General features: G+C 72.3%; 97 protein-coding genes, 1 tRNA gene and 4 pseudogenes (1 of these 102 cut by a window edge). 39 read left to right on the forward strand and 63 right to left on the reverse strand.

Annotation, left to right across the window (positions count from 1 at the left end):
* Positions 1–697: 697 nt before the first annotated feature.
* Positions 698–1564 carry a hypothetical protein gene (locus tag AB0G63_RS06455; RefSeq protein WP_360745204.1) on the reverse strand — a complete coding sequence of 289 codons (867 nt, stop codon included), beginning with the start codon at positions 1562–1564 and terminating at the stop codon, positions 698–700.
* Positions 1565–1715: 151 nt separating this feature from the next.
* Here AB0G63_RS06455 and AB0G63_RS06460 point away from each other — a divergent pair, with 151 nt between their 5' ends.
* From AB0G63_RS06460 to cseC, 5 genes are all read left to right on the forward strand, one after another.
* A complete protein-coding gene (locus AB0G63_RS06460) occupies positions 1716–2627 on the forward strand; it encodes an A/G-specific adenine glycosylase (RefSeq protein WP_360745207.1) in 912 nt (303 codons plus the stop codon).
* Between the two features lie 222 nt (positions 2628–2849).
* Positions 2850–3389 (forward strand): SigE family RNA polymerase sigma factor, encoded by a 540-nt coding sequence (locus AB0G63_RS06465; protein WP_360745210.1) that lies wholly within the window; start codon positions 2850–2852, stop codon positions 3387–3389.
* Positions 3377–4021: a hypothetical protein gene (locus tag AB0G63_RS06470; protein ID WP_360745213.1), complete on the forward strand. Its 645-nt coding sequence runs from the start codon at positions 3377–3379 to the stop codon at positions 4019–4021. Before AB0G63_RS06465 ends, AB0G63_RS06470 begins: the two co-directional genes overlap by 13 nt.
* A 97-nt stretch (positions 4022–4118) precedes the next feature.
* Positions 4119–4814 carry a two-component system response regulator CseB gene (cseB, locus tag AB0G63_RS06475; RefSeq protein ID WP_360745215.1) on the forward strand — a complete coding sequence of 232 codons (696 nt, stop codon included), beginning with the start codon at positions 4119–4121 and terminating at the stop codon, positions 4812–4814.
* Positions 4815–4831: 17 nt separating this feature from the next.
* Positions 4832–6163: a two-component system sensor histidine kinase CseC gene (gene cseC, locus AB0G63_RS06480; RefSeq protein WP_360745722.1), complete on the forward strand. Its 1332-nt coding sequence runs from the start codon at positions 4832–4834 to the stop codon at positions 6161–6163.
* A gap of 19 nt (positions 6164–6182) precedes the next feature.
* Here the strand turns inward: cseC and AB0G63_RS06485 are convergent, their stop codons facing one another.
* The 4 genes from AB0G63_RS06485 to AB0G63_RS06500 all read right to left on the reverse strand — a co-directional run bounded on the left by AB0G63_RS06485 (position 6183) and on the right by AB0G63_RS06500 (position 9600).
* Positions 6183–7046, reverse strand: a complete 864-nt coding sequence (locus AB0G63_RS06485) for a class I SAM-dependent methyltransferase (RefSeq protein ID WP_360745218.1) — start codon at positions 7044–7046, stop codon at positions 6183–6185.
* Entirely contained in the window at positions 7043–7279 is a 237-nt protein-coding gene (locus AB0G63_RS06490; protein WP_360745221.1) for a VOC family protein, read from the reverse strand. The genes AB0G63_RS06485 and AB0G63_RS06490 overlap by 4 nt, the downstream gene beginning before the upstream one ends.
* Positions 7280–7334: 55 nt before the next feature.
* Positions 7335–7757: a helix-turn-helix transcriptional regulator gene (locus AB0G63_RS06495; RefSeq protein ID WP_360745725.1), complete on the reverse strand. Its 423-nt coding sequence runs from the start codon at positions 7755–7757 to the stop codon at positions 7335–7337.
* Between the two features lie 253 nt (positions 7758–8010).
* Entirely contained in the window at positions 8011–9600 is a 1590-nt protein-coding gene (locus AB0G63_RS06500; RefSeq protein WP_360745224.1) for an MDR family MFS transporter, read from the reverse strand.
* Positions 9601–9717: 117 nt separating this feature from the next.
* Here AB0G63_RS06500 and AB0G63_RS06505 point away from each other — a divergent pair, with 117 nt between their 5' ends.
* On the forward strand, positions 9718–10314 hold the full coding sequence (locus AB0G63_RS06505) for a helix-turn-helix domain-containing protein (RefSeq protein ID WP_360745226.1): 597 nt from the start codon (positions 9718–9720) through the stop codon (positions 10312–10314).
* Between the two features lie 97 nt (positions 10315–10411).
* Here AB0G63_RS06505 and AB0G63_RS06510 read toward each other — a convergent pair whose 3' ends face one another.
* A complete protein-coding gene (locus AB0G63_RS06510) occupies positions 10412–11014 on the reverse strand; it encodes a M23 family metallopeptidase (RefSeq protein WP_360745229.1) in 603 nt (200 codons plus the stop codon).
* Between the two features lie 507 nt (positions 11015–11521).
* On the opposite strand from AB0G63_RS06510, the gene AB0G63_RS06515 reads away from it, so the two are divergent.
* Positions 11522–12139, forward strand: a complete 618-nt coding sequence (locus tag AB0G63_RS06515) for an HAD family acid phosphatase (RefSeq protein ID WP_360745232.1) — start codon at positions 11522–11524, stop codon at positions 12137–12139.
* A 66-nt stretch (positions 12140–12205) separates the two neighbouring features.
* Here AB0G63_RS06515 and AB0G63_RS06520 read toward each other — a convergent pair whose 3' ends face one another.
* Positions 12206–14731 carry an ATP-dependent Clp protease ATP-binding subunit gene (locus tag AB0G63_RS06520; RefSeq protein ID WP_360745235.1) on the reverse strand — a complete coding sequence of 842 codons (2526 nt, stop codon included), beginning with the start codon at positions 14729–14731 and terminating at the stop codon, positions 12206–12208.
* Between the two features lie 441 nt (positions 14732–15172).
* Here AB0G63_RS06520 and AB0G63_RS06525 point away from each other — a divergent pair, with 441 nt between their 5' ends.
* On the forward strand, positions 15173–15847 hold the full coding sequence (locus AB0G63_RS06525) for an SCO3374 family protein (RefSeq protein WP_360745238.1): 675 nt from the start codon (positions 15173–15175) through the stop codon (positions 15845–15847).
* Here the strand turns inward: AB0G63_RS06525 and AB0G63_RS06530 are convergent.
* The 10 genes from AB0G63_RS06530 to AB0G63_RS06575 form a co-directional block, all read right to left on the reverse strand.
* Complete coding sequence (locus tag AB0G63_RS06530) at positions 15826–16161, reverse strand: Lsr2 family protein (protein ID WP_360745728.1); 336 nt, start codon at positions 16159–16161, stop codon at positions 15826–15828. The genes AB0G63_RS06525 and AB0G63_RS06530 overlap by 22 nt on opposite strands.
* Before the next feature lie 231 nt (positions 16162–16392).
* Positions 16393–16941, reverse strand: coding sequence for an amino-acid N-acetyltransferase (locus AB0G63_RS06535; RefSeq protein ID WP_360745240.1), 549 nt, complete (start codon positions 16939–16941; stop codon positions 16393–16395).
* 9 nt (positions 16942–16950) lie between these two features.
* Positions 16951–17355, reverse strand: coding sequence for a BlaI/MecI/CopY family transcriptional regulator (locus tag AB0G63_RS06540; RefSeq protein WP_351895597.1), 405 nt, complete (start codon positions 17353–17355; stop codon positions 16951–16953).
* A 164-nt stretch (positions 17356–17519) separates the two neighbouring features.
* The gene (locus AB0G63_RS06545; RefSeq protein WP_360745243.1) at positions 17520–17699 is read right to left on the reverse strand and encodes a hypothetical protein; all 180 of its coding nucleotides are present in this window, start codon (positions 17697–17699) and stop codon (positions 17520–17522) included.
* Positions 17700–17745: 46 nt separating this feature from the next.
* On the reverse strand, positions 17746–18408 hold the full coding sequence (locus AB0G63_RS06550; protein WP_360745731.1) for a hypothetical protein: 663 nt from the start codon (positions 18406–18408) through the stop codon (positions 17746–17748).
* A 165-nt stretch (positions 18409–18573) separates the two neighbouring features.
* Positions 18574–19371: a type III pantothenate kinase gene (locus AB0G63_RS06555; protein ID WP_360745246.1), complete on the reverse strand. Its 798-nt coding sequence runs from the start codon at positions 19369–19371 to the stop codon at positions 18574–18576.
* 5 nt (positions 19372–19376) lie between these two features.
* The gene (gene nadC, locus AB0G63_RS06560; protein ID WP_360745248.1) at positions 19377–20363 is read right to left on the reverse strand and encodes a carboxylating nicotinate-nucleotide diphosphorylase; all 987 of its coding nucleotides are present in this window, start codon (positions 20361–20363) and stop codon (positions 19377–19379) included.
* 5 nt (positions 20364–20368) lie between these two features.
* On the reverse strand, positions 20369–22309 hold the full coding sequence (locus tag AB0G63_RS06565) for an L-aspartate oxidase (RefSeq protein WP_360745734.1): 1941 nt from the start codon (positions 22307–22309) through the stop codon (positions 20369–20371).
* Positions 22310–22320: 11 nt separating this feature from the next.
* Positions 22321–23361 (reverse strand): pantoate--beta-alanine ligase, encoded by a 1041-nt coding sequence (gene panC / locus AB0G63_RS06570; RefSeq protein ID WP_360745251.1) that lies wholly within the window; start codon positions 23359–23361, stop codon positions 22321–22323.
* Positions 23358–24332 (reverse strand): DUF2520 domain-containing protein, encoded by a 975-nt coding sequence (locus AB0G63_RS06575; RefSeq protein ID WP_360745254.1) that lies wholly within the window; start codon positions 24330–24332, stop codon positions 23358–23360. Before AB0G63_RS06575 ends, panC begins: the two co-directional genes overlap by 4 nt.
* A gap of 186 nt (positions 24333–24518) precedes the next feature.
* Between AB0G63_RS06575 and AB0G63_RS06580 the strand changes: the two genes are divergently transcribed.
* From AB0G63_RS06580 to AB0G63_RS06590, 3 genes are all read left to right on the forward strand, one after another.
* Entirely contained in the window at positions 24519–25829 is a 1311-nt protein-coding gene (locus tag AB0G63_RS06580; protein WP_360745257.1) for a beta-eliminating lyase-related protein, read from the forward strand.
* A 292-nt stretch (positions 25830–26121) separates the two neighbouring features.
* A complete protein-coding gene (locus AB0G63_RS06585) occupies positions 26122–27750 on the forward strand; it encodes an IS200/IS605 family accessory protein TnpB-related protein (RefSeq protein WP_360745260.1) in 1629 nt (542 codons plus the stop codon).
* A gap of 20 nt (positions 27751–27770) precedes the next feature.
* Positions 27771–28877 (forward strand): DUF5937 family protein, encoded by a 1107-nt coding sequence (locus tag AB0G63_RS06590; protein ID WP_360745263.1) that lies wholly within the window; start codon positions 27771–27773, stop codon positions 28875–28877.
* Positions 28878–28964: 87 nt separating this feature from the next.
* Here the strand turns inward: AB0G63_RS06590 and AB0G63_RS06595 are convergent, their stop codons facing one another.
* From AB0G63_RS06595 to AB0G63_RS06605, 3 genes are all read right to left on the reverse strand, one after another.
* Positions 28965–29597, reverse strand: a complete 633-nt coding sequence (locus AB0G63_RS06595; protein WP_360745266.1) for an AAA family ATPase — start codon at positions 29595–29597, stop codon at positions 28965–28967.
* 50 nt (positions 29598–29647) lie between these two features.
* Entirely contained in the window at positions 29648–30319 is a 672-nt protein-coding gene (locus tag AB0G63_RS06600) for a response regulator transcription factor (protein ID WP_360745269.1), read from the reverse strand.
* Between the two features lie 74 nt (positions 30320–30393).
* Positions 30394–31596 carry a sensor histidine kinase gene (locus AB0G63_RS06605; RefSeq protein ID WP_360745272.1) on the reverse strand — a complete coding sequence of 401 codons (1203 nt, stop codon included), beginning with the start codon at positions 31594–31596 and terminating at the stop codon, positions 30394–30396.
* A 118-nt stretch (positions 31597–31714) separates the two neighbouring features.
* On the opposite strand from AB0G63_RS06605, the gene AB0G63_RS06610 reads away from it, so the two are divergent.
* Positions 31715–32779, forward strand: coding sequence for an SAM-dependent methyltransferase (locus tag AB0G63_RS06610; RefSeq protein WP_360745275.1), 1065 nt, complete (start codon positions 31715–31717; stop codon positions 32777–32779).
* Positions 32780–32795: 16 nt separating this feature from the next.
* Here AB0G63_RS06610 and AB0G63_RS06615 read toward each other — a convergent pair whose 3' ends face one another.
* Positions 32796–33947 (reverse strand): NADH-quinone oxidoreductase subunit D, encoded by a 1152-nt coding sequence (locus AB0G63_RS06615; RefSeq protein ID WP_360745278.1) that lies wholly within the window; start codon positions 33945–33947, stop codon positions 32796–32798.
* A gap of 31 nt (positions 33948–33978) precedes the next feature.
* Between AB0G63_RS06615 and AB0G63_RS06620 the strand changes: the two genes are divergently transcribed.
* Positions 33979–34482 carry a PH domain-containing protein gene (locus tag AB0G63_RS06620; RefSeq protein ID WP_360745281.1) on the forward strand — a complete coding sequence of 168 codons (504 nt, stop codon included), beginning with the start codon at positions 33979–33981 and terminating at the stop codon, positions 34480–34482.
* A complete protein-coding gene (locus tag AB0G63_RS06625; RefSeq protein ID WP_360745283.1) occupies positions 34479–35882 on the forward strand; it encodes a PH domain-containing protein in 1404 nt (467 codons plus the stop codon). The genes AB0G63_RS06620 and AB0G63_RS06625 overlap by 4 nt, the downstream gene beginning before the upstream one ends.
* Positions 35883–36142: 260 nt before the next feature.
* Here the strand turns inward: AB0G63_RS06625 and AB0G63_RS06630 are convergent, their stop codons facing one another.
* Both AB0G63_RS06630 and AB0G63_RS06635 read right to left on the reverse strand, forming a co-directional pair.
* Positions 36143–37570, reverse strand: coding sequence for a hypothetical protein (locus AB0G63_RS06630; protein WP_360745286.1), 1428 nt, complete (start codon positions 37568–37570; stop codon positions 36143–36145).
* A 156-nt stretch (positions 37571–37726) separates the two neighbouring features.
* Positions 37727–38854, reverse strand: coding sequence for an alpha/beta hydrolase-fold protein (locus AB0G63_RS06635; protein WP_360745289.1), 1128 nt, complete (start codon positions 38852–38854; stop codon positions 37727–37729).
* A gap of 222 nt (positions 38855–39076) precedes the next feature.
* Between AB0G63_RS06635 and AB0G63_RS06640 the strand changes: the two genes are divergently transcribed.
* From AB0G63_RS06640 to AB0G63_RS06665, 6 genes and pseudogenes are all read left to right on the forward strand, one after another.
* Positions 39077–40888, forward strand: coding sequence for a phosphatidylglycerol lysyltransferase domain-containing protein (locus AB0G63_RS06640; protein WP_360745292.1), 1812 nt, complete (start codon positions 39077–39079; stop codon positions 40886–40888).
* An 83-nt stretch (positions 40889–40971) separates the two neighbouring features.
* A pseudogene (gene folP, locus AB0G63_RS06645) lies at positions 40972–41832 on the forward strand (dihydropteroate synthase); the annotation flags it as partial.
* Positions 41833–42074: 242 nt separating this feature from the next.
* Positions 42075–42578 (forward strand): nuclear transport factor 2 family protein, encoded by a 504-nt coding sequence (locus AB0G63_RS06650; protein ID WP_360745295.1) that lies wholly within the window; start codon positions 42075–42077, stop codon positions 42576–42578.
* A 252-nt stretch (positions 42579–42830) separates the two neighbouring features.
* The gene (gene folB / locus AB0G63_RS06655) at positions 42831–43190 is read left to right on the forward strand and encodes a dihydroneopterin aldolase (protein ID WP_360745297.1); all 360 of its coding nucleotides are present in this window, start codon (positions 42831–42833) and stop codon (positions 43188–43190) included.
* Positions 43187–43798 (forward strand): 2-amino-4-hydroxy-6-hydroxymethyldihydropteridine diphosphokinase, encoded by a 612-nt coding sequence (folK, locus tag AB0G63_RS06660; protein ID WP_360745300.1) that lies wholly within the window; start codon positions 43187–43189, stop codon positions 43796–43798. The genes folB and folK overlap by 4 nt, the downstream gene beginning before the upstream one ends.
* A gap of 68 nt (positions 43799–43866) precedes the next feature.
* Positions 43867–44355 (forward strand): DUF3180 domain-containing protein, encoded by a 489-nt coding sequence (locus AB0G63_RS06665; protein WP_360745303.1) that lies wholly within the window; start codon positions 43867–43869, stop codon positions 44353–44355.
* Between the two features lie 131 nt (positions 44356–44486).
* Here AB0G63_RS06665 and folE read toward each other — a convergent pair whose 3' ends face one another.
* The 6 genes from folE to dacB all read right to left on the reverse strand — a co-directional run bounded on the left by folE (position 44487) and on the right by dacB (position 52397).
* Positions 44487–45095 (reverse strand): GTP cyclohydrolase I FolE, encoded by a 609-nt coding sequence (gene folE / locus AB0G63_RS06670; RefSeq protein ID WP_360745306.1) that lies wholly within the window; start codon positions 45093–45095, stop codon positions 44487–44489.
* A 147-nt stretch (positions 45096–45242) separates the two neighbouring features.
* Positions 45243–47282 (reverse strand): ATP-dependent zinc metalloprotease FtsH, encoded by a 2040-nt coding sequence (gene ftsH / locus AB0G63_RS06675; RefSeq protein WP_360745737.1) that lies wholly within the window; start codon positions 47280–47282, stop codon positions 45243–45245.
* 185 nt (positions 47283–47467) lie between these two features.
* Positions 47468–48028 (reverse strand): hypoxanthine phosphoribosyltransferase, encoded by a 561-nt coding sequence (gene hpt, locus AB0G63_RS06680; protein WP_324785585.1) that lies wholly within the window; start codon positions 48026–48028, stop codon positions 47468–47470.
* Positions 48029–48081: 53 nt separating this feature from the next.
* Positions 48082–49107 (reverse strand): tRNA lysidine(34) synthetase TilS, encoded by a 1026-nt coding sequence (gene tilS, locus AB0G63_RS06685; protein WP_360745309.1) that lies wholly within the window; start codon positions 49105–49107, stop codon positions 48082–48084.
* A gap of 233 nt (positions 49108–49340) precedes the next feature.
* Positions 49341–50474, reverse strand: coding sequence for a zinc-dependent metalloprotease (locus AB0G63_RS06690; protein ID WP_360745312.1), 1134 nt, complete (start codon positions 50472–50474; stop codon positions 49341–49343).
* A 222-nt stretch (positions 50475–50696) separates the two neighbouring features.
* Positions 50697–52397: a D-alanyl-D-alanine carboxypeptidase/D-alanyl-D-alanine-endopeptidase gene (dacB, locus tag AB0G63_RS06695; RefSeq protein ID WP_360745315.1), complete on the reverse strand. Its 1701-nt coding sequence runs from the start codon at positions 52395–52397 to the stop codon at positions 50697–50699.
* Between the two features lie 79 nt (positions 52398–52476).
* Here dacB and AB0G63_RS06700 point away from each other — a divergent pair, with 79 nt between their 5' ends.
* Both AB0G63_RS06700 and AB0G63_RS06705 read left to right on the forward strand, forming a co-directional pair.
* Complete coding sequence (locus AB0G63_RS06700; RefSeq protein WP_029394330.1) at positions 52477–52968, forward strand: inorganic diphosphatase; 492 nt, start codon at positions 52477–52479, stop codon at positions 52966–52968.
* A gap of 111 nt (positions 52969–53079) precedes the next feature.
* Positions 53080–54741 (forward strand): threonine/serine exporter family protein, encoded by a 1662-nt coding sequence (locus tag AB0G63_RS06705; RefSeq protein ID WP_360745318.1) that lies wholly within the window; start codon positions 53080–53082, stop codon positions 54739–54741.
* 25 nt (positions 54742–54766) lie between these two features.
* Here the strand turns inward: AB0G63_RS06705 and AB0G63_RS06710 are convergent, their stop codons facing one another.
* A complete protein-coding gene (locus tag AB0G63_RS06710) occupies positions 54767–55705 on the reverse strand; it encodes a VTT domain-containing protein (RefSeq protein ID WP_360745321.1) in 939 nt (312 codons plus the stop codon).
* A 242-nt stretch (positions 55706–55947) separates the two neighbouring features.
* The gene (locus AB0G63_RS06715) at positions 55948–56718 is read right to left on the reverse strand and encodes a MerR family transcriptional regulator (RefSeq protein ID WP_360745324.1); all 771 of its coding nucleotides are present in this window, start codon (positions 56716–56718) and stop codon (positions 55948–55950) included.
* Between the two features lie 247 nt (positions 56719–56965).
* Here AB0G63_RS06715 and AB0G63_RS06720 point away from each other — a divergent pair, with 247 nt between their 5' ends.
* Positions 56966–58378, forward strand: coding sequence for a glutamate decarboxylase (locus AB0G63_RS06720; RefSeq protein WP_360745327.1), 1413 nt, complete (start codon positions 56966–56968; stop codon positions 58376–58378).
* A gap of 30 nt (positions 58379–58408) precedes the next feature.
* On the opposite strand, the gene AB0G63_RS06725 is transcribed toward AB0G63_RS06720, so the two are convergent.
* The 3 genes from AB0G63_RS06725 to AB0G63_RS06735 all read right to left on the reverse strand — a co-directional run bounded on the left by AB0G63_RS06725 (position 58409) and on the right by AB0G63_RS06735 (position 61431).
* Complete coding sequence (locus tag AB0G63_RS06725; protein WP_360745330.1) at positions 58409–58945, reverse strand: DinB family protein; 537 nt, start codon at positions 58943–58945, stop codon at positions 58409–58411.
* 119 nt (positions 58946–59064) lie between these two features.
* Positions 59065–60525, reverse strand: coding sequence for an aldehyde dehydrogenase family protein (locus tag AB0G63_RS06730; RefSeq protein WP_360745333.1), 1461 nt, complete (start codon positions 60523–60525; stop codon positions 59065–59067).
* Positions 60526–60606: 81 nt separating this feature from the next.
* Positions 60607–61431 carry a helix-turn-helix transcriptional regulator gene (locus AB0G63_RS06735; RefSeq protein ID WP_360745741.1) on the reverse strand — a complete coding sequence of 275 codons (825 nt, stop codon included), beginning with the start codon at positions 61429–61431 and terminating at the stop codon, positions 60607–60609.
* Between the two features lie 333 nt (positions 61432–61764).
* Between AB0G63_RS06735 and AB0G63_RS06740 the strand changes: the two genes are divergently transcribed.
* Positions 61765–62349 (forward strand): ATP-binding protein, encoded by a 585-nt coding sequence (locus tag AB0G63_RS06740; protein WP_360745336.1) that lies wholly within the window; start codon positions 61765–61767, stop codon positions 62347–62349.
* A 172-nt stretch (positions 62350–62521) separates the two neighbouring features.
* Here AB0G63_RS06740 and AB0G63_RS06745 read toward each other — a convergent pair whose 3' ends face one another.
* Positions 62522–62740 (reverse strand): DUF397 domain-containing protein, encoded by a 219-nt coding sequence (locus AB0G63_RS06745; protein ID WP_324784534.1) that lies wholly within the window; start codon positions 62738–62740, stop codon positions 62522–62524.
* A gap of 497 nt (positions 62741–63237) precedes the next feature.
* On the reverse strand, positions 63238–63369 hold the full coding sequence (locus AB0G63_RS06750; RefSeq protein ID WP_360745339.1) for a hypothetical protein: 132 nt from the start codon (positions 63367–63369) through the stop codon (positions 63238–63240).
* Between AB0G63_RS06750 and AB0G63_RS06755 the strand changes: the two genes are divergently transcribed.
* Both AB0G63_RS06755 and AB0G63_RS06760 read left to right on the forward strand, forming a co-directional pair.
* The gene (locus AB0G63_RS06755; RefSeq protein ID WP_360745342.1) at positions 63362–63808 is read left to right on the forward strand and encodes a hypothetical protein; all 447 of its coding nucleotides are present in this window, start codon (positions 63362–63364) and stop codon (positions 63806–63808) included. The genes AB0G63_RS06750 and AB0G63_RS06755 overlap by 8 nt on opposite strands.
* A 173-nt stretch (positions 63809–63981) precedes the next feature.
* The gene (locus tag AB0G63_RS06760) at positions 63982–64506 is read left to right on the forward strand and encodes a DUF4232 domain-containing protein (RefSeq protein ID WP_360745345.1); all 525 of its coding nucleotides are present in this window, start codon (positions 63982–63984) and stop codon (positions 64504–64506) included.
* Positions 64507–64533: 27 nt separating this feature from the next.
* On the opposite strand, the gene AB0G63_RS06765 is transcribed toward AB0G63_RS06760, so the two are convergent.
* Positions 64534–65730: a DUF2786 domain-containing protein gene (locus AB0G63_RS06765; RefSeq protein ID WP_360745348.1), complete on the reverse strand. Its 1197-nt coding sequence runs from the start codon at positions 65728–65730 to the stop codon at positions 64534–64536.
* Positions 65731–65815: 85 nt separating this feature from the next.
* Between AB0G63_RS06765 and AB0G63_RS06770 the strand changes: the two are divergent.
* Positions 65816–66194, forward strand: a pseudogene (locus AB0G63_RS06770) (Clp protease N-terminal domain-containing protein); the annotation flags it as partial.
* A gap of 149 nt (positions 66195–66343) precedes the next feature.
* Positions 66344–68029, forward strand: a complete 1686-nt coding sequence (locus tag AB0G63_RS06775; RefSeq protein WP_360745351.1) for a bifunctional 3'-5' exonuclease/DNA polymerase — start codon at positions 66344–66346, stop codon at positions 68027–68029.
* A 16-nt stretch (positions 68030–68045) separates the two neighbouring features.
* Here the strand turns inward: AB0G63_RS06775 and AB0G63_RS06780 are convergent, their stop codons facing one another.
* Entirely contained in the window at positions 68046–68948 is a 903-nt protein-coding gene (locus AB0G63_RS06780) for a glycosyltransferase (RefSeq protein WP_360745354.1), read from the reverse strand.
* A gap of 65 nt (positions 68949–69013) precedes the next feature.
* Positions 69014–69607, reverse strand: a complete 594-nt coding sequence (locus tag AB0G63_RS06785) for a copper resistance CopC family protein (RefSeq protein ID WP_360745357.1) — start codon at positions 69605–69607, stop codon at positions 69014–69016.
* Positions 69608–69814: 207 nt separating this feature from the next.
* Between AB0G63_RS06785 and AB0G63_RS06790 the strand changes: the two genes are divergently transcribed.
* Together AB0G63_RS06790 and AB0G63_RS06795 are read left to right on the forward strand one after the other, a co-directional pair.
* Entirely contained in the window at positions 69815–70402 is a 588-nt protein-coding gene (locus AB0G63_RS06790; RefSeq protein WP_360745360.1) for a copper chaperone PCu(A)C, read from the forward strand.
* 8 nt (positions 70403–70410) lie between these two features.
* The gene (locus AB0G63_RS06795) at positions 70411–71679 is read left to right on the forward strand and encodes a Dyp-type peroxidase (RefSeq protein WP_360745363.1); all 1269 of its coding nucleotides are present in this window, start codon (positions 70411–70413) and stop codon (positions 71677–71679) included.
* Positions 71680–71997: 318 nt separating this feature from the next.
* Here AB0G63_RS06795 and AB0G63_RS06800 read toward each other — a convergent pair whose 3' ends face one another.
* The 12 genes from AB0G63_RS06800 to bldG form a co-directional block, all read right to left on the reverse strand.
* On the reverse strand, positions 71998–72591 hold the full coding sequence (locus tag AB0G63_RS06800; RefSeq protein WP_360745366.1) for a hypothetical protein: 594 nt from the start codon (positions 72589–72591) through the stop codon (positions 71998–72000).
* A 473-nt stretch (positions 72592–73064) separates the two neighbouring features.
* A tRNA-Thr gene (locus AB0G63_RS06805) sits at positions 73065–73141 on the reverse strand.
* A gap of 106 nt (positions 73142–73247) precedes the next feature.
* Positions 73248–74840, reverse strand: coding sequence for an alpha/beta hydrolase (locus AB0G63_RS06810; RefSeq protein ID WP_360745369.1), 1593 nt, complete (start codon positions 74838–74840; stop codon positions 73248–73250).
* A gap of 127 nt (positions 74841–74967) precedes the next feature.
* Complete coding sequence (locus AB0G63_RS06815) at positions 74968–76173, reverse strand: DNA polymerase III subunit delta' (RefSeq protein WP_360745372.1); 1206 nt, start codon at positions 76171–76173, stop codon at positions 74968–74970.
* A 219-nt stretch (positions 76174–76392) separates the two neighbouring features.
* The gene (gene tmk / locus AB0G63_RS06820; protein ID WP_360745374.1) at positions 76393–79599 is read right to left on the reverse strand and encodes a dTMP kinase; all 3207 of its coding nucleotides are present in this window, start codon (positions 79597–79599) and stop codon (positions 76393–76395) included.
* Positions 79600–79725: 126 nt separating this feature from the next.
* Positions 79726–82587, reverse strand: coding sequence for a type I DNA topoisomerase (gene topA, locus AB0G63_RS06825; RefSeq protein WP_360745377.1), 2862 nt, complete (start codon positions 82585–82587; stop codon positions 79726–79728).
* Positions 82588–82832: 245 nt separating this feature from the next.
* Complete coding sequence (locus tag AB0G63_RS06830; protein ID WP_360745380.1) at positions 82833–83030, reverse strand: hypothetical protein; 198 nt, start codon at positions 83028–83030, stop codon at positions 82833–82835.
* A 632-nt stretch (positions 83031–83662) separates the two neighbouring features.
* On the reverse strand, positions 83663–85180 hold the full coding sequence (locus AB0G63_RS06835; RefSeq protein ID WP_360745383.1) for a class I SAM-dependent methyltransferase: 1518 nt from the start codon (positions 85178–85180) through the stop codon (positions 83663–83665).
* A gap of 140 nt (positions 85181–85320) precedes the next feature.
* Complete coding sequence (locus AB0G63_RS06840) at positions 85321–85911, reverse strand: small secreted protein (protein WP_360745386.1); 591 nt, start codon at positions 85909–85911, stop codon at positions 85321–85323.
* Between the two features lie 195 nt (positions 85912–86106).
* The gene (locus AB0G63_RS06845) at positions 86107–88512 is read right to left on the reverse strand and encodes a sodium-translocating pyrophosphatase (RefSeq protein WP_360745389.1); all 2406 of its coding nucleotides are present in this window, start codon (positions 88510–88512) and stop codon (positions 86107–86109) included.
* Between the two features lie 323 nt (positions 88513–88835).
* Positions 88836–89267: an ATP-binding protein gene (locus tag AB0G63_RS06850; RefSeq protein WP_360745392.1), complete on the reverse strand. Its 432-nt coding sequence runs from the start codon at positions 89265–89267 to the stop codon at positions 88836–88838.
* Between the two features lie 108 nt (positions 89268–89375).
* Positions 89376–89717, reverse strand: a complete 342-nt coding sequence (bldG, locus tag AB0G63_RS06855) for an anti-sigma factor antagonist BldG (RefSeq protein ID WP_003975386.1) — start codon at positions 89715–89717, stop codon at positions 89376–89378.
* A gap of 80 nt (positions 89718–89797) precedes the next feature.
* Between bldG and AB0G63_RS06860 the strand changes: the two genes are divergently transcribed.
* Positions 89798–92413: a DEAD/DEAH box helicase gene (locus tag AB0G63_RS06860; RefSeq protein WP_360745397.1), complete on the forward strand. Its 2616-nt coding sequence runs from the start codon at positions 89798–89800 to the stop codon at positions 92411–92413.
* Here AB0G63_RS06860 and AB0G63_RS06865 read toward each other — a convergent pair.
* The 7 genes and pseudogenes from AB0G63_RS06865 to ssd all read right to left on the reverse strand — a co-directional run.
* Positions 92379–92720: pseudogene (locus AB0G63_RS06865) on the reverse strand (Rv3654c family TadE-like protein); the annotation flags it as partial. The gene AB0G63_RS06860 and the pseudogene AB0G63_RS06865 overlap by 35 nt on opposite strands.
* Before the next feature lie 245 nt (positions 92721–92965).
* Positions 92966–93313, reverse strand: a pseudogene (locus AB0G63_RS06870) (TadE family type IV pilus minor pilin); the annotation flags it as partial.
* On the reverse strand, positions 93300–93536 hold the full coding sequence (locus AB0G63_RS06875; protein ID WP_360745400.1) for a DUF4244 domain-containing protein: 237 nt from the start codon (positions 93534–93536) through the stop codon (positions 93300–93302). The pseudogene AB0G63_RS06870 and the gene AB0G63_RS06875, both read right to left, overlap by 14 nt.
* 73 nt (positions 93537–93609) lie before the next feature.
* Positions 93610–94401: a type II secretion system F family protein gene (locus tag AB0G63_RS06880; RefSeq protein ID WP_360745402.1), complete on the reverse strand. Its 792-nt coding sequence runs from the start codon at positions 94399–94401 to the stop codon at positions 93610–93612.
* Between the two features lie 86 nt (positions 94402–94487).
* The gene (locus AB0G63_RS06885) at positions 94488–95372 is read right to left on the reverse strand and encodes a type II secretion system F family protein (RefSeq protein WP_360745405.1); all 885 of its coding nucleotides are present in this window, start codon (positions 95370–95372) and stop codon (positions 94488–94490) included.
* Positions 95348–96667: a TadA family conjugal transfer-associated ATPase gene (locus AB0G63_RS06890; RefSeq protein WP_360745408.1), complete on the reverse strand. Its 1320-nt coding sequence runs from the start codon at positions 96665–96667 to the stop codon at positions 95348–95350. Before AB0G63_RS06890 ends, AB0G63_RS06885 begins: the two co-directional genes overlap by 25 nt.
* A complete protein-coding gene (gene ssd / locus AB0G63_RS06895; RefSeq protein WP_360745411.1) occupies positions 96664–97767 on the reverse strand; it encodes a septum site-determining protein Ssd in 1104 nt (367 codons plus the stop codon). The genes AB0G63_RS06890 and ssd overlap by 4 nt, the downstream gene beginning before the upstream one ends.
* Before the next feature lie 590 nt (positions 97768–98357).
* Here ssd and AB0G63_RS06900 point away from each other — a divergent pair.
* Positions 98358–99191, forward strand: coding sequence for an HAD-IB family hydrolase (locus AB0G63_RS06900; protein WP_360745414.1), 834 nt, complete (start codon positions 98358–98360; stop codon positions 99189–99191).
* Positions 99192–99659: 468 nt separating this feature from the next.
* Here the strand turns inward: AB0G63_RS06900 and AB0G63_RS06905 are convergent, their stop codons facing one another.
* A complete protein-coding gene (locus tag AB0G63_RS06905) occupies positions 99660–100484 on the reverse strand; it encodes an oxidoreductase (RefSeq protein WP_360745417.1) in 825 nt (274 codons plus the stop codon).
* A gap of 101 nt (positions 100485–100585) precedes the next feature.
* Here AB0G63_RS06905 and AB0G63_RS06910 point away from each other — a divergent pair, with 101 nt between their 5' ends.
* The gene (locus AB0G63_RS06910; RefSeq protein ID WP_360745420.1) at positions 100586–101566 is read left to right on the forward strand and encodes an ATP-binding protein; all 981 of its coding nucleotides are present in this window, start codon (positions 100586–100588) and stop codon (positions 101564–101566) included.
* Between the two features lie 12 nt (positions 101567–101578).
* On the opposite strand, the gene AB0G63_RS06915 is transcribed toward AB0G63_RS06910, so the two are convergent.
* A complete protein-coding gene (locus AB0G63_RS06915) occupies positions 101579–102961 on the reverse strand; it encodes a hypothetical protein (RefSeq protein ID WP_360745423.1) in 1383 nt (460 codons plus the stop codon).
* 335 nt (positions 102962–103296) lie between these two features.
* Here AB0G63_RS06915 and AB0G63_RS06920 point away from each other — a divergent pair, with 335 nt between their 5' ends.
* The 6 genes from AB0G63_RS06920 (at position 103297) to AB0G63_RS06945 (ending at position 111940) form a co-directional block, all read left to right on the forward strand.
* Positions 103297–106029 (forward strand): SulP family inorganic anion transporter, encoded by a 2733-nt coding sequence (locus AB0G63_RS06920; RefSeq protein WP_360745426.1) that lies wholly within the window; start codon positions 103297–103299, stop codon positions 106027–106029.
* A 404-nt stretch (positions 106030–106433) separates the two neighbouring features.
* Entirely contained in the window at positions 106434–108389 is a 1956-nt protein-coding gene (acs, locus tag AB0G63_RS06925) for an acetate--CoA ligase (protein WP_360745429.1), read from the forward strand.
* 250 nt (positions 108390–108639) lie between these two features.
* Positions 108640–110076 (forward strand): Na+/H+ antiporter NhaA, encoded by a 1437-nt coding sequence (nhaA, locus tag AB0G63_RS06930; RefSeq protein WP_360745432.1) that lies wholly within the window; start codon positions 108640–108642, stop codon positions 110074–110076.
* A 109-nt stretch (positions 110077–110185) separates the two neighbouring features.
* A complete protein-coding gene (locus tag AB0G63_RS06935) occupies positions 110186–110680 on the forward strand; it encodes a phage holin family protein (protein WP_324787097.1) in 495 nt (164 codons plus the stop codon).
* Entirely contained in the window at positions 110677–111630 is a 954-nt protein-coding gene (locus AB0G63_RS06940) for an alpha/beta hydrolase (RefSeq protein WP_360745437.1), read from the forward strand. Before AB0G63_RS06935 ends, AB0G63_RS06940 begins: the two co-directional genes overlap by 4 nt.
* Positions 111631–111757: 127 nt before the next feature.
* Entirely contained in the window at positions 111758–111940 is a 183-nt protein-coding gene (locus AB0G63_RS06945; RefSeq protein ID WP_360745440.1) for a hypothetical protein, read from the forward strand.
* 131 nt (positions 111941–112071) lie between these two features.
* Here AB0G63_RS06945 and AB0G63_RS06950 read toward each other — a convergent pair whose 3' ends face one another.
* The 3 genes from AB0G63_RS06950 to nth all read right to left on the reverse strand — a co-directional run.
* Positions 112072–113271, reverse strand: coding sequence for a MarP family serine protease (locus AB0G63_RS06950; protein WP_360745443.1), 1200 nt, complete (start codon positions 113269–113271; stop codon positions 112072–112074).
* Between the two features lie 13 nt (positions 113272–113284).
* Entirely contained in the window at positions 113285–113980 is a 696-nt protein-coding gene (locus tag AB0G63_RS06955; RefSeq protein ID WP_360745446.1) for a CoA pyrophosphatase, read from the reverse strand.
* A 70-nt stretch (positions 113981–114050) separates the two neighbouring features.
* Positions 114051–114882, reverse strand: the 3' portion of a protein-coding gene (gene nth / locus AB0G63_RS06960; protein ID WP_360745449.1) for an endonuclease III. It continues 176 nt past the right edge of the window; only the last 832 of its 1008 coding nucleotides appear in the window; its start codon lies off the right edge, out of view; the stop codon is at positions 114051–114053.

The raw sequence follows: 114882 nt of genomic DNA on the forward strand, positions 1-114882 counted from the left end.
CCGCGATCCACCGCTTCAGTCCATCGCCTCCGCCGACCACCAGTGGCCGACCGGCTCGGTCCACCACCTCGGCCGACCACATCGGTCCACCACCGCGATCCACCGCTTCAGTCCATCGCCTCCGCCGACCACCAGTGGCCGACCGGCTCGGTCCACCACCTCGGCCGACCACATCGGTCCACCACCGCAGTCCACCGCTTCAGTCCATCGCCTCCGCCGACCACCAGTGGCCGACCGGCTCGGTCCACCAGCTCTTCGCCTCCGGCTGCGCCACCGGGGACACCGGCGCCCGGGACGAGGGCCCGGCCCACGCCAGTGGCCGACCGGCTCGATCGACCGCATCAGCCGACCACCTCGATCGACCGCCTCGGTCCACTGCCTCGATCGACCGCCTCGGTCCGCCGTCTCGGCTGACCGCCAGTGGCCGACCGGCTCGATCGACCGCATCGGCCGACCACCTCGATCGACCGCTTCAGTCCGCCGCCGCGATCCGCCGCCTCGATGGACCGCTTCGATCGACCGCTTCGGCCGACCGGCTCGGTCCACCGCTTCGATCGACCACTTCGGCCGACCGCCACTGGCCGACCGGCTCGGTCCACCGCCTCGATCGACCGGCTCGGTCCTCCGTCAGTGGCCGGCTGCCTCGGTCGTACCGCCTCGGCCGGCTGCCTCGGTCGTACCGCCGCGATCGGCCGACTCAGGCGTCCTGTAGCACGAAGGACGTCTGTGCCTTCGTGAAGCCCGGTGCCTTCGCCTCCACCAGGTACGTCCCGGCCCCGGCCGAGCCGGCCGGAGGCGTGGCGCACTTCGGAGCGCTCGGCTTGCGGTCCCACTTCACGGTGTACGTGATGCTGCTGCCGGCGGGCGCCCGGAACACCAGGCTGCCGGAGCCCTTGGGGCAGTCTGCGGAGGACCAGTAGTCGTCGTCGCCGCCCGCCTTGGTGATCGTCAACACCGCGGTCCTGGGGCCGAGATCGACCTTGCAGTCGCTGCCGGAGGAGTTCGTCGCGGTCAGCAGGAGGGTGGGCGTCTGACCGGGCTCGTAGGCGTTGTGCAGGCTGCGCAGGCTCAACTTCACCGCGCTCGCGCCGCAGTCGGGCAGCGTCGAGCCGGCCGGGACCGTGTCGCCCGCACCGACGCCGGTGCCCAGGGCCGCGTCCGAGCCACCGCCCGTGCCGCCACCGGACCCGTCGGCGCCCCCGGAGCCGGAACCGGACCCGGAACCGGAATCCGATCCGGATCCGCTCCCGGTCCCGGAGGAATCGCCCCCGGAGTCCGAACTCCCTCCGGAGCCGGACCCGTTGGAGTCTCCGCCGCTGGACTCGTCGCGCCCGCCCGGCGCTTGGCTGATGGCGGGGCCCGAACCCGAAGGCCCGGCGGAGATCGTGGGCGCGGGAGTCCTGCCGTTCGCACCGTCGTCGCTCTTCTTGCCGCCACCGTCGTCCGATGTGACGAACCAGGTGATCAGCAGCGCCAACAGGGCGATCACGGACAGCAGTACGGCCCTCCGTCGCCAGTAGATGGAGGAGGGAAGCGGCCCGATCGGATTGCGCAGAGATCCCACGGCGCAAACTGTACGAGAGATCGGCACGTTAGCTTGCCCCACCCGCCGCTGGAGCCCCAACTTTTCCAGATCATCATCCCGGCACCACGACGCACCCGTGGGCACCGGGCGACGGCCGAACCGCGGCGGGCCATGGCAGGATCGGAACGCCATGACTGCGCCCACGAACACTCCCCCCAGCCAAGCCCCCGGCACGACGCTCCACTCCCCCGTCATCGCCTGGTTCGACGAGCACGCCCGCGACCTGCCGTGGCGCCGCCCGGAGGCCGGCGCCTGGGGCGTGATGGTCAGCGAGTTCATGCTGCAGCAGACGCCGGTGAGCCGTGTCCTGCCCGTCTACGAGCAGTGGCTGGCCCGCTGGCCCCGCCCCGCCGACCTCGCCAAGGAGGCCCCCGGCGAGGCCGTCCGCGCCTGGGGCCGGCTCGGCTACCCGCGCCGCGCCCTGCGCCTGCACGGCGCCGCGGTCGCCATAGCGGAACGGCACGGCGGCGACGTGCCGACCGACCACGCCCAGCTGCTCGCGCTGCCCGGCATCGGCGAGTACACGGCCGCGGCCGTCGCCTCCTTCGCCTACGGCCAGCGGCACGCCGTCCTCGACACCAACGTCCGCCGGGTCTTCGCGCGCGCGGTCACCGGCGTGCAGTACCCGCCGAACGCCACCACCGCCGCCGAACGCAGGCTCGCGCGCGCCCTGTTGCCCGAGGACGAGCGCACCGCCGCCCGCTGGGCCGCCGCCTCCATGGAGCTGGGCGCGCTGATCTGCACGGCCAGGAACGAGAGCTGCCACCGCTGCCCGATCGCCGCGCAGTGCGCCTGGCGGCTGGCGGGCAAGCCCGAGCACGACGGCCCGCCGCGCCGCGGGCAGACGTACGCGGGTACGGACCGCCAGGTCCGCGGCAAGCTGCTGGCCGTGCTGCGCGAGGCGCACGCGCCCGTCCCGCAGACGGTGCTCGACCGCGTGTGGCACGAGCCGGTGCAGCGCGCACGGGCGCTGGACGGGCTCGTCGCGGACGGTCTCGTGGAACCGCTGCCCGGCGGTCTGTACCGGCTGCCGCTCTCCTGACCGAGTACCACATCGCACTGAACCGGGGCAATTCGGTGCTCCCGCTTACCCCTTTCCTACTTCCGTTACACAACCGACGGACAGCTGATTGACAGTCGCGCGCTGCCTCGGACAGCGCCGTGACAACGCCTCCGTAGTTTCAACGGCGTACCGCGCACAGCGGTGCACACAGGGGAGCCGGCGGCGGGCGGGCCGGGAACGGGGAATCGGAGGCGGTTGATCATGGCGCAGGGCGAGGTGCTCGAGTTCGAGGAGTACGTCCGCACCCGGCAGGACGCGCTGCTGCGCAGCGCCCGCCGTCTGGTCCCGGACCCGGTGGACGCGCAGGACCTCCTCCAGACCGCGCTGGTGCGCACCTACGGCCGCTGGGAGGGCATCGCGGACAAGCGGCTCGCGGACGCCTACCTGCGCCGCGTGATGATCAACACGCGGACCGAGTGGTGGCGGGCGCGCAAGCTGGAGGAGGTGCCGACCGAGCAACTGCCGGACGCCTCCGTCGACGACTCCACCGAGCAGCACGCGGACCGGGCGCTGCTGATGGACGTCATGAAGGTGCTCGCTCCCAAGCAGCGCAGTGTGGTCGTGCTGCGACACTGGGAGCAGATGTCCACGGAGGAGACGGCCGCCGCCCTCGGCATGTCGGCCGGAACGGTCAAGAGCACGCTGCACCGGGCGCTCGCCCGGCTCCGCGAGGAGCTGGAGAGGCGCGAGCTGGACGCGCGGGCCCTGGAGCGTGAGGAGCGGGAGCGTTGCGCGGTCTGACCGGCGCGGGGCCCACGGGCAGGTGGGCCGTGCAGGCGGCGTTCACGGCGGTGGCCGTGTTCGCCGCCCTCGCGCTTTTCGCCTCCGGCTGCGCCACCGGGGGCACCGGCGCCCGGGACGAGGGCCCGGCCCACGCCGACTCGGTGGCGCCCGCCACCAAGTCGGTCACGCCCCGCACCGTCGGGGCCACCGGGCGCGTGGACGGGGTCGAGCTGGTCAAGGACGACCCCCGGATCTCGGCGGAGGTCAGGCGCGAGCTGAAGCCGTGCGTCGGCGACGAGTACCCGGTCGACGTGTCGTACGGCGACCTGACCGGAGGTTCCGCGGCGGACGTCGTGGTGAACGTGCTGACCTGCGGCGACGCGGTCGGAGTCGGCTCGTACGTGTACCGCGAGGAAGACGGGCGGTACGAGAACGTGTTCAAGGCCGAGGAGCCCCCGGTCTACGCGGAGATCGACCGCGGCGACCTGGTGGTGACCAAGCAGGTCTATGAGAAGGGCGATCCGGTGTCGAGCCCGTCCGGCGAGAACGTGATCACCTACCGATGGATCTCGGGCCGCTTCGCCGAGCGGTACCGCACGCACAACGACTACAGCAGCGCCGTCGGGGGCGACCCCTCGTCGACGCCGTGAACCGCTCGGACCCCCCGCGACGATGTGCCGGTGAACGCGCGGCACAATCACCGCGTCTCCTCAACAGAGACCCACGACACCGAGAACTGAGAGCGGGATGGCAGACCAGACCCACGTCCTGTTCGTCGAGGACGACGACGTCATCCGCGAGGCCACCCAGCTCGCCCTGGAGCGGGACGGCTTCGCGGTCACCGCGATGCCCGACGGACTGTCGGGGCTGGAGGCGTTCCGCGCCGACCGCCCCGACATCGCGCTTCTCGACGTCATGGTGCCCGGCCTCGACGGGGTGAGCCTGTGCCGCCGGATCCGGGACGAGTCGACGGTCCCCGTGATCATGCTGTCGGCGCGGGCGGACTCGATCGACGTCGTGCTGGGTCTGGAGGCGGGTGCCGACGACTACGTGACCAAGCCGTTCGACGGCGCCGTGCTGGTCGCGCGGATCCGGGCCGTGCTGCGCCGCTTCGGTCACGCCGGCGGCGGCGACAAGGCCGACGACGGGGTGACCGGCGGGGTGCTGACCTTCGGCGACCTGGAGGTCGACACCGAGGGGATGGAGGTGCGCCGGGCCGGGCAGCCGGTGGCGCTCACGCCGACCGAGATGCGGCTGCTGCTGGAGTTCTCCTCCGCGCCGGGCACGGTCCTGTCGCGCGACAAACTGCTGGAGCGGGTGTGGGACTACGGCTGGGGCGGGGACACGCGCGTGGTCGACGTGCACGTGCAGCGGCTGCGCACGAAGATCGGCCAGGACCGGATCGAGACGGTCCGCGGCTTCGGCTACAAGTTGAAGGCGTGAACGGGGACTTCAGGGACATGCGCGGCATCCTCCGGCGCCTGGGTACGGGCGCCGGCATCCGGACCGGCCTGCGGTGGAAGCTCAGTGCGGCCATCGCCCTGGTCGGCGCGCTGGTGGCGATCGCGCTGAGCCTGGTCGTGCACAACGCGGCCCGGGTGTCGATGCTGGACAACGCGCGCGACCTCGCCGACGAGCGGGTCCAGATCGCCCAGCGCAACTACGAGCTGTCCAGCCGGCCCAACTTCCCCAACGTCAAGATCGACGACCCGGAGCTGCCGCCGGCCCTGCGCGAGCGGGTCGAGCAGGGCCGGCGGGCGACCTACGTCAGCGAGCGGCCCAGGCGCGTGCCGGACATCTGGGCGGCCGTGCCGGTCAAGGACGGGCACGTGCTGTCGCTGCACACCGGGTTCACCGACCGCAGCATCGACATCCTGAAGGACCTCGACCAGGCTCTGGTGATCGGTTCCATCGCCGTCGTGCTGGGCGGCAGCGCGCTCGGCGTGCTGATCGGGGGGCAGCTCTCGCGCCGGCTGCGCAAGGCGGCGGCCGCGGCGAACGAGGTCGCCAGGGGTGAGCCGGACGTCCGGGTGCGGGACGCGATCGGCGGGGTCGTACGCGACGAGACCGACGATCTGGCGAGCGCGGTGGACGCCATGGCGGACGCGTTGCAGCAGCGGCTGGAGGCCGAACGCCGGGTCACCGCCGACATCGCGCACGAGCTGCGCACCCCGGTCACCGGGCTGCTGACGGCGGCCGAGCTGCTGCCTCCCGGCCGGCCGACCGAGCTGGTCCTGGACCGGGCGAAGGCCATGCGCACCCTCGTCGAGGACGTGCTGGAGGTGGCCCGCCTCGACGGCGCCTCCGAGCGGGCCGAGCTGCAGGACATCATGCTGGGCGACTTCGTCGCCCGGCGGGTGGCGGCCAAGGACCCGGACATCGAGGTACGGGTGGTGCACGAGTCGGAGGTGACGACCGACCCGCGGCGCCTGGAGCGCGTGCTGTTCAACCTGCTCGCCAACGCCGCCCGGCACGGCAGGCCGCCCATCGAGGTCACCGTCGAGGGCCGGGTCATCCGGGTGCGCGACCACGGGCCCGGTTTCCCCGCCGACCTGCTCGCCGAGGGCCCGAGCCGTTTCCGCACCGGCAGCCGGGACCGGTCCGGCCAGGGGCACGGGCTGGGCCTGACGATCGCGGCGGGGCAGGCGCGGGTGCTGGGCGCCCGGCTGACGTTCCGCAACGTACGGCCGGCCGGGGCGCCGGACCACGTGCCGGCCGAGGGCGCGGTGGCGGTGCTGTGGCTTCCGGAGCACGCACCGACGGACACCGGCAGCCACCCGCTGCTGCCGTAGATCACCCCGGGCGAAGCCCTCACACCTCCGCCAGCAGCAGTTCCTCCCCTCTCGACGGCCGTACGCCGTCCGTCCGGCCCGCGAAATAGCGTTCCGTGAGTTCCTCCGCCGGCACGTGCCGGGTGTCGCGGAAACCGGCCTCCGCGGCGAGCGCCCGGATCTCCGGCGGCCCGAAGAAGCTGAGGAAGGGCGTGCCGGAGGCACGGGCGCCCTTCATCGCGGCCCGCAACTGCGCCCGTTCCTCCGGCTCGACGTCGTCCGGCGGCCGCAGGAAGGTCGTGACGAGCGTCGAGCCCGCGGCGAGCGTGGCCACGCGCCGGAAGGTGTCCGCGACCGCGTCCCGGGTGAGGTACATGGTGACGCCCGTGGAGGCCACCACGGCGGGGCGGCCCGGGTCGAGTCCGGCCGCGAGCAGCCGCCCCCACCAGTCGCCCTCGAAGTCGACCGGCACGAACCGCAGCCCCTCGGGGACGCCGAGGCCGAGTTCCGCGAGGCGGCGCCGTTTCCAGGCCTGCGGGCCGGGCCGATCGACCTCGAAGACCCGCAGCCGGGCGGCGAGGTCCGGCCGCCGCTGGGCGAAGGTGTCCAGACCGGCGCCGAGGACGACGTACTGGTCCACGCCCTGCCCGGCCCGTTCCTCGACCAGGTCCTCCGCGAAGCGGGCCCGCGCCACGATGGACGCCCGGACCCGGCGCGTGGCCCGTTCGTCCATGTCGGGCCGGTCCCGCCAGTCGTCGCCGACGTCCGCGAGACGCAGGCCGAGTTCGTCCCGCAGCACGTGCGGCGGCGGGTCGGCGCGGACGTGCAGGGCCCGCCAGAGGGCGACCCGCACGGCCGTGTGGTCGGGCGCCGCGGTCTCCGGCCCGCCGGTCCCGCCTGTCACGCCCAGTCCTTGGAGAGGTCGAGGTCGCCCTCGCGGGGCTGGCTGAGGGAGAACCAGTCGCCGGAGTCGTCGCGGAGCACCGCCTCCGCGCCGTACGGGCGCTCCTGCGGCTCGTGCAGGAACTCCACGCCCCGGTCCTTGAGCTTCTTGTAGTCGCCGTGGACGTCGTCCGTGGTCAGGACGCCCCCGCTGAGGACGCCTTCGGCGAGCAGCTTGGTGAGCCCCTTGATCATCGCGTCGCTCCTGTCGGCGGTCGTGCCTGCACGGCCACCGTAGGCAGCAGTGCCGTCAGGTCGCCTCTCCGGAATTGTGGTGCGCGGTGCCGGGTCCGCGGCGGAAGCCGCCCGCCCAGGGCATGGCGTAGCACCCCGGTATTAGGGCGGCGCCGCGTCCCCCGTGTCTCGTCCGGTACTCGCTGGGGGTCAGCCCGGTCCACGCCTTGAACAGGGTGGAGAACGTGCCCACGCTGCCGAAGCCGACCAGGTGGCAGATCTCGGTCACCGACAGGCCGGCCGTGCGCAGCAGGTCCTCGGCGCACTCCATGGGGCGGTGCGTCAGGTACCGGCCGGGCGTCTGGCCGTACGCCTCCTTGAAGGCCCGTACGAAGTGGTAGCGCGGATATCCGGCGTGCGCGGCGACCGCGTCCAGGTCCGGTGCGGAGTCGGACCAGTCACGCTCCATGGCGTCCTTCGCCAGCCGCAACTGCCGCATCTTGTCCATGGGGCCGATGGTGGCACGCGGGTCTGACACCGGGCCCGGCACCGGGTCTGGTCTGACACCGGGTCTGACACCGGCCCCGGCACCGGGCCCGGCATGCCTTCCCGGGCAGGGCGAGGACGGCCGAAGACCCCCGGGGCGGACACGCGCCGGGGGTCTTCAGGTCTGGACCAATGGGCTTCAGTGGGCCTGATTCAGTGGGCCTGGATCAGTGGGACTGGATCAGTCGGTCCGGTTCGGTGCGGGCTCACACGGCCTCGGCCAGCGGGGCGGCCGCCTCCGTGGCGTCGGCCGGGCTCTCGCCCGTCTTCGGTCCTGCTCCCTTCAGCGGGACCTCCTTCACGAACAGGGCGGCCACCAGCACCAGCACGGCGATCACGGAGCCCAGCAGGAACGCCGAGTGCGTACCGGCGGACACCGCGTGCTGGTACGCCTCGCGGGCCGCGGCCGGCAGCTTGGCCAGGCTCGCCGCGTCGAGCTGCGCGGACTGCTCGGTGATCTTCGATCCCAGCGCCCCGGCCCGCTCCGACATGACGTCCTGGACCCGGTTGTTGAACAGGGCGCCCATGATGGCGACGCCGAAGGAGGAACCGAGCGTGCGGAACAGGGTGGTCGAGGAGGACGCGACGCCCATGTCCCTCATCTGCACGCTGTTCTGCGCGACCAGCATGGTGATCTGCATCAGGCAGCCCATGCCCAGGCCCAGTACGGCCATGTACACGCCGGAGGTGAGGCGCGAGGTCCCGGTGTCCATCAGCGACAGCAGGTACAGCCCGGTGATCATCAGCACGCCGCCGGCGATCGGGAAGACCTTGTAGCGGCCGCTGCTGGTGGTGACCCGCCCGGCGACCATCGACGTCACCAGCATCGCGCCGAGCATCGGCAGGAGCAGCAGCCCGGAGTTGGTCGCGGACGCGCCCTGCACCGACTGCTGGTACAGCGGCAGGAAGAGGGTCGCACCGAACATCACGAAGCCGGTGATGAAGCCGATGACGGACATCAGCGTGAAGTTGCGGCTGCGGAAGATGTGCAGCGGCACGACCGGCTCCGCGGCCTTGGTCTGCCAGAACACGAACCCGACGAGCGCGGCGACGCCGATCCCGATCAGCTCCATGATCCGCGCCGAGCTCCAGGCGTACTCCGTGCCGCCCCAGGTGGTGACGAGGACGATGGAGGTGATGCCGACGGTCAGCAGGACGACGCCGAGATAGTCGATGCCCGCCTTCGACCGCTTCCTGGGCAGGTGCAGCACGGCGCTGATCAGGCCGAGGGCCACCACGCCGAGCGGCAGGTTGATGTAGAACGCCCAGCGCCAGCCCCAGTTGTCGGTGATGGTGCCGCCGACCAGCGGTCCGGCGATCATCGCGATCGCCATGATGCCGGCCATCATGCCCTGGTACTTGCCGCGCTCCCGCGGCGGGATCAGGTCGCCGATGATCGCCATGACGCCGACCATCAGACCGCCGGCGCCCAGGCCCTGGACCGCCCGGAAGCCGATCAGCTCGCCCATGTTCTGGGCCATGCCGCTGAGCGCGGACCCGATCAGGAAGATCACGATCGAGGTCATGAAGGTGGCCTTGCGGCCGTACATGTCACCGAGCTTGCCCCAGACCGGGGTGGCCGCCGCGGTCGCGAGGGTGTAGGCCGTCACCACCCACGACAGGTGCTGCAGTCCGCCGAGCTCGCCCACGATCGTCGGCATCGCGGTGCCCACGATCATGTTGTCGAGCATCGCGAGCATCATCGTGATCATCAGCGCGAAGAGGACGACCCGAACGCTCCTGGGTTTCTTCCCAGCCTCCGGGCCGGCCGTGTCGGCCTGCCGTGTGTCCGCCATCTTTTCCACTCCCCCAGAACAACAGCTACTTACTTGCCGCCCGGCAAGTTGACTAGAATAGTGAAGGTAGACCCGCAACTAGCCGGGCGTCAAGTAAGTATTCATCGGGGGACGAGGATGGGCGGCACGATGGACGGCACCAAGCGGCAGCGCCGCGGCAACACCCGCCAGCGCATCCAGGACGTGGCGCTCGAACTCTTCGCCGAGCAGGGCTACGAGAAGACCTCGCTGCGCGAGATCGCCGAGCACCTGGACGTCACCAAGGCGGCGCTGTACTACCACTTCAAGACGAAGGAAGAGATCCTCGTCAGCATCTTCGAGGACCTCTCCCAGCCGATCGAGGACCTGATCGAGTGGGGCCGGCAGCAGCCCCGGTCGCTGGCCGTCAAGCAGGAGCTCATCCGCCGTTACAGCGAAGCGCTGGCCGAGGCGTCCCCGCTCTTCCGCTTCATGCAGGAGAACCAGGCGACGGTGAAGGAACTGCGCATCGGCGAGATGTTCCGCCACCGCATGCTCGGCATGCGCGACATCCTGATGGACCCCGACGCCGAACTGATCGACCAGGTGCGCTGCGTCAGCGCGATGTTCACGCTGCACGCCGGGATGTTCGTCCTCAACGACATCGAGGCCGACCCCGAGGAGAAGCGCAGGGCCGTCCTCGAGGTCGCCACGGACCTGGTCACGCGGGCCCACGAGGGGACGCACCCGTCGTAGGCCCGCCCCGCGGCCCCGGACCGCCCCCGAACGCGGTCCTGACGGCCCTGACCGGCTCTGACCGGCCCTGACCGGCTCTGACCGGCTCTGACCGGCCCTAGACGGTCACGCCCTTGGCGCGCAGGAACGCGACCGGGTCGACGGCCGACCCGTAGTCCGGGGTCGTACGGATCTCGAAGTGCAGGTGCGGGCCGCTGGAGTTGCCGGTGTTGCCGGAGCGCGCGATGTGCTGGCCGGTGGCGACGACCTGGCCGACCCGTACGTCTATCCGGGACAGGTGCGCGTACTGCGAGTACGTGCCGTTGCCGTGCCGGATGACGATGGCGTTGCCGTACGCGGGCCCGTCGCCGGCGCCGTTCCCGCCGGCCTTCACCACGGTGCCGCCGTGCGCGGCGACGACGTCCGTGCCGCTGGGCACGGCGAAGTCCTGCCCGCTGTGGGTGGACTGCCACATGCTGCCGGCCTGGTTGAAGCTCGCGGACAGCTTGTAGTTCTTCACCGGGTGGACCCAGGAGGCGGCCTTCTTGGCGGCGGCCTGGGCGGCGACGGCGCTCGCCGCGCCGGGGGCGGAGCCGGTGTCGGCGGCGACCGCGACCCCGGCCCCCAGCACGACCGACGCCCCGAGGCCGGCGGCCAGGACGGCCGCGCGGGTGCGCAGCAGGGACGTACGGGCGGAACGGGACGAGACAGACGTGGACATGGGACCCCTCGGGGGACGGCGGCAGAAAAAGGCCACCCGGCGCACGAGCGGCCGCCGGATGGGCGATTCATTGGTAACCCCCGGATCCGCGAAGCCCAAAAAACGCGATCTACGACGATCGCTAGTACTTCACCTCAAATGTTTTTCCTTCTTGACAGAACACCCATGGCGCATGAATCGCCCCATAAAGCCACAACCCACACCCACCCCTTGAGGGAAATATCCCTTTTGTTCATTGCGCCGGACCCACTAACCGCCCTAGTAACGGACAAATCGCCTGTGCGGCATATCACCGGCGCACGCCCCCCGGCGCCCCCGCGACGTGACCGGCGCCACCCGCCCCGGTGAGCCGCGCCGAGCCGCGCCGGGGCGTGCTCGGCGCTTCATCCGGCGCACACCTCTTCCCACTTACCGCCCAGTAACCTTACGGTTCCCCTCGCGCCATCCGCGCCGACGAGCATGCACCCGACAACAGCAGCGTCACGGACCTGAGAGGAACCCCCACCCATGACAGGACGACGCCCCCTGGCCCGCCGCACCACCGTCACCGCGGTCGCCGCGGCCGCCCTGGTGGCACTGGCCGCCCCCGCCGACGCCACGACGGCCACGAGCACCGCGACCGCCGCCGGGGACGTCGACCACGCGACCTGGCAGCAGGACTGCCAGGCGGTGATGGACCAGGCCCTGCCGTACCTGAAGGCGCGCATCGCCGCCGCGAAGCCGGGCGAGAAGCAGGCGATCGTGTTCGACGTCGACAACACGACCCTGGAGACCGACTTCGGCTTCAGCTACCCGCAGCCGGCCAACAAGCCGGTCCTGAACGTCGCGAAGTACGCCCAGGAGCACGGCGTCTCCCTGTTCTTCGTGACGGCCCGCCCCGGCATCATCTACCTGCCCACCGAGTACAACCTCGAGTACGACGGCTACGACGTCTCCGGCCTCTACGTCCGCGGCCTGCTCGACCTCTTCAAGGACGTCGCCGCCTACAAGACCGCCCAGCGCGTCGCCATCGAGAACAAGGGCTACACGATCATCGCGAACATCGGCAACAGCGCCACCGACCTGTCGGGCGGCCATGCCGAGAAGACGTACAAGCTGCCGGACTACGACGGGCAGCTGTCGTAGCCGTACGGCGGCATGCGCGAGGGGCCGGTGCCCGAAGGCACCGGCCCCTCTCACGTGCCGTGAGGCTTACGCCTCCTTGCTCAGGTTCGGCCCGGCACCGCCGGCCGCCTGCTCGATCGGCGGGACGTCCGGCAGCGCCGACTTCTCCTCACCCCGGAAGGTGAAGGTCTTGGCGTCGCCCTCGCCCTCGGTGTCCACGACCACGATGTGACCGGGACGCAGCTCGCCGAAGAGGATCTTCTCCGACAGCGAGTCCTCGATCTCGCGCTGGATGGTCCGGCGCAGCGGCCGGGCGCCCAGCACGGGGTCGTAGCCCTTCTTGGACAGCAGTTCCTTGGCGGACTGGGAGAGCTCGATGCCCATGTCCCGGTCCCGCAGGCGCTCGTCCACCTTGCCGATCATCAGGTCGACGATCCGCAGGATGTCGGCCTGGGTCAGCTGCGGGAAGACGACCACGTCGTCGACACGGTTGAGGAACTCGGGGCGGAAGTGCTGCTTGAGCTCGTCCGACACCTTGTTCTTCATGCGCTCGTAGTTGGTCTTCGTGTCGCCCGAGGCGGCGAAGCCCAGGTTGAAGCCCTTGGAGATGTCCCGGGTGCCGAGGTTGGTCGTCATGATGATGACCGTGTTCTTGAAGTCCACGACCCGGCCCTGGGAGTCGGTCAGGCGACCGTCCTCCAGGATCTGCAGCAGCGAGTTGAAGATGTCCGGGTGGGCCTTCTCGACCTCGTCGAAGAGGACGACGGAGAACGGCTTGCGGCGGACCTTCTCGGTCAGCTGGCCGCCCTCTTCGTAGCCCACGTAGCCGGGGGGCGAACCGAACAGCCGCGACACCGTGTGCTTCTCGCTGAACTCCGACATGTCGAGGGAGATCAGCGCGTCCTCGTCACCGAAGAGGAACTCCGCGAGCGCCTTGGACAGCTCGGTCTTACCGACACCGGACGGGCCGGCGAAGATGAACGAACCACCCGGACGCTTCGGGTCCTTCAGACCGGCGCGGGTACGGCGGATCGCCTTCGACAGCGCCTTGACGGCGTCGTCCTGGCCGATGACCCGCTTGTGGAGCTCGTCCTCCATGCGGAGCAGGCGGCTGGACTCCTCCTCGGTCAGCTTGAAGACCGGGATGCCGGTGGCCGTGGCGAGGACCTCGGCGATCAGCTCGCCGTCGACCTCGGCGACGACGTCCATGTCGCCGGCCTTCCACTCCTTCTCCCGCTTGGCCTTGGCGGCCAGCAGCTGCTTCTCCTTGTCGCGGAGCGAAGCGGCCTTCTCGAAGTCCTGCGAGTCGATCGCGGACTCCTTGTCGCGGCGGACACCGGCGATCTTCTCGTCGAACTCGCGCAGGTCCGGCGGCGCGGTCATCCGGCGGATGCGCATCCGCGAGCCGGCCTCGTCGATCAGGTCGATCGCCTTGTCCGGCAGGAAGCGGTCCGAGATGTACCGGTCGGCCAGGGTGGCGGCCTGCACCAGCGCCTCGTCCGTGATGGAGACCCGGTGGTGGGCCTCGTACCGGTCACGCAGACCCTTGAGGATCTCGATCGTGTGCGGCAGGGACGGCTCGGCGACCTGGATGGGCTGGAAGCGGCGCTCGAGGGCCGCGTCCTTCTCCAGGTGCTTGCGGTACTCGTCCAGGGTGGTCGCGCCGATGGTCTGCAGCTCACCGCGGGCCAGCATCGGCTTCAGGATCGAAGCCGCGTCGATGGCGCCCTCGGCGGCACCCGCGCCGACGAGCGTGTGCAGCTCGTCGATGAACAGGATGATGTCGCCGCGGGTGCGGATCTCCTTGAGCACCTTCTTCAGGCGCTCCTCGAAGTCACCGCGGTAGCGGGAGCCGGCGACCAGCGCGCCGAGGTCCAGGGTGTAGAGGTGCTTGTCCTTGAGGGTCTCGGGCACCTCGCCCTTGACGATGGCCTGGGCGAGGCCCTCGACGACGGCGGTCTTGCCGACGCCGGGCTCACCGATCAGCACCGGGTTGTTCTTGGTACGGCGGGACAGCACCTGCATGACCCGCTCGATCTCCTTCTCGCGCCCGATGACCGGGTCGAGCTTGGACTCACGAGCGGCCTGGGTGAGGTTCCGGCCGAACTGGTCGAGGACCAGGGACGTCGAGGGGGTGCCCTCGGCAGGACCGCCGGCGGTGGCCGTCTCCTTGCCCTGGTAACCGGACAGCAGCTGGATCACCTGCTGCCGCACGCGGTTGAGGTCTGCGCCCAGCTTGACCAGGACCTGGGCGGCGACGCCCTCGCCCTCGCGGATCAGGCCGAGCAGGATGTGCTCCGTGCCGATGTAGTTGTGGCCCAGCTGAAGGGCCTCGCGGAGCGACAGCTCCAGGACCTTCTTGGCACGGGGGGTGAAGGGGATGTGCCCGGACGGGGCCTGCTGGCCCTGGCCGATGATCTCCTCCACCTGCTGGCGGACCGCCTCGAGCGAAATCCCGAGGCTCTCAAGGGCCTTGGCGGCGACACCCTCACCCTCGTGGATCAGGCCCAGGAGGATGTGCTCGGTGCCGATGTAGTTGTGGTTGAGCATCCGGGCTTCTTCCTGAGCCAGGACGACAACCCGCCGCGCGCGGTCGGTGAACCTCTCGAACATCGTTAATCGCTCCTCAGAGCGGTCAGGCAGTGGGGGGAACTTCCCCTCCCTGTCCTTCCGCAGCTTAGTCCCGCAAGCGGGGACCGCTCATTCCAACTGCCGACACCGGCCCGAGAACCAACACTGCCTCCTGACCCCGAACGCCGACATCTCTTCCAACCCGATGGTGCGAGACGATGTTCCCGCAGGCCAGGCACTTACCCCCACCATCAGTACGCCGATGGCGAACGTGAGACGCCTCGTCCTGCGTGTCGCCCCCTCCCACTAGGGATGTCTTACCCGCAGGGGCGGACAGTCCATGCCGCGCGCACCGGTTCCCTCCGCTATGGGCGAACAACCTTGCGCCTCCCCGCACCCCCCGCGCGCCCCCCGTCCGGCACTCTGCGCAACCAGGGGAAGCCACAGCGTGACTTCGGGGCCCCCTCGGCGGTTGCACCTGGCATGGTCGGCAGCCTCCCTCCGGTCACCACGGATGTCGCGAACGCCACAAACGGGACGAAGGTCACGGTCCCGCTCCCCCGCCGCCCGCTCGGCCCGGGCGCCGGTGTCCGCGACTGGTACGAGAACGAACTGGGGTGGCCCACGGTGCCCGCGGTGCGCGGGGAACCCGGGAACCCCGGATCCGCTGTGCGGCTCGCGGTGGGCGTACGTTTCGACGTCCTGGACGTCCCGGCCGAGGCGGGCCGCGCGGGCCTCAGGCATCTCGCGCCGCGGTCACCGGTGGCCGTGCAGGGCGGAAGGATGCGGCTGCTGGTGGCCGCGGGCAGCGCGGAGGAGCTGTCCGGGCTGCTGGACTGGCTGGAGTGGGGAGCGCTGGCGCTCGACCTGACGGCGCTCGGCGAGGGCGACGCGATGGACGCTCCGCCGCCCCCCGGGCCGGAGCGGGCCGGAGCGCGGCCGCCGTCGCCGGGCGCCCCCGGCACCGTGCAGGGGGCCGCCGTGTGGCTGCGGCCCCCCGGGCCGGGATGCGAGGTCGAGGCCTCGCTGCCGACGCTGTCGGCCATGGGGGGCCGGGAGGGCGCCCCCGATCTCGTACGACTCGTGAACACGGTGGCGACGCAGTGCCACCGGATCCGCCTGCGTCGCGCCCGTGCTCAGGCGTTGGCCTTCTCGTAGGCCTCGCGGATGGACGCGGGGACGCGGCCGCGGTCGTTGACCTCGTAGCCGTTCTCCTTCGCCCAGGCGCGGATCTGCGCGGTGTCCTGGCTGCCGCCGGAAGCGGCGCGGGCCTTTCCGCGCCCGCCCGAAGAACGGCCTCCGGTACGACGACCGCCCTTCACGTAAGGCTCGAGAAGGCCGCGAAGCTTGTCCGCATTGGCGGTCGTGAGATCGATCTCGTACGTCTTGCCGTCCAACGCGAACGTGACAGTCTCGTCCGCCTCGCCGCCGTCGAGGTCGTCGACAAGAAGGACCTGAACCTTCTGTGCCACCGGATTTCCTTTCATTCATGACTTGTGGGCCGGGGGTCTGCGGCGTCCGCCGTTTCGCCGTCCCCTGTTATATGCAGTACTGCAGTACGTCGGAAAGCAAACCGCTTTTGCCGGAAAAACACAAACCCCCGGGAGAGACCGGCAGACCCGACCCGGACCGGAAACATGCGCGTTTCGGACATAGGGAACCTGGGCAGAGCTCCGGACGGAATACTCCGCGGTGATCGGCGATCACAGATGCAGAAGCATCCGGCTGTTGCCCAAGGTGTTCGGTTTCACTCGCTCCAGGCCGAGGAACTCGGCGACGCCCTCGTCATAGGAACGCATCAGCTCCGCGTAGACGTCGGTGTCGACGGGCGTCTCGCCGATCTCGACGAAGCCGTGCTTGCCGAAGAAGTCGACTTCGAAGGTCAGGCAGAAAACGCGGCGAACGCCGAGCCAGCGCGCGGTCTGCAGCAACTTCTCCAGCAACTGATGGCCGACGCCGGCACCCTTCAGACCGGGCTTGACCGCGAGAGTGCGCACTTCCGCGAGGTCTTCCCACATCACGTGCAGCGCACCGCAGCCGACCACCTCGGCGTTGTCGTCCCGTTCCGCCACCCAGAACTCCTGGATGTCCTCGTAAAGCGTCACCGTCGCTTTGTCGAGCAGGATGCGGTCGCGGACGTAGGCGTCAAGGAGACGGCGCACGGCCGGAACATCGCTGGTGCGGGCCCGCCGCACGGTGATGGCTTTAGCGCCGACTTCGGGACTCGCGGACGAGGGGCTCTCTCGGGACATGACCGGACGCTATCGCCCGCCCCCCTGCGGCGCGGAGCCGGGGTTCTCCTCCGCTTCGGGTGTTTCCGGTCCCTGGACGATGCGGACGGCGTCCCACAGGGCCTGCCGCTGTTCGTCGCTCATCATGCCGAAGAAGGCGACGAGAGCGGCCGCGGGGTTGTCGCTCTGGGACCAGGCGTCGTTCATGAGGGCGGCGGCGTAGGCGGCCCGGGTGGAGACGGCCTCATATCGATAGGCCCGGCCTTCCGCCTCGCGGCGCACCCAGCCCTTCTGATGGAGATTGTCCAAAACGGTCATCACCGTGGTGTAGGCGATGGTCCGCTCCCGCTGAAGGTCTTCCAGGACTTCTCGAACGGTCACCGGGCGGTTCCACTTCCACACCCGTGTCATGACCGCGTCTTCGAGTTCTCCCAATGGGCGGGGCACACCTCAGCACCCTAGTGGGAGATCCCGCCATTCGCGTGCCGAACCGGCACTTATATCAGCAAACGCGACAAAAAGGGCGTACGACCGCTCGCGGACGCGTGCAGTCGCGGACGCGGCAGTCGTACGCCGGTGGGGGTGCCGTCGGCCGGGCGTCAGCCGTCGGTCCGCGCGGGGGCCTGGCGGGCCGCCTCCGCCTGCGCGATGGCGGCGTCGACGGCCGCGTCCTCCTTGGCCTTGTTGGCCCCGCCCTGGGTCTTCACGATCACCCTGATCACGCCGATGAAGAACACGGCCATGACGACCGGGGGCAGGAGCGCGGAGACGTAGTCCATGCACCCAGGTTAACCACGGGGCGGCGGACGGGCGGGGCGGGGTCTTTCAGACCGCGGTGAGCTGGCGGGGGCGGTTCGGCGGCGGCGCGGGGCTCGGTTTGCGGCGCGGGAAGACCTCGCCGGGGGTGGGGATGGGGCGCGGCGGCTTCGGGGCGGCCGGGGCCGGCTCGGGGGCGGGCGGCTTCTCCGCGGGCTTCTCCGGCCGCTCGGCGGGATCCTGGTGCGCGGCACTGGCGATGTCGTCGGTACCGTCGGCGCCGTCGGCCGAGAGGCCGCCCGGAAGGGCCGTGAGGCGGACGCGGGAGGCGGGGACCACCGGGACGGCCGGGGGCGCCGCCCGGCGTGCGAGGCGGGCGCGTACGTCCTGTTCCGCGAGGACCTGGCAGCGGTCCAGCAGGGCGGCGGCCACCGGACTGCCGCGCAGGGCCCGCAGGGCGGCGAGGTCGTCGGGGTGCGGACGGTAGCCGGAACCCAGCACCTCCTCCAGCAGCGCGAGATAGCCGGTGGCGGTCCCGGGCAGCGCGGCGCGGTAGCGGGCGAGATCGGCCACCAGGAAGGCGCGCAGCCGGGCGCCCTCGCGCATCGCCTCGTCGAGGGACTCGGCGAGGCGGAGGCAGTCCTGGACTTCCTCGGCCGAGGCGGTTTCGGGGCGGAGGGCGAGGGCGAGAGCGCGGCGGAGCACACGCAGCTCCTCCGCGCCGAACGCCATGCCGCCGCGGGATCCGTATGGCGTGGGCATGTGCCGACGATACGCGCTAATCAGACAAAACCGACATAAAACAGGCCGTGTCGGGCGTGGGCGCCGCACCGCGCCCCTGCGCCTCCGCGCTGCTCGCTCCCCTGCGCCTCCGCGCCTCTGCGCCCCCGCGGCCGGCTACAGGCGCGACGCGTTCCGCTCGTACACCAGCCGCAGTCCGATCAGGGTCAGCCACGGCTCGTGCTCGTCGATCACCGAGGACTCGCCCAGCACCATGGGCGCCAGACCGCCGGTCGCGATCACCGTCACGTCGTCCGGGTCGTCCGCCAGCTCGCGCGCCATCCGGCTCACCACGCCGTCCACCTGGCCGGCGAACCCGTAGACGATGCCGGCCTGCATCGCCTCCACCGTGTTCTTGCCGATCACGTGCCGCGGCCGGGCGACCTCGATCTTGCGCAGCTGGGCGCCCTTGACGCCGAGCGCCTCGACCGAGATCTCGATGCCGGGCGCGATGACACCGCCGACGTACTCCCCGCGCGCGGAGACCGCGTCGAACGTCGTCGCCGTACCGAAGTCCACGACGATCGCGGGGCCGCCGTAGAGTTCGACCGCCGCGACCGCGTTGATGATGCGGTCGGCGCCGACCTCCTTGGGGTTGTCGGTGAGGATGGGCACCCCCGTCTTCACGCCGGGCTCGACGAGCACCGCGGGCACGTCGCCGTAGTAGCGCCGCGTGACCTCGCGCAGCTCGTGCAGCACCGACGGGACGGTCGCGCAGATGGCGATGCCGTCGATGCCGTCGCCGAGGTCGTCCCCGAGCAGCGGGTGCATGCCCATCAGGCCCTGCAGCAGCACCGCCAGCTCGTCCGCCGTGCGGCGCGCGTCCGTCGAGATGCGCCAGTGCTCGACGATGTCCTCACCGTCGAACAGGCCGAGGACCGTGTGCGTGTTTCCCACGTCGATGGTGAGGAGCATGGCCGTTACTCCGCCGCGCGCAGGTCGAGGCCGATGTCCAGGATCGGCGAGGAGTGGGTGAGGGCGCCCACGGCCAGGTAGTCCACGCCCGTCTCGGCGTACGCGCGCGCGTTGTCGAGGGTCAGGCGGCCCGACGCCTCCAGGGCCGCGCGGCCGTGGACGAGGGCCACGGCCTCCTCGCACTCGCCGGGGGTGAAGTTGTCCAGCAGGATCAGGTCGGCGCCCGCGTCGACGACCTCCCGCAGCTGGTGCAGCGTGTCGACCTCGACCTCGATCGGCACCTCGGGGAAGGCCTCGCGCACGGCCTTGAACGCCTGGGCGACACCGCCGGCGGCGACCACGTGGTTGTCCTTGACCAGCGCCGCGTCCGACAGCGACATGCGGTGGTTGACGCCCCCGCCGCAGCGGACGGCGTACTTCTCCAGGGAGCGCAGGCCGGGCGTGGTCTTGCGGGTGTCGCGCACCCGCGCACCGGTGCCCTGGAGGGTGTCGGCCCACGCGCGCGTGGCGGTGGCGATGCCCGACAGGCGGCACAGCAGGTTGAGGGCGCTGCGTTCGGCGGTGAGCAGGTCACGCGTGCGCGTGGTGACCGAGAGCAGCTTCTGTCCCGCCGCCACGCGGTCGCCGTCCTCGACGTGCCGCTCGACCTCGAACTCGTCCGTGCAGACCACCGAGAGCACCGCCTCGGCGACCCTGAGCCCTGCGACGACGCCCGCCTCGCGCGCGGTGAAGTCGCCGGTGGCGACGGCGTCCTCGGGGATCGTCGCGACCGTGGTCACGTCCACGCCGTGGGCGAGGTCCTCCTGGATGGCGACGTTGGCGATGTCCTCGACCTCCACGGGGTCGAGTCCGGCGTCCGCCAGGAGCTGGGCGAGCGCGGGGTCGAGCCCGCACTCGAGGTATTCCGCGGCTTCCGCGTCGGCTTCCGCGCCGCAGGCACAGCCGTCGCCGCAGCCGCCGGTGGACGCGAGGGGGAGGTCGGGGGTGCTCACTTGTGTCACTGCTCCTGAAGGCGCTGCCGGGTCGGGGGGAAGTCTGCGGTATCGGTGGTGCGCACGGCGAGTGTGCGGTCGGGATTCAGCCGTACGACGATGTGCCGGCGCCAGGCGGCGTCGTCGCGCTCCGCGTGGTCCTCGCGCCAGTGGCAGCCGCGGGTCTCCTCGCGCAGCTCCGCCGCGGCGACCAGGACGCGGGCCACGCACAGGAGGTTGGTGGCCTCCCAGGTGTCGACGCCGGGCTCGGCGGTCTTGCCGTTCTCGGCGAGCGCGTCGCGGGCGTCGGTGTGCAGGCGCTCCAGCTGGCCGGCGGCCCTGGCGAGGGAGGCGGCGGAGCGCAGGACGCCCGCGCCGTCCGTCATGATCCGCTGGATCGCGAAGCGCGCCTCGGGCTCCAGCAGGGGGTGGACCGGCTCCTCGGGATGCCCGGCCGGCTCCGGCCCGCGGGCGTGGCGGCCGCCGCGCGCGCCGCTGTCCGCGCCGGCGGACGCGCCGTCGGACGCGCCGTCGGACGCGCCGTCGGACGGGGCGTCGGACGCGCCGTCGGACGCGCCGTCGGACGGGGCGTCGGACGTGACGCCGGACGCGGCGCCGGCGGCGATGCCGGCGGCGGCGATGTCGGCGGCGATCCGCTCGGCGTAGACGAGGCCCTCCAGGAGGGAGTTGGACGCGAGCCGGTTGGCGCCGTGCACGCCGGTGCAGGCGACCTCGCCGCACGCGTACAGGCCCGGGACGGTCGTCCGCCCGTGGGAGTCCGTGCGCACGCCTCCGGATGCGTAGTGGGCCGCCGGGGCGATCGGGATGGGTTCGGTGACCGGGTCGATGCCGTGGGCGCGGCAGGCGGCGAGGATCGTCGGGAAGCGGTGCTCCCACATCTCGGCGCCGAAGTGCCGGGCGTCGAGGAACATGTGCTCGGCGTCCTGCTCCTGCATACGGCGCATGATGCCCTTGGCGACGATGTCCCGGGGCGCGAGTTCGGCCAGTTCGTGCTGGCCGACCATGAACCGCACCCCGTCCGCGTCCACCAGGTGGGCGCCCTCGCCGCGTACCGCCTCGGAGACGAGCGGCTGCTGGCCCTCGGCGTCCGGGCCGAGGAACAGCACGGTCGGGTGGAACTGGACGAACTCCAGGTCGGAGACCTCCGCGCCGGCCCGCAGCGCGAGCGCCACGCCGTCGCCGGTGGACACCGACGGGTTGGTGGTGGCGGAGAAGACCTGGCCCATGCCGCCGGTCGCGAGCACCACCGCGGGCGCGTGCACGGCGCCCACGCCGTCGTGCTGGCCCTCGCCCATGACGTGCAGGGTGACGCCCGCGGTACGGCCGTCGGCGTCGGTGAGCAGGTCCAGGACGAGGGCGTTCTCGATCGTGCGCACGCCCGCCCGTCGCCCGCCGCCGCCCTCGGCCCGGAGCGCTTCGCGCTTGCCCCGCTCGGCCGCGCGCACCGCCTCGACCAGCGCCCGGGAGATCTCCGCGCCGGTCGCGTCGCCGCCCGCGTGCGCGATGCGGCGGCGGTGGTGGCCGCCCTCGCGGGTGAGCTCGATGCCGCCCTCGTCGTCGGTGTCGAAGTGGGCGCCGGTGGAGATCAGGCGGCGTACGGCGTCGGGCCCCTCGGTGACGAGGATCCGTACCGCTTCCTCGTCGCACAGGCCCGCGCCGGCGACCAGGGTGTCGTCCAGGTGCTGTTCGGGGGTGTCGCCCTCGCCGAGGGCCGCGGCGATGCCGCCCTGGGCCCAGCGGGTGGAGCCGTCGTCGAGACGGGCCTTGGTGACCACGACGGTCTCCAGGCCGGCCGCCGCGCAGCGCAGGGCGGTCGTCAGTCCGGCCACTCCGGAGCCGACGACGACCACGTCCGCGGAGATGGACCACCCGGGCGCGGGCGCGAACAAGCGGGGGCGAGCGCGAAGCGCTCCCGCTCGAGGGTCGTGGGCGACGGGCGGGCGTATGCCTGTGCTGGTCACGAGGCGGCTCCGAAGGTGAGGGGGATGTTGTCGATCAGCCGGGTCGCCCCGACCCGGGCGGCGACGGCGAGAACCGCCTCGCCGGTGAAGCCGTCCTCGATCTCGGTGAAGTCGGACGGGTCGACGAGCGCCAGGTAGTCCAGTTCCAGCGGCGGGGACAGCCGGGCCGCGTCGTCGAGGACCAGGCGGGCGGCCGCGCGGACGGCCGACGGGGCGCCGAGGAAGGCACGGCCCTCGGCGTCGTGGCCCGGGGCGGCGGCGGGCGACGTGCGGGCCTGGGCGACGGCGTGCGCGTCGGCCGCGGCCCTCGACTCCCCTATCGCGCTGAGGGCCTCGGCACGCGCGTGCGTGGCGGGCACCTCGCGGGCACGCGCGCGCAGCGCCTCCTGGGCGGCGTGCCGGTCGCGGCCCGCGAACAGCGCGCGCGAGAGCGCGAGCGCCGTGCGGCGCTCATCGAGCGAGAGGTAGCGGTTGCGGCTGGACAGCGCCAGGCCGTCGTCCTCGCGCACGGTCGGCACGGCGACGATCTCGACGCCGAAGTTCAGGTCCCGCACCATGCGGCGGATCAGGGCGAGCTGCTGGGCGTCCTTCTGGCCGTACAGGGCGACGTCGGGGCGGGTGAGGTGCAGCAGCTTGGCGACGACGGTGAGCATCCCGTCGAAGTGGCCGGGGCGCGAGGCGCCCTCCAGACGCTCGCCCATGGGGCCCGCGCTGACGCGGACCTGGGGCTCGCCGCCGGGGTAGACCTCGTCCACGGAAGGGGCGAACACGACGTCCGCCCCGGCCCGCTCGGCCACCTCCAGGTCGGCGTCCAGGGTGCGGGGGTAGCGGTCGAGGTCCTCGCCCGCGCCGAACTGCAGCGGGTTGACGAAGACGGTGACGACGACCTCCCCGTCCGGTCCGGCGATCCCGCGCGCCGTGCGGACCAGGGAGGCGTGGCCCTCGTGCAGGGCGCCCATGGTCATCACGACGGCGCGACGGCCGGTACGCGTGCGTGCGTGCAGTTCGTCCGCAGTGCGCAGCAAGGTGATGCTCATCGGACGTCCCCCTCGGCGCCGCCGGTCCCCCCAGTACCACCGGTCCCACCGGTCCCACCGGTCCCGCCGGTCCCGTCGGCGAGCACCCCGAGCAGGTCCTCGGCCAGTTCCGGCTTCAGCAGTCCGTGGGCGAGCGCCCGGTCGGCGGTCGCGCGGGCCATCGCGAGGTAGCCGGCCACGGTCTGGGGGGCGTGCGTGCGCAGTTCGGCGACGTGCGCGGCGACGGTGCCCGCGTCCCCCCGGGCGACGGGGCCGGTGAGAGCCGCGTCGCCGGAGCGCAGGGCGTTGTCCAGGGCCGCGCCGAGCAGCGGGCCGAGCATCCGGTCGGGTGCCTCGACGCCGGCGGCGCGCAGCAGCTCCATGGACTGGGCGACCAGCGTGACGAGGTGGTTGGCGCCGAGCGCGAGCGCCGCGTGGTAGAGCGGGCGCATCGGCTCGGCGATCCATTCCGGTTCGCCGCCCATCTCGATGACGAGGGCCTCCGCGGCCAGCCGCAGTTCGTCGGGCGCGGTGACGCCGAAGGAGCAGCCGGCCAGGCGCTGGACGTCCACCGGGGTCCCGGTGAAGGTCATCGCCGGGTGCAGGGCGAGCGGGAGGGCGCCCGCGCGCAGGGCGGGGTCCAGGACCCGTACGCCGTAGCGCCCCGAGGTGTGGACGAGCAGCTGGCCCGGCCGGACGGCGCCGGTGTCGGCGAGGCCCTCGACGAGTCCGGGCAGGGCGTCGTCGGGGACGGTCAGCAGGACGAGATCGGCGCGCTGGAGCACCTCGGCGGGCGGCACCAGCGGCACGTCGGGGAGCAGCTCCGCGGCTCGCCGCCTGGAGGCGTCGGACACTCCGGAGACGGCCACCGGGCGGTGTCCGGCGAGCTGGAGGGACGCGGCGAGCGCGGGGCCCACGCGGCCGGCGCCGACGACGCCGACGGTGAGCCGCGCGGGGCGGTCCTGGGGATCTGGCTGTTGGCTTGTACTCACGCGACGGCGGCCTTCCCGTTCCAGTCCGCTTCGGGTACCGGACGATTTCTCGTCATGCTAACGCGATCGGTCCGCGGGGCGGCCGGTTGTCCACAGGCTGTGGGTTTCCGCACGTCACCGTGCGCGCGCGTGCCGGTGCGGAAATGCGCGTGCCCGCGAGGGACGGCGCGCGGCATGATCCGGGGCATGACCGAGAGCGCGGAGCAGGGCGGGCAGGGAAGCGAGCCGGGGAAGCACTCGGCGGAGCGGCTGCCGGAGGGACATTCGGCGAAGGAACATTCGGCGGAGGAAGGTCCGGCGGAGGAACATTCGGCGGAGCAGCCGGAGCCGCTGTCGGACGAAGAGCGGCGCGTGCAGCGCTACAAGCGGCGCATGAGCGCCTACCGGAGCGCGCGGGTGCTGTCGCGCCCCGGTTTCCGGGGCACCCTGAGGGAGCGGCTCGCGCTGCTGGACGCGGCCCCGGACCTGTACGACCTCGACGAGGCGTCGGACGTCTACGGCGACGGCGTCGTGGAGGCCCTGGAGCGGAAGGTCGCCGTGCTGCTCGGCAAGGAGGCGGCCGCCTTCTTCCCCACCGGCACGATGGCCCAGCAGGTGGCCCTGCGCTGCTGGGCCGGCCGCACCGGCGCCGAGGCCGTCGCGCTGCACGCGATGTCCCACCCCGAGGTGCACGAACGCCATGCCCTCAGCCAGGTCAGCGGTCTGCGCCCGGTCCGGCTGACCGGCGAGCCGCGCCAGCCGACCGCCGACGAGGTGCGCGACTTCGCCGAGCCCTTCGGGGCGCTGATGCTGGAGTTGCCCCTGCGGGACGCCGGATTCCTGCTGCCGTCCTGGGAGGAGCTGTGCGAGGTCGTGGCGGCGGCGCGCGAGCGTGACGCGGTGGTGCACTTCGACGGCGCGCGCCTGTGGGAGTCCGCCGTCCACCTCGGCCGGCCGCTCGACGAGATCGCGGACCTGGCGGACAGCGTGTACGTCTCCTTCTACAAGTCGCTCGACGGCTACGGCGGCGCGGCGCTCGCCGGACCGAAGACGCTGGTCGACGAGGCGAGGACCTGGCGCCACCGGTACGGCGGGCAGGTCTTCCAGCAGTTCCCGACCGCGCTGTCGGCGCTCGCCGGTCTGGAGCGCGAACTGCCCCGGCTGCCCGAGTACGTGCGCCACGCGCGCGTGGTGGCCGCCGCGCTGCGCGAGGGCTTCGCGGCGGCCGGGCTGCCCTGGGCGCGCGTACATCCCGAGCTGCCGCACACCAACGCGTTCCAGGTCTGGCTGCCCTACGACCCCGACGTGGTCGCCGAGGCGGCCGTCCGGCAGGCCGAGGAGACGAACACGCTGCTGTTCATGAACCCCTGGGACGCCAAGGGCCCCGCGGTGGCGTACACGGAGGTCGACGTACGCGCCGCGGGCCTGGAGTGGACGGCCGGCGACGTGAAGGCGGCGGTCACGCAGTTCGTCGCCCGGCTGAAGGAGGAGGTGGGCGAGCAGCAGGCGGGCGAGTGAAGCGCTGCCCGAGTGCCGGGGCGGCGCGGCCGTCGGTCGACGGCGGCCGTCGCTCGACGGCGGGTTGACGTCGGCCGTCGAACAGGGCGGCGTTGTCAGTGGCGGGGTCGCGAACTGCTACTGATCGATAGTGCTTGGGCATGTTCTGGCGTGTATGAGTGAGTGTCCCGGTCTCATCGTGCACATGCCCCTGAGTGGGGAACGGAAGTTCTTGCATCGAATGCGTGACCTTCACGGGAGGCGTTCGTTGAAGGTCGTGACGGTTTCTTCGGCGCCGGGCAGGGGGTGGGGGATGGGCGGGCTGCGCGTGGTGGCGGCTTCGTTCGTGGTGCCGGGCCCGTCCGGGGTGGCGATCCGCGACAGCCTCAAGGGACTGACCGTGCGGGACGAGGAGGTCCTGCGTCTGGTCGGTGGCCTGCTCGGCTCCCTGGCCTCGCGCGACCTGAAGGCACGCTGCGCCGCGGGCCTGGAACACGACAGTGACCGGTGGGCGCGGCGCAAGCATGCTCTGACCGGGGAGTCGTCCTCGCGCTGGGCGGGCAGCATCACCAAGGCCACGCATGACCAGTGGGCGCTGGCCCGGCGCGGACAGTCCGCCCACATCTCCAGCCTCCAGACGGGCGTCGACACGATCACCTACCGGCTGTCGCTGCCCATCGGTGCGAAGGGCTCCCGGGGCCGGCCGGGCGGTTACCGTTCAAAGCGGGAGTGGTTCGCCAAGTCCCGGCGCCTGTACCTGCTGCAGGACCGGCTGGAGCAGGAGCGCGCCCGGTGGGAGGCCGGGCGCGTGCGGGTGGTGCGCGGCGGCAGGAGACTGCTGCGCGCCCGGCACAACCTTGAGGCCGCCGGCCTGACCGAGGCCGGATGGCGTCTGCGGTGGGAGGCGGAGCGCTGGTTCCTCCAGGCCGACGGCGAGTCGGGGAAGCGGTACGGCAACGAGACGATCCGGGTCGGCCCGGACGGAGAGGTGAGCATCAGGCTCCCCGCGCCGCTGGCCCATCTGGCGAACGCGCCGCACGGCCGGTACGTACTCGCCTGCCGGGTCCGCTTCCGGCACCGGGGCGGGCAGTGGGCCGACCGGATCACCGCCCACCGGGCCGTGGCCTACCGCATCCACCACGACACCGGCCGCGCCCGCTGGTACCTCACCGTCTCCTGGCACAACACGCCCGTGCGGACGGTGCCGCTGGAGGCCGTCCGCGCCGGCGGGCTGGCCGGTGTCGACATGAACGCCGACCACCTGGCCGCCTGGCGCCTGGACACCCACGGCAACCCCGTCGGCGAGCCCCGCAGGTTCGACTACGACCTCACCGGCAGCGCACCCCACCGCGACGCCCAGGTCCGCCACGCCCTCATCCGCCTCCTGCACTGGGCCGAACGGCACCACCTGGCCCTGGCGATCGAGGACCTGGACTTCCACACGGAGAAGACCCGGGAGAAACACGGGCGGCGCAAGCGGTTCCGCAGGCTGGTCTCCGGTATGCCCACCGCGAAACTGCGCGCCAGGCTGATGTCCATGGCCGCCGAACTGAACATTCCCCTCGTCGCGGTCGACCCGGCCTACACCAGCCGCTGGGGCGCCCAGCACTGGCAACGACCCCTGACCACCACAACCAGGAAGACCACGCGCCACGACGCTGCCGCCGTGGCGATCGGACGACGCGCCCTGGGACACCCGATCCGGCGTCGGACGGCACCGCCCCCACCGCACCAGCGTGATGCGGTGGGGCATCGGACCGTCCAGGCCGCACCGGGCATCCCGGGACGTGAGGAAACCCGCCCCCGCGTCCCCGGACCACGGACACGATCCGCAGGCGCCGGACTCGGAGCGAAAGCGGGCGACCAGCGTGCCCACAACCGTTCGGGGCACGCGGCTGAGCACCAGTCCTGGCACCAGGACCCACTCCCGCTCAGTCATTAGGAACGGTGCACCATGAGGTCATGAGCCTGCGCATCGACATCGCGGGGCTGCGGCCGGAGCGGATCGCCGTCGTCCCCTCGCCCCTGGCCGAGCTCGGCATGGCGCTGCACGCGCTGTCCGAACCGGGACACCATCCGGGCCTGCAGGGCTGGGTGACCGGGGTGACCGCGCGGCTCGACCCGCATCTGGCGGACCGGATGTGCGAGGCGGACTTCCTGTGGCGGACGACGTTCTCGGACCTGTTCCTGCCCTGCGCGGGCGTCCCGGACCGTACCGCCCTGCCCGGTGCGACGCTCGCCGAGGACCTGGACCTGCTCGACAAGTTGACGGACGAGCAGTTCGTGGACGGCGCGCTGGAGTTCACGTGCGCCCTGCCGTACAGCCTGCCCGGTCCGGGCGCCCTGGCCGACGCCGGGATTCGGCGGCTCGCGCTGGAGCGCGCGGCCGCGCGCGGGCCGCGGCAGCTGCACTTCAGCGAGCGGCTGCTGGCCGGCCCGCCGCGGATCAGGGCGTGGCTGCGGCGGTTCCTGGAGGACTGCGACGAGGCGTTCTTCGCGGAGACCTGGGCCCGGCTGCGCCACCAGCTGGCGGCGGACGCCCGCCACAAGACGGACCTGCTGCGGCGCAAGGGCCTGGCCGAGGCGCTGGCCGCGGTGTCGCCGGCGGTGTCCCTGGACGAGGCGGCGGCCCGCGTCACGGTCGACAAGCTCGGCGAGGGACGCACGGCCACTCGGGACGGCGGCCTGCTGCTCGTCCCCACCAGTCTGGGCCGGCCGCACCTGATGGTCCTCCACCGGTACGCCTGGCAGCCGGTGCTGCACTACCCGGTGGCCTCCCCCGGTCCGGTCGCACCGGCCTCGGTCGAGCAGCTGGCCCTGCGGATGACGGCCCTGTCGCACCCGGTGCGCATGCGGCTGTGCCGGAGCCTGGCCCGCAGCGCCTTCACCACGGGTGAGCTGGCCCAGGTGCACGGCATGACCCCGCCCGAGATATCCCGCCACCTGAGCGTCCTGAAGAAGGCGGGCCTGCTCACCACCCGCCGGCGCGGCCGGTACGTCCTGCACCAGCTGGACGTACCGGTGGTGGCCCGGCTGGGCAGCGACTTCCTGGAGGGCGTCCTGCGCTGAGTCCCTGGTGTCCCCGGTGTCCCGATATCCCCGGTGTCCCGATATCCCCGGTGCGGCCGTCGCCCGGCGTACGGATCCGTACCGGGTTCAGTCGAACCGGATGTGCCGCACCCCGACCCGTGCCTGCCTCAGCCGCGTGCGCAGGGCGCCCTCGTTGTTCGGCCGGAGGGTCAGCCCCGCCAGCACGGCGATGCGGTCCGCCGTCTTCGGCACGGTCGAGTGGTCGGTCCACAGGTGCTCTGCGAACTCCGGCTCGCGCAGCCGTTCGAGGCAGTGGTCCAGCTGCCGTACGGCCCAGCTCTCCCGCCGCAGACCGGCGTTCTTCCCGGCGACGTACCGCAGGACGTGCCCGAAACCGCGCTCGTTCAGCCGCTTCAGCACGGTCCCGCGCTCGGCGAGGAGAGTGAAGTGCCTTACGTCGTGCCCGAGTTCGCGCAGCCGGCCGACGGTCTCCTTGAAGTGGCCGGAGTCGGTGACCGTCATCGGGGCGATCACCACGCCGTCGTGCCGGGTGAGGGCGAGGTCGAGGACCTCCACGACGCCCTGCCGCCAGGACGCCAGGTCCTGGAAGTCTCCGCGCAGGTCCGGCGGCATCATGCGGTGCAGCCCGAAGCCGGCGTGCTCGGGGTCGCAGATGACGCTGCCGGGCAGGCGCCGCTGGATCTCGTGCGCGGTCTGTGTCTTGCCGCCCCCGAAGGGGCCGTTGATCCACAGGAGCATGCGCAGACCCTAGTGGGCGCCGGGCGCGTCGGGGGCGCGTTCGAAGGGGTTCAGCCGTGCCCGCCCGCCCGCACCAGACCGGTCTCGTACGCCAGCACCACCACCTGCACCCGGTCCCGCAGGCCGAGCTTGGTCAGGATGCGTCCCACGTGCGTCTTGACGGTCGCCTCGGACAGCACCAGCCGGGCCGCGATCTCACCGTTGGACAGGCCCTGCGCGACCAGCACCATGACCTCGCGTTCGCGGCCGGTGAGCCGCTCCAGTTCGGTATGCCGGGGCTCGTTGCCGGTGCTCGGCAGCATCGGCGCGAACCGGTCCAGCAGCCGGCGCGTGGTCGACGGGGCCACCACCGCGTCGCCGCTGTGCACCGCGCGGATGGCGGCGAGCAGCTCACCGGGCGGCACGTCCTTGAGCATGAAGCCGGAGGCGCCCGCCTTGAGGCCGGAGAACGCGTACTCGTCGAGGTCGAAGGTGGTCAGGATCAGCACCTTCGGCGGGTTCGGCGCCGAGCAGATACGGCGGGTGGTCTCCACGCCGTCCAGCTTCGGCATGCGCACGTCCATCAGGACGACGTCGACGTCGGTGGCGCGCAGTACCTGCAGAGCCTCGACGCCGTCCCCGGCCTCCGCGACGACCTCCATGTCCGGCTGCGCGGCGAGCACCATCCGGAACCCGGTGCGCAGCAGCACCTGGTCGTCCACGAGCATCACGCGGATCGTCATCGGGGCCTCTTCCATGTCCGTCCAGGGGGTTACTGAGGGGCGTTACAGGTGTCAACCGGGGGCGTGCGGAAACGTCAGTGCGCCGGTTTGAGCGGCAGCAGGGCGCTGATGCGGAATCCTCCGCCGGGGCGCGGGCCGGCGTCCAGGGTCCCGCCGACCATGCCGACCCGCTCGCGCATGCCGATCAGGCCGTGGCCCTGGCCGTCGATGCCGCCCTCCTCGTACAGCTCGTGCGGGGCGCCCTTGCCGTCGTCCTCGACGAGCAGGCCGAGGCCGTCGTCGAAGTACACCAGGCGCACGCTGGCGCCCGCGTTCGGGCCGCCGTGCTTGCGGGTGTTGGTCAGCGCCTCCTGCACGATCCGGTACGCCGTGAGCTCGACGCCGCTGGGCAGCGGGCGCGGGGTGCCCTCCACCTTGAAATCGACGGGCAGGCCGGCGTGGCGGCACTGCTCGACCAGCTCGTCTATCTGCTCGACGTCGGGCTGCGGAACGTACTCGCTGGTCTCCTGGTGCTCGCCGGTGCGCAGCACGCCCAGCAGGCGGCGCATCTCGGCGAGGGCCTGGCGGCCGGTCGAGGAGATCGTCTCCAGGGCCTTCTTCGCCTGGTCGGGCGCGGCGTCGAGGACGTAGGCGGCGCCGTCGGCCTGCACGACCATCACCGACACGTTGTGCGCGACGACGTCGTGCAGCTCGCGTGCGATGCGGGCGCGCTCGGCGGCGACCGCGACCTTGGCCTGCGCCTCGCGCTCCTTCTCCAGCCGGGCCGCGCGCTCCTCCAGCTGAGCGAAGTAGGCGCGGCGGGTGCGGATCGAGTCGCCGAGCACCCAGGCGAGCGCGAACGGCACCGTCTGCAGGACCACGATCGCCACGTTGCCCAGGACGCCGCTGTTGTCGTTCGGCCAGCGCAGCTGCGCCACCGTGGCCGCGCCGAGACTCACGGCCAGCGCCAGCCGGGAGGCCCAGCGGGCGCCGGTCGCGGCGACCGTGTAGACGATCACCAGCATCGCGAAGTCGGCGGGCGTCACCGCCACGTCCAGCGCCACCTGGGCGGCGCCGATGCCGATCGTCAGCAGCAGCATCTTCTCGGGCATGCGCCGGCGCCCCGCGATCGCCAGGCACAACAGGACGATGACCGGAACGATCGCCATCGGCGCGTCGGTGCCCCGGTCCTCCCGATGGGCGGTTGCGCTCACCGCGGAGATCCCGAACAGGAAGACGGCCCAGAAGCCGTCGACCCATGTCGGGTGCCTGCGGAGGAAGTCATAGAGGCGCTGCACGTAACCCAGAGTAGGGAAGCGGGATCGGTGCAGGGGTCAACCGGAGGGCCGATCCGCGGCCGGTGCGCGTACTCCGCAAGGTGGAGGCCCCGTTCGCCGGTGCGCTTAGCCTGGCCCGGTGACGGCAGAGACGACGGATGACACGGACGAGTGGCGCGGCTGGCGGGCGGCGGCCGAGGCCGCCCTGTACGGGCCGGGCGGTTTCTATCGCAGGCCGGAGGGGCCGGCCGGGCACTTCCGTACGTCCGTGCACGCGTCGCCGCTGTACGCGGAGGCCGTGGCCCGGCTGCTGTGCCGCGTCGACGAGGCGCTCGGCCGGCCCGCGTCGCTCGACTTCGTCGACATGGCGGCGGGGCGGGGCGAGCTGGCCGCCGGTGTGCTGGCCGTGCTCCCCGCCGACGTGGCCGTCCGCACGCGCGCGTACGCCGTCGAGCTCGCCGACCGCCCCGCGGGCCTCGACGACCGCGTCCGGTGGCTGGCCGAGCCGCCGCAGGGTGTCACCGGGCTGCTGTTCGCCAACGAGTGGCTGGACAACGTTCCGGTGGAGGTCGCCGAGACGGACTCGGCGGGCGTGCCGCGACGGGTGCTCGTACGGCGGGACGGCACCGAGCGCCTCGGGGAGCCGGTCGGCGGCGCGGAGGCGGAGTGGCTCGCGCGGTGGTGGCCGCTGGGCGCCGAGGAGGGGCTGCGGGCCGAGATCGGGCTGCCCCGGGACGAGGCGTGGGCCGCCGCAGTGGCGACGCTCGACCGGGGGCTCGCGGTCGCGGTCGACTACGCGCACAGCCGGGACGCGCGCCCCCCGTTCGGGACGCTCACGGGGTTCCGGGAGGGGCGCGCGGCGGCGCCCGTGCCGGACGGGTCGTGCGACATCACGGCGCATGTCGCGCTGGACGCGTGCGCGGCGCACGCCATGGCGCACCTGACGGCGCACACAACGATGCCGGCGACGGGGCGCACGCTCCCCGGCGCGCGCCTGATGCGGCAGCGCGACGCGCTGCGCGCGCTGGGCATCACGGGCGCACGCCCCCCGCTCACCCTGGCGACCACACACCCCGCCGCTTACCTGCGCGCCCTCGCGAGCGCCGGCGAAGCCGCCGAGCTCACCGCTCCGGGCGGTCTCGGCGACTTCGGCTGGCTGCTGCAGCCGGTGGGCATCCCGGACGCGCTCCTGGACGGCGCGTAGGGCTGCTCGCGCGGCGCTACTTGTCGATGTCCCCGACGACGAAGAACAGCGAGCCCAGAATCGCCACCATGTCCGCGACCAGCGTTCCCGGCAGCAGTTCCACCAGCGCCTGGATGTTGTTGTACGAGGCCGAGCGCAGCTTGAGCCGGTACGGAGTCTTCTCGCCCTTGCTGACGAGGTAGTAGCCGTTGATGCCGAGCGGGTTCTCGGTCCAGGCGTAGGTGTGGCCCTCGGGCGCCTTGAGCACCTTCGGGAGCCGCTGGTTGATCGGGCCGGGCGGCAGGCCGGCCAGGCGGTCGAGGCAGGCGTCGGCGAGGTCGAGGGCGTTGTGGGTCTGCTCCAGCAGCACCTCGAAGCGGGCGAGGCAGTCGCCCTCCCGCCGGGTGACGACCTTCAGGGTGTCCTGCAGCTCCCCGTAGGCGAGGTACGGCTCGTCGCGGCGCAGGTCGAAGTCGACCCCCGAGGCGCGCGCGATCGGCCCGCTCACGCCGTACGCGTGCACGGTCTCCGGCGCGAGCGCCCCCACGCCCCGCGTGCGCCCGCGGAAGATCTCGTTGCCGAGCACCAGGTCGTCGTAGACGTCCATGCGGGACCGCACGTCGGCGACGGCGGCACGGGCGCGTGCCGTCCAGCCCGCGGGCAGGTCCTCCTTCAGGCCTCCGACGCGGTTGAACATGTAGTGCATACGGCCACCGGAGACCTCCTCCATCACGGTCTGGAGGGTCTCGCGCTCCCGGAAGGCGTAGAACACCGGCGTGATGCCGCCGAGTTCCAGCGGGTAGGAACCCAGGAACATCAGGTGGTTCAGCACCCGGTTGAGCTCCGCGAGGAGCGTGCGCGTCCACACCGCGCGCGTGGGGACCTCCATGCCGAGCATGCGCTCCACGGCGAGGACCACACCCAGCTCGTTCGAGAAGGCCGACAGCCAGTCGTGGCGGTTGGCGAGCATGATGATCTGGCGGTAGTCGCGCGCCTCGAAGAGCTTCTCCGCGCCCCGGTGCATGTAACCGATCACCGGCTCCGCGCGCGTGATGCGCTCACCGTCCAGCACGAGCCGCAGCCGCAGCACACCGTGCGTGGACGGGTGCTGGGGCCCGATGTTGAGCACCATGTCGGTGCTCTCCGCGGCGCCGCCGATACCGACCATGGTCTCCGTCGTAGGAGTCATGGACACAGTCTCTCCTACGTAGGCTGACCGTATGGAGACGGGGAGCCATCAGAAGGCGGGCGCCGCGGAGGCCGGGCCGGCGTGGACCGGGCTTCCGCCGGGGCTGCTGCGGATGCGCCGGCTGCTGCTGGTGGTGTGGCTGGGAACGGGCGCCCTCGTCACCGGGCTGCTGCTCGGATTCCTCGCCGGCCCGGCCTGGGCCGCCCTCGCGCTGGTGCCGCTCGCGCTGACGGGCTGGGGCTGGGTGCTGATCGGCCGCAACTGGCGCTCGTGGCGGTACGCCGAGCGCGCCGACGACCTGCTGATCAGCCGGGGAGTGCTGTGGCGCGAGGAGACCGTCGTGCCGTACGGGCGGATGCAGCTCGTCGAGGTCACCTCGGGTCCCGTCGAGCGGTACTTCGGCCTGGCCAGCGTGCAACTGCACACCGCGGCCGCGGCGACCGACGCCACCATTCCCGGCCTCGACCCCGCCGAGGCGGAACGGCTGCGCGACCGGCTCACCGAGCTGGGCGAGGCCCGATCGGCGGGACTGTGACGACGCCTCCCGCCGCCGACGACGCCCACGGCGAGCGTCCTCCGGTGGCGCTCGTGGAGCGGCGGCTGCACCCCGTGACGCCGCTCAGGCGGGCGTGGGCGCCGGTCGCCGTGGTCATCGGGTGGGCCGTCCACGACCCCGGCCAGGCGCAGCGCCAGCTGACCCGGCTGACCGCCACCACGCTGCTGATCGCGCTCGCCGTCGTCGTCCCGGCCGCCGCCCTGTACGGCTTCCTCAGCTGGTGGTTCACGCACTTCGCGGTGACCGACACCGAACTGCGCATCCGCACCGGGCTGGTCTTCCGCCGCACCGCGCACATCCGGCTGGAACGCGTCCAGGCCGTCGACGTCACCCAGCCCCTCCTCGCGCGCGTGGCGGGCGTCGCGAAGCTGCGGCTGGACGTCATAGGCGCCGGCAAGAAGGACGAGCTCGCCTTCCTCGGGGAGCGCGAGGCCCGTGCGCTCCGCGCGGAGCTCCTCGCGCGCGCCGCCGGTTTCACCCCCGAGACGGCGCGCGAAGTCGGCGAGGCGCCGGCGTGCGAGCTGTTGCGCACGCCCCCGCGTCACCTCGCGCTCTCCCTCGTGCTGACGGGCGCCACCTGGGGCTCGCTGGCCGCCGCGCTCGTCGTGCCGCCCGTGCTGTGGCTGGCCACCCACAGCGTGTGGACGGTCCTCGCCAGCGCACTGCCGCTGCTGGGGACGGCGGGCGCGAGCAGCGTGGGACGGTTCGTCGCGGAGTACGACTGGACGGTGTCCGAGTCCCCCGACGGACTGCGAATCGACCACGGTCTGCTCGACCGCACGCACGAGACGGTGCCGCCGGGGCGGGTGCAGACCGTACGGATCGTGGAGCCGTTGCTGTGGCGGCGGCGCGGCTGGGTGCGGGTGGAGCTGGACGTGGCCGGGTCGGCCAACTCCGTGCTGGTGCCCGTAGCCCCGCGCGAGCTCGCCGAGGCGGTCGTCGCGCGCGTGCTGCCCGGCGTCGTCGTGCCTTCGGCCGCCCCGACGGCCGAACCCACGGCCGAACCGGCGGAGGACCCGTGGGCGGACCCGTGGGCGGACCCGTGGGCACGGCCGCCGCGGCGCGCCGGGTGGTGCGCTCCGGTGTGGTGGCGCGGGCACGGACTCTCCGTCACCGATACGGTGTTCGCCGCCCGGCGCGGGCTGCTGCGCCGCAGGCTGGAACTCGTGCCGCACGCGAAGGTGCAGAGCGTGCGGCTGACCCAGGGGCCGTGGCAGCGGCTGTGGCGGCTCGCGGACGTGCACGTGGACACCGGGGCCGACAAGACCGTCACCGCGCGGCTGCGGGACGAGCGGGAGGCGGCGGAGCTGCTGCGGGCACAGGCCGAGCGTTCACGGACGGGCCGACGGGCGGCACGGCCCGACCGGTGGATGGCCTGAACGGTGTTGGCCTGAACGGTGTTGGCCTGACCGTGTCGCCTGTCACCCACCCGCTGGGTGGGCGCGGAACAGAGGAGGGCGTCGCCGGCTGCGGCAGGGCAGCCGGCACGAGAGCTGAGAGTGCGGGGGCCGAGCCCGTCGGGGCGGTCGTGGGCGAAGGCGGTGCGTGGCCGCCCCGTCGGGCGCGAGCCCGTACGGCGTGTCCGGCACCCGCGTGCCCACGACCGAGCCCGCGCCCGTCTTCGCGCCCCCGCCCGCCGTTAAGAGACCGCGCTGCGCACGTTGCGCAGGCCCTGCAGCTTGATCGGTTCCGTCTCGTCGTGGGCCGTCAGGTCGATGACCTGGCCGACGCCGCGCGAATCCTCGTCCGCCGGCTTGAACTCCGACTCCGCGTCGGCCTTGTGCAGCGCGAGCGCCTCCTGCCCGACCACGTCGGCGAGGTCCTCGTTGTGCATGTTCTCCAGGGCGCCCTGCGACGGCTGGCTCTTCGTGCCGAAGAAGTCGAACCCGCCCTCGACCGCCGGGCGCCGCACGGGCGCGGGCGGCACGACGGCCACCGCGGTCGGCGCGACGAAGTGCCCGGAGGGCTGCTGCACGGGCTGGGCGGACTTGCCCGTGGTGGTGGCGGCCGCGCGCTCGTGCCCGTCGGCCGCCTCGGGCTTCCCCTGCGCCTCGTCCTCCTGCGCCGCCTCCGTAGCGGCGGCGCCCGTCTTCACCGGCTCGCCTTTCGCGGCGCCGTCCTCCTCGACGGAGGCCGGGGTGACCTGAGGCTTCCGGGAGTCCGCGACGTTACCGGACTGCTCGGGCTGCTTGGACGGCTGGAAGTCGTCCTTGGACTGCTGGGACGCCTCGGCATCCCCGGCGCCCTCGGCGCCGTTCGCCGCGTCCTCGGCCGCTTCCTCGGCCGCGTCGGAGCCTTCGGCCTCCTCGGCCGTCCCCTGCGCCGCCTCGGCTCCCTCGGCCTGCTCGCCGCTCTCCGCGCCGGCGGTCGCGTCGTCCTCGGAGCGCGCGCCGCCCCCGGCGATCCGCGTCAGCGCCGCGTCGGCCCGCAGGAACAGCTCGGCCCCCTCGGGCGAGAAGACCCCGGGAACCGCCGCCTTCACGTCGGGATTCTCGGCGGCGTCCTCGGCGGCCTCCGCCGGGGCAGCCACAGCCCTGGCCGCCTCCACCGGCTCCGCCCTCGGCACCGGCACCGGCACCGGCGGCAGCGCACGCGTGGCCGGCGTGTCGGTCGTGGTCTCGATCTCCAGCAGGCGCCGGCCCTCCAGGGCGCTCGCGCGCTCGGTCTCCGCGGTGGCGTACCGCCGCAGCAGCGCCGCGTGCTCGTTGCGCAGCCCCGCCAGCTCGGAGCGCTTCGCCCGCAGCCGCTGCTCGAGCTTGGCGCGCAGCGCGCGCGACTCCTCCAGGTCGGTCTCCAGCTCGGCGACCCGCTCCTCGTGCCGCCACTCGTCGCTCGCACGCGCGCGCGTGAGGTCGGCGACGCGTTTGCCGGCCTCGACGTCCCAGCGGCGCATGACAGCAGCGCCCACGGCCGCGGTCGCCGCGGCTATCGCAGCCGTCACCCGGAGCGCGGCCGGATCCCAGAACACCCAGGGACCGAGGGCGCAGACGAGGGAGACGCCTGCGATCGCCGACGGGGGAAGCAGCCTGTGCAGAGGCGGAGAATGGCGGTGACGTCCACGTGGCATGGCCAGAAACTTACCGCGCGTAGGGGAACGTTGGCCCCCCGCCCCGTAAAAAGACAGCCACAACGAAACGTTCACAGCGCATCAGACGGTGCCTTTGCTGTGAAGGCGCTATTCGGACGCGGTGCGCGGGAATTCCGAGAGCCGCTCTCCCCGTGGTCACCGGTCGCTCAGCCGCCCGCTGATCCACTGCAGCGTCCCGGGAATCTCCCGCCGCCATGTGTTGAAGTTGTGGCCGCCGCTTTCCAGGATGATCGACGAGATCCGGGTCAGCCGGGTGGCCTGCACACGCTCTATGAACTTCAGCGTGTCCTTGTAGTTGGATTCGCCGACCCTGCTGCTGGTGACGAGCAGTGAAGTGTCCGGCGGCGGGAGGTGCTTGAGGCACCACCACAGGTCGGCCCGGCCGCGCAGTTCCCTGCGGCCGTGGAAGAGATCGCCGGTCGTGGGGTCGATCGGCGCCCTGTAGTACGGGGACAGGCCGGCGCCCGCCGCGTACACCCGGGGATGGTGCATGGCGAGTTTCAGCGCGCAGTAGCCGCCCGTGGAGTCGCCGATGACGCCCCAGCTGCCGGGTTTCCGGCCCACCCGGTAGTGCGCGAGCACGGCGTCCGGCAGGTCCTGGGCGAAGAAGGTCTCGGTCTGCGGGCCGCCGGGGATGTCCACGCACTCCGTGTCCCGCGGCGGCGCCACCGTGGGCCGCAGCATCACCAGGATCATCGGCTGCATGCGGCCGTTCTTCGCGAGCGCCAGGGCCGTGCTGGGGTAGTGCAGCTTGCTGAAAAGCGCCTCCGCCGTGCCCGGATACCCGGTCAGGACCACGGCCGCGGGGAACGTGCGCGTGCGGTACTGCGGCTGGAAGTACTCCGGCGGCAGGTACACGTACGCGGGGGTGGCGATGTGCGTCCTGCGGCCCACGATGTCGACCTTCTGGATCTGCCCGCCGGTCCGCGGCCGCGCCCCGGCGGCGCCCTGCACCCGTACCGTGTCGACCACCTGCAGCGGGCCGCCCGATCCCCCGAGTACCGTGTGGTTGACGACCACGCCCTGATCGTTCTCCCGTCCTAACAGATCCGCCCAGCTCGCGTAGAACCCGAAGGCCTGGTTGGCGGCCAGGCCCACCGACACGAACAGGGTCAGCTGGGTGGCGAGCAGCAGGCCGACCCGCCCGCCGACGGCGCGCCAGCTCCCCCGTGCCAGGCGCGGCCACAGCCACACCGTGCCGACGAACAGCAGGACGGCGAGCGCGATAGCCAGTACCAGCGTTGCGTTGCTCGTAAGACCCATGGGTTGCTTCCTGCCTGCGCTTTCTCCCAGGTCCCCGCTCCTTCGCGAGGGCTTGCCCGGGACTTTCCCCGGCCTTTGAAACGCCTTTGGAGTGACGAGTGAACCTCTGTACCCGTGACACCGTCCTAGAGGGCGCAATGTCGCCGGATGCCCGAATCGGCACCGGATTCAAGGTCTCTCGCGGAACTACGGGATGCGATGTCTGTCAGGACAGATGAGGAAATGTCGGGCGGGGTTCCGACCCGATCACGCAGGGCGCGGCGCGTGTTCCGGGGTCCGCGCCCCGAGGCCGTCCCGGTCCTCGTCGCCAGGGCGTGCACGCTCGTGGGCCTCCTGGACATCGCCGCGGGCGTCTTCCCGCGCTTCCGGCACAGCCGTATGCACAGCCTCGCCGAGGTGCTGCCGGGCGCGCTCGGTCCGTTCGCGGCGGCCCTCTCGCTGAGCACCGGCGTGCTGTTGCTGCTGCTCGCGCACGGGCTCAGGCGCGGCAAGCGCCGCGCGTGGCGCGCCGGGGTGGCGCTGCTGCCGGCGGGCGCGGTGACGCAGTTCACGTACCGGCACTCGCTCCTCGGCGTGGTCATCTCGCTGGCGCTGCTGGCAGCGCTGCTGCGCCACCGCGACCAGTTCGCGGCGCTGCCGGACCCGCGCAGCCGGTGGCGGGCGCTCGCGAACTTCGTTCTCATGGGTGCCGGCTCCCTCATGCTCGGATTGATCATCGTCAGCGTCCACCCGAATCGCATGGTGGGCGACCCGAGCCTGGCCGATCGCATTACGCACGTCCTCTACGGTCTGTTCGGCTTCGAAGGACCGGTCGACTACCAGGGAGACACCTCCTGGACGGTCGCCTTCTCCCTCGGCGCTCTCGGACTGCTCACCGCCGTCACCACCATCTACCTCGCCCTGCGCCCCGAACACCCGGCGGCGCGCCTGACGGAGGAGGACGAGGCCCGTTTGCGCGCGCTGCTCGCCAAGCACGGCGGCCGCGACTCGCTCGGCCACTTCGCGCTGCGCCGCGACAAGGCCGTCGTCTTCTCGCCCAGCGGCAAGGCGGCGGTGACCTACCGCGTCGTGTGCGGGGTGATGCTCGCCAGCGGCGACCCCATCGGGGACGTCGAGGCCTGGCCGGGCGCCATCGAACGCTTCATGGACGAGGCCAGGGCCCACTCCTGGACGCCGGCCGTCATGGGCTGCTCGGAGACGGGCGGTGAGGTGTGGACCCGGGAGACCGGCCTCGACGCCCTGGAACTCGGCGACGAGGCGGTGGTGGACGTCGCGGATTTCTCGCTCGCCGGCCGCGCGATGCGCAACGTGCGCCAGATGGTCAAGCGCATCGAGCGGGCCGGATACGAAACCCGGGTACGACGTGTCCGTGACCTCGGCGAGACCGAGCTGGAGCGGATCCGGCGGGCCGCCGACGCCTGGCGCGGCACCGACACCGAACGCGGCTTCTCCATGGCGCTGGGCCGCATCGGCGACCCCGCCGACGGCGACTGCCTCATCGCCACCGCCCACAAGGCCGACGCCGAGCCGGGGCCGTACGGCGACCTGAAGGCGATCCTGCACTTCGTGCCGTGGGGCCCGGACGGCGCGTCGCTGGACCTGATGCGCCGGGACCGTTCGGCCGACCCCGGCATGAACGAACTGCTGATCGTCGCCGCCCTCCAGGCCGCGCCCCGCCTCGGCATCACGCGCGTGTCGCTCAACTTCGCGATGTTCCGCTCCGCGCTCGCGCGGGGCGAGAAGATCGGGGCGGGTCCGGTGCTGCGTGCCTGGCGCGGGCTGCTGGTGTTCCTCTCCCGCTGGTTCCAGATCGAGTCGCTGTACCGGTTCAACGCCAAGTTCCAGCCCCGCTGGGAGCCGCGCTTCGTGGTCTACCGGGCGTCGGCCGACCTGCCGCGCATCGGCTTCGCCGCCATGCAGGCGGAGGGCTTCGTCGACCTCGCCCTGCCGCTGCCGCGCTCCCTGCGCCGCCGGACGGCCGCCCGGCGCGCGTGCGCCCACGCGGTGGCGGAACGGAACGTACGCGCGGCCTGAGCGGCGGAACGTCCGTGTGGCCTGAGCGGCGACGGCGGCCCGGCCGGACCCGCGGGGCCCGGCCCTGGGCCTACGCTGAACGTATGAGCAAGCACAGCGGACGCGGGCGCGTCGCGGGCCTACCGGAATGGGACCGCTGCGCGGTCATGGGAGTGGTGAACGTCACCCCCGATTCCTTCTCCGACGGCGGCCGCTTCTTCGACACCACGGCCGCCGTCAAGCACGGCCTGGACCTGGTCGGCGAGGGAGCCGACCTGGTCGACGTCGGCGGCGAGTCCACCCGCCCGGGCGCCACCCGCGTCGACGAGGCCGAGGAACTCAGGCGCGTCGTCCCGGTCGTGCGCGGTCTCGCGTCCGAGGGCGTCACCGTGTCCGTCGACACCATGCGCGCCTCCGTCGCCGAACGGGCCCTCGCCGCCGGCGCCGTCCTCGTCAACGACGTCAGCGGCGGCCTCGCCGACCCCGCGATGATTCCGGTCGTCGCCGGGGCGGGCGCCCCCTTCGTCGTCATGCACTGGCGCGGCTTCCTGGAGGGCGGCAACGTCAGGGGCGTGTACGACGACGTCGTCACCGAGGTCGTCGACGAACTGCGCGCGCGCGTGGAGGCCGTCCTGGCCGGCGGCATCGCCCCCGACCGAGTCGTCGTCGACCCCGGCCTCGGCTTCTCCAAGGACGCCGGACACGACCTCACGCTGCTGGCCCACCTCGACCGCCTGCTCGGTCTCGGCCACCCGCTGCTCGTCGCCGCCTCCCGCAAGCGGTTCCTGGGGCGCGTGCTCGCCGGGCCCGAGGGCGCGCCGCCGCCCGCGCGCGAGCGCGACGCCGCCACGGCCGCCGTGTCCGCGCTCGCGGCCGCCGCCGGCGCCTGGGCGGTGCGCGTGCACGAGGTGCGCGCGACCGCGGACGCGGTACGGGTCGCGCGCGCCGTGGAGGAGGCGCGCTCCGCGGCCGGTGCGCCAGGAGCCGATGACACACACCCGGCGCATGCGTCGGAGCACAAGCCCGGCGCGGACACCACGAGCGGGGCGCGAATCTCGGCGAGTACACCTGGAGCGGACACCACGAGCGGGGCGCCAGCCTCGGCGGGTGCGCCCGGCGCAGGCACCACGAGCGGGGCGCGAACCTCCGAGCGGGCGCCCGGCGCGCACTCCCCCGCACCGGGCGGCGGATCCCCCGAGGGAGCCCGGTGAGCGCCCCCCACACCGACGTCGAACAGGTCGAGGCCGCCAACACGGCCTTCTACGAAGCGCTGGAACGCGGCGACTTCGAGGAGCTCGCCTCGCTCTGGCTCACCCCGGCCGACCTCGGTGTCGACGAGGAGTACCACGACCCCGCCGACACCGGCGTGATCTCCTGCGTGCATCCGGGCTGGCCCGTGCTCACCGGCCGCGGCGAGGTCCTGCGGTCGTACGCGCTGATCATGGCGAACACCGACTACATCCAGTTCTTCCTCACCGACGTGCACGTCTCCGTCACCGGCGACACCGCCGTGGTGACCTGCACGGAGAACATCCTCAGCGGCGGCCCGGCCCCCGAGGAGGGCGACGAGCTCGGACCGCTCGTGGGCCAGCTCGTGGTCGCCACGAACGTCTTCCGCCGCACACCCGACGGCTGGAAGCTGTGGTCCCACCACGCCTCTCCCGTCATGGCCGAGAACGACGAGGACGAGGAGGAGGACACCCCCTCCTGAGCGGGCGTGGCGGACGGCCGCCCGGAGCAAGAAGTGGTTGGAATCACGGCGCCCTGGGTAGGGGCGGCTACCGACCGGTGAGCCGCCGGGTTCCCCCGGGAGAACGCACGATGAAGACTCCCGGCCCCGGCACAGGCCCGCGCCCCCGCGGCCCGGCCCTGTCAGTGCCCGCAGGTAGATTCGTTCGCAGCCGGTGTGCCGCCCGCACGGGGTACGGACCGGCCGTCACCGACGATTGCAGGAGTGATTCGCGTGGATCGTGTCGCGCTGCGCGGCCTGAGGGCCCGCGGGCACCACGGTGTGTTCCCCGAGGAGCGCGAGGAGGGCCAGACCTTCGTCGTGGACCTCGTCCTCGGCCTGGACACCCGCCCGGCCGCCGCCGACGACGACCTGGCGAAGACCGTGCACTACGGCATCGTCGCGGAGGAGGTCGTGGCCGTCGTCCAGGGCGAGCCGGTCAACCTCATCGAGACGCTCGCCGAGCGCATCGCCCACGTCTGCCTGCGGCACGACGGGGTCCAGGAGGTCGAGGTCTGCGTCCACAAACCGGACGCGCCGATCACGGTGCCCTTCGACGACGTGACCGTCACCATCACCCGGAGCCGAGTATGAGCGCGCCCTTCGCCAAGGGTCACAGCGACCCGACCGTACAGCCGGTGCCCGCCTCCGTGGTGCAGCAGGTGGACGCCGCCGACACCACCCTCCACAACCCCAAACGCGCCGTGATCTCCCTCGGCTCGAACCTCGGCAACCGCCTGGAGACCCTCCAGGGCGCCGTCGACGCCCTGGAGGACACCCCCGGCGTCCGCGTCAAGGCGGTCTCCCCCGTCTACGAGACGGAGCCGTGGGGCGTCGAGCCGGGCAGCCAGCCGTCGTACTTCAACGCCGTGGTGGTCCTCAAGACCACCCTCCCCCCGTCCTCCCTGCTGGAGCGGGCGCACGCGGTCGAGGATGCCTTCCACCGGGTACGGGACGAACGCTGGGGCGCCCGCACCCTGGACGTCGACATCGTCGCCTACGACGGTGTGCTCTCCGACGACCCGCACCTCACCCTGCCCCACCCGCGCGCCCACGAGCGCGCCTTCGTGCTGGCCCCCTGGCACGACGTGGAGCCCGACGCCCAGCTGCCCGGCCGCGGCACGGTCGCCGGCCTCCTCGACGCCGTCACACGCGAAGGCGTCGCACCCCGCAAGGACCTGGAACTTCACCTGCCCGAATAGCCGTTAAGGTCAAGACGAGCCAGGAAGAGCACAGTCCGGGACCGGTCCGGGGGAGCTGAAGGGACACCGTGAAAGAGCTGCGCATCAGGATGCTGGCCGGCGTCTTCGTCGTGGCCGGCGTCCTGTCCTGGGCCGGTGCCCGCCTCTGGAACTCGGTGGGGACCCTGCCCAGCGTCCCGCTGGCCGCGCCGATCGTCCTGGCCCTGATCGCCGTCGTCCTGCTCGCCACTGCGCTGTCGATCCGCGCCCGCCTCAAGGCCCAGCGCGAACGCCGCCCCGAGGCCAAGGGCGTCGACCCGCTGATGGCGGCCCGCGCGGTCGTCTTCGGCCAGTCCAGCGCCCTGGTAGCCGCCCTCGTGGCCGGCATGTACGGCGGCACGGGCGTCTTCCTCCTGGAACTCCTGGACATCCCCGCCCGCCGCGACCAGGCCGTCTACGCCGGCTTCTCCGTCGTCGCGGGCATCGCCGTCGTGGCCGCGGCCCTGTTCCTGGAGCGCGTCTGCAGACTCCCGGAGGACGACGAACACAACGGCACCGGAGCGGCCCCGGCGCGGTGAGGGGCCCGGCGTGACGGGGCCGTGAGGGGCCCGGCGTGACGGGGCGGAGCCTCAGCGCGCCATGATCAGCCTCAGCGCGCCATGATCAGCCTGAGCGCGCCCTGATCGGGCTCAGCGCACCATGATCGGGCTCAGCGCGCCATGATCAGGCTCATCGCCTCGTTGCGGGTGGCGGGGTCGCGCAGCTGGCCGCGAACCGCCGACGTTATGGTCTTGGCCCCGGGCTTGCGGACGCCCCGCATCGACATGCACATGTGCTCGCACTCGACGACGACGATGACGCCCCGCGGCTCCAGTATCTGCATCAGCGAGTCGGCGACCTGCGTGGTGAGACGTTCCTGCACCTGAGGCCGACGGGCGTAGACGTCCACGAGACGGGCCAGCTTCGACAGGCCCGTGATCTTCCCGTCGGCGGACGGGATGTACCCGACATGGGCGACGCCGACGAACGGCACGAGGTGGTGCTCGCACGAGCTCAGCACCTCGATGTCCTTCACGAGCACCATCTCGTCGTGCCCCAGGTCGAACGTGGTGGTCAGCACGTCCTCGGGCTTCTGCCACAGGCCCGCGAAGATCTCCTTGTACGCCCGCGCCACCCGCGCCGGCGTCTCCCTCAGCCCCTCGCGGTCGGGGTCCTCGCCGACCGCGAGGAGGAGTTCACGCACGGCGTTCTCGGCGCGCTTCTCGTCGAACTCGCCGATCGCGCGCTCGCCGTCGTCCAGCGTCACGGGGTCGGTCATGTGCTGCCTCGTTCCTGTGCGGGTCGCGCGCGGGGCCACGCGCCTGGTCTGCGTGCATACGAAATGAAATGCCGCGCCCCCCAAGGCTAGAACCTTGGGGGGCGCGGCATCCATTCCGGGCCCGGTGGGGCCGGTCGAGGTGCCCGATCAGGTCTCGGGGCGCTCCTCGGGGGCCGGCTCGGTCACCGGGGAGTGCTCCGTCGCCGTCGACTTGGCGGTGGAGATCGCCGGGGTCGCGCCGTTCGCACCGTTGGTCAGTGCGAGCTCCTTGGGGGAGAGCACCGGCGGGCGGGTGGACGGGGTGCGCCGCGAGGAACCGGTCCAGGCGGGCCGCGGCGGGCGCTTGACGATGGTGGCGAAGATCTCGGCGATCTCCTCCTTGCCCAGCGTCTCCTTCTCCAGCAGCTGCAGCACCAGGTTGTCGAGGACGTCGCGGTTCTCGACCAGGATCTCCCAGGCCTCGTTGTGCGCGTTCTCGATGAGCTTCTTGACTTCCTCGTCGACCAGCGCGGCGACCTCTTCCGAGTAGTCGCGCTGGTGAGCCATCTCACGGCCGAGGAACGGCTCGGTGTTGTCGCCGCCGAACTTGATCGCGCCGAGACGCTCGGTCATGCCGTACTGCGTGACCATCGCGCGGGCGGTGGCCGTGGCCTTCTCGATGTCGTTGGCCGCGCCCGTGGTCGGGTCGTGGAAGACGAGCTCCTCGGCCGCGCGGCCGCCCAGCATGTAGGCCAGCTGGTCCAGCATCTCGTTGCGGGTCGTGGAGTACTTGTCCTCGTCCGGGAGCACCATCGTGTAGCCGAGGGCCCGGCCGCGGGACAGGATGGTGATCTTGTGGACCGGGTCGGAGTTGGGCGAGGCCGCCGCGACCAGGGCGTGTCCGCCCTCGTGGTACGCGGTGATCTTCTTCTCCTTGTCCGACATGATCCGGGTCCGCTTCTGCGGGCCCGCCACCACGCGGTCGATCGCCTCGTCCAGCATGGCGTTGTCGATCAGCTTCTTGTCGCTGCGGGCCGTCAGCAGGGCCGCCTCGTTCAGCACGTTCGACAGGTCCGCGCCGGTGAAGCCCGGCGTACGGCGGGCGACGGCGGCGAGGTCGACGTCCGGGGCGACCGGCTTGCCCTTCTGGTGGACCTTGAGGATCTCCAGACGGCCCTGCAGGTCCGGCGGGTCGACCGCGATCTGGCGGTCGAACCGGCCGGGCCGCAGCAGGGCCGGGTCGAGGATGTCGGGCCGGTTCGTGGCGGCGATGAGGATCACACCGCCCTTGACGTCGAAGCCGTCCATCTCGACGAGCAGCTGGTTCAGCGTCTGCTCGCGCTCGTCGTGACCGCCGCCGAGGCCGGCGCCGCGGTGGCGGCCGACCGCGTCGATCTCGTCGACGAAGACGATCGCCGGGGCGTTCGCCTTGGCCTGCTCGAACAGGTCGCGGACGCGGGAGGCGCCGACGCCGACGAACATCTCGACGAAGTCGGAACCGGAGATCGAGTAGAAGGGCACCCCGGCCTCGCCGGCGACGGCGCGCGCGAGGAGCGTCTTGCCGGTGCCGGGACGGCCGTACAGCAGCACGCCCTTGGGGATCTTGGCGCCGACGGCCTGGAACTTGGCCGGTTCCTGCAGGAACTCCTTGATCTCCTGAAGCTCCTCGACGGCCTCGTCACAGCCCGCGACGTCCGAGAACGTCGTCTTCGGGGTGTCCTTGGTGATGAGCTTGGCCTTGGACTTGCCGAAGTTCATCACCCGGGAGCCGCCGCCCTGCATCTGGTTCATCAGGAACAGGAAGACGACCACGATGAGGACGAAGGGGAGCAGGGAGAGCAGGATGTTGAGGAACGGGTTCTGCTTGGACGGCGACACCGTGTAGCCGTCCGGGATCTGCTTGTCCTGGTACTTGGTCTGCAGCGTGTTGGCGATGGTCACGCCCTGGTCGCCGATGTAGCTCGCCTGGATCTTCGAGCTGCCCTTGACCTTTTCGCCGTCCTTGAGCTGGACCTTGATGGTCTGCTCGTCACCGGTGGTCAGCTTGGCCGATTCCACCTTGTTGGCGTTGATCGCTGCGACGACCTGGCCGGTGTCCACCGTCTTGTAGCCGCCGGACGAGCCGACGACCTGCATCAACACGACCACGGCAAGGACGGCCAGCACGATCCACATGACCGGCCCACGGAAGTATCGCTTCACGTCCATCCACACGGAGCGGTGCCGCCCCGTCCCTCCTGCCATAGTGAGTTTGATAAGACAGTTCTTCTGACGGTACCCCAGCATTGTCGCGCGACGCCGCACGGAACGGCTGGCGGACCCGTCTGGTTGCTTCAACGGCGAGGAACCCCGAGGGGTTCCCGATCATCTCCGGAAGACTGGCCCGTACGGGCTCAGCCGCCGTAGACGTGGGGCGCGAGCGTACCGACGAACGGGAGGTTGCGGTACTTCTCGGCGTAGTCGAGGCCGTAGCCCACGACGAACTCGTTGGGGATGTCGAAACCGACCCATTCCACGTCGATGGCGACCTTGGCGGCCTCCGGCTTGCGCAGCAGCGTGCAGACCTTGAGCGACGCCGGTTCGCGCGAGCCGAGGTTGGAGATCAGCCAGGACAGGGTCAGGCCGGAGTCGATGATGTCCTCGACGATCAGGACGTGCTTGCCCTTGATGTCGGTGTCGAGGTCCTTGAGGATCCGCACGACGCCGGAGGACTGCGTGCCCGCGCCGTACGACGACACGGCCATCCAGTCCATGGTGACGGGGGTGGACAGCGCCCGGGCCAGGTCGGCCATGACCATCACCGCGCCCTTGAGGACACCGACGATGAGCAGGTCCTTGCCCGCGTACTCCACGTCGATCTTCGCGGCCAGCTCGGCCAGCTTCGCGTCGATCTCTTCCTTGGTGATGAGTACCTGCTGAAGGTCGGCACCCATGTCTTTCGCGTCCACCCGCATCACTTTCGGTCGGTTGATCCCACCGGCTGCACCCCCCTGCGAGGGGTGAGGATTCAGCCTTGCCGAATCACCAGTCTGCCACCCTGCCGCCGGGCGACGACTTTGCCGGGGAGGTTGATGGCTCCCTGGCCGCGCCAGCCGGTGATCAGCCGGTCGACCTCTTCGATGTGGCCGGCGAACAGCGACCCGGCGGGCGAGCCGGCTTCGATGAGGGCCCGGCGCAGGACGCGGCGGCGCACGGCGGAGGGCAGCGCGAAGAGCTTGGCGCACTCCAGGAGGCCCGCCGCGTCACGGACGGTGGCGTCGGCCTGCCCGGCCCAGGCGTCCAGGGCGTCGGCGTCGTCGCGGGAGAGCCGGGCCGTGCGGGCGAGGGCTTCGACGACGCCCTTGCCGAGGGCCTTCTCGAGGGCGGGCAGGCCCTCGTGGCGCAGCCGGGAGCGGGTGTAGGCGGGGTCGGCGTTGTGCGGGTCGTCCCAGACGGGCAGGGACTGGACCATGCAGGCCTTGCGGGCGGTCTGCCGGTCGAGTGCGAGGAAGGGACGGCGGTAACGGCCGCCGGCCCCCGAGACCGCGGCCATTCCGGACAGGGAGCGGATGCCGGAACCGCGGGCGAGGCCCAGCAGGACGGTTTCGGCTTGGTCGTCGCGGGTGTGGCCGAGCAGGACGGCGGCGGCGCCGTGGCGTTCGGCGGCGGCGTCGAGGGCGGCGTACCGGGCGTCGCGGGCGGCGGCTTCCGGTCCGCCCGCACGGCCGACGGTCACGGCGACGGACTCGGCCGGCGTGAGACCGAGGCCGGTCAGGCGTAGGACGACCTCGGCGGCGCGCAGGTCGGAGCCGGGCTGCAGACCGTGGTCGACGGTGACGCCGCCGGCCCGGACGCCGAGCTTGGGGGCCTCGAACGCGAGGGCCGAGGCGAGGGCCATGGAGTCGGCGCCGCCGGAGCACGCGACGAGCACGAGCGGCGCCGGCAGCGGCTCGTCCAGGGTGTCGCCGTGGGCACGGCTGTGTTCGGTGAGGATGTCGTGGAGGACGCGGCGGACCGCCAGGCGTATCGCCGCGACCGCAGGATGGGGACCCATGTCCGGTTCCCTTCATGAAGTTGTCGGGGGTGAGCCCCGAGCCCGGTCACTCAGAGTGTGTAGATGGTGACAGAACCGGGGCGTTACCCGAGCATTGCACGCCTACCCCTGGCTCACGGTCCCTCGGACGGGTGATTGGCGGGGCGTCCTTCTGCCGTCGGCCGGTTTCTTCTCACTACCTTCCCAGGGCGTTCACGGGGTTCCGGGTTTGCCCGGGGTCCCCGTCTCTCACGTCACTGCTCCGCCTTGCGGTGCACCCGTGTGACCCAGTCCGCCGGGGCGGCGATCTCCGCCTTGGTCGGCAGGGTGTTGGGCGAGGTCCACACGCGGTTGAAGCCGTCCACCCCGACCTGGTCGACGACGGCCCGCACGAAGCGTTCGCCGTCCCGGTACTGCCGGAGTTTGGCGTCCAGACCCAGCAGCTTGCGCAGGGCCATGTCCAGCCGGGAGGCGCCCTTGGCGCGGCGCTGCTGGAACTTCTCGCGGATCTCCGCGACGGTCGGCACGACGTCCGGGCCGACGCCGTCCATCACGAAGTCGGCGTGGCCCTCCAGCAGGGACATCACGGCGGTGAGGCGGCCGAGGATCTCGCGCTGGGCCGGGGTCTGGACGAGTTCCACGAAGGACCGTCCGCCGTCGTCCTCCTCGCCCTCGGGGCGGCCGCCGACGAGCGACTGGGCGGCGTCCCGGACGCGTTCCAGGACCGTCACCGGGTCGACGTCGGTCTCGGCCAGGAACGACTGGATCTCGCCCTCGAGGTGGTCCCGCAGCCACGGCACCGCGCTGAACTGTGTGCGGTGCGTCTCCTCGTGCAGGCACACCCACAGGCGGAAGTCGTGCGGCTCGACGTCGAGTTCGCGTTCGACGTGGACGATGTTGGGGGCGACGAGCAGCAGCCGGCCGCCGCCGTTCCCGCCGGCGGGCAGGTCGCGGGTGGCCGGGGCGAAGGTCTCGTACTGGCCGAGGACGCGGGAGGCCAGGAAGGACAGCAGCATCCCGAGTTCGACGCCGGTGACCTTGCCGCCGACGGCGCCGAGGACCGCGCCCGCCGGACTGTTGCCGCGCCGCGCCTCCATCTTGTCGAGCAGCGGTTTGAGGATCTCCCGGAACCCGGCGACGTTCGCCCGGACCCAGCCTGGCCGGTCGACGACGAGGACAGGCGTGTCGTGGATCTCCTCGGTGCCCATCCGGGTGAACGCCCGGACGTGCTCCTCCGAGGACTTGGCGTGCCGGCGCAGCTCCGCGACGACGGCCCGGGCCTCGTCGCGGCTGACGTCGGGGCCCGGCCGTACGAGCCGGGTCGCGGTCGCCACCGCGAGGTTCCAGTCGACCATCCCAGAAGAAGCAGCACCACCGATGCTCGTCATGCGTCAACGGTACGTGAGCGTCCCCGCCGCGGGCAGGGCGCGGAGGCGCGGGGACGGCCCACCGGGGCGCCCGGCCGTCGACGGCAGCGGAGGCGCGGAGGCCGGCCCGCCCGACTGCCCGGCCGCCACCACCACAGCCAAGGCACAGGCACAGGCACAGGCACAGGCGCAGGCGCAGGCGCAGGCGCAGGCGCAGGCACAGCCCACCAGGCCGCCCGGCCGTCAACCGCAGCCGCAGGCCGCCAGCGCCGTGGCCGTTCGGTCGAGGGCCGTCTGGGCCGCCGTCGCGCTGACCGTGTCCGAGGCCAGGAACGCGAAGGACAGCAGGCGGCCGTCGCGGTCGACGACGGTCCCGGCGAGGGTGTTCACGCCGGTCAGCGTGCCCGTCTTGGCCCGTACGACGCCTGCCGCGCCGTCCGTGTAGCGGCTGCTCAGGGTGCCGGTGAAGCCGGCCACGGGCAGGCCGGTGAGGACCGGGCGCAGTTCGGGGTGGCCGGTGTCGCCCGCCTCGGCCAGGAGGGCGGTGAGCAGGCCGGCGGTGAGGCGGTCGGCGCGGTCCAGGCCGCTGCCGTCGTGGAAGGCGGCCTTGCCGACCGGCAGTCCGAGCGCCTTGAGCCGGGCGGCGATCGCGGCGGCGCCGCCGTCGAAGCTCGCCGGGCGGCCCGTCGCGACGGCCGTCTGGCGGGCCAGGGCCTCGGCGATGTCGTTGTCGCTGTTGGTCAGCATGCGCTCGACCAGGGCGGAGAGCGGGGGCGAGGACACGGCGGCGAGGTTCTCGGCGCGGTTCGTGGCCTTGGAGGGTCCCGGAGAGGTGGCCTTGATGCCGTGGTCCTCCAGGAGGGCGCCGAAGGCGCGGGCCGCGTCCGCCGCGGGGTCCGCGACGCGGGGGGCGGGGCCGCTGGAGGAGTCGTCGGTGCGGGCCTCGTCGGTCATCAGGGCGGTGACGCGGGCGAGGTTGTCGTTGACGCCGATCGGGTGGACTTCGGGTCCGGTGTACAGGGTGGTGTCGTAGGAGAGGGTGACGCGGTGGACGTCGCGCTTCTTCAGGGCCGCGGCCGTCTTCGCGGCGAGCGTGCGCAGGCTCGCCCAGCCTCCGGAGTCGCCTCCGCGGGCGGTCAGGGTGGGGTCGCCGCCGCCGACCAGGACGAGTTCCCCGGTGTCGGGTTCCAGGGCGGCGCGGGTGGTGAGGCGGTGGTCGGCGCCCATCGCGGACAGGGCGGCGACGGCGGTGGCGATCTTCGTGGTGGAGGCGGGGGTGAGGGCGTCGTCGGCGCCGGCGCCGTAGAGGCGCTCGCCGGTGGCGACGTCGACGACCGCGGCGCTGTGGCGGCGGCCGAGCGCGGGGTCGTCCAGGAGCGGGTCCAGGACCGCGGCGAGGGCCTTCGCGGGCGGGGCGGCCTCGGCGGGGCCCGTGGCGCCGCCGAGGCCGGTCAGGACGGCGGCGGCGCTGGGGGCGGGGCGGGGCGCCCCGTCGGCCGCACCGAACGATCCGGATTCATCGGACGAACCGGATGAATCGTCACGACGCCCGTGATCTGCGCCACCCGTGCGCTCCAGGGCGACTGCCCGGTCCCGCTCGGCCGTACGCTGACCGGTGGAGTCCCACGGGCCCGCGGCGGTCACCACCGCGGCAGTCAGCGCCAGACCGGCGGTGGCGGCGCCCGCGGTGTACTGCCAGGTCTTGCCGGTGCCCGGCCTCGTGATCCGAGCGAGCTGCGGTCGCGCAGCGTCCGCGGCCCGCGCCAGACGCGGCCGCACGGCGTCCGCGGCCCGCGCGAGACGTGGCCGTACGGCGTCCGTCGCCCGTGCCAGACGCGGTCGTACGGTCCCGGCGGCCCGTGCCACACGGGGTCGTACGGCACCCGCGATCCGCGCCACATGCGGTCTCGCGGCCCGCCAAGGCCTCAGTTCGGGCACGACCACCAGCCCCTTTCGCGATCACACACCTGCGTGAGGGACACTTAACCACCAGAACTATGTGCTGATCATGGAGGAGCCACCGGTGGAGTTCGACGTCACGATCGAGATTCCGAAGGGTTCGCGGAACAAGTACGAGGTGGACCACGAGACCGGTCGGATCCGCCTGGACCGTCGGCTCTTCACCTCGACCGCCTACCCGACCGACTACGGCTTCGTCGAGAACACCCTCGGCGAGGACGGCGACCCGCTGGACGCGCTGGTCATCCTGGACGAGCCGACCTTCCCGGGCTGCCTCATCCGCTGCCGCGCGATCGGCATGTTCCGCATGACGGACGAGGCCGGCGGCGACGACAAGCTGCTGTGCGTGCCGTCGACGGACCCGCGCGTGGAGCACCTGCGTGACATCCACCACGTCTCCGAGTTCGACCGCCTGGAGATCCAGCACTTCTTCGAGGTCTACAAGGACCTCGAGCCCGGCAAGTCGGTGGAGGGCGCCAACTGGGTCGGCCGCACCGACGCCGAGGCCGAGATCGAGCGGTCCTACAAGCGCTTCAAGGAGCAGGGCGGTCACTGAGACCCGCCGCGCACAACCGGGCCGCACGCGCGCGCGTGCGGCCCGTCCGCGTTTCCGGGCGTCTCTGTGCGCATACTGGGGCGTACCGGAGGTGCGTAGCGGGAGCAGTGCGTGACGGAAGCGGAGGGCCGCAAGCCGCTGTCGGACGAGGTCAGGGGAACGTTCGAGGCCGAGACGACGTCCGAGTTCGCGATTCCCAGCGGGCTCGCCGTGCCGAGAGGCGGAGGCGAGCCGGAGACCACGTCCGAGTTCGCCGTGCCCCGAGGGCTGGACGTGCCGCAGCAGTCCGGCGCGGAGGCCGAGGGGTCGGCTTTCAGCCCGCCGCGCACCTACAGCGCGGGGCACGCTCCGCCCGCGTTCACGCCGCCCGGCGGTGTCCCGGTGGTCAGCCTGACCAAGGACGTGCCCTGGCAGGACCGGATGCGCACGATGCTGCGCATGCCGGTGGCCGAGCGTCCGGCGCCGGAGCCGCCCCCGAAGACCGAGGAGGGCGGTCCGGCCGTCCCGCGCGTGCTCGACCTGACCCTGCGCATCGGCGAGCTGCTGCTGGCGGGCGGCGAGGGCGCCGAGGACGTGGAGGCCGCGATGTTCGCGGTGTGCCGGTCCTACGGCCTGGACCGCTGCGAGCCGAACGTCACCTTCACGCTGCTGTCGATCTCGTACCAGCCGTCGCTGGTGGACGACCCGGTGACCGCGTCGCGCACGGTGCGCCGCAGGGCCACCGACTACACGCGGCTGGCGGCCGTGTTCCAGCTGGTGGACGACCTCAGCGACCCGGTGACGCACATCTCGCTGGAGGAGTCCTACCGGCGGCTCGCGGAGATCCGCCGCAACCGGCACCCGTACCCGACCTGGGTGCTCACGGCGGCGAGCGGGCTGCTGGCGGGGGCGGCCTCCGTGCTGGTCGGCGGCGGGGCGCCGGTGTTCGTGGCGGCCGCGATCGGGGCGATGCTCGGCGACCGGCTGGCATGGCTGTGCGCGGGCCGGGGGCTGCCGGAGTTCTACCAGTTCACGGTCGCCGCGATGCCGCCGGCCGCGATCGGCGTCGCGCTGACGGTGGCCCACGTGGACGTGAAGGCGTCCGCGGTCATCACCGGCGGACTGTTCGCGCTGCTGCCCGGACGGGCGCTGGTGGCGGGCGTGCAGGACGGCCTGACCGGCTTCTACATCACCGCCTCCGCGCGCCTGCTGGAGGTGATGTACCTCTTCGTCGGCATCGTCGTCGGGGTGCTGGTCGTCCTGTACTTCGGCGTGAACCTGGGCGCCAAGCTCAACCCGGACGCCGGCCTGAGCATCGAGGAGCGGCCGCTGTGGCAGCTGACCGCGTCGATGCTGCTGTCGCTGACGTTCGCGGTGCTGCTGCAGCAGGAGCGGTCCACCGTGCTCGCCGTGACCCTGAACGGCGGGGTGGCGTGGTCGGTGTACGGCGCGATGCACTACGCCGGCGGTCTGTCCCCGGTCGCCTCCACGGCCGCCGCGGCCGGGCTGGTGGGGCTGTTCGGGCAGCTGCTGTCGCGGTACCGGTTCGCCTCGGCGCTGCCGTACACGACCGCGGCGATCGGGCCGCTGCTGCCGGGGTCGGCGACGTACTTCGGGCTGCTGGCGATCGCGCAGAACGACGTGAACAAGGGGCTGGTGTCGCTGGCCACGGCGGCCTCGCTGGCCATGGCCATCGCCATCGGGGTCAACCTCGGGTCGGAGATCTCCCGGCTGTTCCTGCGGATCGGGTCCGCGGAGAAGCGGCGGGCGGCGAAGCGGACCCGGGGCTTCTAGTGCCGCCGGGTCCGGCCGCGTTCTCCTAGTAACCGCCGTTGTAGGGGTACTGCTGCTGGTCCCGCTGGTCGCCGTAGGGCTGCTGGGGCGGGTAGGTCTGCTGCGGGTACTGCTGGGCGTAGGGCTGCTGCCCGTAGTCCTGGCCGTAGTCCTGGCCGTAGTCCTGCTGGTACGGCTGCTGCTGTCCGTAGTCCTGCTGGTACGGCTGGTCCCGGTACGGCTGCTGCTGGGCCTGCTGCTGTCGGTCCGCCGTCGGCGGGACGCGGCGCAGCTGGGTGGTCGCGTCGTCCATCAGCGGGGGCTGGGGCTGCTGCTGGGCGGCGGCGGGCTCGGGCCGGGCGTTCTTGTTCTTGGAGCGGGCCCGCAGGAACTCGATGATGATCGGGATCACCGAGACGAGGACGATCAGGATGAGGATCGCCTCGATGTTCTTGTGGACGAAGCCCACGTTGCCGAGCCAGGAGCCCAGCAGCGTCACGCCGGCGCCCCACATGACGCCGCCGATGACGTTGAACGTGATGAACGAGCGGTACCGCATGCCGCTGACGCCCGCGATGATCGGCGTGAACGTCCGCACGATCGGGACGAACCGGGCCAGCACCAGCGACTTGGCGCCGTACTTCTCGAAGAACTCGTGCGCCTTGGTGACGTTCTCCTGCTTGAACAGGCGGGAGTCCGGCCGGGTGAAGAGGGACGGGCCGACCTTCTTGCCGAAGAGGTAGCCAGCCTGGTCGCCGAGCACCGCCGCGAGGCAGATCAGCGCGACGGCCGCCCACAGCGGGAAGTCCAGGGTGCCCGCGGTGATCAGCAGGCCGCAGGTGAACAGCAGCGAGTCGCCGGGCAGGAAGAACCCGATGAGCAGGCCCGATTCCGCGAACACGATGAGGAGCAGGCCCCAGATGCCGAACGTGTCGAGCAGATAGTTCGGATCCAGCCAGTTCGGGCCGAGGGCCAGCGTCGTCACGGTTCCGGGCTCCTGAGGGGTGGGCGGGTACGGCATCCTTGTGCGGCCGCACAAAGCTACCAACGCAATGTGTCCGCCCCGGGTTCCACCGGTGCCTCCAGGATGCCCTGTGCGACAGCCGGTACAAAGCCGAGGGCCCCCGGGGCGACTCCGTCCGGTGCCGAAGCCGCCGCTCACCGGGTGCCGAAGCCGCGGCTCACCGGATGCCGGAGCCGCCGCTCACCAGGGGCCGAAGCCGCGCTTCACCGGGTGGCGCGGTCGGCGTTCGCCGTGATCGCCTCCCTGAGGTGCTCGGCGAGTCCCGGCCGCATGGCGTCGTAGAACGCCTTGAACCGCTCGTCGGAGACGTACATGTCGCCCAGGCAGCGGTGCATGTCGTACGGGCACTCGTAATACCAGCGGGAGATGTGCCGGCGGTGCTCCTCGGCCAGGTCCATGGCCGCCTCACCGGTGGCGGGCTCGCCGGAGGCCATGAGGGCGGCGTAGCGCTCGCTCCAGTCGTCGACCTCTGCCTGCAGCCGTTTCCAGTCCTCCTTGGTGTAGCGGGCGGCCCGGCGCTGCGACTCGGCGTACCGCGCGGTGCCGCCCCAGCGTGCCTCCGCCTCCTCGGCGTACTGCTCGGGGTCCTTGTCGCCGAACACCTCGAACCGTTCCTCGGGCGTGAGGTTGATGCCCATCGTGCGTGCCTCCATGGCGTGCTCCACGGCCGCGGCCATCTTCTGCAGCCTCTCGATCCGGGCGGTCAGCAGTTCGTGCTGCCGGCGCAGGTGCGCGCGCGGGTCACCTCTGCCGGTGGCCAGGTCGTCGAGCAGGACCGCGACCTCGTCGAGCGGGAAGCCGAGCTCCCGGTAGAACAGGATCTGCTGCAGCCGGTCGAGGTCGGCGTCGCTGTAGCGCCGGTGGCCCGCTCGGCTGCGTTCGCTCGGGACGAGCAGGCCGATGTCGTCGTAGTGGTGCAGGGTGCGCACCGTGACGCCGGCGAAGCCCGCGACCTGTCCCACGGAGTAGCTCACCGCTTCCGCTCCCTTCTCGGTACGCCACCACCGTGCGGCCTCACGCCACGTGAGGTGCAAGTCGGTTCTCCCGTCCTCCAAGTCGGTTCTCCGGTCCTCCCGGCCGCGGCGCCCGTTACGCCCCGCGGTGCTTCGCCCGCCGCATCCGCCCGGTCTGCTTATGGTGATCCGGCGGTGCCCAACTAGCTGTGCGGGGGCGCGACCACGCGCCCCCGGTCGTCCGACCCGACTGTCTGGAGACACGCCCATGCCGCTCCACCGAGGTCCCGGCAAGCCCGACGAGCGTCCGATGTCCGTCAACCCCTTCTACGGGGAGGCCAACCCGGTCGGCGGCATGACGGACGCCCCGCCCAGGCACCGGCTGCCGGACACCCCGCTGTCGCCGTCGACGGCGTACCAGCTGGTGCACGACGAGCTGATGCTGGACGGCAACGCGCGGCTGAACCTGGCCACCTTCGTCACCACCTGGATGGAACCGCAGGCCGGCGTGCTGATGTCGGACTGCCGGGACAAGAACATGATCGACAAGGACGAGTACCCGCGCACCGCCGAGCTGGAACGGCGCTGTGTGTCGATGCTCGCCGACCTGTGGAACGCGCCCGACCCGGCGGCGGCCGTGGGCTGTTCGACGACCGGGTCGAGCGAGGCGTGCATGCTGGCCGGGATGGCGCTCAAGCGGCGCTGGGCGCGGCGCAACGCAGACCGCTACCCCTCACGGGAGGCCCGCCCCAACCTCGTCATGGGGGTCAACGTCCAGGTCTGCTGGGACAAGTTCTGCAACTTCTGGGAGGTGGAGGCGCGTCAGGTGCCCATGGACGGCGACCGCTTCCACATCGACCCGCAGGCCGCGGCGGAGCTGTGCGACGAGAACACCATCGGGGTCGTCGGCATCCTGGGCTCCACCTTCGACGGGTCCTACGAGCCGATCGCCGACCTGTGCTCCGCGCTCGACGACCTCCAGGAGCGCACCGGCCTCGACATCCCGGTGCACGTCGACGGCGCGTCGGGCGCCATGATCGCGCCCTTCCTCGACGAGGACCTGGTGTGGGACTTCCGCCTGCCGCGCGTGGCGTCCATCAACACCTCGGGGCACAAGTACGGCCTGGTCTACCCGGGCGTCGGCTGGGCGCTGTGGCGCGACAAGGAGGCGCTCCCGGACGAACTCGTCTTCCACGTCAACTACCTGGGCGGCGACATGCCCACCTTCGCCCTGAACTTCTCCCGCCCCGGCGCCCAGGTGGCCGCGCAGTACTACACGTTCCTGCGGCTGGGCCGCGAGGGGTTCCGGGCGGTGCAGCAGACCACCCGGGACGTGGCCCGGAGCGTCGCCGAGCGGGTGGACGCGCTCGGCGACTTCCAGTTGCTGACCCGGGGCGACCAGCTGCCCGTCTTCGCCTTCACGACGGCCCCGGACGTCGACGCGTTCGACGTCTTCGACGTCTCCCGGCGGCTGCGCGAGCGCGGCTGGCTGGTGCCGGCGTACACCTTCCCGCCGAACCGCGAGGACCTGTCCGTGCTGCGGATCGTGTGCCGCAACGGCTTCTCCGCCGACCTCGCCGACCTGTTCATGGAGGACCTGACCCGGCTGCTGCCGGAACTGCGGCGGCAGCGGCATCCCGTGACCCGGGACAGGCAGGCGGCCACCGGGTTCCATCACTAGGCCCCAAGGCCCCGCCCCCGTCCGACGGCCTCAGTCTCCGGCGAGGGTGACCAGCTCGAACGCCGTCTTGCCGTCCAGCGACTCGCGGATGATGTCGGCGTGGCCGGCGTGCCGGGCCGTCTCGCGGATCAGGTGCAGGCACAGCCAGCGCAGCGAGACGGCCTCGTCCGGCGGGAACCAGGGGGCGTTCGGCAGCGGGAAGGTGTCGTCGAGACTCGGGGCGGACCGGATGAACGCCTCCGTCTCGGCGGCGACCTGCTCCCAGTAGGCCAGTTGGGAGGCGAGGGTCTCGCCGTCGGCCAACCGGAAGCACTCGTCCCAGTTCGACTCGTCCCGCTTGACCGCCGGCGGTTCGCCCTTGGCGAGGGCGGTCCAGTACTGCTCGACCTCGGCGACGTGCTTGACCAGCCCGCCCAGGGACAGCTCGCTGGCGCTGGGCCGGCTCGCGGCCTGCTCCTCGGTCAGCCCCAGTACCGCCCGCCGGATGCCGCCGCGCTGTTCGGCGAGGAAGGCCAGGAGCGCCCCGCGCTCGTCGCCCCGCGTCTCGGCTCGCACGTGAGTGACCATGACCGCCGCCTTTCGTCGGTGCCGGGGACTTTCCCCTGACACCGACGAAGCTACGGGCCCTTGCGGTCAGGTTCTGTCCGCAAGGGCCCGTGGCTGGGAGGAACACCCGAAGGGAGGGGTCAGAACGGGAAGCGGCTGCGCCCGTGCTGCACCGAGATCCACTTCAGCGTGGTGAAGGCGTCCAGGGTCGTCTCGCCGTTGAGCCGGCCGACGCCCGAGTTCTTCTCGCCGCCGAAGGGGACGAGCGGCTCGTCGTGCACGGTGCCGTCGTTCACGTGGAACATGCCGGTGTCGATCTGCCTGGCGAAGGCCACGCCCCGCTCGACGTCACCGGTGTGCACGGCGCCGCTCAGACCGTACGGCGTGTCGTTGACGATGCGCACCGCCTCCTCCTCGCCGTCGAAGGGGATGAGGAAGGCGATGGGCCCGAAGACCTCCTGCCGGAGCAGGGCCGAGTCGAGGGGTACGTCGAGCAGGACGGTCGGCGTGACCAGGTTGCCCGTGGTCGTGCCGTGCGACCAGGCCGTCCCGCCCTCCTGGATCGCCTGCGTCACGACCGCCGAAAGCGCCTCCGCCTGCGAGGAGTTGATCACCGGGCCGATGACGGTCTCCGGGTCGCGCGGGTCGCCGACCTTGAGGCTCTTGACCTTGGCCACGAACTTCTCGGTGAAGTCCTCGTAGATCGAACGGTCGACCAGCACGCGGTTGGCGGCCATGCAGACCTGGCCCTGGTGGACGTACCGGCTGAAGACGGCGGCGTCGACCGCGTAGTCGAGGTCGGCGTCGTCGAGGACCACGATGGCGCTGTTGCCGCCGAGTTCGAGGACCGTGCGCTTGAACTGCGCGGCGCAGACGGTGGCCACGTGGCGGCCGACCTTGTCGGAGCCGGTGAAGGAGATGACCTTCGGGATCGGGTGCTCGATGAAGGCGTCGCCGATCTCCGCGATGTCGGTGATGACGACGTTGAGCAGGCCGGCCGGCAGGCCCGCGTCCTCGAAGATCTTCGCGACCAGGGAGCCGCCGACGACCGGGGTGTTCTGATGCGGCTTGAGCACCACGCCGTTGCCGAGCGCGAGGGCCGGCGCGACCGACTTGAGGGACAGCAGGAACGGGAAGTTGAAGGGGCTGATCACGCCGACGACGCCGACCGGCTCCCGGTAGAGGCGGTTCTCCTTGCCGTCGACCGGCGAGGGGAGGATCTTGCCCTCGGGGCGCAGCGCCAGGTGGATCGACTCGCGCAGGAACTCCTTGGCGAGGTGCAGTTCGAAGCCGGCCTTCAGGTGGGTGCCGCCGAGCTCGGCGATGATCACCTCGGTGATCTCCTGCTGGCGTTCCTCGATCAGCGCGAGCGCCTTCTCGAAGACCGCACGGCGCGCGTACGGGTTGGTAGCGGCCCACTGCTTCTGGGCGCGGGCCGCCGCCCGGTACGCCTCGTCGACCTCGTCGACCGTGGCGATCGTGATCGACGCGAGCTTCTCGCCGTCGTACGGGTTGAAGTCGATGATGTCCCAGGAACCGGTTCCCGGACGCCACTCACCGTCGATGTACTGCTGAGCCAGGTCGTTGAAGCAGGACGACATGTGATCCCTCAATCACTAGCAGACACCAGATCTTCGACAGATCTCCATCACGGTCTGATCACACGTCATCGTACTTATGTTTCAAGAGAGTTGGAGGAGACCCCGGAGAAGATCACGGCTCTCGCCGGGTCCGGGACTGTCCTGCTGGAGCTCCTTGAGGGCCCTCTCGTACTGGGTGACGTCCTCGGTCTTGTCCAGATAGAGCGCGCTGGTGAGCTGCTCGAGGTAGACCACGTCCGACAGGTCCGACTCGGGGAAGGACAGGATCGTGAACGCGCCGCTCTCGCCCGAGTGACCGCCGAAGCCGAACGGCATGATCTGCAGCCGCACGTTGGGCTGTTCGGAGATCTCGATCAGGTGCTGGAGCTGACCGCGCATCACCTCGCGGTCGCCGTAGGGGCGGCGCAGGGCGGCCTCGTCGAGCACGACGTGGAACTCGGGGGCGTTCTCGGCGACCAGGTACTTCTGCCGCTCCAGGCGCAGCGCCACCCGCTTCTCGATGTCGGCCTCGCTCGCGCCCCGCATGCCGCGTCCGACGACCGCCCGGGCGTACGCCTCGGTCTGCAGCAGCCCGTGCACGAACTGCACCTCGTAGGCGCGGATCAGGGACGCCGCGCCCTCCAGCCCCACATAGGTGGGGAACCAGCTCGGCAGCACGTCCGAGTAACTGTGCCACCAGCCCGCGACGTTGGCCTCCCGGGCGAGGGAGAGCAGCGAGGTGCGCTCCGTCTCGTCCGTGATGCCGTACAGCGTCAGCAGGTCTTCCACGTCCCTCGTCTTGAAGCTCACCCGGCCCAGCTCCATCCGGCTGATCTTCGACTCCGAGGCGCGGATCGAGTACCCCGCCTGCTCCCGCGTGATCCCCCTGGACTCACGCAGCCGCCTGAGTTGCGAGCCGAGCAGCATGCGCCGCACCACCGATCCGGGCTCTCCCGCGCTCACTTTCGCCAGCCTCCCCAACCGTGTTCAGGGGCCGCAGTCTGCCACTAAAACACTCCGAGCAGTACTCGTCCGATTACAGAGACGGAAGGAACCCAGAGATTCTGCGCAGGAAGGAGGAAGGTTGTGGCAAGGGAAGGGAGGGAAGGTGACGGAAAAAATGGCCAGTAAGCGGTACGTGGGCATCCAATTCGGTCACGTGCACGTGCATCTGCCCTTGCATCTGCCCTGCGCATCCGAAACCATGGACTCGCGCCACCGCTGCATCGCAACGACCGCGAAATCCCGGGAGTGCCTCGCATGGGGACGAATGGATCGACCATGCTCGAGCCGTTACGGCAGGGCCTTCCGCCGCTGGATCCCGCGGCCGCGTCCGACGCCGCCTCCTGCGCCCTGCCCGCCCGCTACGAAGCGGTGCGCGAGGCACGGCGGTTCACCCGCGCGACACTCGACCAATGGGGCGCCGGCGACCGTTACGACGACGTCTGCCTGGTGGTCTCGGAACTGGTGACCAACGCTCTGCGGCACGCGCTGCCGGAGGGGGCGGGTGCGGTGGCGGGCACGGGTGCGGCAAGCGCGTCGGGACAGCACGCGCCGGTGCGGTTGCACCTGATGCGGTGGTCCGGACGGCTGGTGTGCGCGGTGCGCGACCTCAGCGACGGCACCCCGGTGGCCGGCGACGCGGACGACTTCTCCGCGGAGTCGGGCCGTGGGCTGCTCCTCGTCGAATCCTTCGCCGACGGCTGGGGCTGGCACCCGCTGGCGGGCGCGTTCGGCGGCAAAGTCGTCTGGGCGCTGTTCATGCTGTCGCCGGCACCACCCGCGGCGCCCGCAGCACCCGCCATACCGGCGGCGCGGCGCATGACGGACCGCGGCGTCTTCTGACGCCGCGGTTCTACGCGCGTGGCGGAGGGTGACGCACCGATCACTACGGGTCACGCCGGGCGGTACCGGGCGCTGTGGGTGCGGCGGGTGCGGCGGGCGTTGTGGGTGCCGCAGGGGCTGCGGGCGCCGCGGGCGTTGTGGGTGCCGCGGGCGCCACGGAATCCCGTGGCGGTCAGCCGACGATCAGGTGGTCGAACTCGCCGTCCTTGACCCCGAGCAGCATCGCCTCGATCTCCGCGCGCGTGTAGACGAGCGCGGGCCCTTCGGGGAAGCGCGAGTTGCGCACTGCCACGTCGCCGCCGGGCAGCCGCGCGAACTCCACACAGGAGCCCTGCGAGTTGCTGTGCCGGCTCTTCTGCCAGGCCACCCCGTCCAGCTGTGTGGCCGCCATGCCGTTGTACACGTCCTGGTCCACAGGTTGCTCCTGGTGGTGCCGTGGCCTTTGGGGCCGAAGATGCAGTGGTCAACTGATCCGGATCATAGCTGCGTTCACGTGCAGCTGCGCGAGCAGATGCACGTGCACGAGGGGTGCTGCCGCGGTTACAGATGCGCCCTGCGCGGTGGTCCCTCTGATCCAGCGCACCGTCCGGGATTCCCATCACCTGCGGTCTCGGTCCCCGCCCGTGACCTGTCCCGTCGTGCGTGCGGGTCGTCGGGGCCGCGCTTCGCGCGCACCCGCGTTCCTCGTGTACTAGGAAGAGACGCTCGCCGGGGCCTTCCTGTTCCAGCGTCCACGTGACGGGTTCGCGCGACCGCTCGAAGAGCGGGGAGACGCGGGGAGACGCGGGGAGGCGCCGGGAATCCCGCGATCCCGGAAATCTCACAGCCGCTCCCCATGGCGGGGGCGGCCTGCACTGGTAGCTTGCTGCGGGCGTTCGGGCCAACCCGCTACAGCTTGGAGCTTGCAGTGACTTCGGCGATCTTCTCGCGCTTCCCGCGTTCGTCGCGCACGGTGTCACGCCGGCCGGTGTCGCCGGTGCGGATCGCGGCAGCGGCCGCGGGGCTGGTGGGCGTGCTCACGCTGACCGCGTGCGGCGGCGACGGCGACTCCTCGGACGACTCCTCGTCCACTTCGGGCGCGTCCGCGTCCGCCACGGCCACCGCGGACACCGGAGGCGGCAGCGGCGGGACGACGGCCACGTCCGACGAACTGCAGGGCAGTTGGCTGGCCACGACCGGCGGCAAGGCCGTGGCGCTGGTGGTCAACGGCCGGCAGGCCGGGCTGTTCTCGACCGGCGGGACGGTGTGCAGCGGCACCGCGGGCAAGGAGTCCGGCGCGCGGACGATCCGGCTCACTTGCACGGACGGCAGCAAGGACCGGGCGACGGGGACGGTCGACTCCGTCAACAAGACGTCACTGAAGATCACCTGGTCGGGTGGTCTCGGCCAGGAGACGTACACCAAGTCGGAGGGCGGCACGCTGCCTTCGGGTCTGCCGACGGCAACTCTCGGGTCGTAGGGCGCCCGGGCAACCAGCTCGTGGTCGTGGGCTCGCGGGCTCGCGGGCTCGTGGGCTCGTGGGCTCGTGGGCTCGTGGGCTCGTGGGCTCGTGGGCGATGATCCTTGGACGCGATCACCGGCGTCACGCCGCCCCGAAGCACCATCACGCCCCCTGAGCACCGAAGGACCCACATGCGCGCCACCCCGATCACCGTCGCCGCTCTCGCCGCGGCCCTGCTGCTGACCGCCTGCGACGACGGCGGGAGCGACGGCGGCGACAAGGGCACACCGAAGGCCGGCGGCGCCTGCACGCTCGACGGCCTCGGCGTGCAGGTTGCCGCCAGCCCCGCCCCGGCCGCCGGAGACACCGGCAACGTCACCGTCACGCTCACCAACCGCGGCACCGAGTGCACGCTGGCGGGCTTCCCCGGCGTCGGCCTGCATGCCGGGAACACCTCCGCCGCGGTGCCGTCGGACCAGGCCGCCAAGGGAGGGAAGCTCACCCTCGCCAAGGGCTCGACCGCATCCTTCACCCTCACCTACGTGCGCGGCGAGGCGGGCGGCGCCAAGAGCCTGCCGGTGAAGACCGCGACGTTCACCCTCCCCGGCTCCTCCGCCGACCACAGTTTCACCTGGTCGTACGGCGACGTCGCGGTCAAGGGCGACGCGGGCGGGCCGGACGCCTCGGTGACCGGTTTCCAGCAGGCCGGCGACTGACAGCAAGCCGACGGCTGACGTCCCGCCTCACGGCAGCCGCGGCCGGTCCGTCACCCGCGCCCGGTCCGCGGCCTCGGTGCCCTCCGTCCAGCCGGCCTCGTCGCCGACTCCGCGCAGCCGGGTCGTGGTCGTCTCCGGGAACATCCGGTCCAGCCGGTCGCCGACCGCGACCTCGCGCGAGGCCAGGACGGGGAGCAGGTCGTCGGTCACCTGGGTCCCGGCGGCCGCCGCGAGGCGGGTGCCCATGCGGTGGGCGTAGGCCGCGAGGAAGGACTGGCGGAAGGTCTTGGTGCGTTTGCGGCCGCCCCTGCGCTGGGCCGCCTCCGCCTTCGTCATCGCCGACTGGGCCTGCACCAGCAGCGAGGTGAACAGCAGCTCGACCGCCTCCAGGTCGGCCTCGAAGCCGACCACGGTGGAGAAGCCGAACGCCTCGTTCCACACGGCACGGCAGTGGTTGGCCGTGGCGACCGCGTCCAGCAGCACCGCCTTGGCCTGCTCGTACGGCGGCTCGACACCGACGCGGCAGGCGCCGGGGGCGTCCCCGGCGGGCGCCGCCGCCGACAGCAGCGCCTCGTCGAGGCTGTAGCGGGCCGTGAGCTCCTGCGCCTTGGCGGTGAGCGCTTCGGCCTCCTCCGGAAAGGCCGTCGCCTCCGCCTTGGCGAGCAACGCGCGGACGCGCGCCAGCATCCGGGACTCGGGCCGGGACTGCCGGGCGGCGGGCTCCCGCTCGTCGAGCGGTTCGAGTGCGGGCAGGCGCAGCAGCAGGCGGTACAGCTCCAGCAGCGCGGTGGCGTGCGAGAAGCGGTCGGTGCGGGGCGGAGGACGGAGGGCCCCGCCCGGCCCGGCGGCGTCGACGGAGCCGACCGCTTCGGCTGTTTCGCCCGCTTCACCCGCTTCGGCTGCTTCGGCGGCCAAGTCCTCCAACTGCGCGGCCCAACGCGGACCGCGCGGGCGGTCGTCCGGCGCCTGCGCACGGATCAGCGACGACACCAGGCGTACGTGAACGTCGTCCAGTTCGCGGCGCACGATCCGTACGACGTCGGCGGGCTGCCACCCGCGCTGCCAGGCCGCCGCAACGAACCCCCTTCCCCGGCGTTCGAGTTCGGCGTCCGCCGCGGGGTCGGCGGCGAGCACCGACGCGCCCGTGTCGAGGGCGGCGTCGCTGTCGTCGTACAGGGCGGCCCGGAAGGCGCGGTCGACAGTGCCGGTGGTCGTGCTGCTCACCCCTCGATCCTGACACGCCCCACTGACAAGCCCACTGCCCCCGCGGTTCTCCGGCGCACGCGCGCACGCGCGCCCGCAACGCGGTGATGGCCGCCCCGGGCACCTGCTCCTCGGCCTGCTGGCCGAGCCGGAGGGACTCGCGGCCAAGGCGATCACGGCACCGGGCGTGCCGCTCGACGCCGTGCGGCAGGCGACGACCGCCCGCCCTCCCGTCCGCCGCCGAAGGGGTCCCGGATCTCATCCCCTACGGCTCCGCCGCCAAGAAGGTGCTGGGGCTCACCTTCCGCGAGGCCCTTCGCCTCGGCCACAACTACGTCGGCACCGAGCACATCCTGCTGGCGTTGCCGGAGTTCGAGAACGGCACGGGCGTGCCGGCGGACCTCGGCATCGGGAAGCCGGCGGTGGAGGCCGAGGTCGCGAAGGCGCTCGCGCAGTACGCGCAGGCCCCGAAGGAGACGAGCTGAGCCGAACGGGACCGCCCGGGACCGCCCGAAACAACGGGCCGGCACGCCGGCGAGAGCCCGCGTCGTCCGCCCGCCTCGCCGGCCCCGCCCTGTGCTCGCCCCGGCTCGTCGGATCCGCGTTGTCAGACCCGCCTGCGACACTCGCAGGCATGACCGACCGGTGGGCGCTCGCTCCGACCGAGGACGGCGGCGCGGAGGTCGCCCCCCTCGGTCCCGGCGGGCTGCCCGCCGGGCCGGTGCGCAGGGAGGCGGACCTCGCGCGGGCCGTGCGGGAGCGGCCCGAGGTCACGCGGTGGGTGTGGCGGTCCACCGCCGAGGTCTACCCGCGCCTGCTCGCCGCCGGCGTGCGCGTGAAGCGGTGCTACGACGTCGAGGACGCCGAGACCCTCCTCCTCGGCCACGAGGGGAGATACGGCGAACCCCGCTCGGCGGCCGCCGCCCTGGCCCGGCTGCGCGGCGGCCCCGTACCCCCCGATCCGCCGCAGCGCTCCGCCGAGCCGGGCGCCCAGTCCCCCCTCTTCGAGCCGCAGTCCGTCCGCCTCCCGCTGGCCGACCTCGCCGAGGTGTACGCCGGGCAGCAGCGCCGGCACGAGGCGGCGGCGCACCCCGACCGGATGCGGCTGCTGACCGCGGCCGAGTCGGCGGGCATGCTGGTCGCCGCCGAGATGAACCGGGCCGGACTGCCGTGGAGCGCCGAGGTGCACCGCCGGATGCTGCACGAACTGCTCGGCGAGCGGTACGCGGGCGGCGGCGAGCCCCGGCGGCTGGCCGAGCTGGCCGACCAGGTGTCCGCCGCGTTCGGCCGCCGCGTCCGCCCCGACCTGCCCGCGGACGTCGTCAAGGCCTTCGCCCGGGCCGGCGTCAAGGTCAGATCCACCCGCCGCCACGAGCTCGAGTCCGTCGACCATCCGGCCGTGAAACCGCTGCTGGAATACAAGAAGCTGTACCGGATCTGGGTCGCCCACGGCTGGTCCTGGCTGCAGGACTGGGTGCGCGACGGGCGGTTCCGTCCCGAGTTCCTCGCGGGCGGCACGGTCACCGGACGCTGGGTCACCCACGGCGGAGGCGGGCTGCAGATCCCCAGGGTCATCCGGCGTGCCGTGGTCGCCGACCCCGGCTGGCGACTGGTCGTCGCCGACGCCGACCAGATGGAGCCGCGGGTGCTCGCCGCCATCTCACGCGACCCGGCGCTGATGGAGGTCGCCGGACGCGACGGGGACCTGTACCAGTCCGTCTCCGACCGGGCGTTCTCCGGCGACCGCGCGCAGGCCAAACTCGCCGTCCTCGGCGCGGTCTACGGCCAGACCTCCGGCGACGGCCTGAAGAACCTCGCCGCGCTCAGACGCCGCTTCCCCCGGGCGGTGGCGTACGTCGACGACGCGGCCCGCGCGGGCGAGGAGGGCCGGCTCGTGCGGACCTGGCTGGGGCGGACCTGCCCGCCCGCGGCCGGGGCGGGCGGGGACGCGGCGGAGGAGGCGGGCATCCCCGTCGGTGAGGACGAACCCGAGGGACGGCAGTGGGCTCCGGGTCACTCCTCAGGCGACGCCCGCGCCCGGGGCCGCTTCGCCCGCAACTTCGTCGTCCAGGGCAGCGCCGCCGACTGGGCGCTGCTGCTGCTCGCCGCGCTGCGGCAGGCCTGCGCGGACATGGCGGCCGAGCTGGTCTTCTTCCAGCACGACGAGGTGATCGTGCACTGCCCCGAGGAGGAGGCCGAGGCGGTCGTGACGGCGATCCGGGAGGCGGCGGACCTGGCCGGACGGCTCACGTTCGGCGAGACGCCGGTCCGGTTCCCTTTCACGACGGCGGTGGTGGAGTGCTACGGCGACGCCAAGTGACTGTCAGTCACCCCGGTCAGATGACCGGCGGCCGACCCAGCCGGGTGAGCCGCCACACCGTCCGCCACCGCATGGGCCGCCGCTCACCGGCCGGTTCCCGCAGCCCTTCCACGAACCCGCCGAACCAGGCGCGCAGCCCGGCCCACGACCGGGTCCGTGCCAGGGTCAGCAGCACCCAGATCCCCAGGTGGACGGGGACGAGGACGAGCGGCAGCCGGCGCCGCACGAGCCACACCCGGTTCCGCGCGTTGACGCGGTAGTAGATGGCGTGCCGGGCCGGCGAGGTCTTCGGGTGCCGCAGCAGCAGTTCGGGCGCGTACAGGATCCGCCACCCCGCGTCGGCGGCCCGCCAGGCGAGGTCGGTCTCCTCGTGCGCGAAGAAGAACTCGGCGGGCCAGTCCCCCACTTCGTCCAGCATCGTCGTACGCAGCGCGTGCCCGCCGCCGAGGAAGTGGGTGACGTACCCGCCGCGCATCGGGTCGGAGGAGCCCACCCGCGGCACGTGCCGCTGCTGCGTCTCCCCGTTCTCGTCCGCGATGCGGAAGCCGACGATCCCGAGCCGCGGGTCGGCGTCGAACAACTCCCGCACGCGCCGCAGCACACCGGCGTCCACCAGCAGACCGTCGTCGTCCAACTCGACGACGACGTCGACGTCGCCGAACTCGCGCAGCGCGCGCAGGGCCGCGTTCCGCCCGCCGGGGCAGCCGAGGTTCTCGTCCAGTTCGAGCAGGGTGACCTCGCCGGGCAACGCCAGGCGCGCGTCGTAGTCGGGCAACGGGCAGCCGTTGCCGACGACCACGATCCGCGTAGGCGCCAGGTCCTGCTTGGCCACGGACTCCAGCAGCGCCTCGACCTCGGCGGGCCGGTTGCCCATGGTCACGACGGCGACCGCGATCCCCGACGCCCCCGTGTCCGCCATGTCCCACTCCGTCCCGGCCGCCGACGACACCGGGCGCGATGCTAACCGTTCACGGTAAGGACTTCTCAAGGACGCCGGTCGGTCGGCCGTGTCGTGGGCCGCGGCGCGGAGCGCCGGGCGCCGACGGCCATGAACGCCGCCGCCGACGCGACCAGCACACCGCCCGCCACCCACCACGGCCAGTCGGCGGCGGCTCCGGAACCCGCGGAGGCCACCGGTCGCGCCGACGAGGACGACGCCGTGGGGGTGGATGTGGAAGCGGCCGGCGTGGGCCCGGGCCGGGCGGCCGCAGCGGCCGACGCGTCCGTGCTGGTGAAGGCGAAGCGGCCCTGGAGCGGGGCTCCGTCCGCCGCGACGGTCCGCCAGGTCACCTGGATCCGGCCCGTCGGCAGGGGCCCCACCTTCTGCCGTACGTCGCCGTCCAGCACGCTCGGCACGCCGTCGCCGTACGACGCCCCGTCCGGACCGGTGACCACGACCGCGGTGTACGGCTGCTTCACCGGACCGTCGAAACTCAGCGTGATCACCGTGGGCGCCTTCGCCGTCACGGACCCGGCCGCCGGGCTGGAGTCGAGCAGCCGCGCGTGCGCCCACGCCGGCGCGGCCGGCCACAGGACCGACACCACGGCCAGCAGCAGGACCGTGACGACGAGCGGCACAGCTCTGGGTTCTACGAGGAGGCTTCGGCGCTTCACATCCCAGTACGTCGGATCCGGCCCCCGACGAGTTCCCGGCCGGCACCGCTTTCCGCCCCGCGCCGTGTGCGGAACACGTCACACACCGCCCGGGAACTCGCCGCCGACGCGGCCCGACTCCCTGTGTGACTGCGGGAGTGACGCCGCAACCGAGCCGGAGGCACAGACACCATGCACACCATCACCCCCAAGACCACGCCGGTGGCCCGCGCCGCCCGCCTGCGTGCCCTCGCAGCGGCCACGGCGGCCACGGCCGTATGCCTCACCGCCCTCGCCGGCTGCGGCACGAGCGGGTCGTCGTCCTCCGACGCGAGCGCCTCCGCCAAGGCCTCCACCAAGGCCGCGGCGACCCCGGCGGCCGCGCTGACGGTGAAGGACCCGTGGGTGAAGGCCTCCGGCTCCGCCATGACGGCCGTCTTCGGCACCCTCCTCAACACCACCGGCAGCAAGGTCACGGTCGTGTCCGCGACCTCGACCGCGGCGAAGAAGACGGAACTGCACGAAGTCGCCGACGTGGACGGCAAGATGGTGATGCGCCCGAAGGAGGGCGGCTTCACCGTCCCGGCCCACGGCACCCACCAACTGCAGCCCGGCGCCGACCACCTGATGCTGATGGGCCTGGCCAAGGAGGTGAAGCCGGGCGACGAGGTCACCGTCACCCTCACGTTCGAGGACGGCCGGAGCCTGCGCTTCACCGCGGTCGCCAAGGCGTTCGCGGGCGGCAAGGAGAACTACAGCCCCGGCATGAAGAAGGGCTGACCCCCGCCATGGACGACACCACCGTCTCCCCGGCCGACGGTGCCGGCGCGGGCGCGGTCAGCCGCCGCCGGCTGCTGGCGGGCGGCGCGCTCACCGTCGGCGGGGCCCTGGCCGGAGCCGGGATCGGCGTCGCGGCAACCGACGGCGACGGCTCCGCCGGCTCCGCCCCCGCCGCGTCGCGGCAGCAGGCCCCGGCCTACGGCACGCAGCGGATCGCGTTCCACGGTCGTCACCAGGCGGGGATCGCCACCCCGGCCCAGGCGCACGCCGTGTTCCTCGGCTTCGACCTGGCCAAGGGCGTGGACCGCGCGGCACTGGGCCGGATGATGCGGCTGCTCACCGACGACGCCGCACGGCTGACCCGGGGTGAGCCCGCGCTCGCCGACACCGAAGGCGAACTGGCGGCGCTGCCGGCCCGGTTGACGGTCACGTTCGGCTTCGGTCCGGGCCTGTTCACGGCAGCCGGACTGGAGCACCAGCGGCCCGCGTCGCTCGCGCCGCTGCCCCGCTTCTCCATCGACCGGCTCCAGGACCGCTTCTGCGGCGGCGACCTGCTGGTCCAGATCTGCGCCGACGACCCGCTCACCGTCGCGCACGCCCAGCGGATGCTCATCAAGGACGCCCGCAGCTTCGCCCGGCTGCGCTGGGCACAGCGCGGGTTCCGCCGCGGGCGCGGAGTCGAGGACGACGGCGTGACCCAGCGCAACCTCATGGGCCAGCTGGACGGCACCGCCAACCCGGCCCCCGGCGGCGACGTCTTCGCCGGGGCCGTGTGGACCGACTCGGGCCCCGCGTGGCTCAAGGACGGCGGCACGACCCTCGTCCTGCGCCGTGTCCGCATCGAGCTGGAGACCTGGGACGCCGCCGACACGAAGGCCAGGGAGTTCACCGTCGGCCGGCGCCTGGCCACCGGCGCCCCGCTCACCGGCAAGGCCGAGAAGGACCTGCCGGACTTCGACGCGAAGAACGAGCTCGGTTTCCCCGTCATCGCCGACCAGGCCCACATCCGTCGCGCCCACGTCACCGACGACCGAGCCCGCATCTTCCGCCGCCCCTACAACTACGACGACGCCCCGGCCGCGGACGGACGCCCCGACACCGGCCTGCTGTTCGCCTCGTTCCAGCGGGACATCGGCGAACAGTTCCTGCCCATCCAGCGCAGACTCGCCGCCGCGGACCTGCTCAACCAGTGGACCACCCCGATCGGCTCGGCCGTCTTCGCCATCCCACCCGGCTGCCCTCCGGACGGCTGGATCGGCCAGTCCCTGCTGGAGTAGCGCGCCGCCCGGTCCCCCGGCCCCCGGGGCGGCACCCTCGCCGCCCCGGCCCACGCCGAGGTGAGCCGCAGTACCCGGCTCACCTCGGCGAAGGATTCGAGGCTGCGTGCGGCCTCACCACCCAGATCGCGGACTCCCTGGTGCGGATCCTCGATGCGCGGGGGCCAGGACCCGGATGCCACCGGTGTCCGGCCCCGTCCCTTGATCAGCGTCGATCACTGATCAAGGGAGCTCGTGGTGGTTGGTGCGGCCGGACCACCCAGCCGTATGAGCTCGGCAGCGGAGACCGGCAGGCTGATCAGGCAAGGGTCGCGACTGTCACTTCTCGATGTCCGCGCGCATGGAAGCAAAGAGCCGGCCGGCCTCGTCGAGCTTCATGTCGGGTATGACGGCGACGCCGGTTGTATGGGGATCTGCCCAACCGCAGATGCTGTTCTCGCGCTTCGGGTCCACCATCATGCACTCCACCGAGCCGCCCAGTGTGCCTGCTTCGACCGCATGCGCCTTGGGCCGTTTGCCGGCAGACTCGTGGGACAGAAGCGGGATCAGTTGCCCGTACAGGTACTCCCGCCGCTCAGCGGTGCTTTCCGGGATGTCGGCCTCGCCTACGAAGAGGATCGGATCGGCTGCCTGCTCCCCGGTGTACGCGGTTACCACCACGGTGGAGTCCTTGGTGACCTTGCCGGGATCCACGGAGACCTTCTTCAGCATCTCGTGGTCGCGGTCCCGCTTCAGACCACCGGCATTCTCGGCACCCACGATCGTCCGGTGCTTCTTCGACGTCTCCCCTCGCGACGCATCCCCGTCATCGGAAGAGAGCGTGAACCCACACGACGACAGGGCGGACAAACCCAGCGTAACCGCAAGAATCCTGACGAAGCGGCCACGGGCGAATGTCACTTCATTGATCATCTTCTGACAGTAGACATGTCAATCAATACTCTTCGGGAGTAATAGATGCTCAATTTGCGTCACGGCGGGGCGGTCGGCGCCAGGCGATTGTGTTCCGGCTCCATCGGGCGGCCGCCGGAAGACGCCCCTGATGTGGAGCCCGGCCGGGCGAACGGTCGCGGTGGCCTCGACGACTGGTCGAAGACCCGCAAACAACGACATCATCCCCGGCGTCGGCCGACACCGCATCGACAAGCTGCGGCTGAGCACCTGGACCGGATGCACCGGGCCCTGCTCGACGTCGGCCACGCTCGGGAAGGACCCCATGCGGCGCATGGGCGGGTTCTTCGTGCCTCCGCCCGCGACTCCGATTCAAGGCCCCACTGAGACCAGAACTGAGACCACTGACACTCGTGCGGCCCGCGCGCCACGTCGCCGCCGCATCCACTGAACGAGAAAACCCAGTTCAGACAATGTCTGAGCTGGGCCTTCAGTGGAGCCGCCTTCGGGATTCGAACCCGAGACCTACGCATTACGAGTGCGTTGCTCTGGCCATCTGAGCTAAGGCGGCGCGCTGTCGCACTATGGTGCGATCAGCAACGTCGGTAAGTCTACACAGTTTCCGGGGTGCTCCGTACCAGCCCCCGGAGCACCCCGGGCCGGGTCGGCGGTCAGGGCTACGAGCAGCGCTTTCCCGGTGGCGGAGGCGTCCCGTGGAGGAGGTAGGCGTCGATCGCGGAGTCGATGCAGGCACTGCCTCGGCCGTAGGCGGTGTGGCCGTCGCTCTCGTAGGTGAGCAGGCGGGCCGAGGAGAGCTGGCGGGAGAGGGAGCGGGCCCAGCGGTAGGGGGTCGCCGGGTCGCGGGTGGTGCCGACCACGACGATCGGCGCCGCGCCCCGCGCCTCGATGCGGTGGGGCTCACCGGTGGGCCTGACCGGCCAGTACGCGCAGCCCAGGGACGCCCAGGCGAGGCCCTCGCCGAAGACCGGGGACGCCTCCTCGAAGGCGGGGAGGTCCTTGCGCACCTGGTCGGGGGTGGCGAAGGCGGCCGGGAGGTCCAGGCAGTTCACGGCGGCGTTGGCGGACATCAGGTTCGAGTAGCGGCCGCCGGCCTCGCGTTCGTAGTAGCTGTCGGACAGGGCGAGCAGGCCGGCGCCGTCGTTTGATTTCATCGCCGACGCCAGCGCCCCGCGCAGTTGCTCCCAGGCGCCCTGGTCGTACATCGCCGCGATCACGCCGGTGGTGGCAAGGGCTTCGCCGAGCCTGCGGCCGTCGATGTCGCCGGTGGGGATCGGGTGTGTGTCCAGCTTCCGGAAGAAGGCCTTGAGGTGCGGGCCGACCTCGGAGGCCCGCTTGCCGAGCGGGCAGTCCCGGTGCCGTACGCAGTCCTTCGCGAAGGATGTGAACGCCGTCTCGAAGCCCGCCGTCTGGTCGAGGTTCAGGCGCCGCGCGGGCAGCGCCGGGTCCATGGCGCCGTCCAGCACCAGCCGGCCCGCCCGCCGCGGGAACAGCCCGGCGTAGGTCGCCCCCAGCAGCGTCCCGTACGACGCGCCCACGTACGTCAGTTTCGGGTCGCCCAGCGCCGCCCGGAGCAGGTCCATGTCGCGTGCCGCCTCGACGGTGGAGACGTGCCGCAGCAGCCGCGGCGAGTGGGCGCCGCAGCCTTCCGCGAACTTCCGGTACGCGTCGACGAGCGCGCCGGTCTCCGCGCGGTCGTCGGGTGTGGTGTCGGTCTGCGCGTACGCGTCCATCTTCCGCCCGTCTAGGCAGGTCACGGGCTCGCTGCGGGCGACGCCCCGCGGGTCCACCGCGACCATGTCGTAGCGGGCGCGGACCTCGGCGGGGTAGCCGACGGCGGCGTACTGCTGCAGGTAGCCGATCGCCGAGCCGCCCGGCCCGCCGGGGTTGACCAGCAGCGACCCGAGCGGCTTGCCCTTGCCGGTGGCCCGCTTGCGGGCGACCGCGAGCCTGACGTCCCCCTCGGCGGGCTTGGCGTAGTCCAGCGGCGCCTTCATCGTGGCGCACTGGAAACCGGGGACGCCGCAGCCGTGCCAGGCCAGCTTCTGCCCGTAGTACGGGGCGAGGGCGCGCGGAGTGGACCGGGGCAGTGCCGCCAGCACGGCCTCCGCCGGGCTGCCGACCGAGGTCGCCGGGCCTTCGGTGGAGCAGGCGGGGACGAGCAGCAGGACCGCTGCGAGGAGGGCGCCGCCGATGCGGGCCGGGGGCCTTGCGGACGAGGTGGCCGGGCGGGGGGTTCGCCAGAGGTGCATCAGGCGAGCGTAACCCTGGGCTACTGGATGAATCCTCTCCGTACGCGCAATGGCTCGTACGAGTTACATGGTCAACCTCCTGTTGATCCTGGTCCCGGCTCCGGGTCCGGGCCGTGGGGCGCGGTGGTCAGCCCGCTCTGAGGGCCATCGTCATCGCCTCCACCGCGAGCAGCGGCGCCACATTGCGGTCGAGGGCCTCGCGGCAGGCGGCGATCGCCTCGATGCGGCGCAGGGTCGACTCGGGGGAGGTGGAACGGGCGAGGCGCTCGAGGGCGTCCTCCGCGTCCGCGTTGGCGATCGCCACCCTGGAGCCGAGCTGGAGGGCGAGCACGTCGCGGTAGAAGGCGGTGAGGTCGGTCAGGGCGACGTCGAGGCTGTCACGCTGCGTCCGCGTCCGGCGCCGCTTCTGCTTGTCCTCCAGTTCCTTCATCACGCCCGCCGTGCCGCGCGGCATCCGGCCGCCCTGGGCCGCGCCCAGCGCCGCCTTCAGTTCCTCGGTCTCCTTGCCGTCCATCTCCTCGGCGAGCTGGCGGGCGTCCTCCGCGGCCGCGTCGACGAGTTCCTGGGCGGCCTTCAGGCAGGCGCCGACCTCGTCGAGGCGCAGCGGGAGCTTCAGCACGGCGGCGCGGCGCTCGCGGGCGGCCGGGTCGGCGGCGAGGCGGCGGGCCCGGTCGACGTGGCCCTGTGTGGCGCGGGCCGCGGCGGCGGCGACGTGGGGCTCGATGCCCTCACGCCGTACGAGCATGTCGGCGACGGCGTCCACCGAGGGCGTGCGCAGGTTCAGGTGACGGCAGCGGGAGCGGATGGTGGGCAGGACGTCCTCGATGGAGGGGGCGCACAGCAGCCAGACCGTGCGGGGGGCGGGCTCCTCCACCGCCTTCAGGACGGCGTTGGCCGACTTCTCGTTCAGCCGCTCGGCGTCCTCGACGAGGATCACCTGCCAGCGGCCGTTCGCCGGGGAGGTGAACGACTTGCGGACGGTGTCCCGCATGTCGTCGGCGAGGATCTGCGTGCCGACCGCGGCGACCGTGGTGACGTCGGCGTGCGTGCCGACGAGGGCGGTGTGACAGCCCTCGCAGAAGCCGCAGCCGGGGGAGCCGCCGAGCGCCCGGTCCGGGGACACGCACTGCAGGGCGGCGGCGAACGCCCGTGCCGCCTGGTTCCGCCCGGCGCCGGGCGGTCCCGTGAACAGCCAGGCGTGCGTCATCTTCGACGCCTCCGGCACCGGAGTGTCCGCGGCGACCGCGGTGACCAGCGCGTCGGCGTCCCGGGCAGCCGCGTCGAGCTGCTCGGCCACCTTCTCCTGGCCCACGAGGTCGTCCCAGACGGTCATCGCTCACCCCGCCCTTTCGTCATGGTTCGCGGTGCGGCTTCCATTGTGCGGGGCGCCACTGACAACGCGGTCCGGACGGACCGCAGCCACCACGGAAAGGACGGCGGCTCCGGAACGGGACAGCGGCTCCGGAACGGACGGCGGCTGCGGACGGCAACCGCGGACGGCGGCTGGCCCGGGGGCCGCCGTCGGTCGGCGTCGTCGGCGAAGGCCGCCGGGTCAGCGTCCCCGGCCCCGGCGCGGGCCGCGGCCGGGGTCGTCGTCGTAGTCGTCGTCGCGCGGTCCGAGCAGTTCGTCCGCCAGCGTCGGCAGGTCGTCCAGCGGTGTCTCCTCGGCCCAGTCCGGCCGCGCCCGCCGCCGCGGAGTCCCCCGCTCGTCGACCTGAGGCAGCTCCCGCGTGCGGTCCGCCGTCCCGTCCGGGCGCACCCCGGCGGACGGCTCGTCCCGGAAGAACCCCGGCGGAACGCGGTCCGCCGGGCCCCCGTCACGCACCGGCGGCAGCACCGTCGTCTCGTCCGCGGCACCCGGCGGCACCGGCGGCAGCACCGCCGTCTCGTCCGCCGCGCCCGGCGGCACCGGCGGCTGCGGCAGCTTCGTCGTCACCTCGGCGTCGGACTCGACGTCGGACCCGCCGGCGGACCGCCCGCGGGAAGCCCCGGCGGCCGTGCCCTCGCGGTCCTCCTCCGGCACCGGCCGCAGCACCGCCGTCTCCTCCAGCGGGCCGCCCGAAGCGTTCGTCGGCGTCACGATCGGGGTCGGGACGGTCGAGGCGTCCGGCGCAGCGGCGGGCGGCGCCGAATGCCGGGGGCCCGCCTCCGCGGCGGCCGCGGCCTGCTCGGCGAGCCGGCGCGCCTCCTCGGCCCGCAGCAGGGCCTCCTCCGCCTTCCGCTGCTTCTCCAGTCGCCGCGCCTCGGCCTCGGCGCGCAGCCGGGCCTCTTCCTCGGCCTGCCTGCGCCGCCGCTCCTCCTCGGCCTTGCGGCGGGCCTCCGCCTCGGCCCGGGCCTTCTCCTCGGCGAGGAGCCGCTGCCGCTCCTCCTCGGCCTTCCGGCGCGCCTCCTCGGCCCGCTGCCGGGCCTCCTCCGCCTGCCGCTCGGCCTCGCGCCGCTGCGCCTCCTCCAGCTCGCGCCGCTTGCGCTCCTCCTCCTCGGCGCGCAGCCGTTCGAGCTGCTCCTGGCGCTCGCGCTCCAGCCGCTCCTCCTCGGCCTTGCGGGCGGCCTCCTCCTCTGCCCTGCGGCGGGCCTCCTCCTCGGCCTTGCGGCGGGCCTCCTCGCGGGCCTGGATCTCCGCCTCGGACAGCGGCAGCATCTGGTCGAGCCGGTGCCGTACGACGGTCGTGACGGCTTCGGGGTCCTGGCCGGCGTCCACGACGAGGTAGCGCCCGGGGTCGGCCGCGGCGAGCGTCAGGAAGCCGGCGCGCACGCGCGCGTGGAACTCGGCCGGTTCCGACTCCAGCCGGTCCGGCGCCTCGGTGAACCGCTCGCGCGCGATCTCCGGCGCGACGTCCAGCAGCACGGTCAGGTGGGGCACGAGGCCGTTCGTGGCCCAGCGGTTGATGCGGGCGATCTCCGTCGGGGACAGGTCACGGCCCGCGCCCTGGTAGGCGACCGAGGAGTCGATGTAGCGGTCGGAGATGACCACCGCGCCGCGCTCCAGCGCGGGCCGGACCACCGTGTCGACGTGCTCGGCGCGGTCCGCCGCGTACAGCAGCGCCTCCGCACGGTGCGAGAGGCCCGCGCTGGACACGTCCAGCAGGATCGACCGCAGCCGCTTGCCCACGGGCGTGGCGCCCGGCTCGCGGGTGAGGACGACCTCGTGTCCCTTGGCCCGGATCCACTCGGCGAGCGCCTCGGCCTGCGTGGACTTGCCGGCGCCGTCGCCGCCCTCCAGGGCGATGAAGAAACCGCCGGCCGCGGGCACCGTCTCGGGGTCGTCGCCGCCGAGCAGCGCGTCGCGCAGGTCCTGCCGCAGGGGCACGCCGGAGCGGTCGTCGACCTTGGCGAGCACCAGCGCGGCCACCGGCAGCAGCAGCGCGCCGACCAGCATCAGGGTGAAGGCCGCGCCGCCGTGGGCGAACACGAACTTGCCGTTCTCCAGACGGTGCGGGCCGATCCCCGCCGCCACCACGGGCGCGACGACCGCGCCGAGCGCCACGAAGACCCGTACGAACGCGTGCAGGTGCTCGGTGACGCGGGCGCGCCGCTGCTCCTCGGTCTCCTGGTCGAGCAGCGTGTGCCCGATGTTGGCGGCCATGCCCGCGCCGACGCCGGCCAGCGCGGCGATCAGCAGCACGGTGGTCACGTCCGGGACGAGACCGGCGGCCAGCAGCGCGACGCCGGTGAAGGCGATCACGAGGGCCAGCAGACGGCGTCTCGACAGGGTGGGCAGCACGGCGGGGGCGGTGCGTATGCCGACCACGACGCCGCCGGTCAGCGCGCCCACCAGCAGCCCGTACGTCACGGGGCCGCCGCCCAGGTCCTTGGCGTGCAGCACGGACACGGCGACGGCCGCGGAGATCGCGCCCGCGACGGCGGCGGAGGCGAGCACCAGCAGCGGCAGGACGCCCGTACGGCCCCGGTCGACGGCCGTGCCCGTCCTGGGCCGGCGCAGTCCCTCGAGCGGGGAACGCGCGCGTGGGGTGCGGGTGTCGGGGAGGACCAGGAAGGTCAGCACGGACAGGGAGGCGGCGAACAGCCCGGCCGCCACGTACGACGCGAGGGCGGCCTGGTGCTGGTCGAACCAGTCGATGCCGGAGCCCAGCAGGTTGTTGAGCAGCCCCGCGGCGACGAGCACGGCGGCCGCGAGCGGGATCGCGACGAAGCTCGTGCGCAGCGACAGCCGACGCAGGGCGTCCATGTGATCCGGCAGCGGCCGTATCGTCGCGCCCTCCGGGGGCGGGCCGGGCAGCAGCGCGGGAGACGCGCTCTCGCGGCACACCGTCCAGAAACGCTCGGCGACCCCGGCGACGAACACGGTGACCAGGAGGACGGCGAGCGCGTTGTCAGGCGTCCAGTCGATCCACAGGGGCGCCACGATGAGCAGCGCGACCCGCAGGCCGTCGGCGCCGACCATGGTCCAGCGCCGGTCGAGCGGGCCGTCCTGGGAGGTGAGCGAGGTGAGCGGTCCGAGGAGGACGGCTCCGAACAGCAGTGTCGACAGGATGCGCACCGCGAACACGCTCGCCACCGCGAACGCCACGCCCCGGTAACCGCCGCCGAAGGAGCCCGTGCCGATGGCCGCCTGAAGGGCGAGCAGCACGAGCACCAGGAGGGCGAGGGTGTCGCCGACGCCGCCCACGAGCTGCGCGCTCCACAACCGCCGCAGCTGCGGTCGGCGCAGCAGGGAGCGGACGGCGCGCTCGCGGGAGTCCGCGACCAGCGCATCGTCGGGGGCCGGCGGGTGGGCCGTTGGCTGCTCGGCTCGCGTCATGCGTTCAGCCTATCGGGACCGGCTGACAGCCAGCGGCGTCCGCCCGAACGCCGGCACGCCCCGACACCAAACTGATGCCGGGGTGTGCGCTTCGCGAGGACGAAGTGAACGACAGGCGACGGGAGCCTAGTCCTCCGCGGAGTTCGCCGCCGTCGCCTTATTCGCGGCCGTCTTCGTCGCCGTCTTCGTCGCCGTCTTCTTGACGGCCGTCTTGGCGGTCGTCGTCTTCTTCGCGGCCGTCGTGGTCTTCTTCGCCGCGGTCTTCTTGGCGGCCGTCGTCTTCTTGGCGGGGGCGGCCTTCTTCGCCGCCGCCTTCTTCGCCGTCTTCTTGGCGGGTCCCTTGGCGCGCTTCTCGGCCAGCAGCTCGAAACCGCGCTCCGGGGTGATCGCCTCGACGCTGTCGCCGGAGCGCAGGGTCGCGTTGGTCTCCCCGTCGGTGACGTACGGGCCGAAGCGGCCGTCCTTCACCACGACCGGCTTTCCGCTCACCGGGTCGGCGCCCAGCTCCTTCAGCGGCGGCTTGGCGGCCGCCCGGCCACGCTGCTTGGGCTGGGCGTAGATCGCCTGCGCCTCCTCCAGCGTGATCGTGAAGATCTGGTCCTCGGACTGCAGCGAGCGCGAGTCCGTGCCCTTCTTCAGGTAGGGGCCGTAGCGGCCGTTCTGCGCGGTGATCTCCTGGCCGTCGGTGTCCGTGCCGACGACGCGCGGCAGGGACATCAGCCGCAGGGCGTCTTCGAGCGTCACGGTGTCCAGGGACATCGACTTCAGCAGCGAGGCCGTACGCGGCTTGACTGCGTTCTTGCCGGTCTTCGGGGTGCCCTCGGGAAGCACTTCGGTGACGTACGGGCCGTAGCGGCCGTCCTTGGCGACGATCTGGTGGCCGGTCGCCGGGTCGACGCCCAGCTCGAAGTCGCCGCTCGGCTTGGCGAGCAGTTCCTCGGCGAGTTCGACGGACAGCTCGTCGGGGGCCAGGTCCTCGGGCACGTCCGCCCGCTGGTGGTTCTCGGCGTCCTTCTCGCCGCGCTCGATGTACGGCCCGTAGCGCCCGACCCGCAGCACGATGCCGTTGCCCACCGGGAACGACGACACCTCGCGCGCGTCGATGGCGCCCAGGTCGGTGACCAGCTCCTTGAGGCCGCCGAGGTGGTCCCCGTCGCCGTTGCCGGCCTCGGCCGCGCCGCCGTTGCCGGTGCCCTCGCCGAAGTAGAACCGCTTCAGCCACGGCACGGCCTGCGCCTCACCGCGGGCGATGCGGTCGAGGTCGTCCTCCATCTTGGCGGTGAAGTCGTAGTCGACGAGCCGCCCGAAGTGCTTCTCCAGGAGGTTGACCACCGCGAAGGACAGGAAGGACGGCACCAGGGCGGTGCCCTTCTTGAACACGTAGCCGCGGTCGAGGATCGTGCCGATGATCGACGCGTACGTCGACGGGCGGCCGATCTCGCGCTCCTCGAGCTCCTTGACCAGGCTGGCCTCGGTGTAGCGGGCCGGGGGCTTGGTGGCGTGCCCGTCGACCGTGATCTCCTCGGCGGTCAGCGCGTCGCCCTCGGCGACCTGCGGCAGCCGGCGCTCGCGGTCGTCCAGCTCGGCGTTCGGGTCGTCGGCGCCCTCCACGTAGGCCTTGAGGAAGCCGTGGAAGGTGATCGTCTTGCCGGAGGCGCTGAACTCGACGTCCCGGCCGTCGGCGGAGGTGCCGCCGATCTTGACGGTCACGCTGTTGCCGGTCGCGTCCTTCATCTGGGAGGCGACGGTCCGCTTCCAGATCAGCTCGTAGAGCCGGAACTGGTCGCCGGTCAGGCCGGTCTCGGCGGGCGTGCGGAAACGATCACCCGAAGGCCGGATCGCCTCGTGCGCCTCCTGCGCGTTCTTGACCTTCCCGGCGTACGTGCGCGGGGCCGAGGGCAGGTAGTCGGCGCCGTACAGCTGCGTGACCTGGGCGCGGGCGGCGGCGATCGCCGTGTCGCTCAGCGTCGTGGAGTCCGTACGCATGTACGTGATGAAGCCGTTCTCGTACAGCTTCTGCGCGATCTGCATCGTCGCCTTGGCGCCGAAGCCGAGCTTGCGGCTGGCCTCCTGCTGCAGCGTCGTCGTACGGAACGGGGCGTACGGCGAGCGGCGGTACGGCTTGGACTCGACGGACCGGACGGAGAACCGGGTGTCCTCCAGGGCGGCGGCGAGCGCGCGGGCGTTCGCCTCGTCGAGGTGCAGGGTGTTCGCGCTCTTGAGCTGCCCCAGGGAGTCGAAGTCGCGGCCCTGCGCGACACGCCTGCCGTCGACGGTCTGCAGGCGGGCGACCAGAGCCGACGGGTCCGACGGGTCTCCAGCGCGGCCGGTGGCAAAGGTGCCCGTCAGGTCCCAGTACTCGGCGGAACGGAAGGCGATGCGCTCGCGCTCGCGCTCGACGACGAGCCGGGTGGCGACGGACTGGACGCGGCCGGCCGACAGACGCGGCATGACCTTCTTCCACAGCACCGGTGAGACCTCGTAGCCGTAGAGGCGGTCGAGGATGCGGCGGGTCTCCTGGGCGTCGACCATGCGCTGGTTGAGGTCGCGCGGGTTGGCGACGGCCGCGCGGATCGCGTCCTTGGTGATCTCGTGGAACACCATCCGCTTGACCGGGACCTTGGGCTTCAGCACCTCCAGGAGGTGCCATGCGATGGCCTCGCCCTCGCGGTCCTCATCGGTGGCCAGGAAGAGCTCGTCGGAGTCCTTCAGGAGGTCCTTGAGCTTCTTGACCTGGGCCTTCTTGTCGGCGTTGACGACATAGACCGGTTCGAAGTCGTGCTCGACGTCCACACCGAGGCGGCGGACCTCGCCGGTGTACTTCTCCGGCACCTCCGCGGCGCCGTTGGGGAGGTCGCGGATGTGCCCGACGCTCGCTTCGACTACGTAGCCGGGGCCCAGGTAGCCCTTGATCGTCTTCGCCTTGGCAGGCGACTCGACGATGACGAGTCGGCGGCCGCCCTGTGCGGTCTCGCTGGTCGGGGACAACTTCGCTCTTCTCTCCGGTCGACGCTGGGGCCTCCCCAGGCCTACGTCCCGGGGTCGGGTACTGGTGACGCTGCGGAGTGTGACGGTACATCCCGCCCCCGTGTCAAACGGGAAAAGCCCGCAACGGCCACTCGAACGGTAACCCGACTTCCGTCATTCCTGCCGCCCGGCATGGTGACCCGCCTTTTCGAGCCTATCCGGAGGAGGACCTCCCAATTATCGGAGCCGCAGCTCCGCGGCCTCTTTCAGGATCGCATGAAACACCAGGTCCCGAGGGCGAGCGCGAGCACCGCGGCGACACCGGCGACGGCCGCCGATGCGACGGGGTCCACACCGTGGGCGACCGGTTCACGATGCCGCACCCGGGCCACCGTCCACACCAGCAGTGCGCCTCCGAACAGGGCGAACACCACTCCCGAGAAGATCGCCGGTCCGCTCTCCATGGCTCTGTGCGCCCCTTTTCTCCTGTCCGCGGGTCTCCAGCCCCGGGAGACTGACACGCGCGGACGGCGGGCGGGCGAACCCCGGGTGAACGCGGGGCCGACGGATTCGCGGGGCCTCCCCGGCCGCGCGGGGCGCCGCCTCGCGGGCCGCGGCGGCCCTGGCGGAAGCGGCGGCCGCGACGGATGCGGCGCAAGCAGTGGGCCTGGCGGAAGGGGCGGCCGCGACTGACGCGGCGGATGCGGCGGAAGCGGCGGAAGCGGCGGAAGCGGCGGAAGCAGGTACGGGTGCCTTTCCGGCCGTCTTCCTATTGCCGTCCGGCGATCAGGCGGAGATCAGTCAGACGCGATGAGCCGTAGATCAGGCAGGGGATCAGCCGGAGATCAGGCAGGGGATCAGGCAAGCGATCTTGTAAAGCCGGCGCCGGCGCCGTTCGGATCCGGCATCCGCATCCGCATCCGGCCGTTCGCGACACACCCGTAACACCGCTCACCCCGCTCACCCCGCTCGCAGGGCGACGCGAATTCGTCACCGCGCGGCCCGGTCGTGTTGTCGCCCTTCTCGCGACGCATTTCCGCCGGCCCGGACAGCGGCGCGTTCCGGGCCGGCGGAAGATGCGTTCGAGTCGGCCGGGTCAGACCGGCTCGATGAATCCCTGCTCCACCAGCAGCCGGATCTGGGCCGGCGTGCGGTCGCGCAGCAGCACCGGGTCCTCGCCGAGCAGTTGGGCGATCGCGTCCAGGATGCGGCCGGCGCTCAGCGATCCGTCGCAGACGCCCGCGAAGCCCGCGCCGACCGTGTCGACCTTGGTGGCCCGGCGCATGCCGCGGTTCTGCCGCAGCACCACGTGCTCGGGATCCTCGGCACCGGGCAGCCCGACCTGCTCCTGGACGACCTCGGTGACGAGCCGGAAGTGCCCTTCGAGCAGCGCCGCGTCGTCGTGCTCCCGGAGGTAGTCGAGCCGGTCGAAGTGCGCCCGGACCGTGTCGCCGAGCGGCTGTTCGATCGAATGCGGCCACTCCTCCACGGTGACCGAGGGCACCGCCGCCTCCGTCCTGCGCAGGGTGATCCAGCCGAAGCCCACGGCCTTCACCTTGCGCGCCTCGAACTCGTCCAGCCACGCGTCGTACCGCGCCTGGTACTCCTCCGGATCGGCGCGGTGGTCGCCCGCGTCCCGCAGCCACAGCTCGGCGTACTGCGTCACGTCCTGCACCTCGCGCTGCACGATCCAGGCGTCGCAGCCGCGCGGGACCCACGAGCGGAGCCTGTCCTGCCAGTCCTCCCCCTCGACGTGCTGCCAGTTGGCCAGGAACTGCGCGAACCCGCCCTCGTTGAGCCGGTCACCCGCCTGCTGGACGAGGGTGCGGCACAGATCGTCCCCGCCCATGCCGCCGTCGCGGTACGTCAGGCGTGCCCCCGGCGAGATGACGAAGGGCGGGTTCGACACGATCAGGTCGTACTTCTCGTCGTTCCGCAGGGGCTCGAACAGCGAGCCCTCGCGCAGGTCCGCGGCCGGGGCGCCGGAGAGCGCCAGCGTGAGCGCGGCGATGTGCAGGGCGCGCGGGTTGACGTCGGTCGCCGTCACGCGCGTGGCGTGCCGGGCGGCGTGCAGCGCCTGGATGCCGGAGCCGGTGCCGATGTCGAGGGCGGAGGAGACGGGCGTACGGACGGTGATGCCGGCGAGGGTGGTGGAGGCGCCGCCGACGCCCAGGACGACCCCTTCGCCGCGGTGGGCGATGCCGCCCGCGCCGCCGACCGCGCAGCCGAGGTCGGAGACGATGAACCAGTCCTCGCCGCCGGGCCCGCCGTACGGCCGCACGTCCACGGTCGCCGCGACCTCGTCCGCGCCCGCCGCCACCAGCCACCCGCTCTCCAGGCACTCGGCGGCGGGCAGCACGGCCGTCACGCGCGCGTGCGGCACGGGCTGCTGCAGCAGGAACAGCCGTACGAGCACCTCAAGCGGCGTGTCGCCACGGGTGGCCCGGAGGGCGGGCACGGTCTCGCTGCGGGCCAGCGCCGCGTACGCGGGGGCGCCGAGCAGGTCGAGGAGCCCGTCGGCGGTGAAGGACGCCCCGAGCAGGGCGTCCCGCAGCCGGGCTGCGACGTCGAGGCGGTCGGTGGAGGGCAGGTGCGCCAGGCTGGAGTTGCTCACGCCCCCATTGTGTCCGTTCGGACGGACAACGCACCTACGCCTGCCTGTGCGGACGGCTCCGGCGTGCGGACGGCTCCGGCACGCGCGCACCGGTGCCGTCACACGCACGCGTACCGCCCATCGCCCCCGGCCCCGCCGGTTCAGCCCGCCGTCGCCGCGGCCGACGCGGAGGCCGACTTGCAGCTGGGCTGCTTGGCCATCGCCTGGCCGACGTCGCCCTCCTCCAGGGTCTTCAGCGCGTCGTTGCCGGACTTGCTCAGCTTGTCCAGCGAGGTCGCGATGTCCTTGAGACCGTCGGCGAACTTCGCCTGGTCCTTGGTGTCGAGCCCGTCGACCTGCTCCTTCAGGGAGGCGTACGACGCGGCGATGCCGTCGAGCTCCTTGACGGCGTCCTTCTGCTTCTTCTCACCGTCGTCGACGTTCGGCGCCCCGGCCTTCTCGACGGCGTCCCCGATCGCCTTGTAGGCCTCGGACATGTCCTGGAAGGCCTGCGCGTCGGTCTTCTGGACCTGGGCCGGCGTGCTGTTGTCCGAGGTCTCCTTCTGGATCGCGGCGTTGGCGGCCTCGATCTTCTTCGCCTGCGGCTGTACGGCGTCGCAGACCTGCTTGGCCCAGGCATCCAGCTTCTCGTTGCCGTCGTCGCTGCTGCATCCCGACAGCGCCAGTACCAGTACCGCACCGCCGGACAGCGCGGCCGCGAGCTTCTTGTTCACCGGATTGGTCCCTTCCATGGCTTACGGCCCCGGAACATACACGCCGGACGGACGTCAACCGCAGGACGGGCATCCGCTATGGCCATCAATAGGGCCATTTGCACCAGGCGAGAGAAGGCTCACGGCAGGGCCGCGCGCACGAAACGGGGCAGGCGGGCGACGCGTCAACACGCGCCGTCCGCCCGCCCCTTGAACAGGCGCCAGGGAGGCCGCCTACGAAACCACCGCGGGATCCGCGGGCTTGGACACCTTCTCGGCGTCGTCCTCGTCGCCCACGGCGATGCCGCGCCGCTTGGAGGCGTACACCGCTCCGACGATGACGAGCAGCGCGAGGACCGCGATCAGGATCCGCATGCCGATGTTCTTGTCCGCGCCGTAGCTGAAATTGATGACCGCGGGCGCGATCAGCAGCGACACCAGGTTCATCACCTTCAGCAGCGGGTTGATCGCGGGACCCGCGGTGTCCTTGAAGGGGTCGCCGACCGTGTCGCCGATCACGGTGGCGGCGTGGGCCTCGCTGCCCTTGCCGCCGTAGTGCCCGTCCTCGACGAGCTTCTTGGCGTTGTCCCAGGCGCCACCGGAGTTGGCGAGGAACACCGCCATCAGCGTGCCCGCGCCGATCGCACCCGCCAGGTACGCGCCGAGCGCGCCGACGCCGAGTGTGAACCCGACGAAGATCGGCGCCATCACGGCGAGCAGACCGGGTGTGGCAAGCTCGCGGAGCGCGTCCCTGGTGCAGATGTCGACGACCTTGCCGTACTCCGGTTTCTCGCTGTAGTCCATGATCCCGGGGTGCTCGCGGAACTGCCGTCGCACCTCGAACACCACCGATCCGGCCGACCGCGACACCGCGTTGATCGCCAGCCCCGAGAAGAGGAAGACGACCGCCGCGCCCGCGATGAGGCCGACGAGGTTGTTGGGCTGCGAGATGTCCATCATCAGGTTCAGCGGCGCGCCGGATCCGGAGAGCTTCTCGCCGACGTCGTGCGCCCCGGTGGTGATCGCGTCGCGGTACGAGCCGAACAGCGCCGACGCCGCGAGGACGGCGGTGGCGATGGCGATGCCCTTGGTGATGGCCTTGGTGGTGTTGCCGACGGCGTCCAGGTTGGTGAGCACCTGCGCGCCCGCGCCCTTGACGTCGCCGGACATCTCGGCGATGCCCTGCGCGTTGTCGGAGACCGGCCCGAAGGTGTCCATGGCGACGATCACGCCGACCGTGGTGAGCAGGCCGGTGCCGGCCAGCGCCACCGCGAACAGCGCCAGCATGATCGACGTGCCGCCGAGCAGGAAGGCCCCGTAGACGCCGAGGCCGATCAGCAGGGCGGTGTAGACGGCCGATTCGAGGCCGACCGAGATACCTGCGAGCACGACGGTGGCCGGGCCGGTGAGTGAGGTCTTGCCGATGTCCCGCACCGGACGACGGGTCGTCTCGGTGAAGTAGCCGGTCAGTTGCTGGATCACGGCGGCCAGCAGGATGCCGATCGCCACCGCGACGACCGCGAGGATCCGCGGGTCGCCGTCCTTGGCCTTGATCGCCGCGTCGGTGACGCCGTTGAGGTCGGAGTACTTGGACGGGAGGTAGATGAAGACGGCCACCGCCACCAGCACGAGCGAGATCACCGCGGAGATGAAGAAGCCACGGTTGATCGCGGACATGCCGCTGCGGTCGGCGCGCCGCGGGGCGACCGCGAAGATGCCGATCATCGCGGTGAGCACGCCGATGGCGGGCACGATCAGCGGGAAGGCGAGCCCCGAGTCGCCGAAGGCCGCCTTGCCGAGGATCAGCGCGGCGACCAGGGTCACGGCGTACGACTCGAAGAGGTCGGCCGCCATGCCCGCGCAGTCGCCGACGTTGTCGCCCACGTTGTCGGCAATGGTCGCGGCATTGCGGGGGTCGTCCTCCGGAATGCCCTTCTCGACCTTGCCGACCAGGTCGGCGCCGACGTCGGCGGCCTTGGTGAAGATGCCGCCGCCGACACGCATGAACATGGCGATCAGCGCGGCCCCGAGGCCGAAGCCTTCGAGCACCTTCGGCGCGTCGGCCGCGTACACCAGCACCACGCAGGAGGCGCCCAGCAGACCGAGCCCCACCGTGAACATGCCGACGACGCCGCCCGTGCGAAAAGCGATCTTCATGGCTTTGTGCGAGACGGTGGTGAGATCCTTTTCCGGCTCGCCTTCCGCCGGGGTCGCTTCCCGTGCCGCCGCGGCGACGCGCACATTGCTGCGCACGGCGAGCCACATGCCGATATAGCCAGTGGTGGCCGAGAACGCCGCGCCGATCAAGAAGAACACCGATCGACCGGCACGCTGATTCCAGTCGTCCGCGGGCAGCAGCATGAGCAGGAAGAACACGACGACGGCGAATACGCCGAGCGTGCGCAACTGCCGGGCCAGATAGGCGTTCGCGCCTTCCTGGACCGCCGCAGCGATCTTCTTCATGCTGTCGGTGCCCTCGCCCGCTGCCAGCACCTGGCGCACCAGAATGCCCGCGACCGCGAGGGCGGCCAGCGCGACGGCCGCGATGACCGCCACGATGACACGGTTGTCGTCGGTCAGCACCGCGGCTGCGAAGGTAGTGGAGTGGTCCAACTGATGAGGGGTAGAAAGCCCCGCCATTCGTCCTCCTTGACGCTTGGGCTGAGCTCAAGATGTGGACGGATTCTAGGTACCCGGACCTGATCAAAACAGTGCGTGGTAAACGGAATCGGTCTTCACATGCTGTTCAGCAAATGATCGACGACAGATCACCGGACTCGAATGGAGTAATGCCTCAGAGGCATTGATGCCGACAGGACACGATCGATTTCTCGCGCGACGGATTCGTGAATTGCTTCACGAATCCGTCGCACAAGACCACTGTAGGCACAGAAAGCGCGCCCTGACATGCCGAAGGGCCCTAACGTGTAGGGCCCTTCGGGTGCGGAGACGCGGGGTGGGATTCAGGAAAGCAGGACGGCCGGCGGTGTGGTCGGCCAGGTCATGCGGATCAGCCCGCCGTGCTCCCCCGCGCTCACCTCGACGTCGTCGACGAGCCCGCTGATGACCGCGAGTCCCATCTCGTCCTCGTCGGTGTCCGCGTCCTCGCCGGGGGCACCGGATCCGGCGTCCCCGGGCAGCGAGCGCGGCGCCTCGTCGCCGACCTCGATGGAGAACTGCTTCTCGTCCTCGATCAGCATCACCGTGACGGGCGCGGCGATGCCGCCGTTGCGGTGAAGACCGACGGCACGCGTGCACGCCTCGCCGACGGCGAGCCTGACCTCGTCGAGGACGGCCTCGTCCACTCCGGCCCTGCGCGCCACCGCTGCCGCCACCAGTCGGGCGGTCCTGACGTGCTCGGGCAACGCGCTGAAGCGGAGTTCAACGGTGGCCATGCATCCCCCTCGGAACTGGGCGTGCCGTCCGGGGGTCCGGGCCACCGAAAGCCCGAACCCCCTTGGTTTCCTTCTGCCGCCCCGGCCACGATCTCCGGGGAGCGGTGGTCAGTCGGTCGCCGCCACCGCTTCCTCGACCGAGGTGTGAATGGGGAACACCTTGGTGAGGCCGGTGATGCGGAAGATCTTCAGAATGCGCTCCTGGTTGCAGACCAGGCGCAGCGAGCCCTCATGGGCCCGCACCCGCTTCAGTCCGCCGACCAGCACGCCGAGACCGGTGGAGTCGAGGAAGTCCACGCCCTCCATGTCGACGACGAGGTGGAAACTCCCGTCGTTCACCAGCTCGACCAGCTGCTCGCGCAGCTTGGGCGCGGTATATACGTCGATTTCGCCACCGACCTCGACGACCGTACGATCGCCGACGGTACGGGTCGACAGGGACAGGTCCACGGATCCTCCAGCACCTTGCTATCGAGCGGTCGCCCCTCGGGACACCTCGGCGGAGCCCCCAGGACGGTTCGCCAGCCGCGATGGCATTCAATCACTTACCGGCAGGCGTGCACGACGCCTTGGTCCCATTGTCCGTCACGCCGGTGACACACTCGATGCCGATGGCCGAGAATCACCGATCCGATCGAATCCGCACGGCGCCCGCCTCCCGGCTCGCGCCGGGCACCGTCCTGGACCGGCTCGCGTCCGGACCGAGCCGGGCTTCGCGCATCACTCATACGGAGCACTTGCCCCCGCGTGAGGGCCGCCATGCCGTCTGGCCCGACCGGATCCGTGCCGAGGTCATCGCGGCGCTGCGGGACTGCGGTATCGAGCACCCCTGGGCCCACCAGGCACAGGCCGCCGAACACGCCCTGGACGGGGACTCGGTGGTCGTCGCCACCGGCACGGCGTCCGGCAAGTCCCTGGCGTACCTGGTCCCGGTGCTGTCGGCCCTGCTGAACGGCTCCGAGGCGCCGAACGGCCGCGGTGCGACCGCGCTCTACCTGGCCCCGACGAAGGCGCTCGCGGCGGACCAGTGCCGGTCCGTGAAAAAACTTTCACATTCTCTGGGCAGTGCGGTGCGCCCCGCCGTGTACGACGGCGACACGCCGTTCGAGGAACGCGAGTGGATCCGCCAGTACGCCAACTACGTGCTGACCAACCCCGACATGCTGCACCGGGGCGTCCTGCCCTCCCACGCCCGCTGGTCCTCCTTCCTGAAGGCGCTGAAGTACGTCGTCGTCGACGAGTGCCACACCTACCGCGGCGTCTTCGGCTCGCACGTCGCCCAGGTGCTGCGCCGGCTGCGCCGCCTGTGCGCGCGCTACGGCGCCTCGCCCGTGTTCCTGCTGGCCTCCGCAACCGCCGCGGAGCCCTCGGTGGCCGCCCGCCGCCTGACCGGGCTGCCGGTGGTCGAGGTCGCCGACGACGCCTCCCCACGCGGCGAACTGGTGTTCGCCCTGTGGGAGCCGCCGCTGACCGACCTGCGGGGCGAGAAGGGCGCCCCCGTCCGCCGCACCGCCACCGCCGAGACCGCGGACCTGCTCACCGACCTCACCGTGCAGGGCGTGCGATCGGTGGCCTTCGTCCGCTCCCGGCGCGGCGCCGAGCTGATCTCGGTGATCGCCCAGGAGCGGCTCGCCGAGGTCGACCGCTCACTCGCCCGGCGTGTCGCGGCGTACCGCGGCGGATACCTCCCCGAGGAGCGCCGCGCCCTCGAACAGGCGCTGCAGTCCGGCGAACTCCTCGGCCTCGCCGCCACGACCGCCCTGGAACTCGGCATCGACGTCTCGGGCCTGGACGCCGTACTGATCTCCGGGTATCCGGGCACGCGCGCCTCCCTGTGGCAGCAGGCGGGCCGGGCGGGGCGGGCCGGGCAGGGAGCGCTGGCCGTCCTGGTGGCCCGCGACGACCCGCTGGACACCTTCCTCGTCCACCACCCCGAGGCACTGTTCGACCAGCCGGTGGAGTCCACGGTCCTCGACCCGGACAACCCGTACGTGCTCGCCCCGCACCTGTGCGCGGCCGCCGCGGAGGTGCCGCTGACGGACGAGGACCTGGAGCTGTTCGGCCCCTCGTGCGAGGAACTGCTCCCCCAGCTGGAGGCCGCGAAGCTGCTGCGCCGCCGGACGAGGGCCTGGCACTGGACGCGCCGGGAACGGGCCGCCGACCTCACCGACATCCGCGGCGGAGGCGGCCGCCCGGTCCAGGTCGTCGAGGCCGGGACGGGCCGGCTGCTCGGCACGGTCGACGCCGGCGCCGCGCACACCACGGTGCACGAGGGCGCGGTCCACCTCCACCAAGGCCGCACATATCTCGTCCGCTCCCTCGACCTGGAGGACTCCGTCGCCCTGGTCGAGCAGGCGAGCCCGTCGTACGCGACGGTGGCCCGCGACACCACGTCCATCTCCGTTCTGGAGACCGACATCGAGGTCCCCTGGGGCGACGGGCGTCTGTGCTACGGCTCCGTCGAGGTCACCAACCAGGTCGTCTCCTTCCTGCGCAGACGTCTGATCACCGGTGAAGTGCTGGGTGAGACGAAGCTCGACCTCCCTCCTCGTACGCTGCGCACCCGCGCGGTGTGGTGGACGGTCACCGAGGACCAGCTGGACGCCGCCCGTATCGGCCCGGAGATCCTCGGCGGCGCCCTGCACGCCGCCGAGCACGCGTCGATCGGCATGCTGCCGCTCTTCGCGACCTGCGACCGCTGGGACATCGGGGGCGTGTCGATCCCGCTGCATCCCGACACGCTCCTGCCCACGGTCTTCGTCTACGACGGGCACCCCGGCGGCGCGGGCTTCGCGGAGCGCGCCTTCCACACCGCCCGCGCCTGGCTCACCGCCACCCGCCAGGCCATCGCCTCCTGCGAGTGCGAGGCCGGCTGCCCGTCCTGCATCCAGTCCCCCAAGTGCGGCAACGGCAACGACCCGCTGCACAAGAGGGGGGCGGTGCGGCTGCTCACGGTGCTGCTGCGGGGCGCTCCGCAGGAGACGGACGGGGAGACGGAGGGGGAGACGCGCGGGAAGGCGGAGGGGGAGACGGACGGGGAGACGCGCGGGGAGGGGGAGGCGGACGGGGAGACGGCACGGCAGCGGCCGGATTCCCCGGCGCCGGCCCGGGCGGTACCGGACCCGCAGGCCCCGCCCGTGCCCTGACCTCCGCCTCGAACGGCCCGCGGCCCGCCGCCGCCGTCACGTCCGACGTCTCGCCGACGATCACGCACCGCACGAGCCGTGTCCCTTGGGCCCGGGCCACCAGGGAGGCCCGGGCGCAGGCCGCCGCCGTACCGCCGGACCAGTGGTCCGCCGCCGCGAGGGCCGACAGATCGGCGCCGCCGGCCGCGCGGTGCCGGACCACGACGGCCTGCCCCAGCGCGAGCACGACGCCGAACACCACGCAGAGGACGCCGATCGCGCCGACGCTCCAGACACTGGCGGACCCTCGGTCACCGCCCCGGAGCAGGGCCTGCCGCGGCCCTGCACGCCCACCGGTCACGGCTCCACCGCCGTCTCCCCGACCGCCTCCGAGGGCGTCTCCGCCGTCCCCCTGGCCGTATCCACGGGCGTCTCCGCCGTCCCCCTGGCGACCGTCCCCGTCACCGTCCCCGCGGTCGTCCCCGTCGCTGACCCCGCAGTCGTCCCCGCGGTCGTCCCCGTCGCTGACCCCGCAGTCGTCTCCGCCGCCGTTCCCGTCGCCGTCCCCGGGGTCGTGTCCTCCGCCAGCGCCACGGCTTCCTCTCGCAGCTCGAACGGCAGGCCGTGCAACGCCGGTGGCTTCGCCTCGACGACCACGCGGACCCTGCCGCCCTCCCTGCGGACAGTGATCTTCGCGCCGCGCGGCGCCGCCTCACGGGTGACGGCGGTGACCGCGTCGGGAGGATCCTGGCGGGCCGCCGCGCGGGCGCCCGTCCGGGCGGCGTCCACGCACTGGATCTGTGCGGCAACCACCAGCAGACCCCACACCAGCGCCATCGTGAACAGCACCAGCACGGGCAGCACCATGGCCGACTCCGCCGTCACGAACCCCCGGTCGGTCTCCTTCTCACATCCGCGCATCGAGGGCCCGCTTCACGATGCCCTGCAGTTCCGCGCTGACGGCCCCGCTCGTCACCACCTTGTAGAGGACCACCGCGAACGCCACCGCCGCGACGATGCCCATCGCGTACTCCGAGGTGACCATCCCCGCGTCCCCGCGCACCGCGCGCAGCCCGCACATCAGGGCACGCAGCCGCACCCGCACCACCTTGTACGTCTTGTCTTTCTTGTATGTCTTGTACATCTCGACTCCCGTAAAGGATCGACAATGATCAGTTCTGTCGGCCATCCGTCATTCGTCGCCGGTTAGTCGTCCGTCATCGGCCGCCCCCACCCAGCGCTCCGCCCGCGAGACCCATCACCACGGGCACCACGCCGACCGCGATGAACGCGGGCAGGAAGCACAGGCCCACCGGCGCGGTGACCATGACGGCCGCCCGCCGGGCCCGCGCCGTCGCGGAGCGCGTCCAGTCGGCGCGTGCCTCCTCGGCGAGCCGCGCGACCGGCCCGGCGGCGGGCAGTCCGGACACGTCGGCCCGCTCCAGCAGCCGGGCCAGAGCCCCGGCGTCCGGCAGCGAGCCCAGCCGCCGCCAGGCCTCGGCCGGCTCGCCCCCGAGCCGCGCCTCCGCGGCGCCCCTCGCAAGCGCCTCCCCCACCGGCCCGCCCAGGGCCTCGCCGACAGCCTGCGCCGCTGCCACCGGTCCGGCGCCCGCCGCGCTGCAGGCGGCCAGCAGATCGGCGGCCAGCGGGAGTTGCCGTGCGGCCTCACCCGGGGCGCCCGCCTCCACGGTGTCCGCGGCCGCGGCCTGCCGACGGCGCCACCACCACAGCCCGCCGCCGGCGGCCGACCCCACGACGACCCCGGCGACACCGCCCACCAGTACCCACCCGGCGCACGCCGCCCCCGCCACGGGAAGCCACCGCCGCGCGAGATCCCGGCCCTCCCACCGCGCCGCGGCCGTCCTCACCCCGGTTCCGGCCATGAGCGCGGCCGACCGCCGCCGCACCCTCCGTTTCCGCCGCACGCTCTCCAGCCACCGCACGAGCCACCCGAGGGCGAGCACCGCCCCCAGCGTCACCCCCAGCCTGTGGACAACTTCCGGACCCACGCCGACCCCTTTCCCGGCCAACTCCGCACCCGCTCTCACACCCACCGCCCCGGCCTCCGACAGCAGCCCGCCCGCCCGGCTCCCGCTCACCCCGCCTCCGCTCCCCGCACGATCCGCATCGCCCACCACAGCCCCAGCCCCTCCAGCAACCCGCCGATCAGCAGGCACCCCAGCCCGGCGCCGGTGTGCAGCAGCACGTGCAGCGGGTCGGCGTCGAGGGCGGTGCCCAGCGCGAGGCCCAGGACCGGAAGTCCGGCGAGCATCACCGCCGTGGCCCGCGCACCCGCCAACTGCGCCCGCAGGTCGGCACGTTGGTCACGCTCGGCGCGCAGGGCGCCTTCCAGGCGGTCGAGTCCGGCGGCGAGGCCCGCACCCCGGTCCACGGCCACCCGCCAGCACGCGGCCAGGCCCAGCAGCCCCTCGGCGCCCGGCTGCCGTGCCGCCGCCGTGAGCGCACCCGGCACGTCCCCGCCGAACCGCGCCGCCGCCAGGACCGCCGCCTGCCCGTCCCCGAGCCCTCCGGAGTCGCGCGCCGCGTACAGCAGCGCCTCCCCCGGTTGCCGTCCCGCCCGCACCTCACCGGCCAGCGCCCCGCACAGCGCGATCACCGCCTCCCCGCGGCGCTCCCGCACCCGCCGGGCCTGCCGCGCAAGCCGTAGCCGCCGCAGCACCGGCACGGCGGCCGCCCCGGCGACGACCGGCAGCACCGAGGCCCCCAGCACGGCCGGCACCAGCCCGGCGACCGGCGCCCACCACTCGGCCCCCAGCCGCCCCCGGACCCGCCGCAACTCCTCGGCCACCCGGCGCCAGGCAGGCGGCCCGGCCCCCACCACTCCACCGCCCGCCAGCAGCGCCCGCGCCCGCCGGGCCCCCGCGGGCCACCCGCCCGGCAGCAGCGCGGCGGCCCCGGCACACACCACGGCGGCTCCCACCGCCACCTGACCCGTCACGTCCCCCGTGAAGAACCGCATGACATCCCTCCTCCGACAACCTCCGACAACTCCCCGCCGAGCAGCCCCCGCAGCCGCGCCCACCCCGGCTCGTACGCGAACGCCTCCGCGCCCCACCGCAGCGCCGGCACCGTGCGCACCAGCCCGGACGGATCCCGTTCCAGCACGTGCACCTCGGCGATCCGCCGCCGTCCGGTCCGGTCGCGCACCAGGTGCAGGACGACCGACAGCGCGGCCGCCAACTGGCTGTGCAGCGCGGCCCGGTCGAGCCCGGCCGCCGTACCCAGCGCCTCCAGCCGGGCGGGCACGTCGGCGGCCGCGTTGGCGTGCACCGTCCCGCACCCGCCTTCGTGGCCGGTGTTCAGCGCGGCCAGCAGATGCACCACCTCGGGTCCGCGCACCTCGCCCACGACCAGCCGGTCCGGCCGCATCCGCAAGGCCTGCCGCACCAAGTCCTCGAGGGTGACGAGACCCGCGCCCTCCTGGTTGGCGGGTCTGGTCTCCAGCCGGACGACGTGCGGGTGATCCGGCCTCAGCTCCGCCGAGTCCTCGGCCAGTACGATCCGCTCGCCGGCTCCGACCAGCCCCAGCAGCGCACTGAGCAGCGTGGTCTTGCCGCTGCCCGTGCCGCCGCTGACGAGGAAGGACAACCGGGCCGCCATCAGGGCCCGCAGCACGCGGTCCCCGCCCGGTGGCACGGTGCCCGCCGCGACGAGTTCGTCGAGCGTGAACGCGCGCGGTCGTACCACCCGCAGCGACAGACACGTGCAGCCCACCGCCACCGGGGGCAGCACCGCGTGGAGCCGGGTCCCGTCGGGCAGCCGGGCGTCGGCCCACGGCCGTGCGTCGTCGAGCCGGCGTCCGGCCACCGCGGCCAGCCGCTGCGCGAGGCGCCGTACGGCGGCCGCGTCCGGGAAGGAGACCCCGGTCAGTTCCAGTCCGCCACCGCGGTCGACCCACACCCGGTCCGGGGCCGACACCAGGACGTCGGTCACCGACCCGTCGGCGAGCAGCGGTTCCAGCGGCCCGCTGCCCACCAGCTCGGACCGCAGCCGCACCGCGGCGCCGAGGACTTCGGCATCGCCCAGCACCCGCCCCTGCTCCCGCAACGCCTGCGCCACCCGCGCGGGTGTGGGTTCCGCCCCGCTCTCGGCCAGCCACTGCCGCACCCCGTCGAGGAGCACCGCGGGCACGTCCCGCCCGGCCCCGCCGACGGCCGGGAAAGCGTCCGTCGGCGTGTACCGGCGGGCGCCCGGCGTGGTGGCCCCGCCGGTGGCCGGGGAAGCGCCCCTTTGCAGCCCGTGGTCGACGCTCATGCCGGCCCCGCCTCCAGCAGCGCCCGCTCCCAGAACCCCTTGCAGAAGCGTGCCAGCGGTCCCCGGCCGCCCGCGGCGGGCGGCGCCTGGCCCTCGCCCGGCCGCAGCAGTCCCGGCTCGACGGGCACCTCGCCGGCCAGCGGCAGCCCGAGCAGGCGGGCCACCTCGCGGTCGTCGATCCCGGGGACGTACGGCCCGCGGACCGCGACACGCAGGTCGCGCAGGACCATGCCGACGGCGGAGGCCACCCGTCCGGCCGCGGCGAGGGCGCGCAGTTCGCCGGGGACCACCAGGAGCCCGAGATCGATCTGGGCGAGCGCCTCGGCGACCCCGTCGTCGACGCGGCGGGGCAGGTCGACGACGACCGTGCCGCCGCGGCGCCGGGCAGCGGCGAGCACCGCGCGCACGGCCTGCGGCGGGACGGCGACGCAGTCACCGCGGTCCCAGCTGAGCACCCGCAGCGAGTGCAGCCGCGGCAGCGACTCCTCCAGGGCACCGCCGCCGACCCTGCCGCGCGAGGCGGCGAAGGCGGGCCATCGCAGGCCCTCGGCGCTCTCACCGCCGAGCAGTACGTCGAGTCCGCCGCCCAGCGGATCGGCGTCCACGAGGAGTGTGCGCAGTCCCTCACGCGCGGAGGTGACGGCGAGGGCGCAGGCGAGCGTGGAGGCACCGGCCCCGCCGCGGCCGCCGATGACGCCCACGGTGAGGGCGGGCCTGCCGACGCCCTCGGCGACGTCGGCGATGCGGTCGACCAGCCACTGCTCGCCGTCGGGCAGCACCAGGACGTGGTCGGCCCCGATCTCGACGGCCCGGCGCCAGACCCCGGGATCGTCCTGGTCCCGGCCGACCAGCACCACTCCGCGTCTGCGCACGGCCCCGCGCACGCGCCGCGCGGCGTCGTCGCCGACCAGGACGAGGGGAGCGGCCTCCCAGCTGCCCGCGCGTTCCGGTACGGAGTGGTGGACCTCGGGCGTCGCCCCGGCCGCGGCGCACAGGCGCAGCAGGTCGTCGAGCAGGTCGACGTCCTCCGTGACGATCAGCGGTCCGGCCTGCCGCCCCGAGGCGGCGGCCGGTGGTTGTCGTGTGACGGCTCCTGCCATGATGTGTCCCCCTTGGCTTTGTCTCGCGCGGCCCCAGCGGCCACGCGATTCCCGAACGTGCGGAGAACCGTCGGGCGGCTCCGCCGTGAACGGCCCCTGCGGACCGGTCAAACCCGCCCGACAAACCGGATCCGCTCACGAACTCGGCGCGATCGGGACGTGTGGGAATCACGGTGCAGCGATCCCGAAAACCTTGCGGATCTTGGTCGAAAACTGTGGACAACCCGGTGGTTGTGAATATCGCCGTCACCCGTCGGCGCGGTCCGTACCAGCCCTTGACGGCCCTTGCGTGACTTCCGCAGAGCACTCCGACGGCTACGCAAAGTTACGGATCACGGGCATGCGAACGAGGCGGCCGCAGCCGCCTCGGAGCGGTCACCCGACCGCGGGGAGAGAGGAAAAACCCGTCCGGACATGCGACGACCCCCGCCGGGGGGGAGAGCGGGGGTCGTCCCCACGGCCGACTCGGGGGGGGGGAGGAGTCGGACCGGGTTAGCACGGTCGCGAACGATCCGTGACTTCCATGGTGTACCCGAGAGCCTTCTCAGGCAAACCCACGCGCCCCACCTTACGCCGAATGGGCTGCGCCTATGCTCAGGGTTGTGGAAAACCACTCCTTGCCCCGCACAGCGGCCTTCTTTGACCTGGACAAGACGGTCATTGCGAAGTCGAGCACGCTCACCTTCAGCAAGTCGTTCTATCAAGGCGGGCTGATCAACCGCAGGGCCGCCTTGCGTACCGCGTACGCCCAGTTCGTCTTCCTCGCCGGGGGCGCCGATCACGACCAGATGGAGCGCATGCGCGAGTACCTGTCCGCGCTGTGCCGCGGCTGGAACGTCCAGCAGGTCAAGGAGATCGTCGCCGAAACCCTGCACGACCTGATCGACCCGATCATCTACGACGAGGCCGCCTCCCTCATCGAGGAGCACCACACCGCCGGCCGCGATGTCGTGATCGTGTCCACCTCGGGCGCGGAGGTGGTGGAGCCGATCGGTGAACTGCTCGGCGCGGACCGCGTGGTGGCGACCCGCATGGTCGTGGGCGAGGACGGCTGCTTCACCGGAGAGGTGGAGTACTACGCGTACGGCCCGACGAAGGCCGAGGCCATCAAGGAGCTGGCCGAGTCCGAGGGGTACGACCTGGCCCGCTGCTACGCCTACAGCGACTCCGCGACCGACCTGCCGATGCTGCGGGCCGTCGGCCACCCGCACGCCGTGAACCCGGACCGGGCGCTGCGGCGGGAGGCCCTGGCGCAAGGGTGGCCGATTCTCGACTTCCATCGGCCGGTCCGGCTCAAGCAGCGCTTTCCCGGACTGTCCGTGCCGCCCCGTCCGGCACTGGTCGCGGCGGCGGCCATAGGCGCCGCCGCGGCCACGGCCGGCCTCGTCTGGTACGCGAGCCGGCGCCGGGCGACACCGGCCTGAGGTAACTGGTCCGCCTGAGCCGCCTGGTCTGCCTGACCTGCCTGGTCTATCCGAGCTGCCGACCGAATCGGTCGGAAAGAACGGCGAACAGCGGGTTCCGCTTACCGGGGAGCTGGAGTACAAATGACTTAACGGCCCGCGAGACCAAGGTCATCCGAAAGGATTGTCTTCACGCAAACGGCCTTACGGACCGAGCATGCTCACCGAGCACCCACGCGACGTCGACCCGTCGATTACGGGCCAGCCGCACCAGGTGACGGGCCAAGTCCCCGACCTGATGGGCGAGATATCGAGGACGCTTGGTAACTCGGTGCGCATGCCAGCGGCGGTGCGAGAACTCGTACCGCCGCACCTCTGTAGCGGCCCTCCCCACGGAGGGCCCTCTTTCTCGTACCGCTCGTGCTTTGTCGCGCCTTCTTGCGCCTTCTTGCGCCTTCCCGCGCTTTCTGGTGCTTTCTCGTGCGGCGTTTACGCCGCGCCGCGCTGCAGAGCCTCGCACACGGCCGTCGACTCGCGCGCGCCGAGTTCCACCGCCCTGCCGCAGTGGGCGATCCAGGCGGCCACCCCCTCCGGGGTGCCGGAGACGTACCCCTCGAGCGCCCGCAGATACGCCTCGCCGCCCAGTTCGGCGTGGCCGACCTCGGCGGGGCAGACGGACTTCGGGTCCAGGCCGCTGCCCACCAGGACGATGCGCTCGGCCGTGCGCGCGACGAGGCCATTGTGGGAGACGAAGGGGCGCAGCGCGAGGAGTTCGCCGTGCACGACGGCGGCCGTCACCAGGGCCGGGGCGGAACTCCCGGCGATGATCAGCTCGGACAGGCCCTCCAGCCGGCCGTTCACCTCGGCGGCGCTCGGCAGCGGCAGTTCGACGAGCGGCTCATGGACCGGCTCGCCGTCCCGCCGCGGCCGTCCGACCTCGTCCTCGTGGCCCGCGGAGGCCACCAGGTGCAGCCGGGCCAGCACCCTGAGGGGGGACTGCCGCCAGATGGACAGCAGTTGGCCGGCCTCCGCGGTCAGCCGCAGGGCGGCGCCCATGACGCGCGCCTCGTCGTCGGTGCTGAAGTCGGTGCGGCGGCGCACCTCTTCGAGGGCCCAGTCGGCTCCGGACAGCGCCGCGGAACCGCGGGCGCCGCGCAGCGCCGCCTCGGAGGTGATCTCGTTGCTGCGGCGCCGCATGATCCGGTGCCCGTAGACCCGGTCCACAGCCTTGCGCACGGACTCCACGGAATCGGCCACTCCGGGCAGCGAGCCCAGGGATGCGAGCGGATCGGCGGTCGCGCCTGTCGTACTCATGGGTACGACCCTACGCACCCCGGTGGCGGACCCCACGATGGAGTGGTCTTCTTCACGTCCGACCCGCACAATGAGTGACTTGTTCACTACGCTTCGTGAACATGAAAATTGCTTTCGTCGGAAAGGGCGGCAGCGGCAAGACGACCCTGTCCTCCCTCTTCATCCGCCATCTCGCGACGACCGGTGCGCCGGTCCTCGCCGTCGACGCCGACATCAACCAGCACCTGGGCGCCGCGCTCGGCCTGGACGAGGCGGATGCCGCGGCGCTGCCCGCGATGGGCGACCGGCTGCCGCTGATCAAGGACTACCTGCGCGGCTCCAACCCGCGCATCACCTCCACCGAGACGATGATCAAGACGACTCCGCCCGGCGAAGGCTCCCGGCTGCTGCGGGTGTGCGAGGACAACCCGGTGTACGACGCCTGCGCGCGGCCGCTGGAGCTGGACGACGGTGCCGTCCGCCTGATGGTCACGGGCCCCTTCACGGACGCCGACCTCGGAGTCGCCTGCTACCACTCCAAGACGGGGGCGGTGGAGCTGTGCCTGAACCACCTGGTGGACGGGCAGGGCGAGTACGTCGTGGTGGACATGACGGCGGGCTCGGACTCCTTCGCCTCCGGCATGTTCACCCGCTTCGACATCACGTTCCTCGTGGCCGAGCCGACCCGGAAGGGGGTCTCCGTCTACCGCCAGTACAAGGAGTACGCCCGCGACTTCGGCGTCGCGCTGAAGGTCGTCGGCAACAAGGTGCAGGGCCCGGACGACCTCGACTTCCTGCGCGCCGAGGCCGGGGACGACCTGCTGGTGACCGTCGGGCACTCGGACTGGGTGCGCGCCATGGAGAAGGGCCGCCCGCCCCGGTTCGAATTCCTGGCGGACGCCGACCGGCAGGCCCTGCGCACCCTTCAGGCCGCCGCCGACGCGACGTACGAGCTGCGCGACTGGGAGCGCTACACGCGCCAGATGGTGCACTTCCACCTGAAGAACGCGTCCTCGTGGGGCAACGCGCGCACCGGGGCCGACCTGGCGGCGCAGGTCGACCCCGGGTTCGTGCTGGGCGAGGGGGTCGCCGCCTCCGTGTGAGGTCGGCGCCGGCTACCGTCCGGCCGTCGGCGCGCCGGGCACGCCCTTCGGCGCCGGCGCGCGGCGGCCCGCCGGGAAGGATGCCCAGCCCTGCGCCGGGGCCTCGCCCACTTGCAGGGAGCGCAGCGCCTCCAGGGTCCGCGGGTCCTGGGCGTCCAGCCAGTCGGCCAGCTGCCGGAAGGACACGCAGCGCACGTCGGGCTTGTTGCAGACGGTCTCGATGACCTGCTCGACGGCGCGCATGTAGGTGCCGCCGTTCCAGGACTCGAAGTGGTTGCCGAGGATCAAGGGCGCGCGGTTGCCGCGGTAGGCCCGGTAGAAGCCCTTGAGCAGGCCGTCACGCATCTGGTCGCCCCAGAAGCGGTACTTGGCGGGGTTGCCCTGGGTCCGCGTGCCGGACTGGTTGACCATGAAGTTGTAGTCCATGGTGAGCTGCTCGTAGGAGTGTCCGGGGACGGGCACCAGCTGCATCGACAGGTCCCACAGGCCTTCCTTCTTCCCCGGCCAGAGCTGGGTGTTGACGCCGCTGGTGTCGTAGCGGAAGCCCAGCTCGCGGGCGGCCTTCCTGAAGTTCTGCTGACCTTCGAGGCAGGGTGTGCGGGCGCCGACGAGCTCCTTGTCGTAGTCGAAGGGCAGCGGGGCCGCGTTCTTCAGGCCGGCGTTGGTCTTCCAGGACTTCACGAACTGCTTGGCCTGCGCGATCTCGCTCTTCCAGTCCTCCACCGACCACTCGCCGACCCCGCCGCCCTTGCCGCAGAAGTGGCCGTTGAAGTGGGTGCCGATCTCGTTGCCATCCAGCCATGCCAGGCGCAGCTGCTCGACGGTGTCGGCGATGCCCTTGGTGTCGTTGAAGCCGATGTCGGAGCGGCCCGGTGAGTGGTGCGGCGGCCGGTACAGGTCGCGTTTGTCCTCGGGCAGCATGTAGACGCCGCTGAGGAAGTACGTCATCGTCGCGTGGTTCGCCTTGGCGACCGCGCGGAAGCGGGAGAACAGCTTCTGGCTGTCCTCGCCCGCCCCGTCCCAGGAGAAGACGACGAACTGCGGGGGCTTCTGACCGGGCTTGAGCCGCTCGGGCCGGGGCAGGTGCGGCTGCACTCCGGTGTATGCGGTGGAGCCGTCGCCGATCAGCCGGACGGCGCTCCTGGGCGCGGGGGCCGGGGCGGGCCCGGTGTTCCGCGGGTCGGGCTTGGCGCTCTGCGCGGCGGGTCCGGTGTTCTGCGCGGCGGGTCCGCTGTTCTGTGCGGCGGGCTCGGTGTTCTGAGCGGCGGGCTTGGCGTTCTGCGGGCCGGGGGCGCCCGCCCTGGGGACGTGGGAGCCGGTCGCGCAACCGGCGAGCGATGCGGCACAGGCCGCGGCGATCACGGCGCCTGCGGCGATCCTCTGGGTGGCGGCCATGTTCCGCCCACCTTCTTCCTTCTCTCAGGCCAACGCCGATGGGGGCTATTTCTGGCTATATGCCGAAATACCGACAGCGCCGCCAAGGTCGCACGAGGCCGAGAAGGAGTTTGTACGACAAGCCGATCGAATCACCGCTTCACTCATTCGAGTGGCCACCTAGCCCATTTGCGAGAAATGTCCCCTCTCGTCCTTTACTCTGAATTACGATTCGTTTACCGAACGTTGAATCATCCCGCCACTGCACGTCGTGACCCACGGCCGCGCCCCCGACCCCCGCCATGGACGGGGGCCCACCCCATCCGCGACCGCGCTGCCCCGGAGGAGACGGGAACATGTCAGCCTGCGCCCCCGCCCGCGCCACCGACTCGACTCGGTCCGAGCGCCACCACCAGCCCCACAGCCCGCCGTCGGGCCCGCACCGCCGCTTCCGCGTCGCGGGCGCCGATGTGTCCGCCTCGATCGCGGTCTTCCTGATCGCCCTCCCCCTGTCCCTGGGCATCGCCCTGGCCACCGGGGCCCCGCTCCAGGCCGGCCTCGTCGCCGCCGCGGTCGGCGGCATCGTCGTCGGACGGCTCGGCGGCTCCCCGCTCCAGGTCAGCGGCCCCGCCGCCGGACTCACCGTGGTCACCGCCGACCTCATCCACCGCTACGGCTGGCGGACTACCTGCGCCGTCACGGTCCTGGCCGGGCTCGCCCAGCTCGGCCTGGGCTGCCTGCGCGTGGCGCGCACCGCCCTCGCCGTCAGCCCCGCCATCGTGCACGGCATGCTGGCCGGCATCGGCGTCACCATCGCCGTCGCCCAGTTGCACATCGTCCTCGGCGGCACCCCGCAGAGTTCCGTCCCCGACAACCTCGCCGCCCTGCCCGCCCAGCTGGCCCGGCTGGATCCCGCGGCCTTGTCGGTGAGCGCGCTGACCCTGACCCTGCTGCTGCTCTGGCCACGCGTCCCCGGCCGGGCGGGACGCCTGCTGCGCATGGTCCCGGCCGCACTCGTCGCCGTCGCCTGCGCCACCGCGACCGCCTCGTTCAGCGGGCTCGCTCTGCCCAGAGTCGACCTGCCGTCCTGGGGCAGCCACGCCCTCGCCGGGATGCCCGAGGGTCCGGTGCTCGGCCTGGTCGCCGCAGTCCTGACGATCACGCTGGTGTGCAGCGTGCAGTCGCTGCTCGGCGCGGTCGCCGTCGACAAACTCGTCGCCTCCCGCCCCGGCCTGGCCGGCCGCGTCGGCCGCTCCGACCTGGACCGCGAACTGCTCGGCCAGGGCGCCGCCAACATGGTCTCCGGCGCGCTCGGCGGACTGCCGGTCGCGGGCGTGGCGGTGCGCAGCACGGCGAACGTGAACGCGGGCGCCGTCAGCCGGAACTCCACGACGCTGCACGGCGTTCTCGTAGTGGCCGCCACGCTGCTGATGGTCCCGGTCCTCGAGTTCATCCCGCTCGCCGCGCTCGCCGCCCTGGTGATGGCCGTCGGCATCCAGATGGTGTCCCTGCACCACATCCGCGCGGTGACCCGCCACCGCGAGGTGCTGGTGTACGTCGTCACCACACTCGGCGTGGTCTTCCTCAACGTCCTGCAGGGCGTGGCGTTGGGGATCGCCGTGGCCGTCGCCGTCGCCCTGCACCGTCTCGCTCGCACCCGCATCACGCACGAGGAGAAGGAGGGAGCCCACCATGTACACGTCCGGGGAGCGCTGACGTTCCTCGCCGTGCCACGGCTCAGCCGGGCGCTGCACCTCGTGCCCGCGGGCGCCCGCGCCGTCGTGGAACTGGACGGTTCGTTCATGGACCACGCGGCGTACGAGTCGCTGCAGGACTGGCGGAACACGCACACCGCGCAGGGCGGCACCGTCGAGCTGACCGGCCGCCGGGCCGGGGTCACGATCGCCGAGCCGGGGAATCTCGCCCGGTTGTCCGGCGACACGCGCACCACGGAGGTCACCGGGCCCGTCGACGGCCCCGACCGCCCCGACCGCCCCGACGGCCCCATCGAGCGCGCCGGCTCTCACGACGCCCCCGGCCCGCCCGGCTTGCCCGACTCCCCCGACTGCCGCTGCCGTCCTTGGACGCCCTGGCGCAACCACCAGTGCCACCGCCCTTCGGCCCCACCACCCACCGGGGAACCGGGGACGCCCGGCGAGGCCGCAGGGGCGCCCGCCGGAGACACCGGGACGCCTTCCGGGCACCCCGCCACCTCCGGAGAACCCGCCGCTCCCCGGGAACCCGGCGGCCCCGGGGAGACCAGCGGGCACGGGGCCTCCGGCGAGCCCGGCAGCTCCGACGACCTCCGCGGATCCGGCGACCGCGCCGCCCCCGGTAAATCAGGCACATCCGGCGGATCCGGCGGATCCGGCGACCCCGAGGATCTCGCCGGGTCGGGGGGTCGCCCCCACGGCCCCAGCAGACGCCAGTTGGCGCGCGGCATCAGCGCCTTCCAGACGAACACCGCGCCGCTCGTCCGAGGCGAGCTGGCCCGGCTGGCCCGGGAAGGGCAGCGGCCGTCCCAGCTCTTCCTCACGTGCGCCGACTCACGGCTGGTCACGTCCATGATCACCTCCAGTGGTCCGGGCGACCTGTTCGTCGTGCGCAACGTGGGCAACCTCGTCCCACTGCCCGGCGAGGAGAGCGGCGACGACTCGGTGGCGGCCGCCATCGAGTACGCGGTGGACGTGCTGAAGGTGCGGTCCGTCACGGTGTGCGGGCACTCCGGGTGCGGGGCCATGCAGGCCCTGCTCGGCTCCGAGCCCGGGGGCGCGCCGACACCGCTCAAGCGATGGCTGCGGCACGGGCTGCCGAGCCTGGAGCGCATGTCCGAGGACAGCCGGGTCTGGCCCCGGCTCGCCGACCGGGCGCCGGCCGACGCGGTCGAGCAGCTCTGCCTGACCAACGTCGTCCAGCAACTGCAACACCTGCGGGCCCACGAGTCAGTGGCCCGTGCCCTGCGGGCAGGTGCGCTGGAGCTGCACGGCATGTACTTCCACGTCGGCGAGGCGCAGGCGTACCTGCTCGCGGCGGCGGACGAGGGCGACGCGGTGTTCGGCCGCGTGGGGACGGCGGAGGTGTCCGTCTGAGCCGACGCCGAGTCCCTGCGGGTGTGCGGTCCGGGCGACCCGCGCCGCACACCCGCGGCAGGCTGCACACCCGCGGCGCATGCCGCGCCCGCTCGCCACGGCAGGCACACCACGCCACGACGCGGCACGGCACGACGCGACGCGGCACGACGCGAAGGCCGCCGTCGGCGCCCGCGCGCCGACGGTGGACCACGAGCGGTGGACCACGAGCGGTGGACCACGATGTGAGAGCCGCGCACACGGCTGAACTCGCCCCGGTCGGCGTCCGTGGGTACGGATGACTCGACGGCCGGAAATGCCCAGCAAAGGTCTACACCAATTTCCGGTCGGCCCTTGTCATCGGCCCCCGGCTCTGATGAGCTGTGGCCTGGGACACAACGGACACCCTGGGAAAGGGAGATGTCGTGAGCAACGAAAGCCTGGCCAACCTCTTGAAGGAGGAGCGACGCTTCGCGCCGCCCGCTGACCTGGCCGCGAACGCCAACGTCACGGCAGAGGCGTACGAACAGGCCAAGGCTGACAGGCTCGGCTTCTGGGCCGCGCAGGCCCGCCGGCTGAGCTGGGCCAAGGAGCCGACCGAGACACTGGACTGGTCGAACCCGCCGTTCGCCAAGTGGTTCAAGGACGGCGAGCTGAACGTCGCGTACAACTGCGTCGACCGCCATGTGGAGGCCGGGCACGGCGACCGGGTCGCCATCCACTTCGAGGGCGAGCCCGGCGACAGCCGCGCGATCACCTACGCCGAGCTGAAGGACGAGGTCTCCCGGGCCGCGAACGCCCTGCTGGAGCTGGGCGTTCGCAAGGGCGACCGGGTCGCCGTCTACATGCCGATGATCCCGGAGACCGCGATCGCGATGCTGGCCTGCGCCCGCATCGGCGCCGCGCACTCGGTCGTCTTCGGCGGCTTCTCGGCGGACGCGCTCGCCACCCGCATCCAGGACGCCGACGCGCGCGTGGTCATCACCGCCGACGGCGGCTGGCGCCGGGGCAAGCCGTCCGCGCTCAAGCCGGCCGTCGACGAGGCGGTCTCGCGCGTGGACAACGTCGAGCACGTGCTGGTCGTCCGCCGCACCGGCCAGGAGGTCGCCTGGACCGAGGGCCGGGACGTGTGGTGGCACGAGGTGGTCGACCGCCAGTCGGCCGAGCACACGCCGGAGGCGTTCGAGGCGGAGCACCCGCTGTTCATCCTGTACACGTCCGGTACGACGGGGAAGCCGAAGGGCATCCTGCACACCTCCGGCGGCTACCTCACGCAGACCGCCTACACCCACTGGGCCGTCTTCGACCTGAAGCCGGAGACGGACGTGTACTGGTGCACCGCCGACGTCGGCTGGGTCACCGGGCACTCCTACATCGTCTACGGGCCGCTGGCCAACGGCGCGACGCAGGTCATGTACGAGGGCACGCCGGACACCCCACACCAGGGCCGCTTCTGGGAGATCGTGCAGAAGTACGGGGTGACGATCCTGTACACCGCGCCGACGGCGATCCGCACGTTCATGAAGTGGGGCGACGACATCCCCGCGAAGTTCGACCTGTCGTCGCTGCGTGTGCTCGGCTCCGTGGGCGAGCCGATCAACCCCGAGGCGTGGATCTGGTACCGCAAGAACGTCGGCGCCGACCGCACCCCGGTCGTGGACACCTGGTGGCAGACCGAGACCGGCGCGATGATGATCTCGCCGCTGCCGGGTGTGACCCCGGCCAAGCCGGGCTCCGCGCAGACCCCGCTGCCGGGCATCTCCGCCACCGTCGTGGACGACGAGGCGAACGAGGTGCCGAACGGCGGTGGCGGCTACCTGGTCCTGACCGAGCCGTGGCCGTCGATGCTGCGCACCATCTGGGGCGACGACCAGCGGTTCATCGACACGTACTGGTCGCGTTTCCAGGGCAAGTACTTCGCCGGCGACGGAGCGAAGAAGGACGACGACGGGGACATCTGGCTCCTCGGGCGCGTGGACGACGTGATGCTCGTGTCCGGGCACAACATCTCCACCACCGAGGTCGAGTCGGCGCTGGTGTCCCACCCGTCCGTCGCCGAGGCGGCCGTCGTCGGCGCGACCGACGAGACGACCGGGCAGGCGATCGTGGCCTTCGTGATCCTGCGCGGCACGGCGGCGGAGACGGAGGACCTGGTCGCCGAACTGCGCAACCACGTCGGCGCCACGCTCGGCCCGATCGCCAAGCCGAAGCGCATCCTGCCCGTGGCGGAGCTGCCCAAGACCCGCTCCGGCAAGATCATGCGCCGCCTGCTGCGTGACGTCGCCGAGAACCGCCAGCTCGGAGACGTCACCACGCTCACCGACTCGACGGTGATGGACCTGATCCAGGCCAAGCTGCCGACGTCCTCCAGCGAGGACTGAGCGAGGACTGAGCGAGGACCGAGCGGTCGTCCGCAGACAGGAGAATCGACAGCGGGCGTAGGGCATCGTCCGCGAAGGAAGGGCATCCGGCACCGGCGTGCCGGATGCCTTTTTCGCGCCTACCGTGGGATGAGCCGGGCCTCCTCCGGCAGATTAGGTAAACTAAGCAAAACACGCGTGATCCCTCAGGTGCGCCGGGAAGTCTGGTCGGCAAGCGGTCCGTCCTGCCCACCGCCCCGGAGGTTCCCCCTTGACCCCGCCCCGTACCTCTCGTACCCGCAAGGCCTTCGGACGTCTGTCCCTGCCCGAGCGGAACTTCGTCGCGGAAGCCCTGCGCACCGAGACGGTCGGCGGCGTACTGCTGCTCCTCGCCGCGATCGCGGCCCTGCTCTGGGCGAACATCCCCGCACTGCACGACAGCTACCAGAGCGTCGGCCACTTCCACCTCGGCCCCGGATCCCTCGGCCTGAATCTGTCGGTCCAGCACTGGGCGGCCGACGGACTCCTGGCGATCTTCTTCTTCGTCGCCGGCATCGAACTCAAGCGCGAACTCGTCGCGGGCGACCTGCGGGACCCCAAGGCCGCCGCGCTGCCCGTCGTGGCGGCCCTGTGCGGCATGGCCGCACCCGCGCTCGTCTACACGCTCACCAGCCTCACCGGCGGCGGCTCGCTCTCGGGCTGGGCGGTGCCCACGGCCACCGACATCGCCTTCGCGCTGGCGGTGCTCGCCGTCATCGGCACCTCGCTGCCGAGCGCGCTGCGCGCCTTCCTGCTCACGCTCGCCGTCGTCGACGACCTCTTCGCCATCCTGATCATCGCGGTCTTCTTCACCGACAGCATCGACTTCGCCGCGCTGGGCGGGGCGGCCGCCGGTCTCGCCGTGTTCTGGCTGCTGCTGCGCAAGGGTGTGCGCGGCTGGTACGTGTACGTGCCGCTCGCGGTCGTCATCTGGGCACTGATGTACAACAGCGGCGTCCACGCCACCATCGCCGGCGTCGCGATGGGCCTGATGCTGCGCTGTCACCGCCGCGAGGGTGAGCAGCACGCCCCCGGCGAGCGCATCGAGCACCTCGTACGGCCCCTGTCGGCGGGCCTGGCCGTGCCGCTGTTCGCGCTGTTCAGCGCCGGCGTCACCATCTCCCACCAGGCGCTCGGTGACGTGTTCACCCGGCCGGAGACGCTGGGCGTCGTGCTCGGCCTGGTCGTCGGCAAGACGCTCGGCATCTTCGGCGGCACATGGTTTACAGCCCGGTTCACCAGGGCCTCGCTCAGCGAGGACCTGGCCTGGGCGGACGTGTTCGCGGTGGCGACCCTGGCCGGGATCGGCTTCACCGTGTCGCTGCTCATCGGCGAGCTCGCCTTCGAGGGCGACGCCACCATGACGGACGAGGTCAAGGCCGCCGTCCTGACGGGCTCACTGGTCGCGGCCGCGCTGGCGACGGTGCTGCTGAAGATACGCAACGCCAAGTACCGCAGGCTGTGCGAGGCGGAGGAGCGCGACGAGGACCGCGACGGCATCCCGGACGTCTACGAGGAGGACGAGCCGGAGTACCACCTGCGGATGGCCGAGATATACGAGCGCAAGGCCACCGAGCACCGCCGCCTCGCCGAACTGAAGGCCGCCGAGCGACGCGCGCCTGCCGAAGTACCGGGCGGGGCAGGCGAGGACGGCGACCGTCCGGCATGATCTGACGGGACGGTACAAAAAGACCGTGGGAAAACAGTCAGGCAAGTCAGGCAAGCAAGACACGTCAGACGAGTCAGGCAGACGAGTCAGGCAGATGAGGGAGACCGCGATGAGCGCACCCGACGGCAGCCCGGTCGGCGCCGAACGCAGCATCGGTGAGCTGTTCGCCTCGGCGACGGCCGAGATGTCGGCGCTGGTGCACGACGAGATCGCGCTGGCCAAGGCGCAGCTCAGGCAGGACGTCAAGCGCGGCGCGGTGAGCGGGGGCGCCTTCTCGGTGGCCGGCGCGGTGCTGCTGTTCTCCCTGCCGATGCTGAACTTCGCCCTGGCCTACGGCATCCGTACCTGGAGCGGCTGGAACCTCGCGGTCTGCTTCCTGCTGTCCTTCGCGGCGAACGTCCTGATCGCCGGCGTCCTGGCGCTGGTCGGCGTGTCCTTCGCGAAGAAGGCCCAGAAGGGCAAGGGCCCGCAGAAGGTGGCCGCCTCCGTGAAGGAGACGGCGGGCGTCCTGCAGAAGGCCAAGCCGCACCCGCGTCCCGAGGCACCCGCTCTCGAGGACCGGTCGGCGAAGGCCATCGAGGCTGTGGCACGCTCATCCTCATGACGGGCTCCTCGACCCCTGCGGGGCAATCACACTCGGCGCAACCCGCATCGGTCGTACGACCGGACGGCCCCTGGACGCACCGGGAGGTCGCCGCCAACGGCGCGCGCTTCCACATCGCCGAGGTGGGCGACGGGCCGCTGGTGCTGCTGCTGCACGGTTTTCCCCAGTTCTGGTGGACGTGGCGGCACCAGTTGACCGCGCTCGCCGACGCCGGGTTCCGGGCCGTCGCCATGGACCTGCGCGGCGTCGGCGGCAGCGACCGCACCCCCCGTGGCTACGACCCCGCGAACCTCGCCCTCGACATCACCGGCGTCATCCGCTCCCTCGGCGAACCGGACGCCGCGCTGGTGGGCCACGACCTGGGCGGCTACCTGGCGTGGACGGCGGCCGTGATGCGCCCCAAGCTCGTCCGGCGGCTCGCGGTCACGTCGATGCCGCACCCGCGGCGCTGGCGCTCGGCGATGCTCACCGACGTGCGGCAGACGCGCGCGGGCTCCTACATCTGGGGGTTCCAGCGCCCCTGGATCCCGGAACGGCAGCTGACCGCCGACGACGGCGCGCTCGTCGCCGAGCTGATCCGCGAGTGGTCCGGGCCGAACCCGCCGGACGACAAGGTCCTGCGGACGTACCGCAACGCGATGTGCATCCCGTCGACGGCGCACTGCTCGATCGAGCCGTACCGGTGGATGGTGCGGTCGATGGCCCGTCCGGACGGCCTCCAGTTCAACCGCCGCATGAAGCGCCCGCTGCGCGTGCCGACGCTGCATCTGCACGGCTCGCTCGACCCCGTGATGCGCATCCGCAGCGCGGCCGGTTCCGGGGAGTACGTCGAAGCGCCTTACCGCTGGCGGCTGTTCGACGGTCTCGGGCACTTCCCGCACGAGGAGGACCCGGCCGCCTTCTCCACGGAACTGATCAACTGGCTGAAGGATCCCGAACCCGATCGGTGACCGTCCCTGCGCGCCCGGTGTCCGAACCTGAACGCCTGTTCCCCGAAAGGCCAATTGCCTCGCGCATAGGCCAATTGGGGGCGCGTGGGGCGGTTATCGACCATGGGGCAGGGGCAGACGTCCCGGTATGGGCTGGACGCACGACTACAGTGACGTAGCACGCAACCGCCGCTCGGCCGGCGGTCTGAGCTCCCACCAGCGAGGCGGCTCCCCGCAGATGCCGGGCGCGGACCCCCGGGTGGGCATTCCGCGCATCCTGCGCCGCCGGGCCCGCTGGGTATCGATGCGCCTGCGTCACCCGAGGGGTTGACGGCCCCGCGGCCCCGCGCTGACGGGCCCAGGCGGCCGCCCCGTGCTGACGTGCCCCCAGGCGCCCCTTGGCAGCCCAAGGGGCGCCGCCCGAGCGGCCCCGGGGGCTGACGGCCCCAGGGCGCCGGACGCCTACAGCGCGCAGCTGTCGCTGTCCACCTGCTGGTTCGCGCTCCGCCCCTTCGAGATGTCCTCCTGGATCTCGTCCGCGGTGAGCGCGTACCCGGTGTCGGCGTCGTCGAGCGACTTCGCGAACACCACGCCGTAGACCTCGCCCTGCGGCGTGAGCAGCGGGCCGCCGGAGTTGCCCTGACGGACGGTCGCGTACAGCGAGTACACGTCGCGGCGGACGGTCCCGCGGTGGTAGATGTCCGGGCCGTTGGCCGGGATGCGGCCCCGCACGCGCGCGGCGCGCACGTCGTACGCGCCGTTCTCCGGGTAGCCCGCGATGATGGCGCTGTCGCCGCTCGCCGCGTCCGCGGTGGCGAACTTCAGGGCGGGCGCCTTCAGATGGGGCACGTCGAGCACGGCGATGTCGCGCCGCCAGTCGTACAGGACGACCGTCGCGTCGTACTTCCTGCCCTCGCCGCCTATTTGGACGGTGGGCTCGTCGACGCCGCCGACGACGTGCGCGTTGGTCATGACGCGGCGGTGGCCGAAGACGAAGCCGCTGCCCTCCAGCACCTTGCCGCAACTCTGCGCGGTGCCCATCACCTTGACGACGGACCGCTTGGCGCTGGTGGCGACGGCGCTGTTCGCGAGGGCCGGGTCGGGCGGCTGGACGTCGGTGATCGGCTCGTTGGAGAACGGGCTGAAGACCTGCGGGAAGCCGTTCTGCGCGAGGACGGAGGAGAAGTCCGCGAACCAGGTGTCGGCCGCGTCGGGCAGCGCCCGTGACACGCCGAGCAGCACCTTGGAGTTGCGGACCTCCCTGCCGAGCGTGGGCAGCGTCGTGCCCGCGAGGGCCGAGCCGATCAGCCACGCCACCAGCAGCATCGCGACCACGTTGACGAGGGCGCCGCCGGTGGCGTCCAGAGCGCGGGCCGGGGACCAGGTGATGTACCGGCGCAGCTTGTTGCCGAGGTGGGTGGTGAGCGCCTGGCCGACGGAGGCGAAGACGATGACGATGACGACCGCGACGACGGCGGCGGTCGTGCTGACCTCCGCGTTGTCGGTCAGCGCGTCCCAGACGACGGGCAGGGTGTAGACGGCCACGAGACCGCCGCCCAGGAAGCCGGTCACCGACAGGATGCCGACGACGAAGCCCTGGCGGTAGCCCACGACCGCGAACCACACGGCCGCGACCAGCAACAGGATGTCCAGCACATTCACGGAGATCACCCTGTCATGACCGCCAGTCGAGCGGGACCTGCTTCTCCCGGTCCCAGGGGCGCTCCCACCCCGCGAAGTGGAACAGCCGGTCGATGATCCCGGCGGTGAAACCCCAGACCAGGGCGGATTCGACCAGGAATGCCGGACCTCGGAAGCCGCTGGGGTGGACCACCGTGGCCCGGTTCGCCGGGTCCGTGAGATCCGCCACGGGGACCTTGAAGACCCGCGCCGTCTCGTTCGGGTCGACCACGCCGACCGGGCTCGGCTCCCGCCACCAGCCCAGCACGGGCGTCACGACGAAGCCGCTGACGGGGATGTACAGCTTGGGCAGGGCGCCGAACAGCTGGACCCCGGACGGGTCCAGGCCGGTCTCCTCCTCGGCCTCGCGCAGCGCGGCCCGCAGCGGCCCGTCGGCCGCGGGGTCGCCGTCCTCGGGGTCGAGGGCGCCGCCGGGGAAGGACGGCTGCCCGGCATGGGACCTGAGCGAGCTGGCCCGCTCCATCAGCAGCAGCTCGGGGCCGCGCTCGCCCTCGCCGAACAGGACGAGCACCGCGGACTGGCGTCCCCGGCCGTCCTCCGGGGGCAGGAAGCGGCTCAGCTGCAGCGGCTCGACCGTCTCCATGGCCCGCACCACCGGGTCCAGCCAGGCCGGCAGGCCCTCCTTGCTCAGCGTCACCGGACCGCCCCGCGTCTCGCTCGCTCGCGTCATCGCCACCCCCGTCGTCCTGCCGGATCCAACGCCCGACCGCCCGTTGATCGTTCCTGCGGCGAACGGGCCGTCATCCGGCCCCCAGCGGCGGCGCCGGCCTGCCACCCGCGTCCAGGTACGCCTGCGGCGGCTTCAGGCGCTGGCCCGGGAATCCGCCCTTCTCGTACTTCAGCAGCTTCTTCGCCTTCTCCGGGTCGGTCTCGCCCTCGCCGTACGCCGGGCAGAGCGGGGCGACGGGGCAGGCGCCGCAGGCGGGCTTGCGGGCGTGGCAGATGCGGCGGCCGTGCCAGATCACGTGGTGCGAGAGGTCCGTCCAGTCGCTCTTGGGGAACAGCGCGGCGACCGCGGCCTCGATCTTGTCCGGGTCCGTCTCCTCGGTCCACTTCCAGCGCCGCACCAGCCGCTGGAAGTGCGTGTCGACGGTGATGCCGGGCCGCCCGAAGGCGTTGCCGAGCACCACGAAGGCGGTCTTGCGGCCCACGCCGGGCAGCTTGACGAGGTCCTCCAGCCTGCCCGGGACCTCGCCGCCGAACTGCTCCGCCAGCGCCTTGGACAGCCCTATGACGGACTTGGTCTTGGCCCGGAAGAAGCCGCACGGGCGCAGGATCTCCTCGACCCGCTCCGGATCGGCGGCGGCCAGGTCCTCGGGGGTGGGGTACGCCGCGAAGAGGGCCGGCGTCGTCTGGTTGACCCGCAGGTCGGTGGTCTGGGCGGACAGGACCGTGGCGACCAGGAGCTGGAAGGGGTTGTCGAAGTCCAGCTCGGGGTGGGCGTACGGGTACACCTCGGCCAGCTCGCGGTTGATGCGGCGGGCGCGGCGGACCAGGGCGGTGCGCGACTCGCCCTTCGGGGCCTTCCCGGCGACGGTCTTGGCGGGCGGGACGCCTTCGACCGCGGCCGTG

Origin of the sequence: Streptomyces sp. NPDC020996 (genome assembly GCF_040641355.1) — a bacterium.
In the GTDB taxonomy this organism is placed as follows: Bacteria; Actinomycetota; Actinomycetes; order Streptomycetales; family Streptomycetaceae; genus Streptomyces.

Bases quoted from the DNA above. Each gene is read 5' to 3' on its own strand.
- AB0G63_RS06460 (WP_360745207.1), top strand. From the start codon at position 1,716: ATGACTGCGCCCACGAACACTCCCCCCAGCCAAGCCCCCGGCACGACG.
- AB0G63_RS06465 (WP_360745210.1), top strand. From the start codon at position 2,850: ATGGCGCAGGGCGAGGTGCTCGAGTTCGAGGAGTACGTCCGCACCCGG.
- cseB (WP_360745215.1), top strand. From the start codon at position 4,119: ATGGCAGACCAGACCCACGTCCTGTTCGTCGAGGACGACGACGTCATC.
- cseC (WP_360745722.1), top strand. From the start codon at position 4,832: ATGCGCGGCATCCTCCGGCGCCTGGGTACGGGCGCCGGCATCCGGACC.
- AB0G63_RS06490 (WP_360745221.1), bottom strand. From the start codon at position 7,279: ATGATCAAGGGGCTCACCAAGCTGCTCGCCGAAGGCGTCCTCAGCGGG.
- AB0G63_RS06495 (WP_360745725.1), bottom strand. From the start codon at position 7,757: ATGCGGCAGTTGCGGCTGGCGAAGGACGCCATGGAGCGTGACTGGTCC.
- AB0G63_RS06500 (WP_360745224.1), bottom strand. From the start codon at position 9,600: ATGGCGGACACACGGCAGGCCGACACGGCCGGCCCGGAGGCTGGGAAG.
- AB0G63_RS06505 (WP_360745226.1), top strand. From the start codon at position 9,718: ATGGGCGGCACGATGGACGGCACCAAGCGGCAGCGCCGCGGCAACACC.
- AB0G63_RS06510 (WP_360745229.1), bottom strand. From the start codon at position 11,014: ATGTCCACGTCTGTCTCGTCCCGTTCCGCCCGTACGTCCCTGCTGCGC.
- AB0G63_RS06515 (WP_360745232.1), top strand. From the start codon at position 11,522: ATGACAGGACGACGCCCCCTGGCCCGCCGCACCACCGTCACCGCGGTC.
- AB0G63_RS06520 (WP_360745235.1), bottom strand. From the start codon at position 14,731: ATGTTCGAGAGGTTCACCGACCGCGCGCGGCGGGTTGTCGTCCTGGCT.
- AB0G63_RS06525 (WP_360745238.1), top strand. From the start codon at position 15,173: ATGGTCGGCAGCCTCCCTCCGGTCACCACGGATGTCGCGAACGCCACA.
- AB0G63_RS06535 (WP_360745240.1), bottom strand. From the start codon at position 16,941: ATGTCCCGAGAGAGCCCCTCGTCCGCGAGTCCCGAAGTCGGCGCTAAA.
- AB0G63_RS06545 (WP_360745243.1), bottom strand. From the start codon at position 17,699: ATGGACTACGTCTCCGCGCTCCTGCCCCCGGTCGTCATGGCCGTGTTC.
- AB0G63_RS06550 (WP_360745731.1), bottom strand. From the start codon at position 18,408: ATGGCGTTCGGCGCGGAGGAGCTGCGTGTGCTCCGCCGCGCTCTCGCC.
- AB0G63_RS06555 (WP_360745246.1), bottom strand. From the start codon at position 19,371: ATGCTCCTCACCATCGACGTGGGAAACACGCACACGGTCCTCGGCCTG.
- panC (WP_360745251.1), bottom strand. From the start codon at position 23,361: ATGAGCATCACCTTGCTGCGCACTGCGGACGAACTGCACGCACGCACG.
- AB0G63_RS06580 (WP_360745257.1), top strand. From the start codon at position 24,519: ATGACCGAGAGCGCGGAGCAGGGCGGGCAGGGAAGCGAGCCGGGGAAG.
- AB0G63_RS06585 (WP_360745260.1), top strand. From the start codon at position 26,122: ATGGGCGGGCTGCGCGTGGTGGCGGCTTCGTTCGTGGTGCCGGGCCCG.
- AB0G63_RS06590 (WP_360745263.1), top strand. From the start codon at position 27,771: ATGAGCCTGCGCATCGACATCGCGGGGCTGCGGCCGGAGCGGATCGCC.
- AB0G63_RS06595 (WP_360745266.1), bottom strand. From the start codon at position 29,597: ATGCTCCTGTGGATCAACGGCCCCTTCGGGGGCGGCAAGACACAGACC.
- AB0G63_RS06600 (WP_360745269.1), bottom strand. From the start codon at position 30,319: ATGACGATCCGCGTGATGCTCGTGGACGACCAGGTGCTGCTGCGCACC.
- AB0G63_RS06615 (WP_360745278.1), bottom strand. From the start codon at position 33,947: ATGACTCCTACGACGGAGACCATGGTCGGTATCGGCGGCGCCGCGGAG.
- AB0G63_RS06620 (WP_360745281.1), top strand. From the start codon at position 33,979: ATGGAGACGGGGAGCCATCAGAAGGCGGGCGCCGCGGAGGCCGGGCCG.
- AB0G63_RS06630 (WP_360745286.1), bottom strand. From the start codon at position 37,570: ATGCCACGTGGACGTCACCGCCATTCTCCGCCTCTGCACAGGCTGCTT.
- AB0G63_RS06635 (WP_360745289.1), bottom strand. From the start codon at position 38,854: ATGGGTCTTACGAGCAACGCAACGCTGGTACTGGCTATCGCGCTCGCC.
- AB0G63_RS06640 (WP_360745292.1), top strand. From the start codon at position 39,077: ATGTCGGGCGGGGTTCCGACCCGATCACGCAGGGCGCGGCGCGTGTTC.
- folK (WP_360745300.1), top strand. From the start codon at position 43,187: ATGAGCGCGCCCTTCGCCAAGGGTCACAGCGACCCGACCGTACAGCCG.
- folE (WP_360745306.1), bottom strand. From the start codon at position 45,095: ATGACCGACCCCGTGACGCTGGACGACGGCGAGCGCGCGATCGGCGAG.
- ftsH (WP_360745737.1), bottom strand. From the start codon at position 47,282: ATGGACGTGAAGCGATACTTCCGTGGGCCGGTCATGTGGATCGTGCTG.
- hpt (WP_324785585.1), bottom strand. From the start codon at position 48,028: ATGCGGGTGGACGCGAAAGACATGGGTGCCGACCTTCAGCAGGTACTC.
- tilS (WP_360745309.1), bottom strand. From the start codon at position 49,107: ATGGGTCCCCATCCTGCGGTCGCGGCGATACGCCTGGCGGTCCGCCGC.
- AB0G63_RS06690 (WP_360745312.1), bottom strand. From the start codon at position 50,474: ATGACGAGCATCGGTGGTGCTGCTTCTTCTGGGATGGTCGACTGGAAC.
- AB0G63_RS06720 (WP_360745327.1), top strand. From the start codon at position 56,966: ATGCCGCTCCACCGAGGTCCCGGCAAGCCCGACGAGCGTCCGATGTCC.
- AB0G63_RS06725 (WP_360745330.1), bottom strand. From the start codon at position 58,945: ATGGTCACTCACGTGCGAGCCGAGACGCGGGGCGACGAGCGCGGGGCG.
- AB0G63_RS06730 (WP_360745333.1), bottom strand. From the start codon at position 60,525: ATGTCGTCCTGCTTCAACGACCTGGCTCAGCAGTACATCGACGGTGAG.
- AB0G63_RS06735 (WP_360745741.1), bottom strand. From the start codon at position 61,431: ATGCTGCTCGGCTCGCAACTCAGGCGGCTGCGTGAGTCCAGGGGGATC.
- AB0G63_RS06740 (WP_360745336.1), top strand. From the start codon at position 61,765: ATGGGGACGAATGGATCGACCATGCTCGAGCCGTTACGGCAGGGCCTT.
- AB0G63_RS06745 (WP_324784534.1), bottom strand. From the start codon at position 62,740: ATGGCGGCCACACAGCTGGACGGGGTGGCCTGGCAGAAGAGCCGGCAC.
- AB0G63_RS06760 (WP_360745345.1), top strand. From the start codon at position 63,982: ATGCGCGCCACCCCGATCACCGTCGCCGCTCTCGCCGCGGCCCTGCTG.
- AB0G63_RS06775 (WP_360745351.1), top strand. From the start codon at position 66,344: ATGACCGACCGGTGGGCGCTCGCTCCGACCGAGGACGGCGGCGCGGAG.
- AB0G63_RS06780 (WP_360745354.1), bottom strand. From the start codon at position 68,948: ATGGCGGACACGGGGGCGTCGGGGATCGCGGTCGCCGTCGTGACCATG.
- AB0G63_RS06790 (WP_360745360.1), top strand. From the start codon at position 69,815: ATGCACACCATCACCCCCAAGACCACGCCGGTGGCCCGCGCCGCCCGC.
- AB0G63_RS06795 (WP_360745363.1), top strand. From the start codon at position 70,411: ATGGACGACACCACCGTCTCCCCGGCCGACGGTGCCGGCGCGGGCGCG.
- AB0G63_RS06800 (WP_360745366.1), bottom strand. From the start codon at position 72,591: ATGATCAATGAAGTGACATTCGCCCGTGGCCGCTTCGTCAGGATTCTT.
- AB0G63_RS06810 (WP_360745369.1), bottom strand. From the start codon at position 74,840: ATGCACCTCTGGCGAACCCCCCGCCCGGCCACCTCGTCCGCAAGGCCC.
- AB0G63_RS06815 (WP_360745372.1), bottom strand. From the start codon at position 76,173: ATGACCGTCTGGGACGACCTCGTGGGCCAGGAGAAGGTGGCCGAGCAG.
- tmk (WP_360745374.1), bottom strand. From the start codon at position 79,599: ATGACGCGAGCCGAGCAGCCAACGGCCCACCCGCCGGCCCCCGACGAT.
- AB0G63_RS06830 (WP_360745380.1), bottom strand. From the start codon at position 83,030: ATGGAGAGCGGACCGGCGATCTTCTCGGGAGTGGTGTTCGCCCTGTTC.
- AB0G63_RS06840 (WP_360745386.1), bottom strand. From the start codon at position 85,911: ATGGAAGGGACCAATCCGGTGAACAAGAAGCTCGCGGCCGCGCTGTCC.
- AB0G63_RS06845 (WP_360745389.1), bottom strand. From the start codon at position 88,512: ATGGCGGGGCTTTCTACCCCTCATCAGTTGGACCACTCCACTACCTTC.
- AB0G63_RS06850 (WP_360745392.1), bottom strand. From the start codon at position 89,267: ATGGCCACCGTTGAACTCCGCTTCAGCGCGTTGCCCGAGCACGTCAGG.
- AB0G63_RS06860 (WP_360745397.1), top strand. From the start codon at position 89,798: ATGGCATTCAATCACTTACCGGCAGGCGTGCACGACGCCTTGGTCCCA.
- AB0G63_RS06875 (WP_360745400.1), bottom strand. From the start codon at position 93,536: ATGTACAAGACATACAAGAAAGACAAGACGTACAAGGTGGTGCGGGTG.
- AB0G63_RS06885 (WP_360745405.1), bottom strand. From the start codon at position 95,372: ATGCGGTTCTTCACGGGGGACGTGACGGGTCAGGTGGCGGTGGGAGCC.
- AB0G63_RS06890 (WP_360745408.1), bottom strand. From the start codon at position 96,667: ATGAGCGTCGACCACGGGCTGCAAAGGGGCGCTTCCCCGGCCACCGGC.
- ssd (WP_360745411.1), bottom strand. From the start codon at position 97,767: ATGGCAGGAGCCGTCACACGACAACCACCGGCCGCCGCCTCGGGGCGG.
- AB0G63_RS06900 (WP_360745414.1), top strand. From the start codon at position 98,358: ATGCTCAGGGTTGTGGAAAACCACTCCTTGCCCCGCACAGCGGCCTTC.
- AB0G63_RS06905 (WP_360745417.1), bottom strand. From the start codon at position 100,484: ATGAGTACGACAGGCGCGACCGCCGATCCGCTCGCATCCCTGGGCTCG.
- AB0G63_RS06910 (WP_360745420.1), top strand. From the start codon at position 100,586: ATGAAAATTGCTTTCGTCGGAAAGGGCGGCAGCGGCAAGACGACCCTG.
- AB0G63_RS06915 (WP_360745423.1), bottom strand. From the start codon at position 102,961: ATGGCCGCCACCCAGAGGATCGCCGCAGGCGCCGTGATCGCCGCGGCC.
- AB0G63_RS06920 (WP_360745426.1), top strand. From the start codon at position 103,297: ATGTCAGCCTGCGCCCCCGCCCGCGCCACCGACTCGACTCGGTCCGAG.
- AB0G63_RS06935 (WP_324787097.1), top strand. From the start codon at position 110,186: ATGAGCGCACCCGACGGCAGCCCGGTCGGCGCCGAACGCAGCATCGGT.
- AB0G63_RS06940 (WP_360745437.1), top strand. From the start codon at position 110,677: ATGACGGGCTCCTCGACCCCTGCGGGGCAATCACACTCGGCGCAACCC.
- AB0G63_RS06945 (WP_360745440.1), top strand. From the start codon at position 111,758: ATGGGCTGGACGCACGACTACAGTGACGTAGCACGCAACCGCCGCTCG.
- AB0G63_RS06955 (WP_360745446.1), bottom strand. From the start codon at position 113,980: ATGACGCGAGCGAGCGAGACGCGGGGCGGTCCGGTGACGCTGAGCAAG.